Genomic DNA, 104,096 nt, shown 5'->3' with positions numbered 1-104,096 from the left:
TTAGGGTTTCGGCAATCAGAAACGCCAATTCCAGCGACTGATCGGCATTCATCCGAGGATCGCAGTGGGTGTGATACCGATCCGACAAGCCATCTTCGGTGATCGGTCGCGCGCCGCCGATGCATTCGGTGACGTTCTGCCCGGTCATCTCGATATGGATCCCGCCGGCATATGTGCCCTCGGCCTGATGCACCTGGAAGAAATCCTTCACTTCACCCAGGATCTGCGCAAAGTCGCGAGTCTTGTAGCCGCTGCTGGCCTTGATGGTGTTGCCGTGCATTGGGTCGGAACTCCACAGCACCTGCTTGCCTTCGCGCTGCACGGCACGGATCAAGCCTGGCAAATGATCACCAACCTTGCCCGCACCCATGCGCGCAATGAGGTTGAGACGGCCAGGGTCGTTGTCCGGGTTGAGGATGTCGATCAGGCGGATCAGGTCATCCGGGTTCATGCTCGGGCCGACCTTGACCCCGATCGGGTTGTTCACCCCGCGCAGGAACTCGACGTGGGCACCGTCCAGTTGGCGGGTGCGGTCGCCGATCCAGAGCATGTGCGCCGAGCAATCGTAGTAATCGTTGGTCAGGCTGTCGCGGCGCACAAAGGCTTGCTCGTAGTTGAGCAGCAGCGCTTCGTGGGCGGTGAAGAAGCTGGTTTCGCGCAGTTGCGGCGAGCTGTCCATGCCGCAGGCGCGCATGAAGGCCAGGGTTTCGTCGATACGGTCGGCCAGTTGGCTGTACTTCTCGGCCAGCGCGGAGTTGGCGATGAAATCCAGGTTCCATTTGTGCACCTGGTGCAGGTCGGCAAAACCGCCTTGGGCAAAGGCGCGCAGCAGGTTGAGGGTGGCGGTGGACTGGTGGTAGGACTGCAACAGGCGGTCCGGGTCCGGCACGCGGCTTTTTTCGTCGAAACCAATGCCGTTGACGATGTCGCCACGGTAGGCGGGCAGGGTGATGCCGTCGATGGTTTCATCGTTGGCCGAGCGCGGCTTGGCGAACTGGCCCGCCATGCGCCCGACTTTCACCACCGGGCAGCCGGCGGCAAAGGTCATCACGATCGCCATCTGCAGGAGCACCTTGAAGGTGTCGCGGATCTTCGCTGCAGAGAACTCGGCAAAGCTCTCGGCGCAATCGCCGCCTTGCAGCAGGAACGCACGGCCCTGGGTCACTTCGGCAAACTGACGACGCAACTCGCGGGCTTCCCCGGCAAACACCAGTGGCGGGTAGCTGGCCAGGTTCTGCTCCACTTGCAACAAGTGCGCAGCGTCCGGGTACTGGGGTTGTTGCTGGATCGGCAGGGCGCGCCAGCTGTCGGGGCTCCAGGGTTGGCTCATCATGAACTCGATTGGCTGATTGACGGTGGGGCGCCAATGTTATCAGCAATTAGTGCGTGACCTGTTGCCGCCGGTTGGCCGACAATCGCGCTTTTGCCGTGCGGTAAACCCTTTAGGAGTAGTGATGACCGAGGAGCGTGTCGAGCGCCTGTTGGCTGAAGTCCATGATGACTTCGGCATGATCCGTGTGCTCGAAGTGGCCGATTACCGTTTTCTCGAGTTCGGCGATGCCATCGAGCAAAGCTGTGTGTTCACCGCTGATCCGAGCTGGCTGGAGTACGACTACACCCGTGCCATGCTGATCGGCGCGTTGTGCCATGAACAGCCGGAAAGCGCGCTGTTCCTCGGCTTGGGGGCGGGCACGTTGACCCAGGCGTGCCTGAAGTTCCTGCCGTTGGAAGACGTGGAAGCCATCGAGTTGCGCCCCGACGTACCGCGCCTGGCCATCGAGTACCTGGGGCTGGACGACGACCCGCGTTTGTACATCCGCATTGGCGATGCCCTGCAATTGCTCGACAGTGCCGAATCGGCCGACCTGATCTTCGTTGACCTCTACACCGACGTCGGTCCCGGCGTCGGGCACCTGGCCTGGACCTTCCTGGAAAGCTGCCAGAAAAAACTCAACCCCGGTGGCTGGCTGGTGATCAACCAGTGGGCCACCGATGATGGCAAACCTCTGGGCGCCGCGTTGTTACGTGGCTTGTATCACCGGCATTACTGGGAACTGCCGGTGAAGGAGGGCAATGTGATTTTGCTGGTGCCGTCGGAGCTGGATCAGGCGCTGGACCTGGAGTCGCTCTCCGCTCGCGCTGAAGCCTTGGCACCGCGCCTTGGGTATTCGTTGCAACCACTGATCAAGGCGATTCGGCCGGCGACTTAGTCGCCTGTCACGACTTGCCCCCGATAGCGTTGGTACTGCCAACTCAAATACCTTTGAATACGCCGGGCCGCTTCTCGATCATCGCCCGCACGCCTTCCTTGGCATCTTCGCTGTTGAGCAGTTTATCCACCATCGGCGGCAACGCCGCTGCCGCCACGGTTTCGCCTTCCATCCGTGCCAACCGCGCCGACATCAACGTGGCTTGAACGCCCAGCGGCGCCTGGCGGGCGATGCGGTTGGCCAGTTCGACGGCACGGGGCAGCAGGTCTTCGCTGGCCATTACTTCCTGCACCAGGCCCAGGCGCAGTGCGTCATGGGCGTCGAATTCATCGCCGGTCAGCAGCCAGCGCATCGCGTTGCCCCAGCCGGCAATCTGATGAAAGCGCAGCGTCGCGCCGCCAAATGGAAAGATCCCACGCTGTACTTCCATCTGCGCAAAACGCGTGTTGCTGGCGCAGAGGTTGATGTCCGCGGCCAGCATCAGCTCTATCCCGATGGTCAGGCAGTAACCCTGGGCCGCGACGATCACCGGTTTGCTCACGCGTGGGCCGGCAAATACGCCCCAGGGATCGCAACCTCCCAACGGCGGCTGCCAGCCACCGGCCATCACACCGCTGACATTGGCCAGGTCGAGCCCGGCGGTGAAGTGATCGCCATGGGCAAACACCACCGCGACCCGCGCGTCGGTATTTCGATCAAATTCGCCATACGCCAGGCTCAGCTCATTGAGCAGGTCCAGGTCGAACGCGTTGCGTTTGGCGACCCGGTCCAGACCCAAAAGCAAGACATGACCCTGGAGTTCACGGCTGACGCGGCTGCTACTGGCTTGATTCATCGGGTGTGCCCTCGGGCGCGGGAAAAGGTTTCGGACCAAAGGTCTGAGAGGTCAGGTGAACCGTTTAAGCGTTAAGACCAGCAGGGCCGGGCCTTTAAAAAATAGACCTTGCCGGTGTTATCTGCAAAGACTGTGACACAGCGCGGTTTATCGGTACTTTCCGATAAAAAAAGCTCCCTTTTTCAGCTATTTCCGGTATAGTGCGCGCCGGCCTTTAACCGGGCCGCGTTTAGGTAGCGCAATTCCCCGAAGTCAGCTTCGGCTGCACGTCCGCACAGCGGACTCTCCCTTGACGAATCTTTTTCATTCATTCGTTTTCGCAAATCCCCGCCGACAAAGCAGCCAGGGCGACTCTTGAGTCTCAACACGGCATGCGCAGCTTTGGAGCATGGGTCTTTGCGGATGCACTTAGAGGCAGACCCATGACCCAGGAAACCGGCGGCTTCGCCGCTTTTAATCTGAACCCGAATATTCTTGCAGCCGTCGCAGCGACTGGCTACGAAGAGCCTTCGGCGATTCAGCAGCAATCGATCCCGATCATCATGGCCGGTAAGGACATGATTGGCCAGGCGCAAACCGGTACCGGCAAAACTGCCGCGTTCGCTTTGCCAATCCTGCACTGCATCGATCCTGCCAAGCGCGAACCGCAAGCCCTGATCCTGGCGCCAACCCGTGAGTTGGCGCTGCAAGTAGCAACCGCTTTTGAAACCTACGCCAAGCAAATGCCAGGCGTAACCGTTGTGGCCGTTTACGGCGGCGCGCCTATGGGCCCACAACTCAAAGCAATCCGTAATGGTGCACAGATCGTTGTTGCCACCCCGGGCCGTCTGTGCGACCACCTGCGTCGTGACGAGAAAGTCCTGTCGACCGTGAACCACCTGGTTCTGGACGAAGCTGACGAAATGCTGAAGCTGGGCTTCATGGATGACCTGGAGGTCATCTTCAAGGCACTGCCACCAACCCGTCAAACCGTACTGTTCTCGGCCACCCTGCCACAGTCGATCCGTGCCATCGCCGAGCGTCACCTGCGCGATCCTGAGCACGTGAAGATCCAGACCAAGACTCAGACCGTTACCGCGATCGAACAGGCTCACCTGTTGGTTCACGCTGACCAGAAGACCTCGGCTGTATTGAGCCTGCTGGAAGTCGAAGACTTCGACGCCCTGATCATGTTCGTGCGCACCAAGCAAGCGACCCTGGACCTGGCCAGCGCCCTGGAAGCCAAAGGCTACAAAGCCGCTGCGCTGAACGGTGACATTGCCCAGAACCAACGTGAGCGCGTGATCGACTCCCTCAAGGATGGCCGTCTGGACATCGTTGTGGCGACCGACGTTGCTGCCCGTGGCCTTGACGTTCCACGTATCACCCACGTGTTCAACGTTGACATGCCTTACGATCCAGAGTCCTACGTTCACCGTATCGGCCGTACCGGCCGTGCGGGTCGCGAAGGTCGTGCACTGCTGCTGGTGACTCCACGTGAGCGCCGCATGCTGCAAGTGATCGAGCGTGTGACCGGTCAGAAAGTTGCCGAAGTCCGCCTGCCGGATGCCCAGGCCGTTCTCGATGCGCGCATCAAGAAACTGACCAACAGCCTGTCGCCGCTGGTGGCTGACGCTGAATCGACCCACGGCGACCTGTTGGACCGCCTGACCGCCGATATCGGTTGCACCCCGCGTGCCCTGGCTGCAGCCCTGCTGCGTAAAGCCACCAACGGTCAAGCATTGACGCTGGCAGCCATCGAGAAAGAACGTCCACTGGTTCCGAACAGCGCGCCACGCGGTGATCGTCCAGAGCGTACTGGCGACCGTCCAGACCGTGGTGATCGTGAGCGTCGCGCTCCGGTGCCATTGGCTGAAGGCCGTGCTCGTTGCCGCACCGCGCTGGGCGCGCGTGATGGTATCGCTGCCAAGAACCTGCTGGGCGCTATCCTCAATGAGGGTGGCCTGGCACGTGAGGCCATTGGTCGTATCCAGGTTCGTGACAGCTTCTCCCTGGTGGAGCTGCCGGAAGACGGTCTGGAAAAACTGCTGGCCAAGCTGAAAGACACTCGCGTTGCCGGTAAGCAGTTGAAGCTGCGTCGCTACCGCGAAGATTGATCTGCCCTTGGGCTGATTGATCGCAAGTAAAAAATCCCCGGCTGGTTCGGGGATTTTTTTTGGCTGGCGTTCGGTAGGCGCGCAAGGGCTGCTCACGTGGTGGGGTAGCGCTTCATATGAGGCGTACCCTGGTGACGCGGTTCAGAAAGGTCGGTTTTCGTTGTCAGGCAATGATCAAATCAGGTTTAAGTAAATTCCGAGCGCATGAGTGACCTGTCTGACAGTCTGCTTGTAAGTGAGTCACTACTGTTGAGTGATGATTGAACTCACTGGAAAGAGGCTGCAGCTGTTATGCGCATTGATAATACACTCCGTCCCCCATCAAGAATGCCTGAGCCTGATATTCATCCTCCCGTGCAACCGTCCGTTAATAGGAAGGACGAGCCGCGTGTTGATCACTTCCAAGAAGATGAAAATAGTCTTCCGTCGTCAGGGAGGTCTAGCCTATTGAGTGATGCACTAGTGCGCCTGAAAAAAGAAACCACCCCAGGCGCTGTACCATCAACGATCACAAGCCATAACTCAGCGCTTGATAAGGTGAGCGATCCAAAACTCGAAATCAAGAAAGAAGCCACAGCACCGAATGGGCTGTATGGTGTGAGTTACTCACTTCCCGCACCATCCCCTGGGTTAAACAACATTACGTTTCCAATGAGTATTGATGAAGGCCTTCAAAGAAAAACAGGCAAGGATGCGGGTATTTATTACGCGATGATGTTTGGACTCAATGACGACAGTAGTAAGCCTCTAGGCCGTGGCTATATAGGGCTGCAGCCACGTGGGGATGGCAAAGCGCTGGTTGTGTTTTCTGGACACGGTCCGCATTTCAAAGCGCCACAGGGTCGCGCTGAGTTTGATGGGGAAAAGGGTGCCAGCAATAGCACATTGGTCGATTTCAAGTTTGGGCATAAGTATAATCTGACGATAGTGCGAGACCCTGAAGATCCCCAGAAGTTGAGCGCTTATATTCAGGATGTCACGGATCCGAATAATTCGGGTCCCAAACAGCACGTCAAAGACCTTTATGTCGACAGAAAGGTTGCGCTGGCCGGTAGAGACACTGGGTTTGTCGAACACTATGGCGCAAAGATAAACAAAAGTTCACAGATTGCTGCAACGACCGGCAGTTTTTCAGCGCCCTTTACTACAGACGATAAGGGCGTTGTTAAAGTGGGCGAAATCAAAAGTACCGGTTTATACGGTAGGTATAAAAACTCGATGGTAGGTACCCAGCAGATTACCAAAGACTCGGGTGTAGGAAAGGAAATCCACTTCTCCTTTAAAGGAGTGGGTTATGAGAAGAAGGCCTAGGCCGCGGACTGGGTAGTTGCCGGGCTAGCGCATTAGTGCCTATCACCTGCGGACTGTCCCATTCCTGCGATGGGCGCTGTTAGCCGAAGCGGTAGATATCCATGCCTAGCGCGCCTAGGGTGAAACCTTGGTGCGCGATGCTGAAATCACCACCGGCGCCACGTGCAAAGTACAACGGCAACAGGTGCTCATCACTGGGATGGTTGCGCACGGCATTCGGCGCCTGGCGGCGGTAGTCGTGCAGCGCCTTTTCATCGTCGGCGGCTAGCTTATCGACCACCCAGTCCCGAAAGTCTCGCGCCCAAGGCTCGATGCTCTCAGGCCCCGCACGCCAGTCCAGCTCGCCCAGGTTGTGGGTGATGCTGCCTGAGCCGATCAGAAGCACGTCATGCTCGCGCAGGCTGGCAAGGGCATGCCCGACGCGGGTCTGCAGGGCAGGGCCCATGCTACTGGGCAACGACACCTGCACCACCGGGATATCCGCCGCCGGGTACATCAGCGACAGCGGCACCCAGGTGCCATGGTCGAAGGGGCGACGGTCATCGGTGCGTGCATTCAAGCCGTCGGCCTTCAACAACTCGACAATCTCAGCTGCCAGTTGCGGGTCACCCGGTGCCGGGTACTGCACGGCAAACAACTCGCGGGGGAAGCCGCCGAAGTCGTGCCAGGTTTCAGGCGCGGCGCTGCCGCTGACCAGGAGTTCGTGACTTTCCCAGTGTGCCGACACCACCACGATTGCCTTCGGGCGTGGCATCTCGGCAGCGAGTCGCTGGAGGGCCGGGCCGCTGGCGCCGGGTTGCAGGGCAAGCATGGGCGAGCCGTGGGAGATAAACAGGCTGGGGAGCATAAGGGGGGTCCTGAGCGTTAACATGGGCCCATCTTCAGTCAGATCATTGATCTAAATCTAATATAAGTTTTAGTACCATTTGATCGAATTTTATGGAGGATCTATGGAGCCTAAGTTTTGGCAGGAACGCTGGGCACGCAATCAGATCGGCTTTCATTTGTCCGAGGTCAACCCTTACCTGCAACGACATTGGCCGCAACTGGCGGTTGCTGAGGGCTCCAAGGTGCTGGTGCCCTTGTGTGGCAAGAGCCTGGACCTGGTGTGGCTGGCCAGTCATGGGCTGCGGGTTATGGGCGTGGAGCTGTCAGAGCAGGCCGTCGAGGCGTTTTTCAGCGAGCAGAACCTTGTGCCACGTATCACTCGGCGAAGTGCCTTTACGGTGTACCAGGCTGATTTGATCGAAGTGTGGTGCGGCGACTTCTTCGCCCTGGATGCCGAAGCTTTGGTGGGTTGCGCCGCGTTGTATGACCGCGCCGCCCTGATCGCCTTGCCACCGCTGATGCGGGCGCAGTACGCCGAGCATTTGAGCCGCCTGCTGGCGTCGGGTTGCCAGGGGCTGCTGATCACCCTTGATTACGACCAGACGCAAAAGGCCGGGCCACCGTTTGCAGTGACGGATGATGAGGTGAAGGTGTTGTTCGGTTCGGACTGGACCTTGCGGGCGCTGCAAGAGCAAGACGTCTTGGAGGAGAGCTGGAAGTTTGTGCAGGAGGGTGTCACGCGGCTTGATGAGCGGGTTTATCGGCTGACCAAGGCCTAAATTTTGTCCACAAAAAAGGGGCGATCCAATCGCCCCTTTTTTTGCCTTGCGGGTTATCAGCCCATGCGACGCAGTGCGTCGATACGCTCTTCCAGCGGCGGGTGGCTCATGAACAGGCGAGCCATGCCCTGCTTGATGCCGCCGTTGATGCCGAAGGCGGTCAGGCTGTCCGGCATGTGCACCGGCAGGCCTTGCTCGGAGCGCAGGTGTTGCAGCGCCGCGATCATCGCCCCGGTACCGGCCAGGCGGGCACCGGCTTCATCTGCACGGAACTCTCTCTTGCGAGAGAACCACATAGTGATTGCACTGGCCAGGAAGCCCAGCACCAACTCGGCGAAGATGGTCGCCACGAAGTAGGCGATACCGCGTCCACCTTCGTTCTTGAAGATCACTTTATCGACAAAGTTGCCGATGATCCGCGCAAAGAACATCACGAAGGTGTTCACCACGCCTTGTACCAAGGCCAGGGTGACCATGTCACCGTTGGCCACGTGGCCGATCTCGTGGGCCAGCACGGCCTTCACTTCATCGTACGAGAAGCGTTCCAGCATGCCCTGGCTCACCGCAACGAGCGCGTCGTTCTTGTTCCAGCCGGTGGCAAAGGCGTTGGCTTCATAAGCCGGGAAGATCCCGACTTCAGGCATTTTAATGCCGGCTTGGCGGGATAGCTCCTCGACGGTCTGCAGCAACCATTGTTCATGCCGGGTACGGGGTTGGGTGATCACCTGGGTGCTGGTGCTCATCTTCGCCATCCACTTGGAGATGAACAGCGAGAACAGCGAGCCGGCAAAACCAAAGACCGCACAGAAAACCAGCAGCTGATTGAGGTTCAGGTCAACCCCGTTGGCCGCCATGAACCCATTGAAGCCGAAAAGGCTCAAGGTGATGCTGGCAATCAGCACGACCGCAAGGTTAGTGGCCAAGAACAGCAGGATGCGCATCATGGTTGTAGAATTCTCCTCATGCTTAATATGTCGCGTACTGCGGGGTATATAAGGTGCGGCATGGGGTGATTCAACCGAGCGACTATTTCAAACTGTGTCCTACAGCCTGAATGTAGAGTCTTGAAGGGCATTTCCGATAGGGAAAACAGGGCTGAATCGGTTCGCCGGTGCCTCGCTGTCCCGTGAATACAGGGGGTCGCTGGCTTTTTCAGTGACGGCGAAGTGCTTGTACGGGGGAAAGCCATAGAAGTGTTGCTAGATACTCGCTGTACGACCGATTGTCGGCCGTACAGCGTCGTTCGCATTACTGGCGATAGGACTTGAGGAAGTTGCCGATGCGACCAATGGCCATGTCCAAGTCATCCACGCGTGGCAATGTCACTACACGGAAGTGATCTGGCCACGGCCAGTTGAACGCCGTGCCTTGCACCACCAGCAGCTTTTCCGACAGCAGCAGGTCGAGCACGAATTTCTCATCGTTGAGGATCGGACACACTTTTGGGTCGATCCGCGGAAAGGCGTACAACGCACCCATGGGTTTCACGCAGCTCACACCGGGAATGGCGTTGAGCAGTTCCCAGGTGCGATTGCGCTGTTCCAGCAAGCGGCCTTGAGGCAGGACCAGGTCATTGATGCTCTGGTAGCCGCCCAGGGCGGTCTGGATCGCGTGCTGGCTAGGAACGTTGGCACACAGGCGCATGTTGGCCAGCATGTCGATGCCTTCGATGTAGCTCTGGGCGTTGTGTTTGGGACCAGAGATGGCGATCCAGCCCGAACGGAAACCCGCCACGCGGTAGGACTTGGACAGGCCGTTGAAGGTCAGGCACAGCAGGTCCGGCGCCAGGGAGGCGGTGCACACGTGCACGGCGTCGTCGTAGAGGATCTTGTCGTAGATCTCGTCGGAGAACACCACCAGGTTGTGCTGGCGCGCCAGTTCCAGCATGCCCAGCAGGACTTCCTTGGAATACACCGCGCCGGTCGGGTTGTTCGGGTTGATGATCACCAGGGCCTTGGTGTTCGGTGTGATCTTGGCCTTGATGTCGGCCAGGTCCGGGAACCAGTCCGCGCCTTCGTCACACAGGTAGTGCACCGGGTGGCCGCCGGCAAGGGTCACGGCGGCGGTCCACAACGGGTAATCCGGCGCCGGCACCAGCACTTCGTCGCCGTTGTTGAGCAGGGCCTGCATGGACATCACGATCAGCTCGGACACGCCATTGCCCAGGTAGATGTCTTCGATGCCGACACCTTCGACCTGCTTTTGCTGGTAGTACTGCATCACCGCCTTGCGCGCGCTGAACAGGCCTTTGGAGTCGCTGTAGCCCTGGGCGGTGGGCAGGTTGCGGATCACGTCCTGGAGGATTTCGTCCGGCGCTTCGAAACCAAAGGGCGCCGGGTTGCCGATGTTCAGCTTGAGGATGCGATGGCCTTCCTCTTCCAGGCGTTTGGCGTGCTTGAGCACTGGGCCGCGAATGTCGTAGCAGACGTTGGCGAGCTTGTTCGATTTGCTGACCTGCATGGCGATGTGATCCTGAAAATGAACGATCCAGACGGTGGGGACACTACCGTACTGCGAATCCTGCGGGGCCCGCACCCATAAATACGTTTGAATGCCGGTAGCGCGGGTGCCAGACTGGCGTTTTGAAGAGGCGCAATCATACGTGCCGCCTGATCCATGGAAAAGACACAGATCAGGCTTTTTCAGTTGCCGAGGTGTACCGATGGAAAAGTTGCAGAAAACCGTTGAAGAATGGAAGGCGATGCTCGATCCGGAGCAATACAACGTGTGCCGCCTCAAGGGCACCGAGCGACCTTTCAGCGGCAAGTACAACGGCACCAAGACGGACGGCGTGTACCGCTGCATTTGCTGCAACGAGCCGCTGTTCGACTCCACGACCAAGTTCGACTCCGGCTGCGGTTGGCCGAGCTTCTACGCGCCGATCGCCGACAGCGCGATGATCGAGATCCGTGACGTCAGCCACGGCATGATCCGCACCGAAGTGACCTGCGCCAAATGCGATGCTCACCTGGGGCACGTGTTCCCGGATGGTCCGCCGCCGACCGGCCTGCGTTACTGCATCAACTCGGTGTGCCTGGACCTCGTTCCGCGATAAACATTTTTTCTTTGGCGAGGGAGCAAGTTCCCTCGCCACAGAAGCGGTTATCGTTTGATATCGGCCTATCATTCTGGTCAATTAAATTGCACGCAATTGAATTGATCACTATGTTTATCCTTTCTTTCCGTTATCGAGACACTGCCATGAGCAACAACCTGCTGAGCATCCCTTGCACCACCATCAAAGGTGAGCAAAAGACCTTGGCCGATTTCGCCGGCAAGGCCATTCTGGTAGTCAACACCGCCAGCAAGTGCGGCTTCACCCCACAGTACAAGGGCCTGGAACAGCTCTGGCAGCAGTACAAGGACCAGGGATTGGTGGTGTTAGGCTTCCCCTGCAACCAGTTCGGCAAGCAGGAACCCGGTAACGAAGGCGCGATTTCCGAGTTTTGCGAGCTGAACTTCGGTGTCAGCTTCCCGCTGTTCAAGAAGATAGACGTGAATGGCAGCGACGCCCACCCGTTGTTCGTGCAACTGAAACAACAGGCGCCGGGTTTGCTCGGTTCCAAGGGCATCAAGTGGAACTTCACCAAGTTCCTCATCGGCCGCGACGGCCAGGTAGTCAAGCGCTTTGCGCCGACCACCAAGCCGCAGGACCTGACCCAAGAGATCGAAGCCCTGCTCAAATGACCGTCTCCCTGGCGCTCGATAATCAACTGTGTTTCAAGCTTTACGCCGCCTCCAGGGCGGTGACCCGCGCGTACAAGCCGATGCTCGATCAGTTGGGCCTGACCTACCCGCAATACTTGGTGATGCTGGTGTTGTGGGAGTGGCACGCCACAGCGCCGGCGCAGCCCACGGTCAAGGCGTTGGGGGAGCGCTTGATGCTGGATTCGGGCACGTTGACGCCGCTGCTCAAGCGCCTTGAGCAACTCAGTCTGGTCAAGCGCCAGCGCAGCGCCAAGGATGAGCGGGAGGTGCACCTGAGCCTGAGCGAAACCGGTGTGCGGCTGCGTGACCAGACCCATGGCCTCAAGACCCGGCTGCTGTGCGACAGCGGCATCGACCTGAACCAGGCTGACGCCTTGCGCGAGGGCTTGGACCAGTTGCTTCGACAGATCAGAGAGTTGTCGTCTTCGGCACCCACAGCTCAAGCAAACCACTGAGTTCCTCACGACGGAACGGCTTGGCCAGGTAGTCATTCATGCCCGCGGCCCGGCAACGCTCGCGCTCTTCGGAGAGCGCGTTGGCGGTCAAGGCAACGATCGGCAGGTCCGGCCAGCGCCCGCTGCGACGGATCTGCCGACTGGCCTCGTAGCCGTCCATCACCGGCATATTGCAGTCCATCAACACCAGGTCGAAGCGTTGTTCCTCAAGGAGTTTGAGCGCCTCGCCACCATGGGCTGCGACGATCACCTCACATCCCAGTTTGCTGAGCATGCCCTTGGCCACCAGTTGGTTGACCGGATTGTCCTCCACCAGCAGGATGCGCGCCCTGTGTGCCAGGGGTGCGGCTTCCATCTGGATCGGGTCGAGGATCAGTTGCGTGTCGCTGCGCAGGTTACGTTGCAGGATCTGATACAGCGCATTGCGGCTCAGCGGTCGCGCCTGTTGTTGCAGCGGCGCGAGTGCGGTGACTTCCTCGCTGGGCATGAAGTTGCCATAGGCGGTCACCAGCAGGATTGGCGCGCTGAGGGTGGGACGCAGGCGAAACAGGCATTCCGGGCAGTCGGTGATCAGCAGGTCCGGGGTTTGCCCGCTCACGTCATCGTCTTGCGAGTAGCAGCGGGGTGTCAGCCCCCAGTGAGGCAGCAGGGTGGTAAGCAGTTCGGTGAGGCCGCTGCCGGCATGGGTAATGGCGATGACCTCACCCTTGAGCGGCAGTGGCTGGACGGCGGGCAAATGGGTTGGCAGCGGCAGGTCGGCGCAGAACTGGCTACCGAAGCCCACTTCCGAGCTGATGCTCAGTCGGCCTTTCATGGCCTCACACAGGTTGTGCGTCAGCGCCAGGCCCAGGCCCGTGCCGCCGAACTGGCGAGTGATGCCGGCACCGGCCTGGGTGAAGGGCTGGAAGATCTTTACCTGGGCTTCCTGCGCAATGCCGATGCCGGTATCGCAGACCTCGATGCGTACCTGGCCCTCCCGCGCGCTGAGGCGAACATCTACCCGTCCGAAGCGCGTGAATTTCAGGGCGTTGGACAGCAGGTTGCTGACGATCTGTCGTACACGGGTCGGGTCGCCCAGGACCTGGGCGGGAAACTGCGGGTCGATCAGGCATGTCAGTTCGACACTCGGCGCGGCGTTCTGCGACAACAGGTTCGCGGTGTCTTCCACCAGAGAACCCAGGTCGAACGGGATGCGCTCCAACTCTAACTGGCCAGCGTCGAACTTGGACAGGTCGAGGATATCGTTGAGCAACTCCACCAGCACTTTGCCCGAGTCATGGGCAATGGACAGTTGCTGACGCTGCTCGGCGTTGAGTGGGCTGTCGAGTGACAGCGCGATCATCCCCAGCAGGCCGTTGAGCGGTGTGCGGATTTCGTGGCTCATGTTGGCCAGGAAGGCCGCCCGTGCTTGGGCCATGCCAAGCGCGTGGATCTTCGCCGCCTCCAATTCATCGTTGGACTGGCTCAGCCGCTGGTTGCTGGCCTTGAGCTCCAGGGTGCGTGCGGACACGATGTCTTCCAGTTGCCCCAGGTATTCGGTCAGCCGATCTTCGGCGTGGCGGCGTTGCTGGATCTCCGTTTCCATGTTTTCGAACTGCTGGTTGGCAACGTTCACCAACACGCCGATTTCATCGTGCTCGTGGCCGGGCGGGCAGTCCAGGCGTGCCTGTCGGCGGTTGCTCAGCTCGCGGATGATGCGCACCAACGGCTGGGTCAGCATCACGTAGAACAAGCCCAACAGAATGCCGGTCAGCAACAGACTGCGGACGAAGCCGTTGAGCAGGGTGATCTCAGCACGGCGCAGGAAGCGACTGCCAAAAGCATAGGTGTCCACGTCCAGGCGCAGCACACCGAGGGACTCGTTGGGCATGTGGCTGAGGAACAACCGGTCTTCAAACTGACGGTTGGCGCCGAACAGGAAATCGCTGACGGGGCGGTAAGTGCTTTCTTTACGCGGGCGGTCGACATCGGCCAGCACCACGCCGTTGTTGTCGATCAACTGGGCATGAATGATGGCGGGGGAGTGCAGCAGGCCCAAGGTCAGTTCCTGGGCCAGTTCGGCGTCGATGTTATAGGCGATGCGTGAGGCGGGGTTGTGGCTGATTTCGATCAGCGAGCGAATTTCACGGTTGATGGATGCGTCTTCGCTGGCATAATCAATGCCGATTTGGATCAGGCTGAGCAAGGTTCCCAAGACGAAACCGACCAGCACAGTCAATCTGGCTTGTTTATAAGACAAGCGGTGGGCGAACTTGATATCCATTGAGTGTTGAACCACTTCACGTTTCCCTTCGCCCGGCAAGCATAGCTGAACATCCACAGGCTCTGGCTTACCCGGCATGAATCGTTTTTTTACGCAGCCTCGTGCGGTCTGCCGCAGGGTTGCCAATACGCCATCTTTTGCAAGAACTTGCCAGAGGAATAATTGTGGATTCTCGATTGAGTGCTTTTCTTGAGCGAGCCGATGCAGTGCTCGCCCGCCTGGAACCCCTGTTGCCCGCGCCCCGCCAAACCATCGATTGGCGCCAATGCCTGGCTGCCCGCTGGCAGCGTGAAGGACGCAGTGGTTTCCTGCTGCCGCTGGACGTGAGCCTGGAGATGCGCCTGTCCGACCTGATCGGCGTGGACAAACAACGTGAAACACTGGCGCGCAACACCCAGCAATTCATCGACGGTCTGCCCGCCAACCATGCACTGCTGTGGGGGTCGCGGGGCACCGGTAAATCGTCCATGGTGCGCGCCTTGCTGGCCCAGCACGCCAAGGCCGGTTTGCGCCTGATCGAAATCGAGCGCGACCATTTGGCCGACCTGCCGCGTGTGGTCGAGCAACTGGTCAAGCTGCCGCAGCGGTTTATCCTGTTCTGCGACGACCTGTCGTTCGAGGCCGGCGAAGGTGATTACCGCGTGCTTAAAAGCGTACTCGACGGCTCCCTGGAGCAAGCCCCGGAAAACGTGCTGTTGTATGCCACCTCCAACCGCCGCCACCTTGTGCCGGAAAACCAGAGTGACAACGATAACTGGAAGCGCGTGGATGGCGAGTTGCACCCAAGCGAAGCGGTGGAGGACAAGATTGCCCTATCCGACCGTTTTGGCTTGTGGCTGTCGTTCTACCCCTTCACACAAGAGCATTTCCTGGATGTGGTGGAGCACTGGATCGGCGAGCTGGCGAACAAGGCCGGTTTGCAGTGGCAGCGCGATGAAGCCCTCGACATCCTGGCCGTACGCTGGGCCACCGGTCGCGGCAACCGCAACGGCCGTTGTGCTTATCAGTTCGCCCGTTACTGGGTGGGCCTCAAATTGCTGGAGCGTCAATCATGATCGACCTACAAAGCGCCGGCACGGGCCTGGATGGCTATGCCATGCTCTGCGCGCAGTTGGAGTCGCTGCTGGCCGATGAGCGGGACTTCATCGCCAATAGCGCGCAGTTCTCAGCGTTCCTGTTCAACCAGTTGGATGACTTGAATTGGGCCGGCTTCTATCTCAATCGCAATGAAGAACTGGTGCTCGGCCCGTTCCAGGGCCAGATCGCCTGTGTGCGCATTCCGTTTGGCCGTGGAGTGTGCGGTGCCGCAGCCGCCTCGCGGCAGACCCAGCGCGTGGAGGATGTGCATGAGTTCCCAGGGCATATCGCCTGTGACAGCGCGTCCAACAGCGAGCTGGTGGTGCCCCTGGTCAAGGACGGCAAACTGATTGGCGTCCTTGACCTCGACAGCCCGTCGCTGGCGCGTTTTACCCTCGAGGATCAGACCGGTATTGAACAACTGGCGGCGATTTTCCTTCGCTCGACCGACTGCTGATCATGGGAGGGGCGGTTCCCGCCCCTCTACTGACCCTTCAGACCGTGAAGTTGCATTTTCAGCAACCTCTCCAATTCCAGCATGAGCTTTTCCAGGGATTTCGCCCCGGCTTCGATCAACGCCCAGTCATCGCCGCGGGTACACGCCTGTTCAAGGGTTTCGCACTGCCTGGCAAGGGGACCTGCCTGGACAATGCGTGCAGCACCCTTGATTTTGTGAGCCTGTTCGGTGATCTCCTGAAGCGGGGCGTGAGCGCTGATCAGCGCCGTCATTTCTTGGCGATCGTGCTGACTGCTGCTCAACAGTTCTTGCAGTAAACGCCAGCTCAACTGCGGGTCGCCGCCGGTCAGGGCCTCAAAGTTGCCAAGGTCCAGGTGCAGGTCAGTGGCTTGCGGGGCGATCTTTGCCAGTTGCCGTTCCAGTGCCGTGAGGCTGATCGGTTTGAACAGGCAGTCGTTCATGCCTGCTTCGGCGCAGCGTTGCTTCTCTTCAGGTTGGGCATTGGCGGTAAAGCCCAGTACCACGCAGGACGCCAGTTGCTCGCGTTGTTCGTACTCGCGGATCGTGCGACTCAGCTCGTAGCCATTCATGATGGGCATGTTGCAGTCGGCGATCACCAAATCGAAGTGTTCCTGGCGCCAGGCCTGGAACCCGGCGGCACCATTCTGGGCGGCGGTGAACTGATGTCCCAGGTAGCCTAGTTGCTGACACATCAGCAGTCGGTTTGCGGGGTGGTCGTCCACCACCAGCACGTTGAGTACGGGCGCGACTACGGGCGCCTCGGGTTTCTGCTCAGCCGCTGGCTGTTCCGGCTGCAGGCGGGTCATTTTCAGGCTGACATGCGCCTGTGTGCCCACCATGGGCACGCTGCTCAGGCTTAACTGTCCACCCATCATTGCGCAAAGACTGCGGCAGATCACTAGCCCCAGGCCTGCGCCACTCCTGGCCAGTTGTCCGGAGTTGTCGGCTTGGGCAAAGGGTTCGAACAGGCGCAACTGATCATCCCGGCTGATGCCTATCCCGGTATCCTCGACCACCAGTTTCATCTCGACCTGTTGCGCCAAATCGGTGGGCAATACCTGCACCTTGATTTTCACCTGGCCGCACTCGGTGAACTTGATCGCGTTGCTGACCAGGTTCGACAGTACCTGCTTGAAGCGCAGCGGGTCGATCAGGACCTCGGTGTTATCCAGGTCAGGTAGGAACTCAAGGGACAGGCTGAGGGTTTTCTGACGTGCCAGGCCATCGAAAACACGCACCACCGATTCGATCACTTCTCGCAGATTGACACGCTCCGGCGCAAGGCTCAGGCGGCCTGACTCGATGCGTGCGATGTCGAGGATATCGCCGATCAGCTCTAGCAGGTCCTTGGCCGAGTTGTATGCCACCTCGATAGCGGGGCGATCAAGATGGCCCTGATCGGCTCGCTTGAGCGTCAGTTCGAGCATGCCGATCACTGCGTTCATCGGCGTGCGAATTTCATGACTCATGGTGGCGAGGAACGTGCTTTTGGCTCGATTGGCTTCATCGGCGCGTTCTTTGGCGGCGCGGATTTCATCGAACAACTGGCGTCGTTCGCTGATGTCGATCCAGCCGCCAATGATGCCTTGCACTTCCCCGGTAGAGTCACGGTAGGGCAGGATCCAGTGGTAGATCGTCAGTTTCTTCCCCTGGATATGTAGGGTGCGGTCCAGGATCAGCGGGTTGCCCTCAGCCATCACCCGCTGGTAATCGGCATGGTACTGCGTCGCGTCGGTTTCAAGGGCCGTGCTCATCTGGAGGGCGTTTTTGCCGATCACGTCTTCGCGCTTGACGTTGAACACCTGCAAGTAGCTGTCGTTGCAGGTCTGCAACAGGCCTTTGCGGTCCCGTACATAGATCGGGTGTGGGGTTTCATTGACCAGCGCACGCATGAACTCGAATTGGTCACTGAGGGCGCGCTCGGCCATCTTGCGGTGCTTGATCTGGCGGCGCATGTAGGCGTTCCAGCTCAGGGATATCAACAGTAAAAGCCCGGTGCCGATGATGATACGGGCGATCAATTGGTGATAGTTGCGCCAGTAGCTATCGGAGGCTGCGGTATAACCTCGCCAGCGACTGTTGATGATGCCCAATTCATCCGGAGCGATACTCAGCATGGCCTTGTCGAGAATTGAGCTGAGTTCGGTGGCGTTGCGCGAGGTAGCCAGTGAATAGGTAGCGGGCATCGTGCCGATACTGAAGCTGATCTGGACCTTATCCTGAAAAATGGAGGAAGAGAGGTAATAGTTGGCGATCACCAAGCTGTTGACCGCGCCGTCGACCTGCCCTTGCACCAACAACTCGGCGGCCTTGAAATTGTCGCCTGTTTCCACCAATTGAATCGTGGGTAAGTTCTCGCGCAGGAACCTTGCCATTGGGCTGCCTTGGGTGACGGCCACACGTCTGCCTTCCATTCCCTCCAGACTGGTTGGGGCCTGGTTTTCCTTGCGTGTCAACATCACGTAGGAGTTTTCCAGATAGGGGCGACTGAAGTTTAACTGGGCCTCCCGTTCGGTGGTGGGAATGATAGCGCCGATGATGTCGGCCTTGCCGGCGTCGACCTGTTCGATCATTGACTGAACGACGCGCTCACGCTGGATCTCGAAACGTAACCCTGTACGCAGGCGAACCAGTTCCAGCAAGTCAGCGGTGATGCCGCGAAAGTTGCCGTCCGCATCGAAGAACGTCAGTGGCGCGAAGGTTTCGTTCACGGTCACCTTGACCACCGGGTGGTCCTTCAGCCAGCGCTCCTCACGCGCGGTCAATTGCAACTTCTGGTCAGTCAGCAGGATATCGCTGCCGGCGCTCCAACGTTTGGCGATCGCTTCCCGTTCGCTGGTGGGCACGGCCGTCAGCACGGCGTCGACAATACTCAACAGCGTCTGCTGGTGCTGGGGCATGGCAAAGCTGAATCCGTAGGCCTCATGCTTGCCGAAATTGGCCATGCGGATGTTCTTCAGGTAGCCCTTGTTGATCATGTAATGGGTGGAAATGGTATCGCCCAGGAACACATCCGCCTGGTCGAATGCCACCGCATTCAAGGCATTTTGATAAGAAGGGTAGATGCGGACGATCGCCTCGGGGTACAGCTTTTCCACCTCGCTCAGCGGCAGGTAGTGGTAGACCAGCGCCAGGCGCATCCCGGCCAACCCATTGTTCAGGCTGCGGGTCTCACCTTCGCGGGTGACCAGGACCGGCTGGTCCACTGCGTAGGGCTCGGACAACGTGAGGTTCGGGTTTTCCGCCTCAAAACCGTTGGAAGATCCCAGCAAATCGATATCTCCCGCTTCAAGCGCGCGGATCGCGGCCTCTCGGGAGGGGTAGCGCAAGACTTTCACCGGCAAGGCCAGCGCCTTGGCCAGCAGGCCGGCGTAATCGGCGGTGAGCCCCTCATAGTCGCGACCGCTGGAGGTGAGGTCGAAAGGGGGATAATCAGGCGCCGCAGTGCCCAGCACCAACGCTCGCTTGTTTTGCAGCCATTGGCGTTGAGCCTTGTTCAGGTGGGTTTCCAGTTGAACCGAGCCTGCACGGCTCAACAAGGAGAAATGTTCCGAGCCCGTCGGCTGGTTCGCAAGTACGACGGCACTGAAGCACAAGCCGGCACTTAATGTAATCAGATAGTCCTTTATACGCCTGGGCATCCGCTTTCTCACACTAGCGCGTTTCGTTTTGCCATCTCGATAAGTTCTACCAAGGATTTGGCTTGAAGTTTCTGCATCAGCCTCTTTTTATAAGTGCTTACTGTTTTGTTACTTAAAAACATGCCTTTGGCAATTTCCTTGTTGGTTCGCCCTTGTGCAAAAAGCTGCAAGACCATGAGTTCCCGGTCATTGACGGTTTTGAACAATTCAAGTTCTTGGGATTCCACGCCGTCTGCACCATTGGTATTCAGTGCCTGGCTGGGAAAATAGTTGTAGCCGGATAATACCGCGCGAATGGCGCTCAGCAATTCACTCAGGTCGCCTTCCTTGCACACGTACCCGTCCGCGCCGGAGCGCATGCAGCGTGTAGCGAACAGGGTAGGTGACTGGGCTGTCAGGATCAGGGTTTTCATCGGCGTGTTCATGGCATTGAAGCGGCAGAGCACCTCGAGCCCATCCAGCTTGGGAATGCTGATATCCAGAATAATCAGGTCAGGCAGGCATTCGCGGACCATTTGTATGGCGTCGCAACCGTTATCTGTTTCGCCCACTACTTTGTAGCCTTCGTGCTCCAATAACATTCGAATGGCGAGCCGTATAACCGGGTGGTCATCGATAATAAAAACTGAGTTCATGATCACATTCCGTACAAGTGCAAATAAAGCGGGCACATTAGCTCAGAAGAGGAGGGAGGAGCATGAGTCAAGGGCTGAGTAGATATAAAACAGGAAAAGTCCTACATCAAAAAAGGTAGCGGCCTACCAGTTTGCGAGGCTTAGTGAAGCGCTACCTCACGGCTTTGGACGTGAACAAGCTAGAGGCTGCCGTTGTGGATTTAACTGGCTCTTTGCAGTCATATTTCGTCTGCACATGATGTTTAATTCCTACATTTTTAATTTGAAGAGTGGACGGAGCAAGTGCGCAAACTCTTCCTTGTTCAGCGGCTTTGATAAATAACCGAGTAGAGGCAGGCCACGTTCCATGGCTTGGGTTATCAGGCTGGCAAGTTCTATCACCGGTAAACCACTCAACAGGATGGCGGTCGTGATAAGGCGTCGGCGACTGGCGATTTCAATCAGTTCGAGCCCCGGTAAGTCGGGTAGGCATTGGTCACACAAGATAATGTCGAAAGGCACTTCGGCCTGCGACATCAAGCAGATTGCCTGCTCGGCGCTTTCGGCCGGAGTCAGTAGTGCGAACCCGAAGCTTCTGAGCAGGCATTGGGTGGCGAGGAGTTGAAACGGATGATCTTCCACCAGCAGGATACGGAGCGGGTAACTGGGCATTGGGGCCACGCGGTGAGTCAAGCATCGAGGGAGGGCGTGTAGGAACAGTTGGCCCGGATCGCCCAGAGCGTGCGTGATTATTCATCGGGTGGTTGTGCGAATTCGATCAGGCTGCTCTGTTACCGTCGTAGGTCGATTCTCCATTAAGGGGCAGGCAGCTTGATCGTGTTCGTTATTGAGGACTGGAACGCCCGGTCATTTCCCGCGCCATTTCAGTTGCATAGCTGTCGGTCATGCCAGCGATGAAGTCGATCATGCGCAGGAACGAAGTGTGCAACGGCCATTCGGGGTTCGGCGCGTTGTTGCCCAGCAGATCGAGAATACGTCGGTTCTTGAACGACGGCGTGCGTCCGCCATGCTGCTCCAGTGCCGCACCGCAGAACGCATTCAAGAGAATTTCCAGGGTGGTGTAGGCGCCAATCTCATGCAAGGTCTTGCGCTTGTCCTGGAAGATCTTCTTGCGCGCCATGTCTTTGGCATCCAGCACACAGCGCTTGGCTGGGCCATGCATGTGTTCAACCAGGTCGCCGGGCAGTGTTCCGGCGAGCAAGGCGTCCTGTTGCTCGACGAAGGCGCTCGCTGCGGCATTGGTCAAATGTTCGATGGCCTTGCCACGCAGGATCGCCAGCTTGCGTCGGCGGGAGTCCTGGGCGCCGAGTTGACGATAGGTCTGGGGTAGGTCATCGCCCACCAGGTTGAGCAGCAGCGACTCGACTTCGGCGTACTCCAGCAACTCCATTTCCAGGCCGTCTTCCAGGTCGATCAGGGCGTAGCAGATGTCATCTGCCGCCTCCATCAGATACACCAGCGGGTGCCGGGCCCAGCGTTGCTCTTCGAGTTGCGGCAGGCCGAGCTTGTGGGCGATCTGCTCGAGGATTGGCAGTTCGCTCTGGTAGCAGCCGAACTTGTGCTTCTTGTAACCCAGGGAGTCGGCGTGCCGGGCAGTCCAGGGATATTTCAGGTAGGTGCCCAGGGTGGCGTAGGTCAGCCGGGTGCCGCCGTCGAACTGGTGGTACTCAAGCTGGGTCAGCACCCGAAAGCCCTGGGCGTTGCCTTCGAAGTTCAGGAAGTCATTGCGCTCGGCGCTGCTCATGTCATCCAGCCAGCCACGTCCTGCTGCTTGTTGGAACCAGTGGCGGATGGCGTCTTCGCCGGAGTGCCCGAATGGTGGGTTGCCGATGTCATGGGCCAGGCAGGCCGACTGCACCACCATGCCCAGGTCGCTCGGGTCGCACCAGTCGGGCAGGGCGCTGCGCAGGGTTTCGCCGACGCGCATACCGAGGGAGCGACCCACGCAGCTCACTTCCAGGGAATGGGTCAGACGCGTGTGAATATGGTCGTTGCTGGAGACCGGGTGCACTTGGGTCTTGCGGCCCAGGCGACGAAACGCGCCGGAGAAGATAATACGGTCATGGTCTTTGTGAAACGGGCTACGCCCCAGTTCTTCCGGGCTGTGCAGCGGTTTGCCAAGACGTTCGCGAGTCAACAGGGTGGGCCAATCCAAGGCGGGTACTCTCCGTGCGGTGAATGACCCTCCCAGCTTCCCGGTTCAGCGCAGCCTGGGCAAGCGAAAATCTACAGCCCGGCCGCATCGATATCGATTAACAGTAAGCGCTGACCGTTATCGAAGAATTGTCCGGCGGTGAGGCAATACTGGTTGGTGGTGGCGTCGCGGTAGGTCGAGGACAGGGTCAGGCGCCGCTCTTCCCAGCCCTCGGCCAGCAGATGATAGAAGTACGGGCGCCACGACCAGTTGTGACCCAGGTAGCGGCTGTCGGATTGCCATGCGTCCTGGCGCCACTCGAAGTTCGGTGTGAGTTGGGTGCCATGCCGGTCGCACTGATAGAAGCGCAGCAGCCAGGGAAACGCCGGCAGTTGCGGCAGTTGGTTCAGCGGCGATTGCCCCTGGGCCCAGGTTTGCAGGATCTTCATCAGTTCGGCCAATTGTTGGCGCAGTTGCATGACGCGCCCGCGTTCCGCCAGCTTCTGCTGGACGTAGGTTGTGCGCAACTGGGCGAAACGCGGCACGAAGGCCTCGGCGGCGAACCAGTCCAACTGCGCCTGGGCAAACAGATAGCCCTGCACATAGCGCGAGCCGCACTCCAGGGCGAAGCTCAACTGCGCCTCGGTTTCCACGCCTTCGGCAATGATCCAGCAGCCGGTCTTCTCGGCCATCTGCGCCAAGGCTCGCACCACTTCACTGCTCGGCCCACCACGGGCGGCGTCCTGGAACAGGCGCATGTCCAGCTTGAGGATATCCGGCTGCAACGCCAGTACCCGGTCGAGCTGGGAATAGCCGGCGCCAAAGTCGTCGATGGCGATGCGCGCACCGGCTTCGCGGTAGCGCGCCACCACGTCTGCCAGGCGTCGGATGTCGCCACCCAGTTCGGTGATCTCGAACACGATGCGCTGCGGGTCGACGCCATGGTGGTGGATCTGTTTCAGGCTTGGCAGGGCTTGACCTGGACGCAGCCGATTGATCCAACGCGGCGAGATGTTCAGGCTCAGGAACCAGTCTTCGGGCACTTCGTGCAAGCGGCTCAACGCATTGTCGCGAATCTGCCGGTCGAGCCGGCGCAAGGTTACGCCCGGCGTGCGCGGGTCAGCGAACAGCGGGCCCACGGATTGCAGGCGGCCGTCAGCCTGGCGCAGACGGCCCAGGGCCTCGACGCCGGCAATGCGGCCGGTGGCGGTGTCGATAAACGGCTGGAAGCAGGCGAGCGGTTGCCCGTCGATCACGGGGCCTCCTTAAGAACGGTGGCGAAAAAAGGCCCGGCCCGCGAAAACGAGGGCCGGGCCGATTCTGTTAGCAAGAATGCAGCCAGCCAGGCTCAACTTTTACGCGAAGAGCCCTGCATGGCCAGTTTGATCAGTGGGATCAAGCCGGCGCCGAGGCGCACCAGGCGCGTCAGGCTGCTGATGCCGCCGCCCTTGGCGCCTTTGCCGGTAAAGAAACCCATCAGCGTCACCGCGGCCACGCCCCACAGCGGCGCGTGCTTGATGCCCAGGCTGTCCTGCCAGTTGCTCCCCAGGTTGCGCACCTTGTTCAGGGGCAGCATCAGTTGCTGGGACTCGTGGCGGATCTCCTGACGGTGCATTTCCATGCGCAGGCGGATCAACGCCTTGCGCATTTCCCGGCGGGAAGTGGTTTTCGGGATTTCAGTGATGCTCATGGCAGCAGGCGCTCCCGGTCATTGGCCAGCTCTTCGAGGGTGGCGTGGAACGGCGTGGATTCATCGAACACCGCCGCCTTCAAGCGCACCCCGCAGAACGCGGCGGCCAAGCTGTAGAACACGCAGAGGCAGATGATCCCGGTCAGTCGGTAGCCGGTGTCCCACACCAGGATCATCACCAGGGTCGACAGCCCCACCAGCAACAACAGCGCAAACACTAGCGCCAGGCCGGCAAACAGCAACAGGCTGACGGTGCGGGCTTTCTGTTCCTGCAATTCAATGCCAAACAATTCGACGTGGCTATGCAGCAAGCCCAGCACGGCCGCGCCCAGACGTCTTGATGTGGTGCCCGTGGACGAGCCCGTTTCGCCGATAGACATGATTAGCGCCTTGTGGCCAGCAGGCCGATCAGAAAGCCCACGCCGGCAGCAATGCCCACCGACTGCCAAGGGTTGGCCTGCACATAATCTTCGGTCGCAGTGACCGCCGCCTGACCGCGTTCGCGCAGGGAATCTTCGGTCAGTTGCAGGGTTTCGCGAGCCTTGAGCAGGCTTTCGTGGATCTTGCTGCGCAGCTCGTCAGCCTGGTCACCCGCCAGCACCTTGGTGTCATCCAGCAACCTTTCGGTGTCGCTGACCAGGGTTTGAAAATCCGCCATCAGTATTTCTTGAGCAGTCTTTGCAGTTCTTCTGGCCATGGTTATCTCCGTGATTGGCTGATCTGTAGGTTTCGAGTCACCGGCTTCGGTGAAGGTTCAGTGCAATTGTGTGGTACAGCTTTTGCTTTGCCTTGGTGCGCAGGCCCGAAGGCTCGCGCTGAATCTGGGCGGTCAGGCAGGAAGCCTTGAAAAACCTTACCCTAAATAACTGAAATTCGCGGAAAAACCCTGTCGGCAACGGCCTGTTGTGTTGATCGCTGCGCTAAAGCGGTTCACGCCCTCTAAAGAGGGGTGGGACCGACGGTGCCAATTTAGTGCGCGCAATTGAGGCTTGAACCGCTTTGGTGCTTTTTGCCTTTATCGCAGGCCTGCCAATCTCCATGGAAAATGTGCAAAGTGCAGTGGACACCCTCGTCCATAGTTCCAATACCCTGTTTATCCTGATCGGCGCGGTCATGGTCCTGGCCATGCACGCCGGCTTCGCGTTCCTCGAAGTCGGTACGGTGCGCCAGAAGAACCAGGTCAACGCCTTGTCGAAGATCCTCAGCGACTTCGCCATCTCCACCCTGGCCTATTTCTTTATAGGCTATTGGATCTCTTATGGCGTGAGCTTCATGCAACCGGCGGCGGAGATCAGCGCTGATCACGGCTATGGCCTGGTGAAGTTTTTCTTCCTGCTGACCTTTGCGGCGGCGATCCCGGCGATCATTTCCGGGGGCATTGCCGAGCGTGCAAGGTTTGCTCCACAGCTCTGCGCGACCGCGTTGATCGTGGCGTTTATCTATCCGTTTTTCGAAGGCATGGTGTGGAACGGCAATTTCGGTCTGCAGGCCTGGTTGCTCGCGACCTTTGGCGCCAGCTTCCATGATTTCGCGGGTTCCGTGGTGGTGCACGCCATGGGGGGGTGGCTGGCGTTGGCGGCGGTGTTGCTGCTGGGGCCGCGCAACGGGCGTTATCGAGAAGGGCGCCTGGTGGCGTTTGCACCTTCGAGCATTCCATTCCTGGCGTTGGGGTCGTGGATCCTGATCGTCGGCTGGTTCGGCTTCAACGTGATGAGCGCGCAGACGTTGAACGGCGTCAGCGGCCTGGTCGCCGTCAACTCGCTGATGGCCATGGTCGGAGGTACGGTTGCGGCCCTGATCATCGGCCGCAACGACCCAGGCTTCCTGCACAACGGCCCGTTGGCCGGGTTGGTGGCGATTTGCGCCGGCTCCGACCTGATGCACCCGGTAGGCGCGCTGGTCACCGGGGCCGTCGCGGGTGGCCTGTTTGTGTGGTTCTTCATCGCCGCCCAGGATCGCTGGAAGATCGACGATGTACTCGGTGTGTGGCCGTTGCACGGCTTGTGTGGCGTGTGGGGCGGCATTGCCTGCGGTATTTTCGGCCAGACCGCCCTGGGTGGCCTGGGCGGCGTGAGCCTGATCAGCCAGTTGATCGGCACGGCCCTTGGCGTGCTGGTGGCGCTGGTCGGCGGCCTGGTGGTGTATGGCGTGATCAAGCGTGTATACGGGCTGCGCTTGAGCCAGGAAGAGGAGTATTACGGCGCGGACCTGTCGATCCACAAGATCGGCGCGGTCAGTCAGGATTGATCGGCTCGTCTGCCTGCCGATAAAAACCGTGCAGCAGGCGATAGCGGTTCTGCCGCACTTCATCCACCCGCGCCTGGACCTGTTGGTCCGGCAGGCCCAGCAGGATCAGGGCGTGAGAGGCGAGCATCAGGCTCGACTCCAGCAACTCGGGCACTACTTCACTGGCGCCCGCGGCTTTCAGTTCAGCTAACTGGCTGTCATCGCGGGTGCGCACCAGGATCGGCACGTCGGCGTTGATCCGACGCGCTTCCTTCAACACCACCAGCGCAACATCGGTGTTGTCCACCGCAATTACCACCAATCGCGCACGTTCCAGGCCTACTGCGCTGAGCAATGCGCCACGCCGACAATCGCCGTAATGCACGCTGCTGTCTTCGGTGGCGGCTTCCTGCACGCGTTCCGGGTCGTCGTCCAACGCGATGAACGCCTGTTGCTCTTTGCGCAGAAAACGTCCGATGGATTGGCCGACGCGTCCATAGCCACAAATCACCGCGTGCCCGCGCAACTCTGCGTTGAGCGCGGTGATTTCTTCCAACTGCACCTGCTGGTTGGGCTTGCGATGCAGGCGCAGGGCGATGCCGGGTGCGGCGCGCAACAGCAGCGGTGTGAGCAACATCGAGCAAAAGGTGGCCGCGAGCAGCAAGCCGTTGAATTCGTCAGGTATCAACCGGCTCTGCTGCATCTGTGCCATCAACGCAAAGCAGAACTCACCGCCCTGGGCCAGGGCCAGGCCGCTGCGCCAGGCGGTTTCACTGTCGCTGCCGCGCAACTTGACCAGCACGGCGACCACACAACCTTTGACCAGCATCAGCGTAAGCGTCAGCCCGAGGATCAGCAGGCTATGGCTGACAAACAATTGCAGGTCGATCAGCATGCCGATGCTGACAAAAAACAACCCCAGCAGGATGTCGCGAAACGGCCGGATATCCGCCTCGATCTGGTGGCGGTAGTGGCTTTCGCCCAGCAGCATGCCGGCCAGGAAAGCCCCCAGAGCCGGGGAGAGCCCTAGCAGGTGAGTGAGCCAGGCGGTCAACAACACAATCACCAGTGCCAGCAGCACGAACAGCTCCGCTGAATGGGAGGCGGCCACTTCATGAAACAGGCGCGGCAACAACCAGCGACTGGCCAATAGCAGGCCGACAAACAGCACCACGGTCTTGCCCAGTGTCAGGGGCAGCGCCCAATACCAGGCTTGCTCGCCAGTGCCAGCGAACACCGGCACCAGGGTCAGCAGCAATACGGCCACCACATCCTGGAACAGCAACACGCCAATCGCGTTCTGGCCATGGCTACTGAAGATTTCCCCGAGGCTGGTCAGCTCCTTGCTGACGATGGCTGTGGACGACAGTGCCAGTCCTGCACCCAGCAATAAGGCGATCCCCGGCGCCACCCCCAGGACCATCAACAAAAGTCCCAACAGCACGCCACAGCCCAGCACCTGCAAGCTGCCCAGGCCGAACACCACACGGCGCAAGGCAAGCATCTTGGTCAGGGAAAACTCCAGGCCCAGGGAAAACAGCAGGAACACCACGCCCAGTTCGGCCAGGTCGGGCAGTTCTTCGCTGTCATTCACCCAATCCAATGCAGTGGGCCCCACGGCCAGGCCGACGCACAGGTAGCCCAGCACGGGTGGCAATTGCAGGCGACGAAACAGCGCAATCACCACCAGGGATGAGGCCAGGATAATCAGCAGGTTGGCAAACACACGCATCTCCGTTGCAGGGGGGCAGGCAAAAAGCCGCGAGAATCGCTGAAACAGTTATAGGCCATGGTGACCTGGGTCAGGGTTTATAGAGTGGGCTTCGGCGGTCACCGGGCTTAGAATGTGTGCCTGTTTTCTGATCAGGTCCATTCGTCATGCTTCCTGAATGCCAGTTGTTCGGCACCCTGGGTTGCCACCTGTGTGAGTTTGCCGAAGCCGAAATCATGCCACTCGTCGAACACGGGTTGCTGGTGGAATTGGTGGACATCACCGATCCCGAGGACCTGACCGAAGCCTACGGCCTGCGGATTCCGGTACTTCGCCGAATAGACACCGGGGCGGAACTGGATTGGCCATTCGACACACAACAGGTTGTTGCCTTCCTTCGTTAGGTTTATGCGATGGCAGGTTTCCAAATATTAAGTTACTGTATGTTTGTACAGCGATTGAATTGAGGGAACGCCCGTGGTGAATGTCGAACAACTGAAAAGCAGCGTCAATCGCATGTCCGCCAACGTCGTGCGCGACGCGGTGAACGAGCTGCGCCTCGATGGCTTGGTCACGGAAGGCAAGACGCCGTTTAACAAAGTGCATTTCAATACCTGCTTTGCCGAGATCGAGGCGCTGTTCCAGCGCGCCGGTTACCACAAGCAGTTGGATGTGGTGGGTTACCAGGGCTTGTTGTACGCGTTGTACGATCCGGGCCGCTGGGAAGCGGTTGACGTGTTGCGTTGGCTCAAGGAATTCACCGAGGCCGCCAGTGCCTCGAAGATTCTGCGGGCAGAGTTGGCCAAGGCCTGAGATCCGCCCTAGGCTCAATCCCGCGCAATGCGGGATAATGCCCGCCTGTTAGGTCAAAGGCTTTGAGCATTTCATGTCCACCTCCGGTTTTTCCGCGTCCCAGCACCAAGCCAGCACCCTGTATCTGCCGCCCGGCCCTTGGGCGACAGTGCTGGATTGTCTGTGCGAGCACTTCCCGGCGATCAGCCGCGAACACTGGCTGGACCGCATCGCCCGGGGGCGGGTGCTGGATATCAACGGCAACCCGATCAGGTTGGACCTGGGCTACAAGGAAGGCCTGTGCATTTATTACTTCCGCGAAGTGCCGAATGAGACAGTCATCCCGGTGCAGGAAACCATTCTGTATGCCGACGAGCATCTGGTGGTCGCTGATAAACCACACTTCCTGCCGGTGACTCCGGCAGGTGAGTACGTCGAGCAAACCCTGCTGCGCCGCCTGATTCGTCGGCTGGATAATCCCTCACTGGTGCCCTTGCACCGCATCGACCGGCACACGGCGGGGCTGGTACTGTTTTCTGTCAATCCGGCCAGTCGTTCCGCGTATCAGCAACTGTTTCCCACGCGCCAGATCGATAAATTCTACGAAGCCATCGCCCCAGCGTTGCCTGACCTGACCTTTCCCAGGGTGCATAAAAGCCGACTGGTCGATGGCGAGCCGTTCTTTCGCATGCAGGAAGGGCCTGGCACCGCCAACACCGAAACGGCGGTAGAGGTGCGCGAGAAAAACGGCGATCTGTGGCGCTACGGCCTGTTCCCGGTAACCGGCAAGAAGCACCAGTTGCGTGTGCACATGAGTGCCCTCGGCGCGAGTATTTGCAACGACCCGTTCTACCCCGACGTGATCAAGGACGCGGTAGACGACTACGCCAACCCCCTCAAACTGCTCGCCCAGGGGGTGCGGTTCATCGACCCGGTCACGGGCGAAGAACGCAGTTTCCGCAGCCAGATCACCCTCGACTGGTAACCGCCAGAAACGACAAGGCCCGCGCGAGGCGGGCCTTGTTGGCAAACGCTAAGATTTACAGGTCTTTAACGGTGCGAACCTGATCTTTGTTGATGCGGGTGCGCTTGCCGTCAAGTTGTTCGAATTCGTAGAAACCCGAATCTTCGTTGTATTTCGGGGTGTCGACGGCCTGGATTTCGCGACCGTCATTCAGGGTGATCACTGTTGGCGAAGCGCAACCGGCGAGGGTGGCGAGGCCCAGTGCAAGCATGAGAGCGGCGATGGTCCGTTGAGTCATGAGTTTGTCTCCGAGAGAATACTTTTTAATTGCTGACCTTGTGACGCGCGGGGCGTCGACAAAGTTCCTTGTGCGAGGTTCATTCTGACACGCCCGACGGCGTCTGTAACAGCGCCGGCGTATTAAGGTTGGCCAGGCGCGGGTCATCTGCCGGGCACTCCAGGCCTACGCCGCCGAGTTGCAGCAAGAGCTTGCGCGGGCTGCGCTCGCCGGCGTGCCAGGCCCTGTCCACCGCATCGCGCAGGCCGGTGGGGACGATGCAGATCAACGGTTCCCAGAACGCCCCATGGCGCACCATCACCGGCAGCAGCGGGTTGCGTTGCGCGGTCTCACGCAGCGCCTGGATCAGCCCAGCGTCGATATGCGGCACATCGCACGGCAAAATCAGCAGGTGCGCATGACGTGCGGCGGCGAGTCCCGCACGGATGCCGGCGAGCGGGCCGGGAAAGTCCGGGCTGTCGTCATTCACCAACTGGTCGGCATAGACGGCATAGTGCTGCGGGTTGCGGTTGCACGAGATGATCAGGTCATCCGTGAGCGGCCGCACCAGGCCCTGTAAATGTGCAATCAACGGCTGGCCGCGCCATTCCAGCAGGCCTTTGTCCTGGCCGCCCATACGCTGGCCGCGCCCACCGGACAGCAGCAAAACCGAACAGGGCAGTGGGGACGAATCGATAGGCATGGCAGTTCCGCAGCGGCAGCAAAAGGGGGGGGCTGTGATATAACATCGGGCTGTTCCTTCGACAACCGGACCGTGCCATGAAAGCCAAGGCAGATGCGCCCTTCGTACCCCTGAATATCGCGGTATTGACCGTCAGCGACACCCGCAACCTCGAAACCGATACCTCCGGCCAGGTCTTCGTTGACCGACTGACAGCCGCCGGCCATAACCTGGCCGAGCGCGTGCTGCTCAAGGATGACCTCTACAAAATTCGCGCCCAGGTCGCCCACTGGATCGCCGAAGATGTGGTGCAAGTCGTGCTGATCACCGGCGGCACCGGCTTCACCGGCCGTGACAGCACCCCCGAGGCGGTGAGCTGCCTGCTGGATAAGCAGGTCGACGGCTTTGGCGAACTGTTCCGCCAGATTTCCGTGGCCGACATCGGCACGTCCACTGTGCAGTCCCGCGCCCTGGCCGGTCTGGCCAATGGCACCCTGGTGTGCTGCCTGCCGGGCTCTACCAATGCGGTGCGTACCGGCTGGGACGGCATCCTCGCCGAGCAACTGGACAACCGTCACCGCCCATGCAACTTCGTCCCGCACCTGAAACAGGCCGAACCCTGTGAATCCCGTGGGTAAGCCCGGCAAGACTGGCGCGCTGCTGCCGGTAGAGGACGCTTTGGCCCAACTGCTGGCCATGGCCGAAGCCGCGCCGATCCGTGAGCAGGACGCCCTGCTGCTGGCGGAGTGCGACGGCCGTGTACTGGCGCAAGACTTGATCTCAACCCTCGACCTGCCGCCGTGGCCAAACAGCGCCATGGACGGTTATGCCGTGCGCCTGGCGGATTGGACCGGCGAACCGCTGGTGGTCAGCCAACGCATTTTCGCAGGCCAGGCGCCACAACCCCTGGCCGCCGGCACCTGCGCCCGCATCTTCACCGGCGCCCCGGTACCGGAAGGGGCAGACTGCGTGGAAATGCAGGAGAACGCCGTGGTCCACGCCGATGAGCGCGTGAGCTTCACCGAGCCCCTGCACCTCGACCAGAACATCCGTCCCCAGGGCCAGGAAACTACCGTAGGCGAGTTGGTATTGTCGGCCGGCACGCGTCTGGGCCCGATTGAACTGGGACTGGCGGCGTCCCTCGGCCATGATCGCCTGGCGGTGATACGCCGCCCGCGCGTGGCGGTGTTGTCGACCGGCGATGAATTGATCGAACCCGGCTTACCGCTTGGGCCGGGGCAGATCTACAACAGTAACCGACGCGTGCTGTGCTCATGGCTTACGCGCATGGGGTGCGAAGTGATTGACGCTGGCATCCTGCCTGACGACCTGGAGCAAACCCGCGCGCGCCTGGGCGGTTTGGGCCGTGTCGACTTGATCCTGTCCACGGGCGGTGTGTCGGTGGGCGAGGCGGATTTCCTTGGGATCGCCCTGCGTGAAGAGGGTGAGCTGGCGTTGTGGAAACTCGCGATCAAACCCGGCAAGCCGCTGACCTTTGGCCACTTCCGTGGCGTGCCGGTGATCGGCCTGCCCGGCAACCCAGCCTCGACGCTGGTCACGTTCGCGCTGCTGGCACGCCCTTATCTGCTGCGCCGTCAAGGTGTGCAAGACGTCGAGCCGCTGCGCTTTGACGTGCCGGTAGGGTTCGAGTGGCCCAAGCCCGGCAACCGCCGCGAATACCTGCGTGGGCGTATCGAACAGGGCAAGGCGATCATCTACCGCAACCAGAGCTCCGGTGTGCTGCGCAGTGCGGCGTGGGCGGAAGGGTTTGTGGAGGTGTTGGAAGGCACGACGCTGGCTATCGGCGATCGGGTCAACTTCATTCCGTTGAGTGAGGTATTTGGCTGACACACAATTCACCGGTGGCGGGGGCACAGTCAAGATAAGTCCTATGAGCCATCCAGAACGGGCAGGTTAATTTTCTGAGTTTTGGTCACTGGAGGCCTGACGATGACTATCCAACCTGCTACTTCCGTTCCTGGCGTGGCGGCACCCGCTCACGCCGAACCCGGCTTGCCCACTGCAGCGTCGATCAATTCAAGCACTGCACGTGGGGTTTTGAATCAACTGATCGGCACGCCGCTTTCCGAGAATACTTATCGGGAGCGGCTTGCCTGCATGATCGCCGATCCGAGCATTACCTCCTGGCAGGCGCTGACGCGTGATCCTAGGCAGTTGCAACGATTGCAGGACAATGAACGGCTGCGGTGGGCCGACCCGGCTGCGGCTGACAAAACCTTGCCGACACTGGCGCAGGCCCTGGGCAAGAAGAATGTCTGGCTGCCCGAGGTGGACAGCCTCAATGCCAACATCCTGAAGAACCTGACCGCACAGGTGGCAGAAAAATACCTGACGCAATTCCAGTCCATTCTTCAAGATCCGGCACCTGCCTTGTCGCAGGATGTCTCGATAGTTCGGGGTGCGCCATCAGCGGGTAAAACCACCTTTCTCACCGGCCAGTTCGCGCTCAACACCGATATTGTCAAGAACATGATCCAAAACCGTATGCCCGGCACGAGCATGTTGCAGGTGCATGACCAGGGCGCGGCGTTGGTTCAGCAGTTCATGAGTCCCATGGAAAAGCGCCTGGGGCAGCCACTGACGCGGGATGCGTTGTACCTGTGGCCAAACGATTTCGACCAGAAAATCGCCGATATCGCACGCTTGAGCCAGGAACCCAAGTTGCATTTCCACGATATCCAGGTGGACCTCGCGACCTTGTGCTGTCGGATTCTCAAGCGCGGCACCGATGAGGCGGTGATGGACTTCAATGTCCTGAGCCAGTTTTTCAGTGCGGGTCTGGAGCATCGTGGCCCGAGTATCGAGTCGGTCAAGAACAGTCAGGACAGGCTTAAGGAGTATTCACTGTCGGCCTGGAACGGTCAGCGGAATGTGCTTGTTGCTCAACGCGCACCCGGTGCCAAGGATTTTGTGATCAAGGATCAAGCCCTATTCGATAAGGTCACTGCCCGCGATAGCCGTTCCATACAGGCAGAGGTAGAGAGTGTTCGCAATACCGTGGTTGACGCGCCGTTCATCGAGGCCTTCACCGCGCCACTTCCGCCTGCGCAGGCGAGTGCGTTTGGTGCGGCATTGCGGCGGTATGAGGGGCAGACGTTCGAGCAGGCGTTGAAACAGCACGCTCAGCGCAAGCCGGTTGCCACCTCGGTAGCGGCCCGCGTGTTGGCCGGTGTGGTGCCGGGCTGATTCAGTAGTCATCCCCGCGTTCGGTCACGTCGCGCTCTACCGGCGCGGCATCCGGGTCATACCCCACCGGAAACTTGCCCTTCAGCGTCCAGGCAAACGCAATGATCTCGGCAATCGTGCGGTACAGCTCTTCCGGGATACTGTCGCCCAGCTCCATCCGCGCCAGCAGCTTCACCAGCTCGGCGTTTTCATAGATCGGGACTTCATTTTCCCGCGCCAGCTTCAGGATGGCTTCGGCCAGGGCATCGTCGCCCTTGGCGGTCAGGGTCGGTGCCTGCTGGCCGTCGTACTTGAGGGCAATCGCCTGGCGCGGTGGGTTGGCGTTTTTCATGCGGTTTCATCCACCCAGCGTTGCTCCAGTCCGGTCTTCGGCCCGCGCGGCGGGGTGCCGAGGTGGCAATCGAGGTCGCCGACATTGATGCCCGATGTCACCAGGCGCTCGCGCAAGCTGCCCAAGTGACTCTCGATCAAACTGGCGGTGAACGGCCGCGAGGCCCATAGCTGGCTGGACAGTTTGCCCTGGCTTAATTGCGCCTGCACCTGCAGCGGCCCCAGCGGCTCCATGTCGAAAGCCAGTTCGACGCGCCAGAGCATCTGCTTGGCGTCCTTTTTCTCTTTGCGCTCAGGCTGATCCTTGTCCGGCGCCGGCTCTTCGCGCTGGAACTTGACCTGCAACGGCACGATGTCTTGCAACGTGCGCATGGGGATCTCCAACTGCCAGGTGGTTTGCAGGCGGCCATCGGCGGTGGTGCCGGTCTGTTCCAGGCTCGACAGCTGATGGCTCTGCAACCGCGAGATGGCACCAGCGGCCAGGCGCAGCAGGTTTTCCAGGTCGCCTTCGCCTTCCAGTTTCGCCATCAGCCGCTCGGGCAGCGGGAAGCCTGCGGGTATCTGTCGGGCGCTGACCTGGCCGAGGGTGTTCAAAGGGCTGCGCACGAAGTTGGGCAGCACTTGGGCCAGGGTGTTGGCGGCGAGGATGGCATTGATGTTGGTGCTGGCGGGCAGGGCCGGCAGCAAGTCGGCGACCAGGCGTAGCAAGGCGCCTTTCATGTCCAGCGGTGGGATTTGCGGGTTTTGCCCGGCGAGCAGCTTGGCTTCCAGAAACGCACCACTGTTCTGGATGACTTGCGCCAGTACCTTGGGATTGCTGACCTGCGCCAGGTCGGGCAGGGCAGCGAGTAAACGCTCGGCGGCGCCGCGCAGCTCGGCGGAAGTGCTGTCGCCGCGTGGCAGGTTCTGCAGCGCAGTGAAGACGGCATCCAGCGAGCCCTGGCGACTTTGCTGGGTCGACAGTTGTTGGGTGACTGCCAGTTGATCCTTGAGTCCGCTCAACGGCACAAAGCTTAAAGTCTGCGCGTTCTGTACCACGGCACTGAGCAGACTGCCGACGCGCAACGGCTGCGGGCTTTCCACGGTCAGGGTCGCGCCGGTCAGTGCGCTGTTGAGCACGGTCACCAGCGAGCGATAGATCGCCGGTTGCGCCGTGCCCTGGGGCAACATCTGGGTGGTCAGCACCTTAGCCTGAAGCAGCGAGCCCACCGGCATCTGGTTCGTGTCGATGCGGGTGAGGGCGGCGACATTGGCGCTCAAGGCCTGTTGCAGGCTGAGGGTCAGGTTGCCGGTGGGCGTCTGGCTCACCGCCACATTGCTGCCCAACGGCAGCGGCTGTGGGCTGCTGGCCTGCACCAGCGTCTGACGGCCGCCTTCAAGGGTCAACTTGAGCAGCAACTGAAAGGCTTCACCGCCTTGTTTCAGGGCGATGACTTCGGCGTTCGCGGTTTTCCCAGGGTCGATCAGGCCGATCTGCGGCTCCAGCAGTTTCAGCAACTCGCCGGCCGCAGGCGCAAGGCCGGGCCCGGCTGCCGGGGCGGGTGGAAGCGTAGGAAGGTTGATCTCACCGGTCATCGCGCGCATGGTCTCTGGGGAAATTGCCCTCTTTAGAGTAGGGCATCACATGTATAATGCCGCCCGTCTGCAAAGAGAGCGGTAAAAACCTCACAACTATTTGATCCAGCTCTCTAAAATCGGTCGCCAAAGCCGTTATTGTGCATTTCTCTTTAACGGCCGCTGCACCGCCGACTTGAACCGTAAAGGCCCGCGATCTTTTGACCAGCCCTCTTCTAGAAGCCGTAGCGCTCTCCTGTGAACGCGACCTGCGCCTGCTGTTCGAGCACCTCGAACTGCGGCTGGCGGGCGGCGACATGGTGCAGGTCAGCGGCCCCAACGGCAGCGGCAAGACCAGTTTGCTGCGCCTGTTGGCCGGGCTGATGCAGCCGACGGCAGGCGAAGTTCGGCTCAATGGCAAGCCCCTCCACGAACAACGTACCGAACTTGCGCGCAACTTGATCTGGATCGGCCACGCCGCCGGCATCAAGGACGTGCTCACCGCCGAAGAAAACCTCAGTTGGCTCAGCGCCCTGCATCATCGCGCGTCGCGCGACGCCATTTGGCAGGCTCTGGCCGCTGTCGGCCTCAAGGGTTTTGAAGACGTTCCCTGCCACACCTTGTCCGCCGGCCAGCAGCGCCGCGTGGCCCTGGCGCGTCTGTATCTGCCGGGCCCGCCGCTGTGGATTCTCGACGAACCGTTCACTGCCCTCGACAAACAAGGCGTGGCTCAGTTGGAAGAACACCTGGCCCAACATTGCGAGCGGGGCGGTCTGGTCGTTCTCACGACCCACCACACGTTGACGCGTATGCCCGCCGGCTACCGTGATCTTGACCTGGGGCGGTGGTCGGCATGAGTGTATTCGCCCTGTTAGTCGCTCGTGAAGCACGCTTGCTCTGCCGTCGCCCGGCTGAACTGGCCAACCCGCTGGTGTTCTTCGCGATTGTCATCGCGCTGTTCCCGTTGGCGGTCGGCCCCGAGACTAAACTGTTGCAAACCTTGTCCCCAGGACTGGTGTGGGTGGCTGCACTTTTATCGGTCCTGCTCTCGCTGGACGGGCTGTTTCGCAGTGATTTCGAAGACGGTTCCCTGGAACAGTGGGTCCTTTCGTCGCACCCTCTGCCACTTCTGGTACTGGCCAAGGTACTGGCACACTGGGCTTTTTCCGGCTTGGCGCTAGTCTTGCTCTCGCCGCTGCTGGCGATGATGCTGGGCTTGCCCGTCGAATGCCTGCCGGTGTTGCTCCTGTCCTTGTTGCTCGGTACGCCGGTGCTCAGCCTGTTGGGGGCGGTGGGCGCAGCGTTGACCGTGGGCTTGAAGCGGGGTGGCCTTTTACTTGCCCTGTTGATTCTGCCTTTGTATATCCCGGTGTTGATCCTGGGCAGCGGTGCTTTGCAGGCCGCGCTCATGGGCATGCCGGCGACCGGTTACCTCTTGTGGCTTGGTAGCCTGACCGCCCTGGCGGTAACCCTGACACCCTTTGCTATAGCGGCCGGCCTGAAGATCAGCGTCGGCGAATAATGAGGTCTGGTTAAGCGTTGTCTTAACCAGTAAAGACCCTAAGCTTTTCGCAACGACGAAAAGCTACCGTGATGGAAACAGCAATGAACTGGACCTGGTTTCACAAGCTCGGCTCGCCCAAATGGTTCTATGGCATCAGCGGCAAGCTGCTGCCGTGGTTGAGCGTCGCCGCCGTGTTGCTGATCGGCATCGGCCTGGTCTGGGGCCTGGCCTTCGCGCCGCCGGACTACCAGCAAGGCAACAGCTTTCGCATCATCTATATCCACGTTCCCGCCGCGATGCTGGCCCAGTCCTGCTACGTGATGCTGGCGGTGTGCGGCATCGTCGGCCTGGTGTGGAAGATGAAGCTCGCGGACGTGGCCCTGCAATGCGCCGCGCCCATCGGCGCCTGGATGACCGCAGTCGCGCTGGTCACCGGTGCGATCTGGGGCAAGCCCACCTGGGGCTCGTGGTGGGTGTGGGATGCGCGACTAACGTCCATGTTGATCCTGCTGTTCCTGTACTTCGGTCTGATTGCCCTGGGCAACGCGATCAGCAATCGTGACAGCGCCGCCAAGGCTTGTGCGGTGCTGGCGATTGTTGGGGTGATCAACATCCCGATCATCAAATACTCGGTGGAGTGGTGGAATACCCTGCACCAGGGCGCCACCTTCACCCTCACCGAAAAACCGGCGATGCCGGTAGAGATGTGGGCGCCGCTGCTATTGATGGTGCTGGGGTTCTACTGCTTCTTCGGCGCCGTGCTGCTGATGCGCATGCGCCTCGAAGTGCTCAAGCGTGAAGCCCGCGCCAGCTGGGTCAAGGCCGAAGTGCAAAACAGCCTGGGAGCGCGCGCATGAGTTTTGCTTCTTTCAGCGAGTTTCTCGCCATGGGCCATCACGGCCTGTATGTCTGGACGGCCTATGGCATCTGCCTGGCGGTGCTGGCCCTCAACGTCGCCGCGCCGATCCTGGCCCGCAAGCGTTACCTGCAACAAGAGGCGCGTCGTCTGCGCCGGGAGACCGATAAGTGAATCCGCTGCGTAGAAAGCGTCTGTTGATCATCCTTGCCATCCTGGCCGGCGTCGGCATTGCCGTGGCCCTGGCCTTGAGTGCCCTGCAGCAGAACATCAACCTGTTCTACACCCCGACCCAGATCGCCAATGGCGAAGCCCCTGTCGATACGCGGATCCGCGCCGGCGGCATGGTGGAGCAGGGCTCGCTGAAGCGTTCCGGTGATTCCCTCGACGTGACCTTCGTCGTCACCGACTTCAACAAAGCCGTGACCATCACCTATCGCGGCATCCTCCCGGACTTGTTCCGCGAAGGCCAAGGTATCGTCGCCCTGGGTAAGCTCAACGCCGACGGCGTGGTGGTGGCCGATGAAGTGCTGGCCAAGCACGATGAGAAATACATGCCGCCGGAAGTCACCAAGGCCCTGAAAGACAGCGGCCAATCCGCGCCAACGCCTGCCAAGGAGGGCTAAGCCATGACGTCCGCACTGTTTATTCCGGAGCTGGGCCAGTTGGCGATGATCCTCGCCCTGTGCTTTGCCGTCGTGCAGGCCGTGGTGCCGTTGCTCGGCGCCTGGCGCGGCGACCGCCTGTGGATGAGCCTGGCGCAACCGGCGGCCTGGGGCCAATTTGCGTTCCTGCTGTTCGCCTTTGGCTGCCTGACCTACGCCTTCATGACCGACGACTTTTCCGTCGCCTACGTCGCCAATAACTCCAATACCGCTTTGCCCTGGTACTACAAGTTCAGCGCCGTGTGGGGCGCCCACGAAGGTTCGCTGCTGCTGTGGGCGCTGATTCTCGGCGGCTGGACCTTTGCCGTGTCGGTGTTCTCGCGCCAACTGCCGCAAGTCATGCTGGCGCGGGTGCTGGCGGTGATGGGCATGATCAGCATCGGCTTCCTGCTGTTCCTGATCATGACGTCCAACCCGTTCAGCCGCATCCTGCCGCAGATTCCTACGGACGGGCATGACCTCAACCCGCTGCTGCAAGACATCGGCCTGATCGTGCACCCGCCGATGCTCTACATGGGTTACGTCGGCTTCTCGGTGGCCTTCGCCTTCGCCATCGCCGCCCTGCTCGGCGGGCGTCTCGATGCGGCCTGGGCGCGCTGGTCGCGGCCGTGGACCATCGTCGCCTGGGCGTTCCTCGGGATTGGTATCACGCTTGGCTCCTGGTGGGCTTATTACGAACTCGGCTGGGGCGGCTGGTGGTTCTGGGACCCGGTGGAAAACGCCTCCTTTATGCCATGGCTGGTGGGCACGGCGCTGATTCACTCGCTGGCCGTCACCGAAAAACGCGGCGTGTTCAAAAGCTGGACCGTGTTGCTGGCCATCGCGGCATTTTCCCTCAGTCTGCTTGGCACTTTCCTGGTGCGTTCGGGCGTGCTGACCTCCGTGCATGCGTTCGCCTCCGACCCTGAGCGCGGCGTGTTCATCCTGATCTTCCTGCTGTTCGTGGTCGGTGGCTCTCTGACGTTGTTTGCGTTGCGCGCGCCAGTGGTCAAGAGCCAGGTCGGTTTCAACCTGTGGTCGCGGGAAACCCTGTTGTTGGGCAATAACCTGGTGCTGGTAGTGGCTGCGTCGATGATCCTGCTCGGTACGCTGTACCCGTTGGTACTGGATGCCCTGAGCGGCGCCAAGCTGTCCGTGGGCCCGCCGTATTTCAACGCGTTGTTCATTCCATTGATGGGCTTGTTGATGGTGGTGATGGCCGTCGGCGTGCTGGTGCGCTGGAAAGACACCCCGGTGAAATGGCTGGCGGGCATGCTGATGCCGGTACTGCTCGGCAGCGTGGCCTTGGCGGTGATCGCCGGGATTGCCTACGGCGACTTCAACTGGGCCGTACTCGCGACCTTCCTGCTCGCCGCCTGGGTATTGCTGGCTGGCGTGCGCGACCTCTTCGACAAGACCCGCCACAAAGGCCTGATCAAAGGCCTGCCCAGCCTGACCCGCAGCTATTGGGGCATGCAGATCGCCCATATCGGCATCGCCGTGTGCGCCCTGGGCGTGGTGCTCTCCAGCCAGAACAGCGCCGAGCGCGACCTGCGCCTGGCACCCGGTGAGTCCATGGACCTGGCCGGTTACCACTTCATCTTCGAGGGTGCCAAGCACTTCGAAGGGCCGAATTTCACGTCGGACAAAGGCACCGTTCGTGTAGTGCGTAACGGCAAGGAAATCGCTGTGCTGCACCCGGAAAAACGCCTGTACACCGTGCAGAGTTCGATGATGACCGAAGCCGGCATCGACGCCGGTTTCACCCGCGACCTGTATGTGGCGTTGGGCGAACCCTTGGGCGACGGCGCCTGGGCCGTGCGCGTGCACGTCAAACCATTCGTGCGTTGGATCTGGTTCGGCGGCCTGCTCACCGGTTTCGGTGGTTTGCTGGCCGCGCTGGACCGGCGTTATCGGGTCAAGGTCAAGAGCCGGGTGCGTGAAGCGCTGGGCCTGCAAGGAGCGGCGGTATGAAACGTTGGTTAATGGTAGTGCCGCTGGCGATGTTTCTGCTGGTGGCCGTGTTCCTTTACCGCGGTCTGTACCTGGACCCGGCCGAGCTGCCTTCGGCGATGATCGGCAAACCGTTCCCAGCGTTTTCGCTGCCGACCGTGCAGGGCGACAAAACCCTGACCCAGGCCGACCTGCTGGGCAAACCGGCACTGGTCAACGTGTGGGGCACTTGGTGCATCTCCTGCCGCGTCGAACACCCGGTGCTGAATAAGCTCGCTGAGAAGGGCGTAGTGATCTACGGCATCAACTACAAGGACGACAATGCGGCGGCCTTGAAGTGGCTGGCCGAGTTCCACAACCCGTACCAGCTGGATATCCGCGATGAAGACGGCAACCTCGGCCTGAACCTCGGCGTCTATGGCGCCCCGGAAACCTTCTTCATCGATGCCAAAGGCGTGATCCGCGACAAGTACGTCGGCGTGATCGACGAGGTGGTGTGGCGCGAGCAACTGGCTGCCAAGTACCAGGCGCTGGTCGATGAGGCCAAGCCATGAAGCGTCTGTTAGCCGCTGCGGTGCTGGTGCTGGGGTTGGCCGGCGTCGCCCACGCCGCCATCGACACCTACGAATTCGCCAAGGACGGTGACCGCGAGCGCTTTCGCGAATTGACCAAGGAACTGCGCTGCCCCAAGTGCCAGAACCAAGACATCGCCGACTCCAACGCGCCCATCGCCGCCGACCTGCGCAAAGAGATTTTCCGCATGCTGGGGGAGGGCAAGAACAACCAGCAGATCATCGACTTCATGGTCGACCGCTACGGTGATTTCGTGCGCTACAAGCCGGCGCTCACCGGCAAGACCGCGCTGCTTTGGTTCGGCCCTGCCGGGCTGTTGTTGGCGGGCGTGGTGGTGATGGCGGTGATCGTGCGCCGCCGTCGCGCCGCGCCGACTGACGGTTCCGACGCGCTGTCCTTAGATGAGCGTAAACGCCTCGACCAATTGCTGGACACCAAGACTGATGATTGATTTCTGGCTCGCAGCCGGCTTGCTGCTTCTAATTGCCCTGAGTTTCCTGCTGATCCCTGTACTGCGCGGCCGTCGTGCCCAGCGTGAAGAGGATCGCACCGCGCTGAACGTTGCGCTCTACCAAGAACGTGTGGCCGAGTTGCAAGTGCAGCAGGACGAAGGCGTGCTCAACGCCGCTCAACTCGACACGGGCCGCGCCGAAGCCGCCCGCGAATTGCTGGCCGACACCGAAGGCGTGGAAAAACCGCGCGAATCGCGCCTGGGCAAGCCATTGCCATTTTTGGCGGCGTTTTTGGTGCCTGTCCTGGGCGTTGCGCTGTACCTGCATTACGGCGCCAGCGACAAGGTTGAACTGACCCGTGAATTCTCCCAACCGCCGGTGTCCATGGAAGACATGACCCAGCGCCTGGAACGCGCCGCCGCCGCCCAGCCGGACTCGGCGGAAGGCCTGTACTTCCTCGGTCGCGCCTACATGGCCCAGGACCGTTCCGCCGATGCGGCCAAGGTCTTCGAACGCACCGTGGCCCTTGCCGGGCGCCAGCCGGAGTTGCTCGGCCAATGGGCCCAGGCGCAATACTTTGCCGACAATAAACAGTGGTCGCCCAAGGTTCAGGCGCTGACCGATGAAGCGTTGAAGCTGGATCCGAAGGAAGTCACCAGCCTTGGTCTGCTCGGTATCGCGGCGTTTGAAGGCCAGCGTTATCAGGAAGCGATCGACTATTGGAACCGGCTGTTGGCGCAACTGCCACCGGAAGACAATTCCCGTGCAGCCCTGCAAGGTGGCATTGATCGCGCAGCTGAGAAGCTGAAAGAAAACGGCGGCACCGTCGCCCCTCAAAAAGCCGCGATGAAAGTTCGGGTGGATCTGAGCGCCGACGTGAAGGCCAAAGCCCTGCCCACTGACAGCGTATTCATCTTCGCCCGCGCGGTCTCCGGCCCACCGGCGCCATTGGCGGCAAAGCGCGTCACGGTTGGCGAACTGCCGATCACCGTCGAACTGGGTGATGCCGACGCGATGATGCCGCAGTTGAAACTGTCGAACTTCCCCGAAGTCCAACTGGTTGCGCGCATATCCCGGGCCGGTGTTCCGACCGCTGGCGAATGGATCGGCCGCAGCCAACCCTTGGCCAGCAGTACCACTGCCGTGCAGCAGTTGACCATCGACAGTCCGGACAAGTAATCGAGGAAACGCCTATGACCGCATTTGCACGCATCACCTTGCTCAGCCTGGTACTCGGCCTGAGCGCTTGTGCGGTCCACCGCCCACCTCCCGCGCCCACCGGCCCGACCATCCCACCGTCAGGCCCGTCGACCCAGCCGAGCACCAAGCCCTCGGGCCCGGTGACTCCAGCACCGAAACCCGTGCCGACCAAATCGCCGACCTTCGCCCCACCACCGGGCGCCGTGAGCCACTGGGACGGCAAGATGCAGGTGTATGTGCTGGACGAACAGCCCGACACCTTCTACCGCCAGCGCACGTATTACCGCTGGAGCAACGGTTGGAGCCGCTCGATCAGCCCGAACGGGCCGTGGGAAGAGACCGACGTGCAAGGCGTGCCGCCGGGACTGAGCAAGCAATACGCACAATGACAAAAGGCGACCTTCGGGTCGCCTTTTTCATGCCTATGTTGTGGTGAGCAGGGCTGTTGTGGTGAGCGGGCTTGCCCCGCGCTGGGCTGCGCAGCAGCCCCAAAACCTGGCGACGCGTTCTGCCTGAATGAACACGGTGGCCTTACTGGGGCTGCTGCGCAGCCCAGCGCCCCCCACGCCCGTTGCCGCAGAGGAATACGCCCATGCCCGCTGAACAGATCCTCAGTAATGCCCAGATTGTCACGGCTGATCGCATGTTCCTCGGTTCGATGGTGCTGCGCGACGGCAAGATCGTCGACCTTGCCGAAGGCCGCAGCCATTTCCGCGCCCCGGCGTGGACTGGCCGTCGACCTCGGCCGTGCTCAGCCACGATGCGCAGATCATCGCAGCGGGCATCACCACGGTGTTTGACGCGGTATCCATCGGCGACGTGAACCCCAAGGGCAACCGCATGAAGAAACTGCCGGCGATGCTCGATGCCATCGCCCAGGCGGAAGGCGCCGGCCTGACCCGTGCCGAGCACCGCCTGCACCTGCGTTGCGAGCTGTGCCACCCGGACACCCTCAGCGTGTTCCGCGACCTGGTGGAAAACCCGCTGGTGCAACTGGTCTCGGTGATGGACCATTCGCCGGGCCAGCGCCAGTTCGTGCTCGAATCCAAGTACCGTGAGTACTACATGGGCAAGTACCACCTGAACGACGAAACCATGGACGCGTTCATCGTGCTGCAAAAGGCCAACTCCCTGGCGTACAGCGACCGTTATCGCGCCGCCATCGTCGAGCATCGCCGAATTCCCCACCACCCTGGAAGCGGCGAAGGGCTGCCAGGCGCTGGACATGAAAGTGTTGATGGGCGCGCCGAACGTGGTGCGCGGCGGGTCGCACTCGGGTAATGTGGCCGCCGCCGGCCTGGCGGCCGAGGGATTGCTGGATATACTTTCCAGCGACTATTACCCGGCCAGCCTGTTGCAGGCGGCCTTCGTGCTGGCGGACCAGCAGGACGGCGGCGACCTGTCGCGAGCGGTCAAGATGATCAGCCTGGCGCCGGCAAAAGCTGCCGGCCTGAGCGATCGCGGCGAAATCGCCATCGGCCTGCGTGCCGACCTGGTCCAGGCCCGCAGCCGCGAAGGGCTGCCTGTGGTGCAACAAGTATGGCGACAAGCGAAGAGGGTGTTTTGATGGCAGGCAGGTTGATCTATCTCATCGGGCCCTCCGGCTCGGGCAAGGACAGCCTGCTGGATGCTGCACGCCCACGCCTGGCCGAGCGCGGTTGCCGCGTCGTGCGCCGCGTTATCACCCGCTCGGCGGAAGCGGTGGGCGAGGCGGCGCAAGGGGTCAGCCGGGAGCAGTTCGCCGCGCTGCAGGCCGAGGGTGCATTTGCCCTCAGCTGGCAGGCGAATGGCTTGTCCTATGGCATTCCCAAGGAGATCGACGAGTGGCTGGCGGCGGGGGACGACGTGCTGGTCAACGGTTCGCGCGCGCACTTGGCACAGACGCGCGCGCGTTATCCGACGTCGCTGGCGTTGCTGTTGACGGTAGATCAGGCGGTGTTGCGCCAGCGTTTGATCGCACGCGGGCGTGAGGCCCTGGCGGATATCGAGGAGCGTCTGGCACGCAATACGCGGTTCACCGCTGAGTTGATCGCGGGGCATGGGGCGGGGTTGTTCATGCTGGACAACTCCGGGCCGCTGGAACATACAGTCGAACGCCTGCTGTGCTGCCTCGACCACGGGCACTCGGCATGCGCCTGACGCTGCTCGGCACCGGTGACGCGCGGCAAGTCCCGGTGTACGGCTGCGAATGCCCCGCGTGCGGTCTGGCGCGCAGCGACGAAAGACTGCGCCGCCGCCCGTGCAGTGCGCTGATCGAATGCGGCGACCAGCGCTGGCTGATCGACAGCGGTTTGCCCGACCTCACCGAACGCTTCCCGTCGCGCAGCTTCAACGGGATTTTCCAGACCCACTACCACGCCGATCATGCCCAGGGTTTGCTGCACCTGCGCTGGGGGCACGGGTGGGTGATTCCGGTGCACGGCCCAGCGGATCCGGAGGGGTTGTCGGACTTGTACAAGCATCCGGGCATCCTGGATTTCAGCCAGCCCTTTGCCGCATTTGAAACACGCCAGTTTGGCGAGTTGAGCGTCACAGCGTTGCCGTTGCAGCATTCCAGACTGACGTTGGGTTACTTGCTGGAAGGCGAAGGGCGGCGCATCGCTTACCTCACTGACACGGTCGGCCTGCCACCGGAGACCTTGGCCTGGTTGCAACGCGAACCGCTGGACGTGCTGGTGCTGGATTGCTCCATGCCGCCGCAGCCGCAAGCGCCGCGAAATCACAATGACCTGACGCTGGCGTTACAGAGCATTGAGGAAACCGGTGCGCAATTGGGGGTGCTGACCCATGTGGGGCATACGTTGGATGCGTGGTTGCTGGAGCATCGCTGTGAATTGCCACTGCATGTCACGGTCGGCTGGGATGGCCGGATCATCTGAACACCCTCCAACCCCGCAGGAGCCGGCTTGCCGGCGCTACGCCATTAGCCCTTCAACGTATTCGATAAACGCCTTGGCCTTGGCACTTGGCATTCGACCTGTCGGCAACACTGCCCAGAGATCCTTCGGCGGGAGTTCCCAGTCGGTCAACACGGCTTTCACCTCACCCCTGGTCAATTCCGGGCCGAACATCCATTCGGACGTCATCGCTAGGCCGTGGTGAGCGAGCACGCCAGCGCGCAAGCCTTCGGAAGACGTGACGCGCAAGCGCCCGCGAGCAGCTATGGCCTGCTCGTGAGGGCCTTGTTTGAAGGGCCAGAGCGGGCTCTCCCCGAGGCTGTAGATCACGGCCTGGTGGTTGAGGATATCCGCTGGGCTTTGTGGCTCGCCGAAACGTTCGAAGTAGGCCGGTGTGCCGAACACCCGGCTTGGGCTTTGGCCAAGCCGGCGAGCAGTGAGACCGGAATCACTCAAGTTGCCGATACGCAGGGCGACGTCGATGCCGTCTTCAACCAGGTTGAGGATGCGGTCGTCGAGCAACACGTCGATGTTCAGGCCAGGGTGCTGGTCAAGGAAGGGTCCCAGGTTGGGAATGATCCGCATACGGGAGAATGTCACGCCGGCGCTGACCCGCAGGTTGCCCGTTAATCCTGCGCCCGCGCCCCGGGCGGCCTCGTCAGCTTCGTCGGCTTCGAATATCGCGCTCTTGGCTTTTTCGAAAAACGCCAGGCCTGCCTCGGTGGGCGTCAGGCCCCTGGTCGAGCGCAACACCAACCGCACGGCCAGGCGTGCTTCCAATTGCGCGATGCTTTTGGACACGGCGGGTTGGCCGATGCCCAGGCGCTTGGCAGCGGCCGAGAAGGAGCCGGTCTCCACGACGTGAACGAAGGTTTCCATGGCAGTGAGACGGTCCATCGGGTGTTCCTGTTGGCTGGGCGGCGCTCAAGCCTAAGGCGATGGGCTGCCGGTGTCATGCGTTTCCCGTGTTGTACTTTCAATATTCAGTAAAACAGCCGTCAGTCAGGGGTGTGAATTTTGTGCTTGAGTAAAGATAACTCTAGGGTTACGTTTATTCAGGCCAAGCCAAGGAGGCTCGGGTGCAAAGCAGGTTATTGATCAAGGAACTGCAAGAGGCAGGTTGGATGCTGGATCGGGTCACGGAAAGTCATCATATTTTTACTCATCGCTATAGCCCTTACACCATTCCAGTGCCCCATCCAAAGAAGGACTTGCCGCTGGGCACCGTCAGAAGCATCAGGAAGCGCGCCGGCTTGTTTCAGTTTTAAGGAGAACATTCATGCAATACCCAATCTGTATCGAATGGGGCGATGACTTCACCGCCACCGGTATCCAGATCCCCGATATCCCAGGCGCAGTCACCGCCGGGGACAGTTTTGAAGAGGCCTACAACGCCGCAGTGGAAGTCGCGCACATCATGCTTCAAGAGATTGCCGCAGAAGGCGGGCCGATTCCGATGCCGACGTCGGTGGCCAACCATCACACGCACGAGGACTACGCCGGCATGGGCTGGGGGATGTTGGAGTTGGACATCTCGCCCTACCTGGGCAAGACCGAGAAGGTCAATGTGACCTTGCCCGGTTACGTCATCCAGCGTATCGACCGGTATGTGCGTGAGCACAAGGTCAAGAGCCGCTCCTCCTTCCTGGCGGATGCCGCGCTGGAGAAGCTGGTGCGGTCCTGAGGAAGGTTTAAGGATATGTCCTGACCGTTGGGAAAACCGCGTAGTTGAGCGAGAGGTGCTGTTTTAGATTTTGTTTTTCTCTCGTCAAAACAACGCGATGCCGCCCGGGCCTTTGTGTTGTCGAGTGTTTCAATTACAAAGGAATTCCGGTCCCTCAAGCAGTGGCAACCGTGGCCTGACGTGAAGCACTCACGAACCGCAGCAGCGCGATCAAGGGGAACGCGCTGCCCACCAGCATCACGCCCAGCCAGCCGCCGTGTTCATACACGCTGCTGGCAATCGCGGAGCCGAAGGCGCCGCCGATGAAGATGCTGGTCATGTACAGCGCGTTCAGGCGGCTGCGGCTGTTGGCGTCGAGCGCGTAGATGGCGCGTTGGCCCAGCACCATATTCATCTGCACGCAGAAGTCCAGGACCACTCCGGTCACGGCCAGGCCAATCACGCTGTACAACGGGTGCACGAAGGCCGGCAGAAAACTCAGTGCCGCAAACAGCATGGCCAGCAACGACGCGCGGTGGGTATGGCCGGCATCGGCCAGGCGGCCGGCGATGGGCGCGGCTATGGCGCCCAGCGCGCCGACCAGGGCAAACAGCGCGATCTCGCTTTGGCTCAATCCGTGGTTGCGCGCCAGCTCCAGTGGGGCAGCGGTCCAGAACAGGCTGAAGGTGGCGAACATGCAACCCTGATAAAACGCCCGTTGGCGCAATACCGGCTGCTCACGCAACAAGGTGCCGAGGGAGCGCAGCAACTGGCCATAGGTGGCACTGTGGTCGGGCTGGCGCTTGGGGATGGTGATCAGCAACACCACACTGATAAACGCCATCAACGCCGCCGCCGCCATGAACATCGCGCGCCAGCCGAAGTGGTCCGCCACCACGCTGGACACCGGCCGAGCCAACAGGATGCCGAGCAACAGGCCACCCATAATGCTGCCGACCACGCGGCCACGGGATTCGGCGGGTGCCAGGTGCGCAGCCAGCGGGATCAGGATCTGCACCGACACCGAACTGAAACCGATCAGCAGCGATACCAACAGGAACAGATTCGGCTGCTCGGTAAATGCCGCACCCAACAGACTGGCGATGGCCAGTACGGTGGTGGCGATCATCAGCTTGCGGTTTTCCAACAGGTCACCCAGTGGCACCAGGAAAAACAGGCCCAGGGCGTAACCGATCTGCGTCAAGGAGACGATCAGGCTGGCCATCGCAGGCGTAAGGCCGATGTCCGGCGCGATCAGCTCGATGATCGGTTGTGCATAGTAGATATTGGCAACAATGGCGCCGCAGCAAAACGCAAACAGCATCACCATGCTCCGGGTCATGGTGGTTGTAGCGTGGGAGGTAGCGTTCATGGTGTTCTCATAAATGCGAAGGAAAGTGGGGCGAGCCTAAAGACAACACCGTAGCCCGGGTAGGCCGCTGGCAGTGATAACACTCATGCCCGGTAATGATGAGTGAATCGTTAACTTTCTGCGCGAAGGGTGATGATACATTCAGGCATAACTGCCGAAACAGGAAATTGATGGTCATGAAAATCACGTTGAACAAAATGCTCCTGGCTTCCACGCTCGCCGCCGCCATGGCCGTGGGCCTGGCCCAGGCTGCCGAAGCCCCGCGCGTAGGTGTACGCGGCGCCATTACGGCGATGGAGGGCGATGCGATGCACGTCAAGGTCAATAGCGGTGAGGAGGTCATCGTGCACCTCACCCCGGCCACCCAGGTGCGCGCAGTCACCCTGGCCAAGATCGATGAGATCAAGCCGGGCAGCTACATCGGCTCCGCCGCCATGCCCAACGCCGATGGCAGCCTGACGGCGCTGGAAGTGCACGTGTTTCCACCGGCCATGGCCGGCACGGGCGACGGGCATCGCGCATTCGACCTCAAAGAAGGCAGCAGCATGACCAACGGCACCGTCGGCGACCTAGTCGTGAGCAACGGGCGCACCTTGACCGTGAAGTACAAAGGCGGCGAACAGAAGATCGTGGTGCCGGAGGATGTGCCGATCGTCAACCTGGAGCCGGGGGATCGCAGTTTGCTCAAGGCGGGGGTAAAGGTGGTGTTGTTTGCGGCGCAGGGGGCGGATGGGACCATTACCGCGCAGGCCATCTCAGCCGGTAAAGATGGTGTGACACCGCCAATGTAAAGTCTGGCGCAGAACCAAATGTGGGAGCGGGCTTGCTCGCGAATGCGGTGGATCAGCCAATGAATCTGTTGACTGACACACCGCATTCGCGAGCAAGCCCGCTCCCACTGTTTTACCGCGTTTATTCAGTTATTGACCGGAGTAGATCTGGTCAAACACCCCACCATCATTGAAGTGGGTCTTCTGCACCGTGCGCCAGTCACCAAAGGTCTTCTCAACCGACAGGAAGTCGACTTTCGGGAAGCGGTCGGTGTGCTTGGCCAGCACCTTGGGGTCACGTGGACGCAGGTAGTTGTTGGCCGCAATTTCCTGGCCTTCCGCCGACCACAGGTACTTCAGGTAGTCTTCAGCCGCCACGCGGGTGCCTTTCTTCTCGACCACTTTGTCGACCACCGACACCGGCGGCTCAGCTTCGGCGGAGACGCTTGGGTAGATCACTTCGAACTGATCGCGGCCGAATTCACGGGCGATCATTTCCGCTTCGTTTTCAAAGGTCACCAGCACGTCGCCGATCTGGTTGGTCATGAAAGTCGTGGTGGCGGCACGGCCGCCGGTGTCCAGTACCGGGGCCTGTTTGAACAGCTTGCCGACAAAGGCCTTGGCTTTGTTTTCGTCGCCGCCGTTCTTCAGCACATAGCCCCAGGCCGACAGGTAGGTGTAGCGGCCATTACCCGAGGTTTTCGGGTTGGGCACGATCACCTGCACGCCGTCTTTCAACAGATCCGGCCAGTCTTTCAGTGCTTTCGGGTTGCCTTTGCGCACGATGAATACGGTGGCGGAGGTGAACGGTGCGCTGTTGTTCGGCAGGCGGGTGACCCAGTTGTCCGGCACCAGTTTGCCGTTGTCGACCAACGCGTTGATGTCGGTGGCCATGTTCATGGTGATCACGTCAGCCGGCAGACCGTCGATCACCGAGCGCGCTTGTTTGCTGGAGCCGCCGAAGGACATCTGCAGGGTCAGTTTGTCGTTCGGGTGCTCGGCTTCCCAGTGCTTCTGGAACGCAGCGTTGTAGTCCTTGTAGAAATCGCGCATCACGTCGTAGGAGACGTTGAGCAGTGTGACGGGGGCGGCCTGGACGGCGCCCGCCAGGGCAAGGCCGGCGGCCAGGAGGGAGGCGCTAACGAGTTTTTTCACTGCTCATTCCTTGTTGTTCGAGAAGGTGGTCGATTGAGTAGGGGCAATTTGCCAGCGACTATAGCGGGCGCCGCATAGACGTTTAAAGATTAAAACGTACTTTGCTTATTCCACTTTACGGAAAAGGTTACTCCCGCAACGCGAGCAGAAGGCGGCATTCGGCTCATGGCTGTTCTTCTTGCACACTGGGCAGTCGGTTTGCAGCTGTTCGCCGCGCATGGCACTCGCCAGTTCAGCGGTGAAAATCCCGGTGGGCACGGCAATGATCGAATAACCGGTGATCATCACCAGCGACGAGATCACCTGGCCCAGCGGCGTCTTTGGCACGATGTCGCCAAAGCCAACGGTGGTCAGGGTCACGATGGCCCAGTAGATGCCCTTGGGAATGCTGGTAAAGCCATGCTCCGGGCCTTCGATCACGTACATCAAGGTGCCGAACACGGTCACCAGGGTGCACACGCTGACCAGGAACACCACGATCTTCTGCTTGCTGCCGCGCAGCGCCGCCATCAGGTAGTTGGCCTGCTTGAGGTACGGGCTGAGCTTGAGCACGCGGAAGATCCGCAACATCCGAATGATGCGGATGATCAGCAGGTACTGCGCGTCGCTGTAATACAGCGCGAGGATGCCGGGGACGATGGCAAGCAAATCCACCAGCCCATAAAAGCTGAAGGCATAGCGTAACGGCTTCGGCGAGCAATACAGGCGCAACCCGTATTCGATCAGGAAGATCAGCGTGAAGCCCCATTCGATATAGGCCAGCACATCGGCGTAGTTCTGGTGTATCTGGTCGATGCTGTCGAGCATCACGATCACCAGGCTGGCGAGGATGATCAGCAGCAAGATGCCGTCAAAGCGCCGCCCGGCCGTGGTGTCACTCTGGAAAATCATGACGTAGAGCCGTTGGCGCCAGTCGTTGTTGCTGTCCATAATTCCCGCCTGAAACTGATATCAAGCAAGCCTAGGGGGATTCGAAGGGGCTGTCCATGCAGGGTTTGCGCAACACCCGAGCGCCTGCACGCACCAGCCAGCAGGCGAGGATGAACGGCGCGGTCAACGCAGGCAGGTGCAGGGCGGCGAAGCCGGGTGTGAGCGTGATCGCCAGCAGGATGCCCAGCAGCGGCAGCCAGGGCTGGCGACGTACTTGGCTCAACGCCAGGGCTGCCAGCGCCGGGTTGTAGCTGTGCAGGCCGAGGAGGGCGCTGGCGGGTTCGTCCAGCCACAGCGCAATCAACACGCCGACACTGGCGCCGATCAAGGCCCAGGTGGCGGCGCGGCGGTTGGCTAGCCACAGGCCGAGCGCAATCAGCGCGCCCGACACCGGCTGATCCAACAACATGATTTGCGCGAGCCCGGTAAAAGGCGCGTTGAGGATAGCCAAGGAGTCGGGTTCGCTCAGGACAAATGTGCTCTCCGGCACCGTGCCCAGCAGCAACCAGCCCAGGCCGACAAAAGGCGCGGTATAGGCCGGCAGGTCATTGGGCTGGCTGGCGCGTTTCAACCATTGCCGCGTCAGGATCGCGCTCAAACCTGCGCACGCCAGGATCAGCGGCGGCAGCAAGGCCGACCAGGCGAAGTGCTGGCTGATCAACAAGCCCAGCAGCACGCCGTTGTAGCTATACAGCCCGGCCTGGCGCTCGGCCTTGGGATAGCCCCGGCGCTGGGCCGTGAGCAAGCCCGCGACGCCACCCAACAAGGCGCCGCCGAGCAAGGTCGGCGCGCCGATCAGGATCGCCAGCAGGCACAGCAGGCCGCACAGCGGCTGGCGTTGCAGGAAGATCTGACTGAAGCCGTTGAGCAGCGCTTCGGCCCAGTCGGGGCAGGTGGGATTGTGCATGGTGGTTAGTCAGTGAGACTGAGTTGTCCCCATCGCAGGCAAGCCAGCTCCCACATTTGACTGTGTTCGCAGATCAAAATGTGGGAGCCGGGCTTGCCCGCGATGGGGCCCGAACAGGCGCTAGATCAACGTCTCTATACGCAAAGAGTTGGTCGACCCAGGCTGCCCGAATGGCACCCCCGCCGTAATCACCAACGTATCCCCACGCTCCGCCATCCCCTGCGCCTGGGCGATCTCCAGCGCGGTGGAACACACCTCATCCACCTGGCGCAGCCGATCGTTGACCACCGAATGCACGCCCCACGCCACGCTCAACCGCCGCGCCGTGGACAGGTTGGGCGTGAGGTTGAGGATCGGCGCTACCGGCCGTTCCCGCGCCGCGCGCAGGCTGGAGCTGCCCGACTCGCTGTAGTTCACCAGCACCGCCACCGGCAGGATGCTGCTGATACGGCGGATCGCGCAGCTGATGGCGTCCGATACCGTGGCATCCGCCTTCGGCCGGCTGACATCCAGTTGCGCCTGGTAATCCGGACCGTTTTCCACCTGGCGGATGATCTTGCTCATCATCTGCACGGCTTCCAGCGGGTATTCGCCGGACGCGGTTTCCGCCGACAGCATCACCGCGTCCGCGCCTTCGGCCACGGCATTGGCGACATCGGTGACTTCGGCACGGGTTGGCGCCGGCGAGAAGCGCATCGACTCCAGCATCTGCGTCGCCACCACCACCGGTTTACCCAGTTGGCGGCAGGTGCTGATGATGTCCTTCTGGATCTGCGGCACGCTCTCGGCGGGAACTTCCACGCCCAGGTCGCCTCTGGCCACCATGATCGCGTCGCTCAGTTCGGCGATTTCCTGCAGGCGCTGCACGGCCGAGGGTTTCTCGATCTTGGCCATGAGGAACGCCTTGTCGCCGATCAGCTCGCGGGCTTCGCGAATGTCTTCCGGGCGCTGCACGAACGACAGCGCCACCCAGTCCACACCCAGTTCCAGGCCGAAGCTCAGGTCGCGCCGATCCTTGGCGGTCAGTGGGCTCAGTTCCAGCAGTGCTTGTGGGACGTTCACGCCTTTGCGGTCCGACAATTCGCCGCCATTCAGCACGGTGGTGTCGATGGCGTCGGCATGTTTGGTGATCACCCGCAGGCGCAATTTGCCGTCGTCCAGCAGCAGGTCCATGCCGGGCTCCAGCGCCGCGATGATTTCCGGGTGAGGCAGGTTGACCCGCCGCTGGTCGCCCGGTGTTTCGTCCAGGTCCAGGCGCAACGCCTGGCCGCGCACCAGTTGCACCTTGCCCTCGACAAAGCGTCCGACGCGCAGTTTCGGCCCTTGCAGGTCCATGAGGATGCCCAGCGGATAATTCAGCTGGCGCTCGACCTGGCGAATCCATTGGTAGCGTTGGGCATGGTCGGCGTGGTCGCCGTGGCTGAAATTGAGCCGGAAGATATTCACCCCGGCTTCCACCAGCTCGCGGATGTCGTCGATACCGTCGGTGGCGGGGCCCAGGGTGGCGAGGATTTTGACCTTCTTGTCAGGCGTCATGTTTGGCAGTCTCAAGGATCAGGATGGCGCGGAAGTCGTTGACGTTGGTGCGCGTGGGCTCGGTGATGATTAAACCGTCGAGGGCGGCGAAATAGCCGTAGCCGTTGTTGTTATCCAACTCATCGCTGGCCGACAGTCCGAGGGCTTCGGCGCGCGAATAGCTGCATGGCGTCATGATCGCGCCGGCGTTGTCTTCCGAGCCGTCGATACCGTCGGTGTCACCGGCCAGGGCGTACACGCCGGGCAGGCCCTTGAGGCTGTCGGTGAGGCTCAACAGGAATTCCGCATTGCGCCCGCCACGGCCATTGCCGCGCACGGTCACGGTGGTTTCGCCGCCGGAGAGGATCACGCACGGCGCCGCCAGCGGCTGGCCGTGCTGCACGATCTGTCGGGCGATACCGGCGTGCACCTTGGCCACGTCCCGTGCTTCGCCTTCCAGGTCGCCGAGGATCAACGGGCTGAAACCGGCCTGACGGACTTTTACCGCCACAGCTTCAAGGGATTGCTGGGGGCGGGCGATCAATTGGAAGTGGCTGCGGGCGAGCACCGGGTCGCCGGGCTTGACGGTTTCCGAGGCCGGGTTTTGCAACCAACTGCGAACCGCGGCGGGGACTTCGATGCCATACCGCTTGAGAATCGCCAGGGCTTGTTGCGAGGTGCTCGGGTCGCCGACCGTGGGGCCGGACGCGATCACCGTGGCCTGGTCGCCGGGCACATCGGAAATCGCGTAGGTATAGACCGTCGCGGGCCATGCCGCTTTCGCCAGTCGACCTCCCTTGATGGCCGAAAGGTGCTTGCGCACGCAATTCATCTCGCCGATGGTCGCGCCGGATTTGAGCAGGGCTTTGTTGATGGCCTGTTTGTCGGCCAGGGTGATGCCTTCGGCGGGCAGCGCCAGCAGCGCAGAGCCACCACCGGACAACAGGAAGATTACGCGGTCGTCTTCCGTCAGGTTGCTGATCAGCGCGAGTACGCGCTGGGCCACGGCCAGGCCGGCAGCATCGGGCACTGGGTGAGCGGCTTCGACCACTTCGATTGTCTTGCACGGCGCGCCGTGGCCGTAGCGGGTGACGACCAGGCCGGCAACTTCGCCCTGCCAGCAGTTCTCCACGACCAGCGCCATGGCGGCGGCGGCTTTGCCGGCACCGATCACGATCACACGGCCGCTGCGGTCGGCGGGCAGGTAGGGTTCAAGGACTTGCCGGGGGTGGGCGGCGTCGATGGCTGTGGCAAACAGCTCGCGAAGCAGATGTTGCGGATCGACCGACATAAGCGGGCTCCCGGGGGATTCTTGTTATTAGGTATGAGGCTTGGAATAGGGACCAAAATGTGGGAGCTGGCTTGCCTGCGATAGCGGTGTATCAGGCAATGAATGTCTAGTTGCAAGATTGCTATCGCAGGCAAGCCAGCTCCCACACTGGATTGCATTTCAAGTAAGCACTTACTTCTCGCGAATCGAGAAATTCGCCATATGTTCCAGGCCCTTGATCAGCGCCGAGTGGTCCCAATTGCCGCCGCCAATCGCCGTGCATGTGCTGAACACCTGCTGCGTACCAGCGGTATTCGGTAGGTTGATCCCCAGCTCCTTGGCACCGGCCAACGCCAGGTTGAGGTCCTTCTGGTGCAGGTTGATGCGGAAGCCCGGGTCAAAAGTGCCCTTGATCATGCGCTCGCCATGCACTTCGAGGATTTTCGACGAAGCAAATCCGCCCATCAGCGCTTCACGCACCTTGGCCGGGTCGGCGCCGTTCTTGGAGGCGAACAGCAGTGCTTCCGCCACCGCCTGGATGTTCAGCGCCACGATGATCTGGTTGGCGACCTTGGCGGTCTGGCCATCGCCATTGCCGCCCACCAGCGTGATGTTCTTGCCCATGGCCTGGAACAGCGGCAGCGCGCGTTCGAAGGTCTGCGGCTCGCCACCGATCATGATGCTCAGGGTGCCGGCCTTGGCGCCGACTTCACCACCGGACACAGGTGCATCCAGGTACTGCGCGCCGGTCTCGTTGATCTTGGCGGCGAACGCCTTGGTGGCGGTGGGAGAGATCGAACTCATGTCGATCACCACCTTGTTCGGCGACAGGCCGGCGGCGACGCCGTCTTTGCGGAACAGTACGTCGTCGACCTGCGGGGTGTCCGGGACCATCACAATGATGAACTCGGCTTCCTGCGCAACTTGCTGCGGGTTGGCCAGGGCCACGGCGCCTGCGTCGATCAGCGCTTGCGGCGCCTTGCCATGGTGCTCGGAGAGGAACAGTTGGTGACCTGCTTTCTGCAGGTTCGCGGCCATGGGTTGGCCCATGATGCCGGTGCCGATGAATCCGATTTTAGCCATGAAAGAATCCTCTTTTATTAGATGGCGTTGTGGGTCTTCAACCAACCCAAACCCGCTTCGGTGGTGGTCAACGGCTTGTATTCACAGCCGACCCAACCCGTGTAGCCGATGCGGTCCAAATGTTCGAACAGGAAGCGGTAGTTGATCTCACCGGTACCCGGCTCGTTGCGCCCTGGGTTGTCCGCCAGCTGGATGTGGTTGATCTCACCCAGGTGCGCGGCCATGGTGCGGGCCAGGTCGCCTTCCATGATTTGCATGTGATAGATGTCGTACTGCAGGAACAGGTTGGCGCTGCCCACCTGTTCGCGAATCGACAGGGCTTGCGCCGTGTTGTTCAGGTAGAAGCCTGGGATGTCGCGGGTATTGATCGCTTCCATCACCAGCTTGATGCCCACCGCTTGCAGTTTTTCAGCGGCGTACTTGAGGTTGGCGACGAAGGTTTTTTCCAGGGTTTCGTCGTCAACGCCTTGTGGCCGGATGCCCGCCAGGCAGTTGATCTGGGTATTGCCCAGCACCTGGGCGTAGGCGATCGCCAGCTTGACCCCGGCACGGAATTCTTCGACCCGGTCCGGGTGGCAGGCCAGGCCGCGTTCGCCCTTGGCCCAGTCACCGGCCGGCAGGTTGAACAGCACCTGGGTCAGGCCGTGGGCGTCGAGTTGCGCCTTGATTTCGGCAGAGCTGAATTCATAGGGGAACAGGTACTCGACACCTTCGAAGCCCGCATCGGCGGCCGCTTTGAAACGGGCAAGAAAGTCCTGTTCGGTAAACAGCATGGACAGGTTGGCGGCGAAACGCGGCATAAGGTTCTCCTTAATCGAGCAGGGAAATGGCAGTCGGCGCATCGTTGCCGACCAAGGCCAGATCTTCGAATTCGTTGACGGCGTTGATCTCGGTGCCCATGGAAATATTGGTCACGCGCTCCAGAATAATCTCAACGATCACCGGAACCTTGAATTCTTCGATCATTTCCTCGGCGCGGCGCAGGGCCGGCGCGATCTGGCTCGGTTCGAACACACGCAAGGCCTTGCAACCCAGGCCTTCGGCGACGGCCACGTGGTCCACGCCATAGCCGTTGAGTTCCGGGGCGTTGAGGTTGTCGAAGGACAGCTGCACGCAGTAGTCCATTTCAAACCCGCGCTGAGCCTGGCGGATCAGGCCGAGGTAGGAGTTGTTCACCACCACGTGGATGTACGGCAGCTTGAACTGTGCGCCCACGGCCAGTTCTTCGATCATGAACTGGAAGTCGTAGTCGCCGGACAGCGCCACCACTTTGCGGCTCGGGTCAGCCTTGACCACGCCGAGGGCGGCGGGGATGGTCCAACCCAACGGGCCGGCCTGCCCGCAGTTGATCCAGTGGCGTGGCTTATACACGTGCAGGAACTGCGCGCCTGCAATCTGCGACAGGCCGATGGTGCTGACGTAGCAGGTGTCTTTGCCGAACACCTGGTTCATTTCTTCATACACGCGCTGTGGCTTGACCGGCACGTTGTCGAAATGGGTCTTGCGGTGCAGGGTGGCTTTGCGTTGCTGGCAGTCATTGAGCCAGGCGCTGCGGTCCTTGAGCTTGCCGGCGGCTTTCCACTCGCGGGCCACTTCAATGAGCATCGTCAGCGCAGAACCGGCGTCGGACACGATACCCAGGTCCGGGGTGAAGACGCGGCCAATCTGGGTCGGCTCGATGTCGACGTGAATGAACTTGCGGCCCTCGGTGTACACCTCGACCGAACCGGTGTGGCGGTTGGCCCAACGGTTACCGATGCCCAGCACCACGTCCGACTTGAGCATCGTCGCGTTGCCATAACGGTGGGACGTCTGCAGGCCGACCATGCCGACCATCTGTGGGTGATCGTCCGGAATGGTGCCCCAACCCATCAGGGTCGGGATCACCGGGATGCCGGTCAGTTCAGCGAATTCAACCAGCAATTCGCTGGCGTCGGCATTGATCACGCCGCCACCGCTGACCAGCAGTGGGCGCTCGGCCTGGTCCAGCAGCGCCAGGGCTTTTTCCACCTGCACGCGGGTGGCCAGTGGTTTGGCCAGGGGCAGGGGTTGGTAGGCGTCGATGTCGAATTCGATCTCGGCCATCTGCACGTCGAACGGCAGGTCGATCAACACCGGGCCTGGGCGGCCGGAGCGCATTTCATAGAAGGCTTTCTGGAAGGCGTACGGCACTTGGCCAGGTTCCAGGACGGTGGTTGCCCACTTGGTCACCGGCTTGACGATGCTGGTGATGTCCACGGCCTGGAAGTCTTCCTTGTGCATCCGGGCGCGGGGCGCTTGACCGGTGATGCACAGGATCGGGATCGAGTCGGCCGAGGCGCTGTACAGGCCGGTGACCATGTCAGTGCCTGCCGGGCCCGAGGTGCCGATGCACACGCCGATATTGCCGGCCTTGGTGCGGGTGTAACCCTCGGCCATGTGGGAGGCGCCTTCAACGTGGCGAGCAAGGACGTGATCGATGCCACCCACTTTCTGCAAGGCCGAATACAGCGGGTTGATCGCGGCGCCTGGGATACCGAAGGCGGTGTCCACACCTTCGCGACGCATCACCAGGACGGCGGCTTCGATTGCTCTCATTTTGCTCATGATATTGGTGCCTCTTGCGTTTTGTAATTGTATACAAGTGGTGTCTGGACAAAGTGTATTCACGGCGAGCGGCGTAGGTCAATGCATTTTATAAACTGGCCTATGCGTTCGTCGGAACGGCTTTTTTCGACGTATGGAGCCTTTGTGCGAAAATATTGTATACAAAATCAAAAGTCATTGTGTTCTATTTGTTTGATCGAGCATCTGATCATTCAGACCTCCACCGCTTTCCCAATAACAAAAGAAGGACGGCACCATGAGCGCTTTAACCTTGAAACTCGCCACTCAACTGGCCAGCCAGGCCCTCAGTGCAGGGCGCACCATCTCCGCTGCACCGCTGACCATCGCCGTGCTCGACAGCGGCGGCCACTTGATCACCCTGCAACGCGAAGACGGTGCCAGCCTGCTGCGCCCACAAATCGCCATCGGTAAGGCCTGGGGCGCGATAGCCCTGGGCAAGGGTTCACGCCTGCTGGCGCTGGACGCGCAGCAGCGACCGGCGTTTATCGCGGCGTTGAACAGTTTGGGGCAGGGCAGCGTGGTGCCTGCGCCGGGTGGGGTATTGATTCGAAATCAGGAAGGCGCGGTGCTGGGGGCGATCGGGATCAGCGGGGATACGTCGGACATTGATGAGCAGTGCGCGATCACGGCGATCGAGGAGATCGGGCTGTTGGCAGACGCCGGCGTATCAGCCTGACACTACCCTTTGTAGGAGCCGGCTTGCCGGCGATGGCGCTCGAAAGAGCGCCGCAGAATATGAAAGTCTCATCGCCGGCAAGCCGGCTCCTACAAAGGTCAGTCCGGCTCGCAGCCTTTGAGCACCAGCCGGATAATCGTCTGCGCCGCCGCCTCATAATCCGCCTCATCCAGCTTGGCCTTCCCGGTCACTGCCGAGATCTGCCAGTCAAAATCCGCATAGGTCTGCGTCGCCGCCCAGATGCTGAACATCAAGTGATTGGGGTCAATCGGCGCAATCAGGCCGCGATCCACCCAGTCCTGGATGCAGGCGATGTTGTGCTTGGCCTGGGCGTTGAGCTGTTCGACCTGGTCGGCGCTGAGGTGCGGGGCGCCGTGCATGATTTCGCTGGCAAAGACCTTGGAGGCAAATGGCAGGTCGCGGGAGATACGGATTTTCGAGCGGATGTAGTTGCTCAGTACTTCCTTGGGCGCGCCGTCCGGGTTGAACGGTGTGGAGGCGGCCAGGATCGGCTCGATGATGCTTTCGAGCACCTCGCGGTAGAGGTTGTCCTTGGACTTGAAGTAGTAGTAGACGTTGGGCTTGGGCAGCCCGGCCTTGGCGGCGATGTCGCTGGTTTTGGTCGCGGCGAAGCCCTTGTCGGCAAACTCCTCGCTGGCCGCCCGCAGGATCTTTTCTTTGTTGCGCTCGCGAATGGTGCTCATAAACCTGGAGTTTCCTTGCCAAGACTGGCGGTTGCGCATGGTAGCACCGGCCATCTGCGAGCCTCAACAATCTGCCCGCCGGGCCTTGCGCCGCGCTATGCTCGCGTCATCCCACTCTTACGGAAGCCCGATTCATGGCAGGAAGCAGCTTGTTGGTGTTGATCGACGATATCGCCGCAGTACTCGATGACGTTGCCCTGATGACAAAAATGGCGGCAAAGAAGACCGCTGGCGTCCTGGGTGATGACCTCGCCCTCAATGCCCAACAGGTTTCCGGCGTGCGTGCCGAGCGGGAAATTCCCGTGGTGTGGGCGGTGGCCAAGGGCTCCTTCGTCAACAAGTTGATCCTGGTGCCAGCGGCTTTATTGATCAGCGCGTTTGCACCGTGGGCGGTGACGCCGTTGTTGATGCTCGGCGGTGCCTACCTGTGTTTCGAAGGGTTCGAAAAGCTGGCGCATAAATTCCTCCACAGCAAGGCCGACGATCACGCTGAACATGCGCAGTTGGTCGAGGCCGTGGCCGATCCTGCCACCGACCTGGTGGCCTTCGAAAAGGACAAGATCAAAGGCGCCATCCGTACCGACTTCATCCTCTCCGCCGAAATCATCGCCATCACCCTCGGCACCGTGGCCGATGCGCCCTTGATGCAGCAGGTGATCGTGCTGTCCGGCATTGCCATCGTCATGACCGTGGGCGTGTATGGCTTGGTGGCCGGTATCGTCAAGCTGGATGACCTGGGTCTGTGGCTCGCCCAGAAACCTGGCCAGGCGGCGCGCAGCATCGGTGGTGCCATCCTGCGTGCGGCGCCGTACATGATGAAGAGCCTGTCGGTGATCGGTACGGCGGCGATGTTCCTGGTGGGCGGCGGGATTCTCACCCACGGCGTGCCGGTGGTGCATCACTGGATCGAGACGGTCAGCCAGGGCGCAGGCGGGGTGGCGTGGTTGGTGCCGACGCTGCTGAATGGCGTGGCGGGTATCATTGCCGGGGCGGTGGTGTTGGTCGTCGTGCAAGTAGTTGGCAGGGTATGGCGAGCCGTTAAGCGCTGATTAGTTCGCAGCGAATACAGACTGAAAAGTTGTTTAAGCTTAATCCTACAGTTCGGTTTTCAAGGCATTTATAGGATGCGTCGCGTGCCTTCCCGTGAAGTCACGCACTAAGAAAACGGATCGAGTAGGGAGTTAAGGATGAACTGGTGTTTTCAGGCGATAAAAAACTATGCCAACTTCAGCGGGCGCGCTTGTAGAAGGGAGTATTGGGCGTTTGCAGTTTTAGACTACCTGCTGATGTACGGCTCAATTGTAGTAGCAGGCTGGGCCGGGGTTGCCTACAGCAAGTGGTTTTATATCCCGCTAGGCGTTTACGTTGTACTTACGATCATCCCCCGGCTATCTGTAACATTTAGGCGGCTTCACGATGTGAACACGACTGGCGCTTATATCCTGTGGTATGCGCTACCGTTCGTGGGTTTATTAGTTGTGACCATCCGACTGCTTAGAAAAGGCGACAAGGGGGAGAATAACTACGGATTGCCTTGCCGTGATGTCGAACATGCTTAACAGACCGGGCTTACCGTAACCGCAATAAAAAAGGCCATTCAATCGAATGGCCTTTTTTGTGGGCGTTTACTCGGCAATCTGCAGCTTTCGCGATTCCGTATAGATGTAGCGCACCTTCTCATACTCGAACGGCGAGTTCATCTGGCCATACCGGAAGCTGGTCTGATAACGCTTGTCCACCGCGCGCAATGCCCAGATTTCCGGGTGGTTGGAGCTGACTTCGGACACGTTGAGGAAGTTGATCTGGGTTTCGGCACCGTAGTCGACGATCAGGCCGGTGGTGTCGCGCAGGTTCGATGGGCCGAAGATCGGCAGCACCAGGTACGCGCCGCCGGGTACACCGTAGAAGCCCAAGGTCTGGCCAAAGTCTTCGCTCTGGCGCGGCAGGCCCATGGCAGTCGCCGGGTCCCAAAGGCCGGCGATGCCGATAGTGGTGTTGACCAACAGGCGGCCGGTGGTTTCCAGGGAGCGATGGCCCTTGAGTTGCAACAGGCTGTTCAGCAGGTTGGGCACATCGCCCAGGTTGTTGAAGAAGTTGCTCACGCCGGTGCGCAGGAAACTCGGGGTGACGTAGCGGTAGCCATCGACCACCGGCAGGAACACCCATTGGTCGAAGCGATAGTTGAAGTGGTACACGCGACGGTTCCACGACTCCAACGGGTCATACACGTTGAGCGCGGTGAGCGATGAACGTTCGAACTCGCGCTGGTCCAGGCCGGGGTTGAACTTGAGTTTGGTCAGCGGTTCCTTGAAACCATCGGAATCGACTTTGACTGGCTCGTGGGCCTTGCTGTTGTCGGCATTGGCCACGCCTGCGCACATCAGGGCGGCAAGCAGCAGAAGATATTTAGCCACGGAAGAACTCCAGCATGGCGTCGGCGTTGACGCGGTAATTGAGGTTGCCGCAATGGCCGCCCAGCGGGTAGACGGTCAAGCGATCGCCGAAGGTTTTACGCAGGAAACCGAGGTCGCCCGGGCCGAGGATCACGTCGTCGGCGTTATGCATCACGGCGATTTTCGGGCTGGTGTGCAGGTAGTCCTTGAGGGCGTACAGGCTGACCTGGTCGATCAGTTGCAGCAGGCTGCCGCCGTCGGAGCGGGCGCGCCACATTGGGATCACTTGTTCGGTGAGGTAGCAGTCGAAGTCGCACTGCAGTGCACGCTTGAGGAACGGCGTGAGGCTGGTGCCTTCGGTGATCGGGTATTTCGGAGGGATGATCAGGCCACGGCGGTTGATCAAGTCCGAGGTAAAGGCGATGTCGGCCGCCGAGAAGCGGAACGAGGTGCCGATCAGCATGGCCATCTGTTCGTTGGTCAGGTGCTGCTTGGATTGCTGGAAGTCGTAGAGCAGGGCGTCGTTCAGGTCGATATAGCCCTTTTGCTGGAAGTAGCGGGTCAGCTTGTTCAGCACCAGCTCATAGAAGGTGGTGGTGTTGTTGATGCCTTTCACCTCGGTCTGCACCAGCTTGTCGAGGTTGGTGATCGAGGTGTAGAGGTTGACCGGCGGGTTAAGCAACAAGACTTTCTTGAAGTTGAAGCTGCGGCGCGTCTCGTCGAGCTTGCTGACGAACGCTGCATCCAGGGCACCGAGGCTGTAGCCGGTGAGGTAGAAGTCAGTCACTGGCAACGAAGCGTTTTGCGCGCGCACGGCTTGCATCACGCGGTACATGTCTTCGGCGTCTTCCTGGGTGATGCCCGGCGTGGCGAAGCGCGAGGCGGCACTGATGAAGTCGAAGCTGGTCGGCGACGACAGTTGCACCACGTGGTAGCCGGCCTGGTAATACAGCTTTTTCAGGTATTCGTTGATGCTGCTGTCGAAGCGCGCACCGGTGCCCGCGATCAGAAAGATCAGCGGCGCGGCGCGGTCCTGCTTGGCGATGCGGTAGGTGAGTTTCTTCACCGCCCAGAAGTTGTCCGGCAGGCTGAATTCGCGCTCGGGGCGCATGTTCAGGGTGTAATCGGACTGATTGATCTCGTCGTCGCTCGGCAATTTCGGCCGAAGGTCAGGCGGCGTGGTGGCGATGGTGGCTTCAAACGGGTTGGTCAAAGGGTAGCCATAGCTGGCTTGGTCAATGTCGACGGCCAGTGCTGACGCACTCAGAAAAAGGCTGCCCAGCAAGGCAGCACAGCGCAAGGAACGGAGCATGACTTAATCCCTAGGAGGAAACGTACTTAATGAAGTTCGCAGGCTATGACCGCCGTCCAGTCGCCGAAGTGCCATCACGCGGCACGAAATGTCGGAAAAAAAACGTTGGAATCGGGGTAATAGTAGCCAGACGATACACTTTGCCACGCTTTGGTGAACACTAATTGTGTGTATGCGCCTTGCTAACGGCTGCCGGGGCATTAAGCTGAGCGCCGTTTTTGCCTATCGGAGTACCCCATGTCCCGTCGTTTGCCGCTGATTTTGCTGCTTATTGCACTGCCGCTGTGGCTGGCCGCCAGTTACGGTGCGCGCTATGGCTTTATGGAAGATGGCCAGTGGGTGGGCCTCTGCGCGGACGAGGCGAGCCGCTGGGAATGCCAGCTGCGTTCGAACCTAGGGTTGATGATCCACTTCAAGGTGTTGGGCTGGACGGCGTTGATCACGTCGGTGCTGGCGTTTTTCGTGCCGGGTCGTGCGGGGTGGGGGTTGGCGGTGCTGGGGATGGTGTTCGGGTTGCCGGCACTGGCGTTGTACAACACCACGTTTGCGGTGTTTGCCGTGGTGATTGCGGGGTTGCGGTTGGTCAGGAAGCCCCGCGTTGCTTGATGGGGCCTCATCGGGGGCAAGTCGAACCGTCGCACCCACAGGGGAATGCATTCCAAATGTGGGAGGGGCGGTGCGACGGTTCGACTTGCCCCCGATAGCGATGTTAAATCTTGCGTACCCGCAAGCAGCGCCACAAGGCTGCCGTCATGAGCAGGCTCACTACCGCCCAGCCCCAAGCCTGCTGGTTCAATAACCCCTCACGGTACAACTGCGGCGCAATGCCCGCACCGATGATAAAGGCCAGCAGCGCGATCTCCCGACGCGGTCCCGTCACCGGACGTATCACGTACACCAGGGCCGGCAACACCAGCGCCGCGCTCGGGAAGCTGCGGTAGCGCGGGTCGAACACCAATGCCAGCATCATTACCGCTCCGGCAAACCCGGCAATCGCCACCAGCCAGCCTGCGCGTTGCTCCAGCCAGTTGAACGCCCGGTCACGCCAACCTTCCTGTGCACTCAAGGCCAAGGCCGCATGGGCCAGCACCAGCAGGTTCAACACCAGCAGCAACCCAGCCCACACCCATTCATCATTAAAGCGCGCAGTCACGCGGGTCAGCTCGGCCCAGGTGCCAATGGAACAGGCCGCCACCGCACCCAGCAGTGGCAGGGCAATCGCCGCGCGGGTAGTGCGTACACGTCCGCCCAACACCAAGGTGCCCAATAGGATGATGCCTCCTACGCCCAGCCATAGCGGCCAGTACGGCACGTTGGTTACCGGCCCGGCGAGGATGCCCTTGTCCTGGCGATCAGCATCGAACAGGCCCCAGTAACCACCTACGGCGCCTTCACTGGCCCGCTTCCACGGCTGGTCAAAGGCTTCGATCAGGTTGTAACGCCAGCCATTGGCCTCGGCCATGGCCACGAATCCGCGCATGAACTTGGCCTCGTTGACCCGGTTCGGCACGGCGGTTTCGCGCTGGCGGCCTTCGCTTGGCCAGCCGGTTTCACCGATCAGGATGTCCTTGGGGGCGAACTTGTCGCCGAAGGTCTGGCGCACATCGCCCACGTGTTTGAGAGCCTGGTCGATGCCCGACGGATCATCTTCCCAGTACGGCAACAAGTGGATGGTAAGGAAATCCACCGCCGGGGCGATTTCGGGGTGTTGCAGCCAAAACTCCCACACGTCCGCGTAGGTTACTGGCTGTTTGATCTGGCTTTTGACCGTCTGGATGAGCTTCACCAACTGCGTGGCGGTGACTTCCTTGCGCAGCAGCGCTTCGTTGCCGACGATCACCGAGGTCACCACCTCCGGATGAGCATTCGCCGACGCGATCAGTTCGTTGATTTCCTTTTCGGTCGCGACCGGATCACTGCTCACCCAGGCCCCGGCCATCACCTTCAGCCCGTGCTTGCGCGCCATGTCCGGCAAGGCTTCCAGGCCGGTCATAGAGTAAGTGCGAATGCACTCGAAGCGCGTGGCCAGCAGGGCGAGATCAGCGTCCATGCGCTCCGGACGCAGCGTGAATGGCTGGTCGAACGGCGATTGGTCTTTATCGAATGGGGTGTAGGACGCGCACTGCATCTTGTGCGTGGCGCTGGCGACGTCGGGCAGCACCACGGGCCGGCCGAGGCCATACCAGTAAGCGAACAGGGCCAGCAGGCCGAGGATCAAGGCGAAGCAATAGGGCAGGGCAGGGAAGCGGGCAGTCGCGGGCATGGTCGGCTTATCTGGAAGAGCAAAGGCGCGCATCTTACCCGGATTTGGCCCGACCCAGTGGGGCTGCATAATTTTGACATGCAAAGTTCGGGCGGGATTTTGGCGTCAAGTCCTACAAAGCATCCTACTGGCGATGTGATGTCGTTCCTTGCTTGTAGGATGTCGCTGACAGAGCAGGTCCAACACCCGAGCAGGTTGATGATCGAAGTGTCAGTACTCCGCTGACGGCGCACTACCGTGATCGATGCGCGTGAAGGGGGCGCGGTGCACCACATAACAACAGGTTGACGTCGCTCGGCATCCGCCGGGCGCAGCACTTTCGGGGAAGTACTATGAAGATGCGACGACTCTTGGGCGCAGCTGCCACTCTGGTAGTTGCGATGAGCTCCACACTGGCCAGCGCCGACAGCAAGACCCTGAGCATCGGCTATGTGGACGGCTGGTCCGACAGCGTGGCTACCACCCACGTGGCGGCAGAAGTGATCAAGGCCAAGCTCGGTTATGACGTGAAACTGCAAGCCGTCGCCACCGGGATCATGTGGCAGGGCGTTGCCACCGGCAAGCTCGACGCCATGCTCTCCGCCTGGCTGCCGGTCACCCACGGTGAGTACTGGGCCAAGAACAAGGACAAGGTGGTCGACTACGGCCCCAACTTCAAGGACGCGAAGATCGGTCTGATCGTACCGGAGTACGTCAAGGCCAAGTCCATCGAAGATCTCAAGACCGACACCACCTTCAAGAACAAGATCGTCGGCATCGACGCAGGTTCTGGCGTGATGCTCAAGACCGACGAAGCTATCAAGCAGTACGGCCTCGATTACAAGCTGCAAGCCAGCTCGGGCGCGGCGATGATCGCCGAGCTGACCCGTGCCGAAGACAAACAGGAATCCATTGCGGTCACCGGTTGGGTGCCACACTGGATGTTCGCCAAGTGGAAACTGCGTTTCCTGGACGATCCAAAAGGGATTTATGGTGCTGCTGAAACCGTCAACAGCATCGGCAGCAAGGGCCTGGAGAAGAAAGCGCCGGAAGTCGCGGCCTTCCTGAAGAAATTCCAATGGGCCTCCAAGGATGAAATCGGCGAAGTCATGCTGGCGATTCAAGAAGGCGCCAAGCCTGATGCCGCCGCCAAGGATTGGGTCGCCAAGCACCCTGAGCGTGTCGCCGAGTGGACCGGTAAATAACACTACAGCTACATCCCTTGTGGGAGGGGGCTCGCCCCCGATGGCGGTCTGTCAGCTATAGATGTGCTGGCTGACACACTGCTATCGGGGGCAAGCCCCCTCCCACAATTGTTTTGCATCCCGCAAATCCTCCAGCGGCTTCAGAATCCCTCGCTACACTCGATCTAATACTAAGGTCGTCTGGAACCTCTACGGCAGCCGCATACAGTGGATACGTTCCAATAATAAAAAAGCTGTGCTGCGAGGATAAAAACAATGAACGACAGCATTTACCTCTCGATTCAAAACAGCCCGCGTTTCAAGGAGCTGGTGAGAAAAAGGGAAAGGTTCGCCTGGATTCTCTCGGCGATCATGCTAGGGCTTTACTCCGCTTTCATCCTGTTGATCGCCTACGGGCCACAAGTACTGGGGGCCAAGATCAGCCCCGGCTCGTCGATTACCTGGGGCATTCCCCTGGGCGTCGGGCTGATTGTGTCCGCCTTCATCCTGACCGGCATCTACGTGCGCCGGGCCAATGGCGAGTTTGACGACCTGAACAATGCGATTCTCAAGGAGGCTGCGCAATGATCCGGCGTCTACTGGCAATATTCGGCGCTTCGCTCTTTGCCCCGGCCGTTTGGGCGGCGGATGCATTGACTGGTGAAGTGCACAAGCAACCCCTGAACGTTTCGGCCATCGTGATGTTCGTCGCGTTTGTCGGCGCGACCCTGTGCATCACCTACTGGGCCTCCAAGCGCAACAAATCGGCGGCCGACTACTATGCAGCCGGCGGCAAGATCACCGGTTTCCAGAACGGCCTGGCGATTGCCGGTGACTACATGTCGGCGGCGTCCTTCCTGGGGATTTCCGCGCTGGTCTACACCTCTGGTTATGACGGCCTGATCTACTCGATCGGCTTCCTGGTGGGCTGGCCGATCATTCTGTTCCTGATCGCCGAGCGCCTGCGTAACCTGGGCAAGTACACCTTTGCCGACGTGGCGTCCTATCGCCTGGGCCAGACTCAGATTCGCAGCCTGTCGGCCTGCGGCTCGCTGGTGGTGGTGGCGTTCTACCTGATCGCGCAGATGGTCGGTGCGGGCAAGCTGATTCAGCTGCTGTTCGGCCTGGACTACCACGTTGCGGTGATCCTGGTCGGTATCTTGATGGTGATGTATGTACTGTTCGGCGGCATGCTGGCGACCACCTGGGTACAGATCATCAAGGCTGTGTTGCTGCTGTCCGGTGCCTCGTTCATGGCACTGATGGTGATGAAGCACGTCAACTTCGACTTCAATGCCCTGTTCTCCGAGGCGATCAAGGTTCACCCTAAAGGTGAGGCGATCATGAGCCCCGGCGGCTTGGTGAAAGACCCGATTTCCGCGTTCTCCCTCGGGCTTGCGCTGATGTTCGGTACGGCTGGCCTGCCACATATCCTGATGCGCTTCTTTACCGTCAGCGACGCTAAAGAAGCGCGTAAGAGCGTGTTCTATGCCACCGGTTTCATCGGTTACTTCTACATCCTGACCTTCATCATCGGCTTTGGCGCGATCCTGCTGGTCAGCACCAACCCGGCGTTCAAGGATGCGGCAGGCGCCTTGCTGGGCGGCAACAACATGGCGGCGGTGCACCTGGCCAACGCGGTGGGTGGCAGTATCTTCCTGGGCTTCATCTCGGCCGTGGCCTTCGCCACCATCCTCGCGGTGGTTGCCGGCTTGACCCTGGCCGGTGCGTCGGCGGTGTCCCATGACCTGTACGCCAGCGTGATCAAGAAAGGCAAGGCCAACGACAAGGATGAGATTCGCGTTTCGAAAATCACCACCGTTGCCTTGGGCGTCCTTGCGATTGGCCTGGGTATCCTGTTCGAAAGCCAGAACATCGCGTTCATGGTTGGCCTGGCGTTCTCCATTGCCGCCAGCTGTAACTTCCCGGTGCTGCTGCTTTCCATGTACTGGAAAAACCTCACCACCCGTGGCGCGATGATTGGCGGCTGGCTGGGCTTGATCAGTGCCGTTGGCCTGATGGTGCTGGGCCCGACCATCTGGGTCTCGATCCTGCACCATGAAAAAGCCATCTTCCCTTATGAGTACCCGGCGCTGTTCTCGATGATCATCGCGTTCGTCGGCATCTGGTTCTTCTCCATCACCGACAAGTCGGCGGCGGCAGAGAAAGAGCGTGCGCTGTACTTCCCGCAGTTTGTGCGTTCGCAAACTGGCCTGGGGTCGAGTGGGGCGGTTTCTCACTAAGGTTGTAGCTGGACAGGAAAATACCCCGGTCGAAAGGCCGGGGTATTTTTTTGTCTATAAATTAGGGATTGATCTGACAAAACTGTTTCTCAAATCCTGCACAAATAAAAACGGCCTCCACTAAGGGAGGCCGTTTTCAGTGCAACTAAGCGATGCTTACTTGCGATCTTCCAGCTGGGTGATGTCGCGCGACTCGTAGCCGGTGTACAACTGGCGCGGGCGGCCAATCTTGTACGGGCTGGAGAGCATTTCTTTCCAGTGGGAGATCCAGCCCACGGTCCGCGCCAGGGCGAAGATCACGGTGAACATGCTGGTTGGAATGCCGATCGCCTTGAGGATGATCCCCGAGTAGAAGTCGACGTTCGGGTACAGCGAGCGTTCGATGAAGTACGGGTCGGTCAAAGCGATCTCTTCCAGGCGCATGGCCAGTTCGAGTTGCGGATCGTTCTTGATGCCCAGTTCCTTCAACACTTCGTCGCAGGTCTGCTTCATGACGGTAGCGCGTGGGTCGCGGTTCTTGTAGACCCGGTGACCGAAGCCCATCAACTTGAACGGATCGTTCTTGTCCTTGGCCTTGGCGATGAACTTGTCGATGTTCGAGACATCGCCGATTTCATCGAGCATGGTCAGTACGGCTTCGTTCGCGCCGCCGTGGGCAGGGCCCCAGAGTGCGGCGATACCGGCGGCGATACAGGCGAACGGGTTGGCACCCGAAGAACCTGCCAGGCGCACGGTAGAGGTGGAGGCGTTCTGCTCGTGGTCGGCGTGGAGGATGAAGATCCGGTCCATGGCCTTGGCAAGCGTCGGGCTGATCGGTTTGATCTCGCACGGCGTGTTGAACATCATGTGCAGGAAGTTTTCCGCGTACGTCAGGTCGTTGCGCGGGTACATCATGGGTTGGCCCATGGAGTACTTGTAAACCATTGCGGCCAGGGTCGGCATCTTGGCAACCAAGCGGATCGCGGAGATTTCGCGATGCTGCGGGTTATTGATGTCGAGGGAGTCGTGATAGAAGGCCGACAGGGCGCCGACCACGCCGCACATGACGGCCATCGGGTGGGCGTCGCGACGGAAGCCGTTGAAGAAGGTCTTCAACTGCTCGTGAACCATGGTGTGGTTCTTCACGGTGCTGACGAACTGGGCTTTCTGCTCGGCTGTTGGCAGCTCGCCATTTAGCAGCAGGTAGCAGGTTTCGAGGTAGTCCGATTTCTCAGCCAGTTGCTCGATCGGGTAGCCGCGATGCAGCAAAATGCCATTATCACCGTCGATGTAGGTGATCTTCGACTCGCAAGAGGCGGTCGACATGAAGCCTGGGTCGAATGTGAAACGGCCCGTGGCCGTCAGGCCCCGTACGTCGATAACATCGGGACCAACGGTGCCGGTTAAAATGGGCAGCTCGACGGGGGCTGCGCCCTCGATGATCAACTGCGCTTTTTTGTCAGCCATGTGGCCTCCTATTTATGCTTCAAATCATCAGACAGACCCCCCACGCAGGGCCCGCACCACTATATTGATATAAATCCAGATGTCAATTTGCCTAAAGTCTTGCAGCAGAAGGCTTTAACCGTACTTTTTCCTCGAAATTGCCTGCCATTTACGCCTTTTATTCCCCCAGCGCAATCCGCTATTAGGGTGAGGAGTGCGCGTTGTCATTAGTAACCTAACTGTCTATACTCGGCCACCGACCGCCAAGGGCTTTTGGGCTTGCTTTCATTGGGGGTCGCACTCCCTGGGTGGTGCTTACCTGACCAGTGCACTCCCCAACAACTTTGCCCTGATTGTTAGGGGCTCTTCAGTGTGAAAAAAAGCCGTGAATAGCCAACGACCTGTAAACCTAGACCTAAGGACCATCAAACTCCCCATCACCGGCGTTACGTCGTTCCTGCACCGTGTTTCCGGCATCATCCTGTTCCTGGGCTTGGGCATCATGCTTTATGCATTGAGCAAATCCCTGGGTTCCGAGGAAGGATACGCCGAGGTGAAGGCATGCTTGACCAGCCCGCTGGCCAAGTTCGTAGCATGGGGCCTCCTGTCTTCTCTTCTGTATCACCTGGTAGCCGGTGTGCGCCACTTGATCATGGACATGGGCATCGGTGAGACGCTGGAAGGCGGCCGCCTGGGCTCGAAAATCATCATCGCCATTTCCGTGGTGCTGATCGTTCTGGCAGGAGTTTGGATATGGTAACCAGCGTTACGAACCTTTCGCGTTCGGGCCTCTATGACTGGATGGCACAGCGTGTGTCTGCGGTCGTTCTCGCGGCTTATTTCATTTTCCTGATCGGATACCTCGTCGCAAACCCGGGCATCGGCTATGAGCAATGGCACGGCCTGTTTTCCCATAATGCGATGCGAATCTTCAGTCTGCTGGCCCTTGTTGCCCTGGGCGCACACGCCTGGGTAGGCATGTGGACCATCGCGACCGACTACCTGACGCCGATGGCGCTGGGCAAGTCCGCGACTGCAGTACGTTTCCTCTTCCAGGCAGTATGCGGCGTCGCGATGTTCGCTTACTTCGTCTGGGGTGTGCAGATTCTTTGGGGTATCTGATTCATGGCTAACATTCCAACTATTTCATTCGACGCCATCATTATTGGTGGCGGCGGTGCTGGCATGCGCGCTGCGCTGCAGCTGGCCCAGGGCGGTCACAAGACTGCCGTGATCACCAAGGTGTTCCCGACCCGTTCCCACACCGTATCGGCCCAGGGTGGCATCACCTGCGCCATCGCCTCCGCCGACCCGAACGATGACTGGCGCTGGCACATGTACGATACCGTCAAGGGTTCCGACTACATCGGTGACCAGGACGCGATCGAATACATGTGTCAGGAAGGCCCTGCTGCGGTGTTCGAGCTGGACCACATGGGTCTGCCGTTCTCCCGTACCGAGCAAGGCCGTATCTACCAGCGTCCATTCGGCGGCCAGTCGAAGGATTACGGTAAAGGCGGGCAGGCTGCCCGTACCTGCGCCGCTTCCGACCGTACCGGTCACGCGCTGTTGCACACCCTTTATCAGGGCAACCTGAAAGCCGGTACCACGTTCCTGAACGAGTACTACGCTGTCGACCTGGTGAAGAACGCACAAGGCGAGTTCGTCGGTGTAATCGCCATCTGCATCGAAACCGGTGAAACCACCTACATCCGCGCCAAGGCTACCGTGCTGGCGACCGGCGGTGCAGGCCGTATCTATGCGTCGACCACCAATGCCCTGATCAACACCGGTGACGGCGTCGGCATGGCACTGCGTGCTGGCGTACCGGTGCAAGACATCGAAATGTGGCAGTTCCACCCGACCGGTATCGCCGGCGCTGGTGTACTGGTTACAGAAGGTTGCCGTGGTGAAGGTGGTTACCTGATCAACAAGCACGGCGAGCGTTTCATGGAGCGTTATGCTCCGAACGCGAAAGACCTGGCGGGTCGTGACGTTGTGGCTCGTTCGATGGTTAAAGAGATCATCGCCGGTAACGGCTGTGGCCCGAATGGCGACCACGTACTGCTGAAGCTCGATCACTTGGGCGAAGAAGTACTGCACAGCCGTCTGCCAGGTATCTGTGAGCTGTCCAAGACCTTTGCTCACGTTGACCCGGTGGTTGCTCCGGTGCCGGTTGTTCCGACTTGCCACTACATGATGGGCGGCGTGCCGACCAACATTCATGGCCAGGCGATCACCCAGAACGCCGCAGGCGAGGACGAGATCATCCACGGTCTGTTCGCTGTAGGCGAAGTGGCGTGCGTATCGGTTCACGGCGCCAACCGCCTGGGCGGCAACTCGCTGCTCGACCTGGTGGTCTTCGGCCGTGCTGCTGGCCTGCACCTGGAAAAGGCGCTGACCGACGGTATCGAATACGACGACGCTACCGACGCCAACATCGAGGCCGCCCTGGCGCGCCTGAACGCTCTGAACGAGCGCACTGATGGCGAAGACGTGGCAACTCTGCGTCGCGAGCTGCAAAGCTGCATGCAGAACTACTTCGGTGTATTCCGTACCGGCGAATACATGCAGAAGGGTATCGCCCAGCTGGCTGACCTGCGCAAGCGCATCGCCAACGTCAAGATCAACGATAAGAGCCAGGCGTTCAACACCGCTCGTATCGAAGCCCTTGAACTGCAAAACCTGCTGGAAGTGGCCGAAGCGACTGCAATCGCCGCCGAGGTTCGTAAGGAATCTCGTGGTGCCCACGCCCGTGAAGACTTTGAAGATCGCGACGACGAAAACTGGTTGTGCCACACCCTGTACTTCCCGGGTGACAAGCGCGTGACCAAGCGTGCGGTGAACTTCTCGCCGAAGACGGTTCCGACGTTTGAACCGAAGATTCGGACTTACTAAGGGTGGCTGCCATGTTGAAAGTCAGTGTTTATCGCTACAACCCTGATCAGGACGCTGCGCCGTTCATGCAGGAATTCCAGGTCGATACCGGTGGTAAAGACCTGATGGTGCTGGATGTATTGGCACTGATCAAAGAGCAGGACGAAGGTTTCTCCTATCGTCGCTCTTGCCGTGAAGGTGTGTGCGGTTCCGACGGCATGAACATCAACGGCAAAAACGGCCTGGCGTGCATCACGCCGCTGTCCGCCGTGGTCAAAGGCAACAAGCTGATCGTTCGTCCACTGCCAGGTTTGCCGGTTATCCGTGACCTGGTCGTCGATATGAGCATCTTCTACAAGCAATACGAGAAAGTTAAGCCGTTCCTGCAGAACGACACGCCGGCTCCGGCCATCGAGCGTCTGCAGTCCCCGGAAGAGCGCGAGAAGCTCGACGGTCTGTACGAGTGCATCCTGTGCGCTTGCTGCTCGACTTCGTGCCCGTCCTTCTGGTGGAACCCGGACAAGTTCCTGGGCCCTGCTGCCCTGCTGCAAGCGTACCGCTTCCTGGCAGACAGCCGTGATACCAAGACGTCCGAGCGTTTGGCTTCGCTGGATGACCCGTTCAGCGTATTCCGCTGCCGCGGGATCATGAACTGCGTCAACGTATGTCCCAAAGGCCTGAACCCGACTAAGGCCATTGGTCACATCCGTAACATGCTGCTTCAGAGCGGCGTGTAACTGACGTTGTAGTAAAAGCAGGACCGTTGTGCCCGTAAATGCTACGGCGCAGGCTTCAACCGGCGCCGTAGTTTTAACTTGAGCAGCGACTTACAAAGCCGCGGCTCTTATTTTGAAGAAATGAGACAAGCAGGGGCATTCGGGTTGGTACCCGAACTATCAGCGTGATCCTAAGTGGCTTGTTTTGGTCGCTGCACTTGGCCTTTTGCAAGCAAACTCGGTGTTTTCGCCGGTGGTGTCCCCAAATCGAGGGTGACCAAGCATGCAAGAAAGCGTGATGCAGCGCATGTGGAACAGCGGCTATCTTTCAGGTGGTAACGCTGCCTATGTGGAAGAGCTTTATGAGCTCTACCTGCACGACCCTAACGCTGTGCCAGAAGAATGGCGCACCAAATTTCAGACGTTGTCTTCAGACGGCAACGCTGCCACCGATGTATCGCACGCAACGATTCGCGATCAATTTGTGCTGCTGGCAAAGAACCAGCGCCGCGCCCAACCGGTTTCCGCCGGGAGCGTGAGCAGTGAGCACGAGAAGAAGCAAGTTGAAGTATTGCGACTGATCCAGGCCTACCGGATGCGCGGCCACCAGGCGGCCCAGCTTGACCCGCTGGGGCTCTGGAAGCGTCCTGCACCTGCTGACCTGTCGATCAATCATTACGGCTTGACCAATGCCGATCTTGATACGACCTTCCGTGCCGGCGACCTGTTCATCGGCAAAGAGGAAGCGAGCCTACGCGAAATTCACGAAGCGTTGCAGCAGACATATTGCCGCACCATCGGCGCTGAGTTCACGCACATCACCGATTCCGAGCAACGCCACTGGTTCCAGCATCGCCTGGAAGGTGTGCGTGGTCGTCCGGTATTGTCCGCTGACGTACGCAGCCACCTGCTTGAGCGCGTAACCGCTGCCGAAGGCCTGGAAAAATACCTGGGTACCAAATACCCGGGCACCAAGCGTTTCGGCCTGGAAGGCGGCGAAAGCCTGATCCCGATGCTCGACGAGCTGATCCAGCGTTCCGGTTCCTACGGCACCAAGGAAATCGTGATCGGCATGGCCCACCGTGGTCGCCTGAACGTGTTGGTCAACACCTTCGGCAAGAACCCGCGTGAGCTGTTCGACGAATTCGAAGGCAAGAAGAAGGTCGAGTTGGGTTCCGGTGACGTTAAATACCACCAGGGCTTCTCGTCCAACGTGATGACCACCGGCGGTGAAGTTCACCTGGCCATGGCCTTCAACCCATCCCACCTGGAAATCGTTTCTCCGGTGGTCGAGGGTTCGGTCCGTGCTCGCCAGGATCGTCGTAACGACACCACCGGTGAAAAAGTTCTGCCAATTTCCATCCACGGTGACGCGGCATTCGCCGGTCAAGGCGTGGTCCTGGAAACGTTCCAGATGTCGCAGACACGCGGCTTCAAGACTGGCGGTACGGTTCACATCGTCATCAACAACCAGGTCGGTTTCACCATCAGCAACCCGCTGGACGCGCGCTCCACCGAGTACGCGACCGACGTTGCCAAGATGATCCAGGCGCCGATCCTCCATGTGAATGGTGATGATCCGGAAGCTGTGTTGTTCGTGACCCAGTTGGCCATTGACTACCGCATGCAGTTCAAGCGTGACGTCGTGATCGACCTGGTCTGCTACCGCCGTCGCGGTCACAACGAAGCTGACGAACCAAGCGGCACCCAGCCGTTGATGTACCAGCAAATCACCAAGCAGCGCACCACCCGTGAGCTTTACGCCGAAAGCCTGACCAAGGCCGGTGTGGTTGACGATGCGCGTGTTCAGGCCAAGGTCGATGAATACCGCAACGCGCTGGACAATGGTCTGCACGTAGTGAAAAGCCTGGTTAAAGAGCCGAACAAAGAGCTGTTCGTGGACTGGCGTCCGTACCTGGGCCACGCCTGGACTGCGCGTCACGACACCTCGTTCGATCTGAAAACCCTGCAGGAATTGTCCGCCAAGCTGTTGGAAATTCCAGAAGGCTTCGTGGTTCAGCGCCAAGTGGCGAAGATTTACGAAGACCGTCAGAAGATGCAAGCCGGCGGCCTGCCGATCAACTGGGGTTACGCCGAAACCATGGCGTACGCGACCCTGGCGTTCGAAGGTCACCCGATCCGCATGACCGGCCAGGACATCGGTCGTGGTACGTTCTCGCACCGTCACGCGGTATTGCACAACCAGAAAGACGCGGGCACCTACATCCCGTTGCAGAACCTGTACGAAGGCCAGCCACGTTTCGATCTGTACGATTCGTTCCTGTCCGAAGAAGCGGTTCTGGCGTTCGAATACGGTTACTCGACCACCACGCCAAACGCGCTGGTGATCTGGGAAGCCCAGTTCGGCGACTTCGCCAACGGCGCCCAAGTGGTAATCGACCAGTTCATCACCAGCGGCGAGCACAAGTGGGGTCGCCTGTGCGGTCTGACCATGCTGCTGCCACACGGTTATGAAGGTCAGGGTCCTGAGCACTCCTCGGCCCGTCTGGAGCGTTACCTGCAGCTGTGCGCCGAGCACAACATCCAGGTGTGCGTGCCGACTACCCCGGCCCAGATCTACCACTTGCTGCGTCGCCAGGTGATCCGCCCGCTGCGCAAGCCGCTGGTAGTGCTGACACCGAAGTCGCTGTTGCGTCATAAATTGGCCATCTCGACCCTGGAAGATCTGGCGGATGGTTCGTTCCAGACCGTTATTCCAGAAATCGACACGCTGGACGCAGCCAAGGTGACTCGCCTGGTCCTGTGCAGCGGCAAGGTCTACTACGACCTGCTGGAAAAACGTCGTGCCGAAGGCCGCGAAGACATCGCCATCGTGCGTATCGAGCAGCTTTACCCGTTCCCGGAAGACGACCTGATGGAGGCCATCGCGCCTTACACCAACCTCACCAACGTGGTGTGGTGCCAGGAAGAACCGATGAACCAGGGCGCGTGGTACAGCAGCCAGCATCACCTGCGTCGCAGCATGGGTAACCACAACAAGGCGCTGAACCTGGAGTACGCCGGTCGCGATGCTTCTGCTGCACCTGCATGTGGTTATGCGTCGATGCACGCCGAGCAGCAGGAAAAACTGCTGCAAGATGCTTTTACTGTTTAACGCCTTCGCGCTGACTGAAACCGAATTTTAAGGACACACAGATAATGGCTATCGAAATCAAAGCCCCGTCATTCCCGGAATCGGTTGCCGATGGCACCGTTGCCACTTGGCACAAGAAACCAGGCGACGCTGTAAAGCGTGACGACCTGATCGTTGACATCGAGACCGACAAAGTCGTGCTGGAAGTATTGGCCGAAGCTGACGGCGTGCTGGGCGCAATCGTTGCCGAAGAAGGCGCTACCGTTCTGTCGAACCAGGTACTGGGCTCGATCGAAGAGGGCGGCGCTGCTGCCGCTGCTCCTGCTGCTGCACCGGCAGCCGCCGCTGCTCCTGCCCCCGCTCCGGCTGCTGGCGCTGAAGACCCGATCGCTGCACCGGCTGCCCGTCAGTTGGCTGAAGAGAACGGCATCAACCTGGCGTCCGTCAAAGGCACCGGCAAAGACGGTCGCATCACCAAGGAAGACGTGGTTGCTGCTGTTGAAGCCAAGAAAAACGCTCCAGCTGCCGCACCTGCCAAGGCTGCTGCCCCGGCCGCCGCTGCTCCTGTGTTCGCCGCTGGCGACCGCACCGAGAAGCGCGTTCCGATGACTCGCGTACGTGCCACCGTAGCCAAGCGTCTGGTTGAAGCCCAGTCGAACATGGCGATGTTGACCACCTTCAACGAAGTCGACATGACCGAAGTCATGGCCCTGCGTTCGAAGTACAAGGATCTGTTCGAGAAGTCCCACAACGGCGTGCGCCTGGGCTTCATGTCCTTCTTCGTTAAAGCGGCCACCGAAGCGCTGAAACGCTTCCCGGCAGTCAACGCTTCCATCGACGGCAACGACATCGTTTACCATGGCTACGCCGACGTCGGCGTTGCCGTGTCCAGCGACCGTGGCCTGGTGGTTCCAGTACTGCGTAACGCCGAACTGATGAGCCTGGCTGAAATCGAAGGCGGCATCGCCACCTTCGGCAAGAAAGCCCGTGACGGCAAGCTGACCATCGACGAGATGACCGGCGGTACCTTCACCATCACCAACGGTGGTACCTTCGGTTCGATGATGTCGACGCCGATCGTCAACCCACCACAAGCGGCAATCCTGGGCATGCACAACATCATCCAGCGTCCGATGGCCATCAACGGCCAAGTCGTGATCCGCCCAATGATGTACCTGGCGCTGTCGTACGATCACCGCCTGATCGATGGTAAAGAAGCCGTGACTTTCCTGGTGACCATCAAGAACCTGCTGGAAGACCCGGCTCGTCTTCTTCTGGATATTTGATTGAAGCAGCTTCAAGTTGCGGGCTACAAGCTGCAAGTAAACGCAGTTTGGCTTGCAGCTTGAAGCTCCGAGCTTGAAGCTTGAAGCTAATAGAGGATCTATTTTCATGACACAGAAATTTGACGTCGTAGTGATTGGTGCAGGTCCTGGCGGCTACGTTGCTGCCATCAAGGCCGCACAACTGGGCCTCTCGACTGCTTGCATCGAAAAATACACCGACAAGGAAGGCAAACTGGCACTGGGCGGTACTTGCCTGAACGTCGGTTGCATTCCTTCCAAGGCGCTGCTGGACAGCTCCTGGAAATTCCACGAAGCCCAAGACGGCTTCGCGATCCACGGCATCAACCATGCTGGCGTGACCATGGACGTGCCAGCAATGGTCGGCCGTAAAGCCAACATCGTTAAAGGCCTGACTTCCGGCGTTGCCACCTTGTTCAAGGCCAACGGCGTGACTTCCCTGCAAGGCCACGGCAAGCTGCTGGCTGGCAAGAAAGTTGAAATCACCAAGCCAGACGGCTCGACCGAAATCATCGAAGCCGAGAACGTGATCCTGGCCCCAGGTTCGCGTCCAATCGACATCCCGCCTGCTCCAGTTGACCAGAACGTGATCGTTGATTCGACTGGCGCCCTGGAATTCCAAGCAGTACCTAAGCGCCTGGGCGTGATCGGCGCTGGCGTAATCGGCCTGGAGCTGGGTTCGGTATGGTCCCGCCTGGGTTCCGAAGTCACCGTGCTGGAAGCCCTGGACACGTTCCTGCTGGCTGCCGACACCGCTGTGTCCAAAGAAGCACTGAAAACCCTGACCAAACAAGGTCTGGACATCAAGCTGGGCGCTCGCGTGACCGGTTCGAAAGTCAACGGTGAAGAAGTTGTCGTCAACTACACCGACAAGGATGGTGAAAAAACCATCACTTTCGACAAGCTGATCGTAGCCGTGGGTCGCCGTCCAGTGACCACCGACCTGTTGGCTTCCGACAGCGGCGTGACCCTCGACGAGCGCGGTTATGTGCACGTTGACGATCACTGCGCGACCACCGTGCCTGGCGTCTACGCCATCGGCGACGTGGTGCGTGGCATGATGCTGGCGCACAAGGCTTCCGAAGAAGGCATCATGGTTGTCGAGCGCATCAAGGGCCACAAGACCCAGATGAACTACGACCTGATCCCATCGGTTATCTACACGCACCCGGAAATTGCATGGGTCGGCAAGAACGAACAGCAGTTGAAAGCTGAAGGCGTTGAAGTTAACGTCGGCACCTTCCCGTTCGCCGCTTCTGGCCGTGCCATGGCAGCCAACGACACCGGTGGTTTTGTCAAAGTCATCGCTGATGCCAAGACTGACCGCGTATTGGGCGTCCACGTGATTGGCCCAAGCGCTGCAGAACTGGTTCAGCAAGGCGCGATCGGTATGGAATTCGGCACCAGTGCCGAGGACCTGGGCATGATGGTCTTCTCCCATCCGACCCTGTCCGAAGCGCTGCATGAAGCCGCGTTGGCAGTGAATGGCGGCGCCATCCACATTGCCAACAAGAAGAAGCGCTAAGCGAGATAATAAGAAACCACGGCGGAGTTGCCCGTCGTGAGCCTTGCGCGCAAGACTCACCGCGGAATATCCGCTGGACGCAGTCTTGCGCAGCTTTACGGGCCTTGAGCCCCGCAAGTTGCGCAAGCAGCAGTCACAGGTGGCGCGGCACTCATAATGAGCGCAGCGCCGAATGCGCAGTACCTAACGAAGACGGTAAAAAGCATGAATCTTCACGAGTATCAGGGTAAGCAGCTGTTCGCTGAATACGGCCTGCCAGTTTCCAAGGGCTACGCAGTAGACACCCCGGAAGCAGCAGCAGAAGCTTGCGACAAAATCGGCGGCAGCGAGTGGGTTGTCAAAGCCCAGGTCCACGCCGGTGGTCGCGGTAAAGCGGGCGGCGTTAAGCTGGTTCGCAGCAAAGAAGACGCCAAGGCCTTCGCACAGCAGTGGCTGGGCAAGCGTCTGGTGACTTACCAGACTGATGCCAATGGCCAGCCAGTCACCAAGATCCTGGTTGAATCGTGCACTGATATCGCTAAAGAGCTGTACCTGGGCGCTGTCGTTGACCGTTCGAGCCGTCGCATCGTGTTCATGGCTTCCACCGAAGGTGGCGTGGACATTGAGAAGATCGCCGAAGAAACCCCAGAAAAAATTCTGAAAGCTACTATCGATCCACTGGTTGGCGCTCAGCCATTCCAGGGTCGCGAGCTGGCTTTCCAGCTGGGCCTGGAAGGTAAGCAAGTTGCCCAGTTCGCCAAGATCTTCGTCGGTCTGGCCAAACTGTTCCAGGATCACGATCTGGCCCTGCTGGAAGTGAACCCGCTGGTGATCAAGGCTGACGGCGATCTGCACTGCCTGGACGCCAAGATCAACATCGACGCCAACGCCATGTACCGTCAGCCTAAGCTGAAGACTTTCCACGATCCGTCGCAAGACGATCCGCGCGAAGCGCACGCTGCCAAGTTCGAACTGAACTACGTAGCCCTGGAAGGTAACATCGGCTGCATGGTCAACGGTGCTGGCCTGGCCATGGGTACCATGGACATCGTCAACCTGCATGGCGGCAAACCAGCCAACTTCCTCGATGTGGGCGGTGGTGCTACCAAAGAACGCGTAACCGAAGCCTTCAAGATCATCCTGTCCGACTCCAACGTCGCTGCAGTACTGGTCAACATCTTCGGCGGCATCGTTCGTTGCGACATGATTGCCGAAGGCATCATCGGTGCAGTGAAAGAAGTTGGCGTTAAAATCCCGGTTGTTGTTCGCCTTGAAGGTAACAACGCTGAACTGGGCGCTAAAGTACTGGCAGAAAGCGGTTTGAACATCATCGCGGCTACCAGCCTGACCGACGCTGCTCAACAAGTTGTCAAAGCTGCGGAGGGCAAATAATGAGCGTCCTGATCAATAAAGACACCAAAGTTATCTGCCAGGGTATTACCGGTTCGCAAGGTAGTTTCCACACCCAGCAAGCCATCGAATACGGCACCAAGATGGTTGGCGGCGTAACACCTGGTAAAGGCGGCACCGAGCACCTGGGCCTGCCAGTGTTCAACACCGTGAAAGATGCTGTAGCTGCCACTGGCGCCACCGCCAGCGTGATCTACGTTCCAGCTCCTTTCTGCAAGGACTCGATCCTGGAAGCAGCATTCGGCGGCATCAAGCTGATCGTTTGCATCACCGAAGGCATTCCTACCCTGGACATGCTGGACGCTAAGGTTAAGTGCGACGAGCTGGGCGTAGTCCTGATCGGCCCTAACTGCCCAGGCGTGATCACTCCAGGCGAATGCAAGATCGGCATCATGCCAGGTCACATTCACTTGCCAGGCAAAGTCGGTATCGTTTCCCGTTCCGGCACCCTGACCTACGAAGCTGTGAAGCAGACCACTGACGCCGGTTTCGGTCAGTCGACTTGCGTCGGCATCGGCGGTGACCCGATCCCAGGCTCGAACTTCATCGACATCCTGAAACTGTTCCAGGAAGACCCGAAGACCGAAGCGATCGTAATGATCGGTGAGATCGGCGGTTCGGCTGAAGAAGAAGCGGCTGCCTACATCAAGGCACACGTGACCAAGCCGGTTGTTTCCTACATCGCTGGTGTGACTGCCCCTGCTGGCAAGCGCATGGGCCATGCTGGCGCAATCATCTCTGGCGGCAAGGGCACTGCAGACGAGAAGTTTGCTGCCCTGGAAGACGCAGGCGTTAAAACCGTGCGTTCGCTGGCAGACATCGGCAAGGCTTTGTCCGAGCTGACCGGTTGGGCTGTCAAGTAAGCCTCGCGCTTAGCTGACGCTTCACCAACACAAAGGCCACCTTCGGGTGGCCTTTGTGCTTTCTGAGGTTTAATAAAGATCAAAATGTGGGAGGGGGCTTGCCCCCGATTGCAGTGGGTCAGTTAACAAATACAGTGACTGACACTTCGCCATCGGGGGCAAGCCCCCTCCCACATTTATCTGCATTGCCAGATTAAGTATGAAAACGCGACATAGAGATGTCGCTTATCGGACAGTCCGCCCCGCAACAGTGCGTTCGTCAGCCAATTTCTGTACCCTAGCCGCCTCTTTATGCGTGCGCATCCCAAAAGGAAGCCCCGCGCTAGACCGGTCGGCTCCCATAAGGGCCGGCAGTATTTCCCTCATCCATAGGGAATCCCTCTCTAAATTCCGATTCAGTAGTGTGGTATTTCCCGAAATGAAAGTGTTGAAAAGCCAGGATATCCTGGCGTTGGGCTTTATGACGTTTGCCCTGTTCGTGGGCGCCGGCAACATCATCTTCCCGCCTATCGTTGGTTTGCAGTCCGGACCTCACGTCTGGATGGCAGCGCTGGGCTTTCTGATCACGGCCGTCGGCCTGCCGGTGGTCACTGTGATCGCCCTGGCCAAGGTCGGCGGCGGTATGGACGCGTTGAGCAGCCCGATCGGCAAGATCGCCGGTGGCCTGCTGGCGGCGGCGGCGTATCTGGCGGTAGGGCCGCTGTTCGCCACCCCGCGTACCGCCACCGTGTCCTTTGAAGTGGGCCTGGCGCCGCTGACCGGCGAAAGCCCGCTGGCGTTGTTCCTCTACAGTTCGGTGTATTTCCTGGTGGTGTTCTTCGTTTCCCTGTACCCAGGTCGACTCTTGGATACCGTGGGTCGCTTCCTCGCCCCACTGAAGATCATTGCCTTGGCGATCCTCGGTATCGCTGCATTTGCCTTGCCGGCCGGTGAAGTGGGTGTCGCTACCCCGGAATATGTGGCCGCACCGTTTTCCCAAGGCTTTATCCAGGGCTACCTGACCATGGATACCCTGGGCGCCCTGGTGTTTGGTATCGTGATCGTCAATGCCATCCGCTCCCGTGGCGTCGAATCGCCGAAGCTCATCACCCGTTACGCCATCATTGCGGGCTTGATTGCCGGCGTGGGCCTGGCCCTGGTGTACTTCAGCCTGTTCCGCCTGGGCTCGGGCAGCCATGCCGTCGCCGCCGGCGCGAGCAACGGCGCAGCAGTGCTGCATGCTTACGTGCAACACACCTTCGGTTCCCTGGGCAGCGGCTTCCTGGCCGTGCTGATCTCCCTGGCATGCCTGGTCACCGCCGTAGGCCTGACCTGCGCCTGCGCCGAGTACTTCAGCCGTATCCTGCCGCTGTCCTACAAGGCCCTGGTGGTGATCCTGGCGCTGTTCTCGCTGTTCGTGTCCAACCTGGGCCTGACCAAGCTGATTGCCTTCTCGATCCCGGTACTCACTGCGATCTACCCGCCGTGCATCGTGCTGGTGGCGTTGAGCTTCTGCAAAGACTTCTGGCTGGAGCAGGGGCGCATCGTCGGTCCGGTGATGCTGGTGTCGTTTATCTTTGGTTGCATCGATGCGCTCAAGGGCGCTGGCCTCGCGGATTGGATGCCTGCGCAATTGGCCAACCTGCCGCTGAGCGAGCAGGGCCTGGCGTGGCTGGTGCCGTCGGTGATGACACTGGCTGTGGCGTTTGTGGTTGATCGTATGCTCGGCAAGCGTAGCGAAGCCATCGCTTAAACAACCGGATTTACGCTACAAGGAAATGCCTCGTATCAATCGATACGGGGCATTTTTTATGCTTATAGAACACGATCCTGTAGGAGCTGGCTTGCCAGCGATAGCGGTGTGTCAGCCAATGTATTCCGTGATTGATATGCTGCCATCGCCGGCAAGCCAGCTCCTACGATCGCTCGTGTTTGCCAAATCGCCGCTTAATAGGACCCGCATGTCGTTTATCGAAACCAATCAAATCCACCTGCTTGCCGCCCTCTGGTTCGTCCTGTGCTGGGGCGGCTACACCCGTTATGCCATCTGGAAAGCCCGCGACACGGCCTGCCTGGCCAGTGTGCTGCATCTGTATCGCGAAGACTGGATGCGCCGCATGCTGCTGCGCGACAACCGCATCGCCGACGCCAGTGTGATCGGCAACCTCGAGCGCAACGCCTCGTTCTTTGCTTCCAGTACCCTGATCATCCTCGCCGGTATTCTCACCGTGCTCGGGGCCTCGGAGCGCGCGGTGTCGTTGCTGGCGGATATCCCCATGGTGCAGCAGGCGTCCCAGGGCATGTCGGAGATCAAGTTGTTGTGCCTGGCGCTGGTGTTCGTCTACGCGTTCTTCACATTCAGCTGGTGCATGCGCCAGTACAACTTCGCGGCGGTGCTGGTGGGCTCGGCGCCGATGATCGGTGAGCGGCATGTGTCGGAACAGGAGCGCAATGCGTTTGCCCTGCGTGCGGCGCGGGTGATTTCCATGGCCGCCAACCAGTTCAACTTCGGCCTGCGCGCTTATTACTTCGGCATGACGATGCTGGCGTGGTTTATCAGCCCCTGGTTGTTCATGTTGATGAGCAGCGGGGTGGTGTTGGTGCTGTACCGTCGGGAGTTTCATTCCGACGTGCTGCAAGTGATGGTGTATACGCAAACGGACGCGCCGCCGCCGGAACCGGCTAAAGAAGTGGGCTAACTAAGGCCTCGAAATAGAAAACCCAGACAAAGTAAAGCCCGCTATCTAAGCGGGCTTTCTTTTTGCAGCCAGGCTATTTCAAGCCGCGGTCTCAAGAACCGGTGGCTGGGGTAGCAGGTGCTGCTTCTTTTGCGGCGGCTGCGTTCGATTCAGCCTGAGCTTTGGCAGCATCGGCGTTTTCTTTCGCCGCGTCGTTCACTTTATCCTGAGCCTTCGCCATATCTTTCTGAGCTTGCTCAGAGTGCGCGGCGGCGTCTTGGGCTTTGTCTTCGGATTTCTTGTCGCAGGCAGCGAGACCGAGGGCAGCGGCGAGCATCATGGAAATAGCTAAAGTCTTGCGCATGGGTGTTTCTCCTTATTGAAGATATCTACTGGCCTTTCGAGCATGGCGGTTCGGCATTAGTTCCTTTTATTCCATAGATATATAAATCGCTGACTAACCGGAACTTTTGCCCACCCACCCCTTCCGCGAATCAACACTAATAAGAGTCTGGAACGAATGACCGAAAATCCCCTGTTAGAGCGCGCGACGCGCTTTGTTTCGGCCTTGCGCCATTGTCAGGTGCTGGGCATTACCGCTCATCAGGCCAGCGAGGAGGGCATCACCTTGATCATGCCCTACGCCCCGCATTTAGTGGGTGATCCCCAGTCGGGGGTGATCCATGGCGGCGCGCTGACCTCCCTGATGGACACTGCCTGCGGCATGGCCACCCTGTGTGTGCTGCCAGAATTCGAAGTGTGCCCGACCCTCGACTTGCGCGTTGACTACATGCATCCCGCTGCGCCCCACAAACCCGTGTATGGCTTCGCCCAATGCTATCGGGTGACCACCGACGTCATCTTCACCCGCGGCTTTGCCTTCCAGGATGACCCCCAGCAACCCATCGCCCATGTGGTGGGCGCGTTCATGCGCATGGGCAAACGCCTCAGGGGCACACAAGGATTGGGCAGCGCGATAAAGGGAGAACAGGCATGACGCACCGATTCAAGACCCGCCTGGAACAGGCCCATGAGCGCGGTGATTACGAGGCGCTGCTCAACCTCATTCCTTACGCCAAGCTCATCGGCATTGAATGCACGCGGCTGGGGGATGAATTGCTGTTCCGCCTGCCGGCCAACAAGGACAATATTGGTAACCCCATATTGCCGGCGCTGCACGGCGGGGTGATTGCGGGCTTCATGGAACTGTCGGCGGCGCTGCACCTGCTGGTGTTCACGGGCGCGCCGGGCATCCCGAAAATCATCGACTTTTCCCTGGATTACCTGCGCGCCGGGCAGTTTCGCGACACCTATGCCAAATGCCAGGTGTGGCGCCAGGGTCGACGGGTGGCGAACGTGGCGATCACCGCCTGGCAGAGCACGGCCGCAGAACCTATCGCCACCGCTCGCGCGCATTTCAAGATCGAGGAGCAGAGCCGCCCTTGAAATCCTGGTCTTAGCCCCCAACTTTGATGACAACCCGCCGCCAACCCTCACGGGCGCGGCCACTGCCATCCAATTGGAGTTTGATGACCATGAGTGTGGAAACTCAAAAGGAAACCCTGGGCTTCCAGACCGAGGTGAAGCAACTGCTGCACCTCATGATCCATTCGCTGTATTCCAACAAGGAAATTTTCCTTCGCGAATTGATCTCGAACGCCTCTGACGCTGTCGACAAATTACGTTTCGAAGCCCTGTCCAAGCCTGAGTTGCTGGAAGGTGGCGCCGAACTGAAAATCCGTGTGAGCTTCGACAAGGACGCCAAGACCGTCACCCTCGAAGACAACGGCATTGGCATGAGCCGCGAAGACGCGATTACCCATTTGGGCACGATCGCCAAATCCGGTACCGCTGATTTCATGAAAAACCTGTCGGGCGACCAGAAGAAAGACTCGCACCTGATCGGCCAGTTCGGCGTGGGCTTCTACTCGGCCTTCATCGTCGCCGACCAAGTGGAAGTGTTCAGCCGCCGTGCCGGCCTCGACGCCAGCGAAGGCGTGCATTGGTCGTCCAAAGGTGAGGGCGAATTCGAAATCGCCACCATCGATAAGGCCGACCGTGGCACCCGTATCGTTCTGCACCTCAAAGACGGTGAAGACGAATTCGCCGATGGCTGGCGCCTGCGCAACATCGTCAAGAAGTACTCCGACCATATCGCCTTGCCGATCGAGCTGCCGAAAGAACAGGCGGCTGCCGAAGGCGAAGAGGCGCCTGCCCAGGAATGGGAAGTGGTCAACCGCGCCAGCGCGCTGTGGACCCGTCCGCGTACCGAGATCAAGGACGAGGAATACCAGGAGTTCTACAAGCACATCGGTCACGACTACGAAAACCCGCTGAGCTGGAGCCACAACAAGGTCGAAGGCAAGTTGGAATACAGCTCGCTGCTCTACGTACCGGCCCGTGCCCCGTTCGACCTGTACCAGCGTGAAGCGCCGAAAGGCCTGAAGTTGTACGTACAGCGCGTGTTCGTGATGGACCAGGCGGAATCCTTCCTGCCGTTGTACCTGCGCTTCATCAAAGGTGTGGTCGACTCCAACGATTTGTCTCTGAACGTGTCGCGGGAAATCCTGCAGAAAGACCCGATCATCGACTCCATGAAGTCGGCGCTGACCAAGCGTGTACTCGACATGCTGGAAAAACTGGCGAAGAACGAGCCTGAGCAATACAAAGGCTTCTGGAAAAACTTCGGCCAGGTCATGAAAGAAGGCCCGGCGGAAGATTTTGCCAACAAAGAAAAAATCGCTGGTTTGCTGCGTTTTGCTTCGACTCACGAAGAAGGCGGCGAGCAAGTGGTGTCCCTGGCCGAATACCTGGCACGCGCCAAGGAAGGTCAGGACAAGATCTACTACCTGACCGGCGAAACCTACGCTCAGGTCAAAAACAGCCCGCACCTGGAAGTCTTCCGCAAGAAAGGCATCGAAGTGCTGCTGCTGACCGACCGTATCGATGAGTGGCTGATGAGCTACCTCAACGAGTTCGACGGCAAATCCTTCGTCGACGTGGCCCGCGGTGACCTGGACCTGGGTAACCTGGACTCCGAAGAAGAGAAGAAAGAAGCCGAAGAAGTCGCCAAGGCCAAAGAGGGCCTGGTTGAGCGGATCAAGGCGTCCCTGGGCGAGGCTGTCAGCGAAGTGCGGGTTTCCCACCGTCTGACCGACTCCCCGGCGATCCTGGCCATCGGCGAAGCGGACTTGGGCATGCAAATGCGCCAGATCCTCGAAGCCAGCGGCCAGAAGGTGCCGGATTCCAAGCCGATCTTCGAATTCAACCCGGCTCACCCGCTGATCGAGAAACTCGACGGCGAGCAAAGCGAAGAGCGGTTTGGCGACCTGTCGCACATCCTCTTCGACCAAGCGGCCCTGGCCGCTGGCGACAGCTTGAAAGACCCGGCCGCCTATGTGCGCCGCCTGAACAAGCTGTTGGTTGAACTGTCGGTTTGACCCTGACGTAGAAAAACCCGCTTCGGCGGGTTTTTTCGTTCTAGTGCACCTCAACTGGAGTAAATGATGAGCCAAGTCACAGTACGTTCCGTGGTCTATCAGATTGATGGCCAGTCTTACGAAAGCCGTCTCGCGTTCGATGCCAGCCACAAGGGCCCGCTGCCGGGCCTGCTGATGGCGCCGAACTGGATGGGAGTGAGTGCGGGTGCCGAAGAAATCGCCAAGAGCGTGGCCAGCAAGGGCTATATGGTGCTGATTGCCGATTTGTACGGACAGACCGTGCGTCCGTCGAATGGCGATGAAGCCGGTGCGGCGATGATGCCATTGAAGAATGACAACCCGAAGCTGCTCAAGCTCATGCAAGCAGCGTTTGAGCAACTACAGGGCCAGGCTGAGGTGGATACCTCGAAATTGGCGACCTTCGGCTTTTGCTTCGGCGGCTTCTGCTCGCTGGAACTGGCGCGGACCGGTGCATCCTTGAAGGCGGCCGTTTCGTTCCACGGCACCATCGACACCCAGAACCCGGCCGGTGCCCAGCACATCAAGGGTTCAGTGCTGGTGCTGCATGGCGCGTCCGACCCACTGGTGCCGAAAGCGCAACTGCCTGCCTTCGAAGATGAAATGAACGCGGCCGGTGTGGATTGGCAACTGCTGAGCTACGGCGGCGCGGTGCATTCGTTCACCGACCCGCATGCGAATGTGCCGGGCAAGATGATGTATGACGCGAAGACCTCTGCGCGGGCGTTCCAGTCGATGCATAACTTGCTGGATGAAGTGTTCAAGGGCTGATGGCCTCATCACTGGCAAGCCAGCCCCTACACAATCCCTGTAGGAGCCGGCTTGCCGGCGATAGCTACCTCATCGGCAACTCAATTCTTTCAGACTCACCCGGCACCGTCGGCCAATCCCCAGCCGCCCAGCGTTGCCTGGCCTGTTCAATCGCTGCCGGATCACTCGCGACAAAATTCCAGTTGATCCGCCGCGGCCCATCCAGCAGCGCGCCGCCAAATACCACCAAGTGGCAATCGCTCTCGGCGAACAGCGTCATCTCCTGTCCGGCGGGCAAGACCACCAGGCTGTGTACCTCAAGCGCCTCACCGTCCAACTGCGCTTCACCCTCCAGCACATACACCGCACGTTCCTCATGCTCATCCGGAATCAGCAGCGTCGTGGCCGTCTGCATCTGTACCTCGGCGTACAGGGTGGGCGACAGTACCGGCACCGGCGACTTGAGGCAAAACCCATTTCCCGCGATCAAGCGGATCTGCACGCCCAGATTGTCACTCACCGGCAGGCTGGCTGCCGGGTGATGGCTGTAATGTCCCGGCCCTGTCTCGTGGTCCTTGGGTGAGGCCAGCCACACTTGCAACCCATGCAGGCTAAAACCGCTGGCCTTGAGCGGCTCAGGGGTGCGTTCGACATGGGCAATCGCGCTGCCGGCCGTCATCCAGCTCACATCACCGGCCTGCACCACCTGATCCGAACCCAGGCTGTCCTTGTGCTGCAGCGCACCTTCAAACAAATAGGTGAGGGTCGACAGCCCGATATGCGGATGCTGGCGGATATTCATGCCATCGCCCGGTGCATAACGAGTGAGCAGCATATGGTCGAAGAACACAAAAGGCCCGACGCTGCGGCATTCCCGCGACGGCAGCGGGCGCAGGATCGGTTGGCCTTCGACATCTTCGGGGCGAGGGCGGATCACGGTGAGGGTGGTCATGGTGCGTCCCAGTCTGAGCGGGTTAGATGCTGCTGAGCATAACCCGCTCGGTAGGATGTTGCCGCTATTGGCTGAAGGCGCCTTCCGATAGCTTTGTCTCGATGGTGACTTCAGCGGTGGTCATCAGCTTGTGCACCGGGCAGCGATCTGCCACACGGTGCAGTTCGTCGCGTTGCTCGTCGGTGAGCACGCCCTTGAGCGTCAGCTTGACGTTGAGCTTGTATTTGCCCTTTTGCTCTTCGGTGGCGTCGTGGGTGACTTCCACCGTCACGCCGGTCAGCGGGATGTCTTTCTTCTGCGCGTAGAGCTTGACCGTCAGCGCTTTGCACGACGCCAGCGCGGCATCGAAGTAGTCATGGGGGGAGGGCGCCGAATCGTCGCCGCCCAGGCTTTTGGGCAGGTCGGTAAACAACTCATGGTTATTGATATTGACGCTATGACGGAAGTTGTCCTGGTTCAGGGTATTCACGGTAACAGGCATGGTAAACCTCACAAGGTGGCAGGATGAAGGTCATGCAGTTATAGAGCATGCTGGCACTTCAGTGTTCCGCGTTTTTTGCCGGATGAACCCTGGCAGCGTGAGCAAGGTCTACCCGTATCAGCCCTTATCGAGGTTTTATCGTGCCCTTGACCCGCCTGACGCTTGCCCTGTTGCTCACCGCCAGCAGCCTTGCTGCGCAGGCCCGCGACTATGCCTACAGCGACGCGCACCTGCATTACGTGGATTTCTTCCAGGAAACCGCGGGCATGGACAAGCTGCTCAAGGCCATGGCCGACAGCCGCATCGAGCATGTGATGATTTCCGGTATCCCGGTCGCCAAGAAATGGCACGAAGACGAACCCAAGCGGCCGCGTTACTACGCTGGTGATGATGCCGATGCCTACTGGTACAGCGCCACCGATGTGATTGTGGCCGCAGCGGTCAATAAACTGAGCCCAGAGCAACGCCAGTATTTTCATCCGTTCCTGTCCGGCTTCAATCCCAACGACAAGAACTCCGCCGCCCATATCCAGCGCATGCTCGACCTCAATCCGGGGCTCTGGCAGGGCATCGGCGAAGTCTTCACGCGTCATGACGACCTCACGGCCATCACCGCAGGCGACACCCCGCGTGCCAATAACGAAGCCATGACCCGCATCTATCACCTGGCGGCAGAAAACGACCTGCCGGTGATGCTGCACTCCAACATCACCTCCAAGCGCGAGCGCAATCCGCTGTACCTGGCTGAAGTGGAAGAGCCGCTGCGCAATCATCCGCACACCCGCTTTATCTGGGCCCACGCCGGCACCAGCAAGGAAATCCATCGTCATCAGGTGCAGATGGACTTTTTGCTGCCGACCTTGAGCCGTCTGTTGGAGGCTTATCCCAACCTGTATGTCGACCTGTCCTGGAGCATGCTCACCCCGTATCTGCTGGATGATGCCGGTCAGCCCCGCCCCGAGTGGGTAGAGCTGGTGGAACGCTTCCCGGAACGCTTTATGTTGGGTTCGGACGTAGTAGGGCGTTTCAATAAATTGGGTAAGGAAATGCGCCGCTTCGATCCCTTTTTGGATGCCTTGCCTGAGGACGTTGCGCACAAAGTGGCGCGGGACAACTTCCTGGCGATCCTGCCTAAAGCTACCCGCGATGGTATGGCGCGTTGATATCGCGTTTTCGTCTTACGCAAAGAAGGTAATAGGCCGATACCTTTCAAGAGCCAGCTGCAAATGGATGCAGCGCATTTGGAAGGAGCCAAGGCATGAGTATCAGAAGTTTGAATATCGCCCCGCGCGCAGGCCTGGGGTTTGGCCTGTTGGCGTTGATGGTGTTTGCCCTGGGCGGCTTTGCCCTGTTGCAGATGGCCAATATGCGCCAGCAATCGGACCAGGTGGAGAATAACTGGCTGCCCAGCGTGATGGCGGTGGGGCAGATGAGTCAGGACTTGCTGCGTGTTCGGGCGCTGACCTTGCGCCTGCTGGTCAACCGCGATTCCCAGGCGCTGGCGCAGAACGAACAGAAACTGGGCGAGCTGAAAAGCGGCCTGCATCATGCGCAGACCCTCTACGAGGCGCTGATTGTGCTGCCCGAGGAACGCACGCTGTTTGATCGCTTCAAAGCCCAGGAGCAGCAATACCTGCAACGCCAGGAGCAGGTCATGGGGTTTTCGAAGGCCAACCAGCTGGAAGACGCGATCAGGGTGGTCAATGGCGAGATGAACCAGATCGCCGATGAAATGGCCACGACCCTGCACGAACTGGTCAACCTCAACAAAGCCAATGCCAATCAAGCTGCAAGCTTGGCGCAAAGCGTGTTCAGCCAGTCGCGCAGCTGGGTGGTCGGCATGATCGTGCTTACGGCGCTGATTACCATCGGCCTGGCGGTGTGGCTGACACGCAGCATCGTGTTGCCCCTGGCCCAGTCACTGAAAGTCGCCCAGGGCGTGGCCAGTGGCGATCTGACCGGCGAGATCCATGTGAGTGGCAATGATGAGCCGGCGCGCCTGCAGCAGGCGCTCAAGGGGATGCAGGAGAACCTGCGCGATACCATCCGGCGTATCTCCGAGTCGTCGAACCAGTTGGCGTCCGCCTCGGAGGAACTTAGCTGCGTGACTGAAGACGCCACCCGTGGTTTGCACCAGCAGAATCAGGAAATCGAGCAGGCCGCCACGGCGGTGAACCAGATGACGGCAGCCGTGGAGGAGGTGGCAAGCAACGCAGTGGCCACGTCCCAGGCGTCCCGGGAATCCGACCGCATTGCCCAGCATGGGCGCGAGCAAGTGCATCAGACTGTGGTGTCGATCGAGGCGCTGGCCACTGACGTGACCGACAACGTGACGCAGGTCGAGGACCTGGCGCAGAAGGTTTATGGCATCAGCAAGGTGCTGGACGTAATCCGCTCGATTGCCGAGCAGACCAACTTGCTGGCGTTGAACGCGGCGATTGAAGCGGCGCGCGCCGGGGATGCTGGGCGTGGGTTTGCGGTAGTAGCCGACGAAGTGCGGGCTTTGGCTCATCGCACCCAGCAGTCGACCCAGGAAATCGAGCAGATGATCAGCGGGATCCAGCAAGGCACCGATCAGGCGGTCAGCTCGATGCAGCAGAGCAATACGCGAGCACGCTCGACCTTGGATATCGCCAAGTCGGCGGGCACGGCATTGGAGGAAATCGCCTCGGCGTTCACCTTGATCAACGAACGCAACCTGGTGATCGCCAGCGCGTCCGAGCAACAGGCGGCGGTGGCGCGGGAGGTGGATCGCAACTTGATGAACATCCGCGACCTGGCGCATCAGACATCGACCGGGGCGAATCAGACCAGTGCCGCGAGCCAGGAGTTGTCGCGCTTGGCGGTGGATTTGAATTCGATGGTGGCGCGGTTTTCGGTGTAGGGCCGGGTACCGAGTTGGCGCTATCGCAGGCAAGCCAGCTCCCACAGGGGAATGCATTTCAAATGTGGGAGCTGGCTTGCCTGCGATGAAGGCGACTCGGTCTCAAATCCATTACCCACAAAAAAGCCCCGAACCAGTCGGGGCTTTTTCATGTGATCAACCTGCGGGGTTTATTTACCCTGCCAGCGTTTCAGCACCAGGGTGGCGTTAGTGCCACCAAAGCCGAAGCTGTTGCTCATCACGGTGTCGATTTTTGCATTCTCAACGGTCTTGGTCAGGATCGGCATGTCAGCCACCACCGGATCAATCTCGTCGATGTTCGCCGAACCGGCCATGAAGTTGCCTTCCATCATCAGCAGGCAGTAGATCGCTTCGTGAACGCCAGCGGCGCCCAGGGAGTGACCGGACAGGCTCTTGGTAGAGCTGATGGCTGGAGCCTTGTCGCCGAAGACCGCACGCACGCCTTCCATTTCCTTGGCGTCGCCGACCGGAGTCGAGGTGCCGTGGGTGTTCAGGTAGTCGATTGGGGTATCTACAGTGGACATGGCCATCTGCATGCAACGGATGGCGCCTTCACCGCTTGGGGCAACCATGTCGTAGCCGTCGGAAGTGGCGCCGTAGCCGACGATTTCCGCGTAGATCTTGGCACCACGGGCCAGAGCGTGTTCCAGCTCCTCGACCACCACCATGCCGCCACCGCCGGCGATGACGAAACCGTCACGCTTGGCGTCGTAGGCGCGGGAGGCCTTTTCCGGGGTTTCGTTGTACTGGGTGGACAGTGCGCCCATGGCGTCGAACAGGAACGATTGGCTCCAATGTTCTTCTTCACCGCCGCCGGCGAACACGATGTCCTGCTTGCCCAGCTGGATCTGCTCGACGGCAGTACCGATGCAGTGTGCACTGGTGGCGCAGGCGGAGGAGATCGAGTAGTTCACGCCCTTGATCTGGAACGGCGTGGCCAGGCAGGCCGAAACGGTGCTGCCCATGGTCCGTGTAACACGGTACGGGCCAACGCGCTTCACGCCTTTTTCGCGCAGGATGTCCAGCGCTTCCATCTGGTTCAGGGTCGATGCGCCGCCGGAGCCGGCGATCAGGCCGGTGCGTACGTTCGAGACCTGGTCTTCGCTCAGGCCGGAGTCGGCGATTGCGTCTTTCATCGCCAGGTAGGCGTAGGCGGCAGCGTGGCCGACGAAGCGATAGATCTTGCGATCGATCAGCTCTTCGAGGGGCAGGTCGATGGAGCCGGAAACCTGGCTACGCAGACCCATTTCGGCATATTCCGGGTTGAAGCGGATGCCAGGGCGACTTGCACGCAGGTTAGCGGTGACGGTCTCTTTGTCATTGCCCAGGCAAGAAACAATGCCCAGACCAGTGATAACGACGCGGCGCATGCGGATAACCCTTAAAAGTTGTCAGTGGATGTGAATACGCCGACCCGAAGGCCTTCGGCAGTATAGATCTCGCGACCGTCGACGCTCACCGAACCATCGGCGATGGCCAGGTTCAGCTTGCCCTTGAGGACGCGCTTGATTTGAATGTTGTAGGTGACTTTCTTGGCGGTCGGCAGGACCTGGCCAAAGAACTTCACTTCGCCCGAACCCAGGGCACGACCGCGGCCCGGCAGGCCTTGCCAGCCGAGGAAGAAACCGACCAGCTGCCACATGGCGTCAAGGCCCAGGCAGCCTGGCATCACAGGGTCGCCTTCGAAATGGCAGGCAAAGAACCACAGGTCCGGGGTGATATCCAGCTCGGCGACCAATTCACCTTTGCCGTACTTGCCACCCTCTTCGCTGATATGGGTGATGCGATCCACCATCAGCATGTTCGGGGCGGGCAGTTGCGCGTTACCTGGGCCGAACAGCTCACCGCGACTGCAGCGCAGCAGGTCTTCCCGAGTAAAGGCGTTTTGTTTGGTCATGCGAGCTCCTCAATAATCCCATGCGGCAGGGTAGGGTAAATCTTCCCGAACCGAATGAAGCGTTCATGCCTCATGTCGGCAGCCTACACATAGACTATTGCGTTGTAGTGAAAGTCACAGCGGCAAGGCACTGAATGTACACTTGTTCACTGAAATTTTAAACCGGGCCTGTTTATGGGCCCGTTCGGGTGCCTAAGACTGCCGCACTTTCGCCTTTCACGCCAGTCGGAGTTGGCTGATGGCGCGGCGCTATTGCACCCAACGCTGCAGGATTTGCTGCAAATCCGTGCGTTTGAACGGCTTGGCCAGGTAATCGTTCATTCCCGCTGCCAGGCAGGCTTCACGGTCGCCCTGTAAAGCGTTGGCGGTCAGGGCGATGATCGGCAGATCGGCACAGCCCGGTAACTGACGGATTTGCCGGGTGGCTTCATAGCCGTCGATGACCGGCAGCCGACAATCCATCAGGATTGCGGTGAAAATCAGGCTCTCGGCGCTGCGGATCGCTTCGGCGCCGTCGGTGGCCAGGCTCACTTCGAAGCCCAGGCTGCGCAGCATGGCCTCAACCACCGTGCGGTTGACCGGGTTGTCTTCCACCAGCAGCACATGACGACCATCACCCGCGCCGGCTTTGCCGTCGGCGTCGCTGGCAATCGCCGGCACGCTGTGCTGGTCGATGGCCAGGGGAATTTCCAGGGTAAACACCGAGCCGCGGCCTTCTTCGCTCTGGGCACGCAGGGTGCCGCCCATGCGTTCGGCCAGGGTGCGGGCGATGGGCAGGCCCAGGCCGGTGCCGCCGTAACGTCTTGAAATGGAACTGTCAGCCTGCTGGAACGCGTCGAACATCGCCTCCAAGCGTTCGGCGGAAATGCCTATGCCGCTGTCACGCACGGTGCACGTGAACCACACCAGTTCATGGTCGAGGGTCTGCCAGTGGGGCTCGACACTGACGCTGCCGTGCTCGGTGAACTTCAAGGCGTTGCCGATCAGGTTCACCAGGATCTGGCGGATCCGCGTCGGGTCACCCTGCACCTGCAACGCGTCCATCCCCAGCGGGATCGCCAGTTTCAGCGCCAGCCCACGTTGCTGGGCGCTGTGCTGGAAGGCCTGCGCGCAACTGTTGATCAGGTCCGCCAGGTTGAACGGAATATGCTCCAGTTCCAGGGCGGCGCGTTCGATCCGCGAGAAGTCGAGGATATCGTTGATCACCTTGAGCAAATGCTCGGTGGACTCCGAAGCCAGTGCCGCGTATTCGGTCTGCTCCTCGGTCATCTCAGTGGTTTCCAGCAACTGCAACATGCCCAGCACGCCATTCATGGGCGTGCGCAGTTCATGGCTCATCATCGCCAGGAAATCCGACTTGGCGTTGTTGGCGCGCTCAGCTTCTTCGCGGGTCTGGATCAACTGGGCCATGGCCTGCTGTTGTTCCCGACTGGCCTGGTTGAGGCCTTCGGCAAGGTTGTTGATATGCCGCGACAGGTCGCCCAGCTCCGAGTCATCCACAATCGGCAGCGGCGTCTGGTAGTCACCTTGCTGGATCGCCTTCACCGCGTGGCCCATGGCGCTGATCGGCTGGGACAGGCTGGCGGCCAGGCGCCGCGCGAGCAGGAAGGTAAACAGCAGGGCAAACAGCGCGAGGATGCCGGCCTTGAACAGGATCTCCTGCTGGCGCTGGCTGAACGCGTCGTTGGACATGCCGACGATCACCCGGCCCAGGTAATCGGCGCGCGGTGCCTTGGATTCGTTGAGGTTGTCCTGGAAGAAATCGTTACCCAGTTGAATGTGTTGCAGACGAATCGGTGCCTGGAACACTTTCACCGACAGTGAGCGGTCGTGCTTCTCCGACGGTTGCTCGACATACACCAGGATATTCTCGCTGCTGTCCTGGATCTCCAGGAAGCGCACGTGCGGCGTGGCCAGCGTCGCACGCAACAGGCTGTCGAGCACGTCATTGTTGCCGGAAATCACCCCGTATTCGGTGGCCGGCGCCAGTTGGTTGGCGATCAGTTGGCCGGTGTGGTCCAGTTCCTGGCGCAAATCCTGGATACGCACAAAGGTGAAGAAGCTGATCAACAGCAACGTCAGCAACAGCGCCGGGCCCAGGGTGATGAGCTGGGTACGGGTGTTGATGTCCCAACGACGACGCAAGGTCATGGGCGTTTTTCTCCTTCGGCCAATCGGGTGGCGACGCTGGCTTCGTCCACCTGTTCGATCCCCAGTGAGCGCGCGACTTGCGGGTTGCCCACGACTTTGAAGCGATCCGGGTACAGGGAGCGCGGCCAGTTGGCCGGCGAATGGTCGAGCAGACGGTCAAGCACGGCCAGCCAGTCAGCCTGGTCGCTGTAGGTGCTGGCCAGGCTGCCGGCCCGTACGAAGCCCGCGTTCGGGCCTATCAGCGGCAATTGCTGGGCGTAACTGCTCAGCAACAGGTTCTTCGCGGTTTTCGGGTTGTACAACTGCGGGTCGTCGAGGCCGAGCAGCACGTCACTGTTGCGGAACAGGTTTTGTAGCGGTCGACTGTCATTAATGTTGTCCCAGAGCTGGGGCACGATCTCCAGGCCTAGCGAGGTGGAGTGCTGTTTCAGCTCGGGCAGCAGGAATTCGCTGTCGGCGCCATAAAGCACGCCGATACGCCGCGCCTGCGGCAGGATGCCCGCGATCAGGCGCAATTGGCGATCCAGCGGCGGGTCGCTCCACAGCAGGCTGATGCGTGGGTGCGGCATGCTGCCCAGGCGCTGATGGGCTTGCAGGCGGCTGATGCGCAGCACCAGGGTCGGTGGGCCCTGAGGCTCTTGCAGGCGCCAGTCGAGGCCGGGCAGGTCAAGCAGGATCAAGCGCGTGGTTGCCGGCAGGCGGCCGGGTGCCGGCAAGTCTTTGAGGGCCGTAAAGGTGACACGGTCTTCGGGGCGTTGCTGTGCCAGGGCCTGGGCAAAGGCTTGCACACCGGCACCGTCTTCAGCGGCGGTCAGCAGGATATCGGCGCTCCATGCCGGCGCGGCCAACAGCAGGCAGGCGAGCAGCACGGCACGCCGCCAGAGCCGAGTGATCAACACGCCAGTCATCCGTGACGAGTCGCCCATGTCAGAACTCTAGCTCTGCACTGAAGTAGAGCACGTGGCGATGGTCATAATTGTTGTCGGCCCAGGTGGTGGGCTGGTTGTCGAGGCGTTCTTGCAACATGCCGGCCAGCTCCACGTTGGCTTTGCCCAGGGCAATGCGCTTGGCGACCCGCAGGTCGACCCGTTCGAAGCGATATTGGTTGAGTGCGTCATCGCCATAGTAGAACAGCGCGCTGGACCAACCCTGGCCCCACTCACGCAACCAGCCGGCGGAGCCACTGTTGCGCGCGGTCTGGGCTTTGTCCAGCGGGTTGCTGGTGCTGGCGTCGACGTAAGCATAGGTGAGCCGCAGGCGGTCGGCGTTGCTCACACGCCAGTCGAATTGGGACTCGGCGCCGGTAAACCGGGCGCTGTTGGCGTTGCTGGCAATGTACTGGTTATTGCGCAGCGGCGAGCTGATCATGTCGGTGATCTCGTCGTAGAACAGTTTCACGTCCATGTTCAGCCCGATGTCGGCAAAGAAGCCGTTGTACCCCAGTTCCCGTGACTTCATCATCTCTTTATCGAGGTTACCCGGGCCCCGGGTCTTTACGAAGTATTGCCCAGTGGTCTGCCCGTAGGCCGGGGAGCTGAGGTTGGTGACGCGGTAGCTCCAGTTGACGTTGTTCTCGAACATGTCCGGCGAGCGGATCGCCTCGGAGTACACCGCACGCAGGCCGTGGCGCGGGTTGATCAGGTAGTTGACCGCCACCCGTGGCGTCAGCGAGTTGCCGCTCAGGTGAGTGTCTTCATACATGGCGCCGCCCTGCAGCAACCAATGCTCGCTGGCGCGCCACTCCAACTGGCCGAACAGGCGCCAGGTGGTGTCGTCCAGGGTGCCGTTGAAGTAAGTGTCGGAGTCGGCGCGGTCATAGCGGTAGTTCATGCCGCTGACCAGGCGCAGGCTGTCGGACAGGCTGAGGGTGTCTTGAATCTCCAGGTCGTAGCGGCTTTCGCGGGTGCTCTGGTCGATGTCGCCGCACACGCTTTGACTGGCACCGTCGCGCCACTGTTGCAGCACCTGGTTGGCCAACGCCTGCTCGGCTGCGCTGCCCGGTGGTGCGCTGCCCTGGCTGTAGGTGTCCATGTGCCGGGCCAGCAGTTCGGCGTAGTTGGGATTCATCTGCCACAACTGGGTCAGCTCGGGGCTGAACGAGACCTTGGCGTCACACGCCTTCCAGATTTGCTGGCGGTCCCACTGCTGGGCGGAGCCCTGGATATACAGACTGTGATCCGGGTTGAAGTCGAAGTTCCAGCGCAGGGAGCCGGCATAATCCTTGGCGGTGACGTCGGAATTGTTACCGCCCTCGGTGATCCCGGCAAAGACCGGGCTGTAGGTATACGGTCGCTGGTTGGTGCCTTCCTTCGCATCCAGTTGCAAGTCGATGCTTTGCTGCGTGTTCAGCGTCTGGCTGATCGCCAGGCTGAAGCGGCTGAGGCGGCGGCTGTCACGACGGTCGGCCCCGGATGCATCGCTGTCGAAGCCGTCGTCCTGTTGCCCGGACAGGGACAGGCGCAAGTCGCCGGTTTCCCAGCCTGCGCCCTGGCTGGCATAGAAATCATTGATGCCGCGTTCGCCGCGTACCACTTTTACCCGCGTGCCGTGGCTGTTGGCCGGCGAGCGCGTAAGAATGTTCACCACCGCCATCAAGGCATTGGCGCCGTAGCTGACGGTATTGGGGCCACGGAACACTTCGATGCGCTCGATATCCTCCATGGCCACCGGAATGTCGCTCCAGTCCACGGTGGCCAGGCCCGCGCGGTACACCGAGCGGCCGTCGATCAACACCTGCATGCGCCGCGCATCGCTGGCACTGGTGCCGTGGTAGTTCACCGCTGCCTGATTGCCGCTGGTGTAGCCGACCATCATCCCCGGCACAAGGCGCAGCAACTCACTGATATCCCGCGCGCCACTGGCTTTGATCAGCTCGCTGTCGATCACGGTCATGCTGCCAGGCACTGCGGCGGCCGATTGCTTGAGGCGCGTGGCCGTCAATACCTGGGGCAGCGGCTGGCTGTCGAGGAACAGGTCGTCGGCCATGGCAGGCGCGCAGCACAACAGCATCAGCCACAGAGATGAACGGGGAGGAGGGCCCAAATACACGGCACGGCCTTGATAATTGCGGATAGCCGCCCATGTTAACTGAGGTGGGGCCTTTTGCCAGTCGCCGGACTTGCAATTACTCCATGTAAATGTGGCATTTTCCGACAAACGCACGAATTGATACGGGGGCTGGCCGCCAGCGGGTCGGCCCGTATAATGCCGCCATCGCCACTGGTATGGATTAACGGATTGCATATGACTGAACAGCGCCCTATTGCGGTCCTGGGAGGCGGAAGTTTTGGTACCGCCGTGGCAAACCTGCTGGCCGAGAACGGCCACGCTGTGCGCCAGTGGATGCGCGACCCCGAACAGGCCGAGGCCATTCGGGTGCACCGGGAAAATCCGCGTTACCTCAAAGGCATCAAGATTCATCCGGCGGTCGAGCCGGTCACCGACCTGCTCGAAACCCTCACGGCGTGCGACCTGTGCTTCGTCGCGCTGCCCTCCAGCGCCTTGCGCTCGGTGCTGGCGCCCCACGCCGAGCGTCTGGCCGGCAAGTTGCTGGTCAGCCTGACCAAGGGCATCGAGGCGCAGACCTTCAAGTTGATGAGCGAAATCCTCGAGGAAATCGCTCCCCAAGCGCGCATTGGCGTGCTGTCCGGGCCGAACCTGGCACGGGAAGTGGCCGAACACGCGTTGACCGCCACCGTAGTCGCCAGTGAAGACGAAGAACTCTGCGAACGTGTCCAGGCCGTGTTGCATGGGCGCACTTTCCGCGTCTATGCCAGCAGCGACCGTTTTGGCGTCGAGCTCGGCGGTGCACTGAAAAACGTCTACGCGATCATCGCCGGCATGGCCGTCGCGCTGGGCATGGGCGAAAACACCAAGAGCATGTTGATCACCCGCGCCCTGGCCGAGATGACCCGCTTTGCGGTGAACCAGGGCGCCAACCCAATGACCTTCCTGGGTCTGGCAGGCGTGGGCGACTTGATCGTCACCTGCTCCTCACCGAAAAGCCGCAACTACCAGGTGGGTTTCGCCCTTGGCCAGGGCCTGAGCCTGGAAGACGCGGTCACGCGCCTGGGCGAAGTCGCCGAAGGGGTCAACACGCTCAAGGTGCTCAAGGCCAAGGCCCAGGAAGTCGGTGTGTATATGCCGCTGGTCGCCGGGTTGCACGCGATCCTGTTTGAAGGGCGCACCTTGGACCAGGTCATCGAGTTGCTGATGCGTGCCGAGCCGAAAACCGATGTCGACTTTATTTCCACCAGTGGTTTCAACTGAGGAACGCGTCATGAACGATCCGAAAGCAGCTCCCAAGTACGAATCCATTGGCCTGCGCATCCTGTGGATGCTGGTGTTTGCCCTAGTGTGGCAAGTGGCGCAGTTCCTGCTCGGCGCGCTGGTGGTGGTGCAGTTGATCTACCGCCTGGTCTACGGCGCCCCGAACCTGGGCCTGATGAATTTTGGCGACAGCCTCAGCCAGTTCCTGGCGCAGATCGGCCGCTTCGGCAGCTTCCACACCGACCAGAAGCCTTGGCCGTTCGCCGACTGGCCGACCCCGCGCGCGCCCGAGGGCGAAACCGCCCACAGCGTGCCGCCCGCGCCGCACCCGGTGCGTGACGAGGAGCCGAAGCTGTGAAGCTGTGGATACTGCGCCACGGTGAGGCCGAAGGGCATGCGCGCACCGATGCCGAGCGCAACCTCACCGAGCATGGCCGCGCCGAAGTGTTGCGCAGTGCTGCGCAACTGATCGGCCAGCCCCTCAGCGCGATCATCGCCAGCCCCTATGTGCGGGCGCAGCAGACCGCGCAGCTGGTGCGTGAGGTGTTGGGTTTTGAGCCGCAGATTCGCACGGTGCCGTGGCTGACGCCGGAGGGTAATCCGTTGCAGGTGCTGGAAAACCTCGACACCGATGACAACGTGCTGCTGGTCAGCCATCAACCGTTGGTGGGCAGCCTGATCAGCTTCCTGCAGCATGGTCATCAGCGTCAGCCGCAGCCGATGCACACCGCCAGCCTGGCGGAACTGGAAGGGGGTTTCCCGCTGGCGGGGCTGATGAGCCTGGTCAGTGTGAAGAACCCGTAGGCTTTATCGCGGCTTTGTGTGTGCTATATAGTCAACCAAGCAAGTGCTTGGTTGGCTATCGTCGGACCACAAAGGAGCGCGTCCCATGCCCGTCGCTTTTCGTTTGCCGTTGCAGGTCTTCTTCGAACGTGAAGCGCGACATCCGCGCCAAACCTTTCTGGTGCAGCCGGTCGGTGGTGGCGACGTGCAAAGCCTCACCTGGGGCGACGTCGGCCACCAGGCCCGCTGCGCCGCGCACTGGCTGCGCGCCCGGGAGTTGCCTCCCCGCTCGCACATTGCGCTGATTTCGAAAAACTGCGCCCACTGGATCATTGCTGACCTGGCGATCTGGATGGCCGGGCATGTCTCGGTGCCGCTGTATCCCAATCTCACCGCTGATTCCGTCGCCCATGTGCTGACCCATTCCGAGGCGGCGCTGGTGATTATCGGCAAGCTTGATGATTGGCCAGCCATGGCGCCCGGCGTGCCTGCGGATTTGCCGACCATCAGCCTGCCGTTGTGCCCAGCGGGCGAATTCGATTTCAGTTGGGCCGATCTGCAAGCCTGCTCGCCGATCCAGGATGAGCCGGCACCTGCGGCCTCGGACCTGGC

The 104,096-nt window shown here is 60.3% G+C and carries 101 protein-coding genes and 2 pseudogenes (1 of these 103 only partly in view); 61 read left to right on the top strand and 42 right to left on the bottom strand.

The window, feature by feature from the left end; translation table 11 throughout:
- The coding region (locus tag WH299_RS07560) for a class II 3-deoxy-7-phosphoheptulonate synthase (protein ID WP_339549957.1) at window positions 1-1,330 on the bottom strand (1,330 nt) is incomplete at its 3' end.
- 124 nt (window positions 1,331-1,454) lie between these two features.
- On the opposite strand from WH299_RS07560, the gene WH299_RS07555 reads away from it, so the two are divergent.
- Window positions 1,455-2,210, top strand: coding sequence for a spermidine synthase (locus tag WH299_RS07555; protein ID WP_068932292.1), 756 nt, complete (start codon window positions 1,455-1,457; stop codon window positions 2,208-2,210).
- 43 nt (window positions 2,211-2,253) lie between these two features.
- On the opposite strand, the gene WH299_RS07550 is transcribed toward WH299_RS07555, so the two are convergent.
- A complete protein-coding gene (locus WH299_RS07550) occupies window positions 2,254-3,045 on the bottom strand; it encodes a crotonase/enoyl-CoA hydratase family protein (protein ID WP_122686705.1) in 792 nt (263 codons plus the stop codon).
- A 422-nt stretch (window positions 3,046-3,467) separates the two neighbouring features.
- Between WH299_RS07550 and WH299_RS07545 the strand changes: the two genes are divergently transcribed.
- Window positions 3,468-5,141, top strand: a complete 1,674-nt coding sequence (locus WH299_RS07545; RefSeq protein ID WP_028615656.1) for a DEAD/DEAH box helicase — start codon at window positions 3,468-3,470, stop codon at window positions 5,139-5,141.
- A gap of 447 nt (window positions 5,142-5,588) precedes the next feature.
- Window positions 5,589-6,452: a hypothetical protein gene (locus WH299_RS07540; RefSeq protein WP_240037318.1), complete on the top strand. Its 864-nt coding sequence runs from the start codon at window positions 5,589-5,591 to the stop codon at window positions 6,450-6,452.
- Between the two features lie 79 nt (window positions 6,453-6,531).
- Here the strand turns inward: WH299_RS07540 and WH299_RS07535 are convergent, their stop codons facing one another.
- Window positions 6,532-7,299: a DODA-type extradiol aromatic ring-opening family dioxygenase gene (locus WH299_RS07535; RefSeq protein WP_339549956.1), complete on the bottom strand. Its 768-nt coding sequence runs from the start codon at window positions 7,297-7,299 to the stop codon at window positions 6,532-6,534.
- A gap of 103 nt (window positions 7,300-7,402) precedes the next feature.
- Between WH299_RS07535 and WH299_RS07530 the strand changes: the two genes are divergently transcribed.
- Complete coding sequence (locus WH299_RS07530; RefSeq protein WP_122725173.1) at window positions 7,403-8,059, top strand: thiopurine S-methyltransferase; 657 nt, start codon at window positions 7,403-7,405, stop codon at window positions 8,057-8,059.
- 56 nt (window positions 8,060-8,115) lie between these two features.
- Here WH299_RS07530 and htpX read toward each other — a convergent pair whose 3' ends face one another.
- Window positions 8,116-9,003, bottom strand: coding sequence for a protease HtpX (gene htpX / locus WH299_RS07525; RefSeq protein WP_016978461.1), 888 nt, complete (start codon window positions 9,001-9,003; stop codon window positions 8,116-8,118).
- 304 nt (window positions 9,004-9,307) lie between these two features.
- The gene (locus WH299_RS07520) at window positions 9,308-10,519 is read right to left on the bottom strand and encodes a pyridoxal phosphate-dependent aminotransferase (protein WP_016978462.1); all 1,212 of its coding nucleotides are present in this window, start codon (window positions 10,517-10,519) and stop codon (window positions 9,308-9,310) included.
- 202 nt (window positions 10,520-10,721) lie between these two features.
- Between WH299_RS07520 and msrB the strand changes: the two genes are divergently transcribed.
- From msrB to WH299_RS07505, 3 genes are all read left to right on the top strand, one after another.
- Window positions 10,722-11,114, top strand: a complete 393-nt coding sequence (msrB, locus tag WH299_RS07515) for a peptide-methionine (R)-S-oxide reductase MsrB (RefSeq protein WP_122725176.1) — start codon at window positions 10,722-10,724, stop codon at window positions 11,112-11,114.
- Window positions 11,115-11,260: 146 nt separating this feature from the next.
- Complete coding sequence (locus WH299_RS07510; RefSeq protein ID WP_033901385.1) at window positions 11,261-11,746, top strand: glutathione peroxidase; 486 nt, start codon at window positions 11,261-11,263, stop codon at window positions 11,744-11,746.
- Window positions 11,743-12,222, top strand: coding sequence for a MarR family winged helix-turn-helix transcriptional regulator (locus WH299_RS07505; RefSeq protein WP_122725178.1), 480 nt, complete (start codon window positions 11,743-11,745; stop codon window positions 12,220-12,222). Before WH299_RS07510 ends, WH299_RS07505 begins: the two co-directional genes overlap by 4 nt.
- Here WH299_RS07505 and WH299_RS07500 read toward each other — a convergent pair.
- A complete protein-coding gene (locus WH299_RS07500; RefSeq protein WP_122725180.1) occupies window positions 12,176-14,485 on the bottom strand; it encodes a response regulator in 2,310 nt (769 codons plus the stop codon). The genes WH299_RS07505 and WH299_RS07500 overlap by 47 nt on opposite strands.
- Window positions 14,486-14,649: 164 nt before the next feature.
- Between WH299_RS07500 and WH299_RS07495 the strand changes: the two genes are divergently transcribed.
- Entirely contained in the window at window positions 14,650-15,540 is an 891-nt protein-coding gene (locus tag WH299_RS07495) for an ATP-binding protein (RefSeq protein WP_122725182.1), read from the top strand.
- Window positions 15,537-16,019 (top strand): GAF domain-containing protein, encoded by a 483-nt coding sequence (locus tag WH299_RS07490; protein ID WP_122725184.1) that lies wholly within the window; start codon window positions 15,537-15,539, stop codon window positions 16,017-16,019. The genes WH299_RS07495 and WH299_RS07490 overlap by 4 nt, the downstream gene beginning before the upstream one ends.
- A 26-nt stretch (window positions 16,020-16,045) precedes the next feature.
- Here WH299_RS07490 and WH299_RS07485 read toward each other — a convergent pair whose 3' ends face one another.
- The 8 genes from WH299_RS07485 to WH299_RS07450 form a co-directional block, all read right to left on the bottom strand.
- Window positions 16,046-19,681 (bottom strand): transporter substrate-binding domain-containing protein, encoded by a 3,636-nt coding sequence (locus tag WH299_RS07485; protein ID WP_122725186.1) that lies wholly within the window; start codon window positions 19,679-19,681, stop codon window positions 16,046-16,048.
- 8 nt (window positions 19,682-19,689) lie between these two features.
- Complete coding sequence (locus tag WH299_RS07480) at window positions 19,690-20,316, bottom strand: response regulator transcription factor (RefSeq protein ID WP_028615667.1); 627 nt, start codon at window positions 20,314-20,316, stop codon at window positions 19,690-19,692.
- A gap of 249 nt (window positions 20,317-20,565) precedes the next feature.
- The gene (locus WH299_RS07475) at window positions 20,566-20,967 is read right to left on the bottom strand and encodes a response regulator (RefSeq protein ID WP_122725188.1); all 402 of its coding nucleotides are present in this window, start codon (window positions 20,965-20,967) and stop codon (window positions 20,566-20,568) included.
- A gap of 172 nt (window positions 20,968-21,139) precedes the next feature.
- The gene (locus WH299_RS07470; RefSeq protein WP_028615669.1) at window positions 21,140-22,471 is read right to left on the bottom strand and encodes a deoxyguanosinetriphosphate triphosphohydrolase; all 1,332 of its coding nucleotides are present in this window, start codon (window positions 22,469-22,471) and stop codon (window positions 21,140-21,142) included.
- Window positions 22,472-22,542: 71 nt separating this feature from the next.
- Window positions 22,543-23,706, bottom strand: a complete 1,164-nt coding sequence (locus tag WH299_RS07465; protein WP_122725190.1) for an EAL domain-containing protein — start codon at window positions 23,704-23,706, stop codon at window positions 22,543-22,545.
- A 92-nt stretch (window positions 23,707-23,798) separates the two neighbouring features.
- On the bottom strand, window positions 23,799-24,140 hold the full coding sequence (locus WH299_RS07460) for a hypothetical protein (protein WP_122725192.1): 342 nt from the start codon (window positions 24,138-24,140) through the stop codon (window positions 23,799-23,801).
- The gene (locus tag WH299_RS07455; RefSeq protein ID WP_012723020.1) at window positions 24,137-24,520 is read right to left on the bottom strand and encodes a phage holin family protein; all 384 of its coding nucleotides are present in this window, start codon (window positions 24,518-24,520) and stop codon (window positions 24,137-24,139) included. The genes WH299_RS07460 and WH299_RS07455 overlap by 4 nt, the downstream gene beginning before the upstream one ends.
- Before the next feature lie 2 nt (window positions 24,521-24,522).
- On the bottom strand, window positions 24,523-24,837 hold the full coding sequence (locus WH299_RS07450; RefSeq protein ID WP_123476953.1) for a DUF883 family protein: 315 nt from the start codon (window positions 24,835-24,837) through the stop codon (window positions 24,523-24,525).
- 341 nt (window positions 24,838-25,178) lie between these two features.
- On the opposite strand from WH299_RS07450, the gene WH299_RS07445 reads away from it, so the two are divergent.
- The gene (locus tag WH299_RS07445) at window positions 25,179-26,387 is read left to right on the top strand and encodes an ammonium transporter (protein WP_339549954.1); all 1,209 of its coding nucleotides are present in this window, start codon (window positions 25,179-25,181) and stop codon (window positions 26,385-26,387) included.
- On the opposite strand, the gene WH299_RS07440 is transcribed toward WH299_RS07445, so the two are convergent.
- The gene (locus tag WH299_RS07440; protein ID WP_339549953.1) at window positions 26,374-28,098 is read right to left on the bottom strand and encodes a cation:proton antiporter; all 1,725 of its coding nucleotides are present in this window, start codon (window positions 28,096-28,098) and stop codon (window positions 26,374-26,376) included. The genes WH299_RS07445 and WH299_RS07440 overlap by 14 nt on opposite strands.
- Window positions 28,099-28,244: 146 nt before the next feature.
- Between WH299_RS07440 and WH299_RS07435 the strand changes: the two genes are divergently transcribed.
- From WH299_RS07435 to WH299_RS07425, 3 genes are all read left to right on the top strand, one after another.
- Window positions 28,245-28,481, top strand: coding sequence for a glutaredoxin family protein (locus WH299_RS07435; protein WP_122725196.1), 237 nt, complete (start codon window positions 28,245-28,247; stop codon window positions 28,479-28,481).
- 73 nt (window positions 28,482-28,554) lie between these two features.
- Window positions 28,555-28,890 (top strand): hypothetical protein, encoded by a 336-nt coding sequence (locus WH299_RS07430; protein ID WP_028615675.1) that lies wholly within the window; start codon window positions 28,555-28,557, stop codon window positions 28,888-28,890.
- 73 nt (window positions 28,891-28,963) lie between these two features.
- Window positions 28,964-29,854: a pseudouridine synthase gene (locus tag WH299_RS07425; RefSeq protein ID WP_122725501.1), complete on the top strand. Its 891-nt coding sequence runs from the start codon at window positions 28,964-28,966 to the stop codon at window positions 29,852-29,854.
- 55 nt (window positions 29,855-29,909) lie between these two features.
- On the opposite strand, the gene WH299_RS07420 is transcribed toward WH299_RS07425, so the two are convergent.
- Together WH299_RS07420 and mobA are read right to left on the bottom strand one after the other, a co-directional pair.
- Window positions 29,910-30,131, bottom strand: coding sequence for a YgdI/YgdR family lipoprotein (locus WH299_RS07420; RefSeq protein ID WP_010211805.1), 222 nt, complete (start codon window positions 30,129-30,131; stop codon window positions 29,910-29,912).
- 79 nt (window positions 30,132-30,210) lie between these two features.
- Window positions 30,211-30,813, bottom strand: coding sequence for a molybdenum cofactor guanylyltransferase MobA (gene mobA, locus WH299_RS07415; protein ID WP_339549951.1), 603 nt, complete (start codon window positions 30,811-30,813; stop codon window positions 30,211-30,213).
- 77 nt (window positions 30,814-30,890) lie between these two features.
- Here mobA and moaB point away from each other — a divergent pair, with 77 nt between their 5' ends.
- The 3 genes from moaB (at window position 30,891) to WH299_RS07400 (ending at window position 33,999) form a co-directional block, all read left to right on the top strand.
- On the top strand, window positions 30,891-31,430 hold the full coding sequence (moaB, locus tag WH299_RS07410; protein ID WP_099586781.1) for a molybdenum cofactor biosynthesis protein B: 540 nt from the start codon (window positions 30,891-30,893) through the stop codon (window positions 31,428-31,430).
- Entirely contained in the window at window positions 31,414-32,640 is a 1,227-nt protein-coding gene (locus WH299_RS07405; RefSeq protein ID WP_126571039.1) for a molybdopterin molybdotransferase MoeA, read from the top strand. The genes moaB and WH299_RS07405 overlap by 17 nt, the downstream gene beginning before the upstream one ends.
- 102 nt (window positions 32,641-32,742) lie before the next feature.
- Window positions 32,743-33,999 (top strand): hypothetical protein, encoded by a 1,257-nt coding sequence (locus tag WH299_RS07400; RefSeq protein ID WP_339549949.1) that lies wholly within the window; start codon window positions 32,743-32,745, stop codon window positions 33,997-33,999.
- Window position 34,000: 1 nt separating this feature from the next.
- Here the strand turns inward: WH299_RS07400 and WH299_RS07395 are convergent, their stop codons facing one another.
- Window positions 34,001-34,330, bottom strand: a complete 330-nt coding sequence (locus tag WH299_RS07395) for an EscU/YscU/HrcU family type III secretion system export apparatus switch protein (protein WP_122725205.1) — start codon at window positions 34,328-34,330, stop codon at window positions 34,001-34,003.
- Entirely contained in the window at window positions 34,327-35,904 is a 1,578-nt protein-coding gene (gene fliK, locus WH299_RS07390; protein ID WP_339549959.1) for a flagellar hook-length control protein FliK, read from the bottom strand. The genes WH299_RS07395 and fliK overlap by 4 nt, the downstream gene beginning before the upstream one ends.
- A gap of 200 nt (window positions 35,905-36,104) precedes the next feature.
- Between fliK and ccmA the strand changes: the two genes are divergently transcribed.
- The 13 genes and pseudogenes from ccmA to phnP all read left to right on the top strand — a co-directional run bounded on the left by ccmA (window position 36,105) and on the right by phnP (window position 45,944).
- Window positions 36,105-36,740, top strand: coding sequence for a cytochrome c biogenesis heme-transporting ATPase CcmA (ccmA, locus tag WH299_RS07385; RefSeq protein ID WP_122686721.1), 636 nt, complete (start codon window positions 36,105-36,107; stop codon window positions 36,738-36,740).
- On the top strand, window positions 36,737-37,405 hold the full coding sequence (gene ccmB / locus WH299_RS07380; protein ID WP_003189951.1) for a heme exporter protein CcmB: 669 nt from the start codon (window positions 36,737-36,739) through the stop codon (window positions 37,403-37,405). Before ccmA ends, ccmB begins: the two co-directional genes overlap by 4 nt.
- 83 nt (window positions 37,406-37,488) lie before the next feature.
- Window positions 37,489-38,244: a heme ABC transporter permease gene (locus tag WH299_RS07375; RefSeq protein ID WP_028615683.1), complete on the top strand. Its 756-nt coding sequence runs from the start codon at window positions 37,489-37,491 to the stop codon at window positions 38,242-38,244.
- Window positions 38,241-38,417 (top strand): heme exporter protein CcmD, encoded by a 177-nt coding sequence (gene ccmD / locus WH299_RS07370; protein ID WP_010211791.1) that lies wholly within the window; start codon window positions 38,241-38,243, stop codon window positions 38,415-38,417. Before WH299_RS07375 ends, ccmD begins: the two co-directional genes overlap by 4 nt.
- Complete coding sequence (gene ccmE / locus WH299_RS07365) at window positions 38,414-38,869, top strand: cytochrome c maturation protein CcmE (protein WP_028615684.1); 456 nt, start codon at window positions 38,414-38,416, stop codon at window positions 38,867-38,869. Before ccmD ends, ccmE begins: the two co-directional genes overlap by 4 nt.
- A gap of 3 nt (window positions 38,870-38,872) precedes the next feature.
- Complete coding sequence (locus tag WH299_RS07360; protein WP_122725215.1) at window positions 38,873-40,861, top strand: heme lyase CcmF/NrfE family subunit; 1,989 nt, start codon at window positions 38,873-38,875, stop codon at window positions 40,859-40,861.
- On the top strand, window positions 40,858-41,394 hold the full coding sequence (locus WH299_RS07355; protein ID WP_028615686.1) for a DsbE family thiol:disulfide interchange protein: 537 nt from the start codon (window positions 40,858-40,860) through the stop codon (window positions 41,392-41,394). The genes WH299_RS07360 and WH299_RS07355 overlap by 4 nt, the downstream gene beginning before the upstream one ends.
- Complete coding sequence (locus WH299_RS07350) at window positions 41,391-41,864, top strand: cytochrome c-type biogenesis protein (protein ID WP_339549947.1); 474 nt, start codon at window positions 41,391-41,393, stop codon at window positions 41,862-41,864. The genes WH299_RS07355 and WH299_RS07350 overlap by 4 nt, the downstream gene beginning before the upstream one ends.
- Window positions 41,857-43,044 (top strand): c-type cytochrome biogenesis protein CcmI, encoded by a 1,188-nt coding sequence (ccmI, locus tag WH299_RS07345; RefSeq protein WP_339549946.1) that lies wholly within the window; start codon window positions 41,857-41,859, stop codon window positions 43,042-43,044. Before WH299_RS07350 ends, ccmI begins: the two co-directional genes overlap by 8 nt.
- A 14-nt stretch (window positions 43,045-43,058) precedes the next feature.
- Window positions 43,059-43,454: a hypothetical protein gene (locus WH299_RS07340; RefSeq protein WP_122725218.1), complete on the top strand. Its 396-nt coding sequence runs from the start codon at window positions 43,059-43,061 to the stop codon at window positions 43,452-43,454.
- A 203-nt stretch (window positions 43,455-43,657) separates the two neighbouring features.
- Window positions 43,658-44,632 (top strand): annotated as a pseudogene (locus WH299_RS07335) (alpha-D-ribose 1-methylphosphonate 5-triphosphate diphosphatase).
- Window positions 44,632-45,204, top strand: a complete 573-nt coding sequence (gene phnN / locus WH299_RS07330) for a phosphonate metabolism protein/1,5-bisphosphokinase (PRPP-forming) PhnN (RefSeq protein ID WP_339549944.1) — start codon at window positions 44,632-44,634, stop codon at window positions 45,202-45,204. Before WH299_RS07335 ends, phnN begins: the two are co-directional and overlap by 1 nt.
- Complete coding sequence (gene phnP / locus WH299_RS07325) at window positions 45,195-45,944, top strand: phosphonate metabolism protein PhnP (RefSeq protein ID WP_339549943.1); 750 nt, start codon at window positions 45,195-45,197, stop codon at window positions 45,942-45,944. Before phnN ends, phnP begins: the two co-directional genes overlap by 10 nt.
- A 36-nt stretch (window positions 45,945-45,980) precedes the next feature.
- On the opposite strand, the gene WH299_RS07320 is transcribed toward phnP, so the two are convergent.
- On the bottom strand, window positions 45,981-46,859 hold the full coding sequence (locus WH299_RS07320) for a LysR family transcriptional regulator (protein WP_122725226.1): 879 nt from the start codon (window positions 46,857-46,859) through the stop codon (window positions 45,981-45,983).
- 182 nt (window positions 46,860-47,041) lie between these two features.
- Here WH299_RS07320 and WH299_RS07315 point away from each other — a divergent pair, with 182 nt between their 5' ends.
- Together WH299_RS07315 and WH299_RS07310 are read left to right on the top strand one after the other, a co-directional pair.
- Window positions 47,042-47,230 (top strand): type II toxin-antitoxin system HicA family toxin, encoded by a 189-nt coding sequence (locus tag WH299_RS07315; protein ID WP_339549941.1) that lies wholly within the window; start codon window positions 47,042-47,044, stop codon window positions 47,228-47,230.
- An 11-nt stretch (window positions 47,231-47,241) separates the two neighbouring features.
- Window positions 47,242-47,646 carry a type II toxin-antitoxin system HicB family antitoxin gene (locus WH299_RS07310; RefSeq protein WP_122555040.1) on the top strand — a complete coding sequence of 135 codons (405 nt, stop codon included), beginning with the start codon at window positions 47,242-47,244 and terminating at the stop codon, window positions 47,644-47,646.
- 154 nt (window positions 47,647-47,800) lie between these two features.
- Here WH299_RS07310 and WH299_RS07305 read toward each other — a convergent pair whose 3' ends face one another.
- The gene (locus tag WH299_RS07305) at window positions 47,801-48,997 is read right to left on the bottom strand and encodes an MFS transporter (protein ID WP_073859992.1); all 1,197 of its coding nucleotides are present in this window, start codon (window positions 48,995-48,997) and stop codon (window positions 47,801-47,803) included.
- 176 nt (window positions 48,998-49,173) lie between these two features.
- Here WH299_RS07305 and WH299_RS07300 point away from each other — a divergent pair, with 176 nt between their 5' ends.
- Window positions 49,174-49,788 (top strand): DUF5666 domain-containing protein, encoded by a 615-nt coding sequence (locus WH299_RS07300; protein ID WP_323625048.1) that lies wholly within the window; start codon window positions 49,174-49,176, stop codon window positions 49,786-49,788.
- A 129-nt stretch (window positions 49,789-49,917) separates the two neighbouring features.
- Here the strand turns inward: WH299_RS07300 and WH299_RS07295 are convergent, their stop codons facing one another.
- The 8 genes from WH299_RS07295 to gcl form a co-directional block, all read right to left on the bottom strand.
- Window positions 49,918-50,922, bottom strand: a complete 1,005-nt coding sequence (locus WH299_RS07295) for a sulfate ABC transporter substrate-binding protein (RefSeq protein ID WP_323625047.1) — start codon at window positions 50,920-50,922, stop codon at window positions 49,918-49,920.
- A gap of 105 nt (window positions 50,923-51,027) precedes the next feature.
- Window positions 51,028-51,852 carry an ion transporter gene (locus WH299_RS07290; protein WP_339549939.1) on the bottom strand — a complete coding sequence of 275 codons (825 nt, stop codon included), beginning with the start codon at window positions 51,850-51,852 and terminating at the stop codon, window positions 51,028-51,030.
- A 31-nt stretch (window positions 51,853-51,883) separates the two neighbouring features.
- Window positions 51,884-52,759 carry an urea transporter gene (locus WH299_RS07285; protein WP_339549938.1) on the bottom strand — a complete coding sequence of 292 codons (876 nt, stop codon included), beginning with the start codon at window positions 52,757-52,759 and terminating at the stop codon, window positions 51,884-51,886.
- Between the two features lie 120 nt (window positions 52,760-52,879).
- On the bottom strand, window positions 52,880-54,295 hold the full coding sequence (gene pyk / locus WH299_RS07280) for a pyruvate kinase (protein ID WP_323625045.1): 1,416 nt from the start codon (window positions 54,293-54,295) through the stop codon (window positions 52,880-52,882).
- A complete protein-coding gene (locus WH299_RS07275; RefSeq protein WP_339549937.1) occupies window positions 54,285-55,565 on the bottom strand; it encodes a glycerate kinase type-2 family protein in 1,281 nt (426 codons plus the stop codon). The genes pyk and WH299_RS07275 overlap by 11 nt, the downstream gene beginning before the upstream one ends.
- A gap of 171 nt (window positions 55,566-55,736) precedes the next feature.
- The gene (locus WH299_RS07270; protein WP_323625087.1) at window positions 55,737-56,645 is read right to left on the bottom strand and encodes a 2-hydroxy-3-oxopropionate reductase; all 909 of its coding nucleotides are present in this window, start codon (window positions 56,643-56,645) and stop codon (window positions 55,737-55,739) included.
- Entirely contained in the window at window positions 56,645-57,427 is a 783-nt protein-coding gene (gene hyi, locus WH299_RS07265) for a hydroxypyruvate isomerase (RefSeq protein WP_028615701.1), read from the bottom strand. Before hyi ends, WH299_RS07270 begins: the two co-directional genes overlap by 1 nt.
- A 10-nt stretch (window positions 57,428-57,437) precedes the next feature.
- Window positions 57,438-59,213 (bottom strand): glyoxylate carboligase, encoded by a 1,776-nt coding sequence (gene gcl, locus WH299_RS07260; protein ID WP_339549936.1) that lies wholly within the window; start codon window positions 59,211-59,213, stop codon window positions 57,438-57,440.
- 256 nt (window positions 59,214-59,469) lie between these two features.
- Between gcl and WH299_RS07255 the strand changes: the two genes are divergently transcribed.
- Window positions 59,470-59,910: a heme-binding protein gene (locus tag WH299_RS07255; RefSeq protein WP_122725240.1), complete on the top strand. Its 441-nt coding sequence runs from the start codon at window positions 59,470-59,472 to the stop codon at window positions 59,908-59,910.
- A 98-nt stretch (window positions 59,911-60,008) separates the two neighbouring features.
- Here the strand turns inward: WH299_RS07255 and WH299_RS07250 are convergent, their stop codons facing one another.
- Entirely contained in the window at window positions 60,009-60,614 is a 606-nt protein-coding gene (locus WH299_RS07250) for a TetR/AcrR family transcriptional regulator (protein WP_068935710.1), read from the bottom strand.
- A gap of 134 nt (window positions 60,615-60,748) precedes the next feature.
- On the opposite strand from WH299_RS07250, the gene WH299_RS07245 reads away from it, so the two are divergent.
- Both WH299_RS07245 and WH299_RS07240 read left to right on the top strand, forming a co-directional pair.
- Window positions 60,749-61,663 carry a DUF808 domain-containing protein gene (locus WH299_RS07245; protein WP_339549934.1) on the top strand — a complete coding sequence of 305 codons (915 nt, stop codon included), beginning with the start codon at window positions 60,749-60,751 and terminating at the stop codon, window positions 61,661-61,663.
- A 138-nt stretch (window positions 61,664-61,801) separates the two neighbouring features.
- Window positions 61,802-62,173: a DUF805 domain-containing protein gene (locus WH299_RS07240; protein ID WP_122725246.1), complete on the top strand. Its 372-nt coding sequence runs from the start codon at window positions 61,802-61,804 to the stop codon at window positions 62,171-62,173.
- Window positions 62,174-62,239: 66 nt separating this feature from the next.
- On the opposite strand, the gene WH299_RS07235 is transcribed toward WH299_RS07240, so the two are convergent.
- Together WH299_RS07235 and WH299_RS07230 are read right to left on the bottom strand one after the other, a co-directional pair.
- Window positions 62,240-63,028 (bottom strand): MlaA family lipoprotein, encoded by a 789-nt coding sequence (locus WH299_RS07235; RefSeq protein WP_016979571.1) that lies wholly within the window; start codon window positions 63,026-63,028, stop codon window positions 62,240-62,242.
- Window positions 63,021-64,319 (bottom strand): serine/threonine protein kinase, encoded by a 1,299-nt coding sequence (locus tag WH299_RS07230; protein WP_122725251.1) that lies wholly within the window; start codon window positions 64,317-64,319, stop codon window positions 63,021-63,023. The genes WH299_RS07235 and WH299_RS07230 overlap by 8 nt, the downstream gene beginning before the upstream one ends.
- Window positions 64,320-64,556: 237 nt before the next feature.
- Here WH299_RS07230 and WH299_RS07225 point away from each other — a divergent pair, with 237 nt between their 5' ends.
- The gene (locus tag WH299_RS07225; protein ID WP_126571019.1) at window positions 64,557-64,925 is read left to right on the top strand and encodes a hypothetical protein; all 369 of its coding nucleotides are present in this window, start codon (window positions 64,557-64,559) and stop codon (window positions 64,923-64,925) included.
- A gap of 103 nt (window positions 64,926-65,028) precedes the next feature.
- Here WH299_RS07225 and WH299_RS07220 read toward each other — a convergent pair whose 3' ends face one another.
- Window positions 65,029-66,582, bottom strand: a complete 1,554-nt coding sequence (locus WH299_RS07220; RefSeq protein ID WP_339549933.1) for a glycoside hydrolase family 17 protein — start codon at window positions 66,580-66,582, stop codon at window positions 65,029-65,031.
- Between the two features lie 332 nt (window positions 66,583-66,914).
- Here WH299_RS07220 and WH299_RS07215 point away from each other — a divergent pair, with 332 nt between their 5' ends.
- The 3 genes from WH299_RS07215 to WH299_RS07205 all read left to right on the top strand — a co-directional run bounded on the left by WH299_RS07215 (window position 66,915) and on the right by WH299_RS07205 (window position 69,988).
- Complete coding sequence (locus WH299_RS07215) at window positions 66,915-67,766, top strand: glycine betaine ABC transporter substrate-binding protein (protein ID WP_025857941.1); 852 nt, start codon at window positions 66,915-66,917, stop codon at window positions 67,764-67,766.
- A 255-nt stretch (window positions 67,767-68,021) separates the two neighbouring features.
- A complete protein-coding gene (locus WH299_RS07210) occupies window positions 68,022-68,333 on the top strand; it encodes a DUF485 domain-containing protein (RefSeq protein WP_003190001.1) in 312 nt (103 codons plus the stop codon).
- On the top strand, window positions 68,330-69,988 hold the full coding sequence (locus tag WH299_RS07205) for a cation acetate symporter (protein WP_028615711.1): 1,659 nt from the start codon (window positions 68,330-68,332) through the stop codon (window positions 69,986-69,988). Before WH299_RS07210 ends, WH299_RS07205 begins: the two co-directional genes overlap by 4 nt.
- A 156-nt stretch (window positions 69,989-70,144) precedes the next feature.
- On the opposite strand, the gene gltA is transcribed toward WH299_RS07205, so the two are convergent.
- Window positions 70,145-71,434 carry a citrate synthase gene (gltA, locus tag WH299_RS07200; RefSeq protein WP_028615712.1) on the bottom strand — a complete coding sequence of 430 codons (1,290 nt, stop codon included), beginning with the start codon at window positions 71,432-71,434 and terminating at the stop codon, window positions 70,145-70,147.
- Window positions 71,435-71,798: 364 nt separating this feature from the next.
- Between gltA and sdhC the strand changes: the two genes are divergently transcribed.
- The 11 genes from sdhC to WH299_RS07145 all read left to right on the top strand — a co-directional run bounded on the left by sdhC (window position 71,799) and on the right by WH299_RS07145 (window position 85,859).
- A complete protein-coding gene (gene sdhC, locus WH299_RS07195; protein WP_003190005.1) occupies window positions 71,799-72,173 on the top strand; it encodes a succinate dehydrogenase, cytochrome b556 subunit in 375 nt (124 codons plus the stop codon).
- Window positions 72,167-72,535 (top strand): succinate dehydrogenase, hydrophobic membrane anchor protein, encoded by a 369-nt coding sequence (gene sdhD, locus WH299_RS07190; protein WP_003172805.1) that lies wholly within the window; start codon window positions 72,167-72,169, stop codon window positions 72,533-72,535. Before sdhC ends, sdhD begins: the two co-directional genes overlap by 7 nt.
- A 3-nt stretch (window positions 72,536-72,538) precedes the next feature.
- A complete protein-coding gene (sdhA, locus tag WH299_RS07185) occupies window positions 72,539-74,311 on the top strand; it encodes a succinate dehydrogenase flavoprotein subunit (protein WP_122725258.1) in 1,773 nt (590 codons plus the stop codon).
- A gap of 11 nt (window positions 74,312-74,322) precedes the next feature.
- Complete coding sequence (locus WH299_RS07180) at window positions 74,323-75,027, top strand: succinate dehydrogenase iron-sulfur subunit (protein ID WP_003172807.1); 705 nt, start codon at window positions 74,323-74,325, stop codon at window positions 75,025-75,027.
- A gap of 262 nt (window positions 75,028-75,289) precedes the next feature.
- The gene (locus tag WH299_RS07175) at window positions 75,290-78,121 is read left to right on the top strand and encodes a 2-oxoglutarate dehydrogenase E1 component (RefSeq protein ID WP_016979562.1); all 2,832 of its coding nucleotides are present in this window, start codon (window positions 75,290-75,292) and stop codon (window positions 78,119-78,121) included.
- 44 nt (window positions 78,122-78,165) lie between these two features.
- On the top strand, window positions 78,166-79,386 hold the full coding sequence (gene odhB / locus WH299_RS07170) for a 2-oxoglutarate dehydrogenase complex dihydrolipoyllysine-residue succinyltransferase (RefSeq protein WP_339549932.1): 1,221 nt from the start codon (window positions 78,166-78,168) through the stop codon (window positions 79,384-79,386).
- Window positions 79,387-79,492: 106 nt separating this feature from the next.
- Window positions 79,493-80,929: a dihydrolipoyl dehydrogenase gene (gene lpdA / locus WH299_RS07165; RefSeq protein ID WP_122725266.1), complete on the top strand. Its 1,437-nt coding sequence runs from the start codon at window positions 79,493-79,495 to the stop codon at window positions 80,927-80,929.
- A 204-nt stretch (window positions 80,930-81,133) separates the two neighbouring features.
- Window positions 81,134-82,300: an ADP-forming succinate--CoA ligase subunit beta gene (sucC, locus tag WH299_RS07160; protein WP_016979559.1), complete on the top strand. Its 1,167-nt coding sequence runs from the start codon at window positions 81,134-81,136 to the stop codon at window positions 82,298-82,300.
- Entirely contained in the window at window positions 82,300-83,181 is an 882-nt protein-coding gene (gene sucD / locus WH299_RS07155) for a succinate--CoA ligase subunit alpha (protein ID WP_003210566.1), read from the top strand. Before sucC ends, sucD begins: the two co-directional genes overlap by 1 nt.
- 418 nt (window positions 83,182-83,599) lie before the next feature.
- Entirely contained in the window at window positions 83,600-84,913 is a 1,314-nt protein-coding gene (gene brnQ / locus WH299_RS07150; protein WP_123477008.1) for a branched-chain amino acid transport system II carrier protein, read from the top strand.
- Between the two features lie 208 nt (window positions 84,914-85,121).
- Window positions 85,122-85,859 carry a DUF599 domain-containing protein gene (locus WH299_RS07145; protein WP_122725269.1) on the top strand — a complete coding sequence of 246 codons (738 nt, stop codon included), beginning with the start codon at window positions 85,122-85,124 and terminating at the stop codon, window positions 85,857-85,859.
- A 91-nt stretch (window positions 85,860-85,950) separates the two neighbouring features.
- On the opposite strand, the gene WH299_RS07140 is transcribed toward WH299_RS07145, so the two are convergent.
- The gene (locus WH299_RS07140; RefSeq protein ID WP_012723095.1) at window positions 85,951-86,202 is read right to left on the bottom strand and encodes a hypothetical protein; all 252 of its coding nucleotides are present in this window, start codon (window positions 86,200-86,202) and stop codon (window positions 85,951-85,953) included.
- A 156-nt stretch (window positions 86,203-86,358) separates the two neighbouring features.
- Here WH299_RS07140 and WH299_RS07135 point away from each other — a divergent pair, with 156 nt between their 5' ends.
- From WH299_RS07135 to WH299_RS07120, 4 genes are all read left to right on the top strand, one after another.
- A complete protein-coding gene (locus WH299_RS07135; RefSeq protein WP_339549931.1) occupies window positions 86,359-86,835 on the top strand; it encodes a PaaI family thioesterase in 477 nt (158 codons plus the stop codon).
- On the top strand, window positions 86,832-87,284 hold the full coding sequence (locus tag WH299_RS07130; protein WP_038850334.1) for a PaaI family thioesterase: 453 nt from the start codon (window positions 86,832-86,834) through the stop codon (window positions 87,282-87,284). The genes WH299_RS07135 and WH299_RS07130 overlap by 4 nt, the downstream gene beginning before the upstream one ends.
- 89 nt (window positions 87,285-87,373) lie before the next feature.
- The gene (gene htpG, locus WH299_RS07125) at window positions 87,374-89,278 is read left to right on the top strand and encodes a molecular chaperone HtpG (protein ID WP_122725505.1); all 1,905 of its coding nucleotides are present in this window, start codon (window positions 87,374-87,376) and stop codon (window positions 89,276-89,278) included.
- A 66-nt stretch (window positions 89,279-89,344) separates the two neighbouring features.
- A complete protein-coding gene (locus WH299_RS07120; protein ID WP_339549930.1) occupies window positions 89,345-90,067 on the top strand; it encodes a dienelactone hydrolase family protein in 723 nt (240 codons plus the stop codon).
- 64 nt (window positions 90,068-90,131) lie between these two features.
- On the opposite strand, the gene WH299_RS07115 is transcribed toward WH299_RS07120, so the two are convergent.
- Window positions 90,132-90,998, bottom strand: a complete 867-nt coding sequence (locus WH299_RS07115; protein ID WP_339549929.1) for a pirin family protein — start codon at window positions 90,996-90,998, stop codon at window positions 90,132-90,134.
- A gap of 64 nt (window positions 90,999-91,062) precedes the next feature.
- Window positions 91,063-91,479, bottom strand: a complete 417-nt coding sequence (locus WH299_RS07110) for an OsmC family protein (RefSeq protein WP_033897639.1) — start codon at window positions 91,477-91,479, stop codon at window positions 91,063-91,065.
- A 140-nt stretch (window positions 91,480-91,619) separates the two neighbouring features.
- Here WH299_RS07110 and WH299_RS07105 point away from each other — a divergent pair, with 140 nt between their 5' ends.
- From WH299_RS07105 to WH299_RS29635, 3 genes and pseudogenes are all read left to right on the top strand, one after another.
- Entirely contained in the window at window positions 91,620-92,642 is a 1,023-nt protein-coding gene (locus WH299_RS07105; RefSeq protein ID WP_339549928.1) for an amidohydrolase family protein, read from the top strand.
- A 95-nt stretch (window positions 92,643-92,737) separates the two neighbouring features.
- Window positions 92,738-93,508: pseudogene (locus WH299_RS29640) on the top strand (MCP four helix bundle domain-containing protein); the annotation flags it as partial.
- Window positions 93,500-94,363, top strand: coding sequence for a methyl-accepting chemotaxis protein (locus tag WH299_RS29635; protein WP_370468628.1), 864 nt, complete (start codon window positions 93,500-93,502; stop codon window positions 94,361-94,363). The pseudogene WH299_RS29640 and the gene WH299_RS29635, both read left to right, overlap by 9 nt.
- A 170-nt stretch (window positions 94,364-94,533) precedes the next feature.
- Here WH299_RS29635 and fabB read toward each other — a convergent pair whose 3' ends face one another.
- The 5 genes from fabB to WH299_RS07075 form a co-directional block, all read right to left on the bottom strand.
- Entirely contained in the window at window positions 94,534-95,754 is a 1,221-nt protein-coding gene (fabB, locus tag WH299_RS07095) for a beta-ketoacyl-ACP synthase I (protein WP_017134470.1), read from the bottom strand.
- A gap of 11 nt (window positions 95,755-95,765) precedes the next feature.
- On the bottom strand, window positions 95,766-96,281 hold the full coding sequence (fabA, locus tag WH299_RS07090; RefSeq protein WP_010211704.1) for a 3-hydroxyacyl-[acyl-carrier-protein] dehydratase FabA: 516 nt from the start codon (window positions 96,279-96,281) through the stop codon (window positions 95,766-95,768).
- 249 nt (window positions 96,282-96,530) lie between these two features.
- Window positions 96,531-98,432, bottom strand: coding sequence for an ATP-binding protein (locus WH299_RS07085; protein ID WP_123477016.1), 1,902 nt, complete (start codon window positions 98,430-98,432; stop codon window positions 96,531-96,533).
- Entirely contained in the window at window positions 98,429-99,358 is a 930-nt protein-coding gene (locus WH299_RS07080; RefSeq protein ID WP_122725288.1) for an ABC transporter substrate-binding protein, read from the bottom strand. The genes WH299_RS07085 and WH299_RS07080 overlap by 4 nt, the downstream gene beginning before the upstream one ends.
- A 1-nt stretch (window position 99,359) precedes the next feature.
- Entirely contained in the window at window positions 99,360-101,480 is a 2,121-nt protein-coding gene (locus WH299_RS07075) for a TonB-dependent receptor plug domain-containing protein (RefSeq protein WP_323625025.1), read from the bottom strand.
- A gap of 195 nt (window positions 101,481-101,675) precedes the next feature.
- On the opposite strand from WH299_RS07075, the gene WH299_RS07070 reads away from it, so the two are divergent.
- The 4 genes from WH299_RS07070 to WH299_RS07055 form a co-directional block, all read left to right on the top strand.
- A complete protein-coding gene (locus tag WH299_RS07070) occupies window positions 101,676-102,701 on the top strand; it encodes an NAD(P)H-dependent glycerol-3-phosphate dehydrogenase (RefSeq protein ID WP_028615728.1) in 1,026 nt (341 codons plus the stop codon).
- A gap of 10 nt (window positions 102,702-102,711) precedes the next feature.
- A complete protein-coding gene (locus WH299_RS07065) occupies window positions 102,712-103,059 on the top strand; it encodes a DUF4389 domain-containing protein (RefSeq protein WP_236320309.1) in 348 nt (115 codons plus the stop codon).
- Window positions 103,056-103,505 (top strand): phosphohistidine phosphatase SixA, encoded by a 450-nt coding sequence (gene sixA / locus WH299_RS07060; RefSeq protein ID WP_236320325.1) that lies wholly within the window; start codon window positions 103,056-103,058, stop codon window positions 103,503-103,505. The genes WH299_RS07065 and sixA overlap by 4 nt, the downstream gene beginning before the upstream one ends.
- A gap of 85 nt (window positions 103,506-103,590) precedes the next feature.
- Window positions 103,591-104,096, top strand: partial view of an AMP-binding protein gene (locus WH299_RS07055; RefSeq protein ID WP_339549927.1) — the 5' end (the start) only. It continues 1,144 nt past the right edge of the window; only the first 506 of its 1,650 coding nucleotides appear in the window; it begins with the start codon at window positions 103,591-103,593; its stop codon lies beyond the right edge, outside the window.

It is taken from the genome of Pseudomonas sp. MYb541 (genome assembly GCF_037479595.1).
Taxonomy (GTDB): domain Bacteria; phylum Pseudomonadota; class Gammaproteobacteria; order Pseudomonadales; family Pseudomonadaceae; genus Aquipseudomonas; species Aquipseudomonas canadensis.
This window is presented reverse-complemented; position numbering and strand designations above follow the sequence as displayed.

What these genes read in the sequence shown, in the direction of transcription:
- WH299_RS07555 (WP_068932292.1), top strand. Translation starts at nt 1,455, where the DNA reads ATGACCGAGGAGCGTGTCGAGCGCCTGTTGGCTGAAGTCCATGATGAC.
- WH299_RS07550 (WP_122686705.1), bottom strand. Translation starts at nt 3,045, where the DNA reads ATGAATCAAGCCAGTAGCAGCCGCGTCAGCCGTGAACTCCAGGGTCAT.
- WH299_RS07545 (WP_028615656.1), top strand. Translation starts at nt 3,468, where the DNA reads ATGACCCAGGAAACCGGCGGCTTCGCCGCTTTTAATCTGAACCCGAAT.
- WH299_RS07535 (WP_339549956.1), bottom strand. Translation starts at nt 7,299, where the DNA reads ATGCTCCCCAGCCTGTTTATCTCCCACGGCTCGCCCATGCTTGCCCTG.
- WH299_RS07530 (WP_122725173.1), top strand. Translation starts at nt 7,403, where the DNA reads ATGGAGCCTAAGTTTTGGCAGGAACGCTGGGCACGCAATCAGATCGGC.
- htpX (WP_016978461.1), bottom strand. Translation starts at nt 9,003, where the DNA reads ATGATGCGCATCCTGCTGTTCTTGGCCACTAACCTTGCGGTCGTGCTG.
- WH299_RS07520 (WP_016978462.1), bottom strand. Translation starts at nt 10,519, where the DNA reads ATGCAGGTCAGCAAATCGAACAAGCTCGCCAACGTCTGCTACGACATT.
- msrB (WP_122725176.1), top strand. Translation starts at nt 10,722, where the DNA reads ATGGAAAAGTTGCAGAAAACCGTTGAAGAATGGAAGGCGATGCTCGAT.
- WH299_RS07510 (WP_033901385.1), top strand. Translation starts at nt 11,261, where the DNA reads ATGAGCAACAACCTGCTGAGCATCCCTTGCACCACCATCAAAGGTGAG.
- WH299_RS07505 (WP_122725178.1), top strand. Translation starts at nt 11,743, where the DNA reads ATGACCGTCTCCCTGGCGCTCGATAATCAACTGTGTTTCAAGCTTTAC.
- WH299_RS07500 (WP_122725180.1), bottom strand. Translation starts at nt 14,485, where the DNA reads ATGGATATCAAGTTCGCCCACCGCTTGTCTTATAAACAAGCCAGATTG.
- WH299_RS07490 (WP_122725184.1), top strand. Translation starts at nt 15,537, where the DNA reads ATGATCGACCTACAAAGCGCCGGCACGGGCCTGGATGGCTATGCCATG.
- WH299_RS07485 (WP_122725186.1), bottom strand. Translation starts at nt 19,681, where the DNA reads ATGCCCAGGCGTATAAAGGACTATCTGATTACATTAAGTGCCGGCTTG.
- WH299_RS07480 (WP_028615667.1), bottom strand. Translation starts at nt 20,316, where the DNA reads ATGAACTCAGTTTTTATTATCGATGACCACCCGGTTATACGGCTCGCC.
- WH299_RS07475 (WP_122725188.1), bottom strand. Translation starts at nt 20,967, where the DNA reads ATGCCCAGTTACCCGCTCCGTATCCTGCTGGTGGAAGATCATCCGTTT.
- WH299_RS07460 (WP_122725192.1), bottom strand. Translation starts at nt 24,140, where the DNA reads ATGAGCATCACTGAAATCCCGAAAACCACTTCCCGCCGGGAAATGCGC.
- WH299_RS07455 (WP_012723020.1), bottom strand. Translation starts at nt 24,520, where the DNA reads ATGTCTATCGGCGAAACGGGCTCGTCCACGGGCACCACATCAAGACGT.
- WH299_RS07450 (WP_123476953.1), bottom strand. Translation starts at nt 24,837, where the DNA reads ATGGCCAGAAGAACTGCAAAGACTGCTCAAGAAATACTGATGGCGGAT.
- WH299_RS07445 (WP_339549954.1), top strand. Translation starts at nt 25,179, where the DNA reads ATGGAAAATGTGCAAAGTGCAGTGGACACCCTCGTCCATAGTTCCAAT.
- WH299_RS07440 (WP_339549953.1), bottom strand. Translation starts at nt 28,098, where the DNA reads ATGCGTGTGTTTGCCAACCTGCTGATTATCCTGGCCTCATCCCTGGTG.
- WH299_RS07435 (WP_122725196.1), top strand. Translation starts at nt 28,245, where the DNA reads ATGCTTCCTGAATGCCAGTTGTTCGGCACCCTGGGTTGCCACCTGTGT.
- WH299_RS07425 (WP_122725501.1), top strand. Translation starts at nt 28,964, where the DNA reads ATGTCCACCTCCGGTTTTTCCGCGTCCCAGCACCAAGCCAGCACCCTG.
- WH299_RS07420 (WP_010211805.1), bottom strand. Translation starts at nt 30,131, where the DNA reads ATGACTCAACGGACCATCGCCGCTCTCATGCTTGCACTGGGCCTCGCC.
- mobA (WP_339549951.1), bottom strand. Translation starts at nt 30,813, where the DNA reads ATGCCTATCGATTCGTCCCCACTGCCCTGTTCGGTTTTGCTGCTGTCC.
- moaB (WP_099586781.1), top strand. Translation starts at nt 30,891, where the DNA reads ATGAAAGCCAAGGCAGATGCGCCCTTCGTACCCCTGAATATCGCGGTA.
- WH299_RS07400 (WP_339549949.1), top strand. Translation starts at nt 32,743, where the DNA reads ATGACTATCCAACCTGCTACTTCCGTTCCTGGCGTGGCGGCACCCGCT.
- WH299_RS07395 (WP_122725205.1), bottom strand. Translation starts at nt 34,330, where the DNA reads ATGAAAAACGCCAACCCACCGCGCCAGGCGATTGCCCTCAAGTACGAC.
- fliK (WP_339549959.1), bottom strand. Translation starts at nt 35,904, where the DNA reads ATGACCGGTGAGATCAACCTTCCTACGCTTCCACCCGCCCCGGCAGCC.
- ccmB (WP_003189951.1), top strand. Translation starts at nt 36,737, where the DNA reads ATGAGTGTATTCGCCCTGTTAGTCGCTCGTGAAGCACGCTTGCTCTGC.
- WH299_RS07375 (WP_028615683.1), top strand. Translation starts at nt 37,489, where the DNA reads ATGAACTGGACCTGGTTTCACAAGCTCGGCTCGCCCAAATGGTTCTAT.
- ccmD (WP_010211791.1), top strand. Translation starts at nt 38,241, where the DNA reads ATGAGTTTTGCTTCTTTCAGCGAGTTTCTCGCCATGGGCCATCACGGC.
- WH299_RS07360 (WP_122725215.1), top strand. Translation starts at nt 38,873, where the DNA reads ATGACGTCCGCACTGTTTATTCCGGAGCTGGGCCAGTTGGCGATGATC.
- WH299_RS07355 (WP_028615686.1), top strand. Translation starts at nt 40,858, where the DNA reads ATGAAACGTTGGTTAATGGTAGTGCCGCTGGCGATGTTTCTGCTGGTG.
- WH299_RS07350 (WP_339549947.1), top strand. Translation starts at nt 41,391, where the DNA reads ATGAAGCGTCTGTTAGCCGCTGCGGTGCTGGTGCTGGGGTTGGCCGGC.
- ccmI (WP_339549946.1), top strand. Translation starts at nt 41,857, where the DNA reads ATGATTGATTTCTGGCTCGCAGCCGGCTTGCTGCTTCTAATTGCCCTG.
- WH299_RS07340 (WP_122725218.1), top strand. Translation starts at nt 43,059, where the DNA reads ATGACCGCATTTGCACGCATCACCTTGCTCAGCCTGGTACTCGGCCTG.
- phnN (WP_339549944.1), top strand. Translation starts at nt 44,632, where the DNA reads ATGGCAGGCAGGTTGATCTATCTCATCGGGCCCTCCGGCTCGGGCAAG.
- phnP (WP_339549943.1), top strand. Translation starts at nt 45,195, where the DNA reads ATGCGCCTGACGCTGCTCGGCACCGGTGACGCGCGGCAAGTCCCGGTG.
- WH299_RS07320 (WP_122725226.1), bottom strand. Translation starts at nt 46,859, where the DNA reads ATGGACCGTCTCACTGCCATGGAAACCTTCGTTCACGTCGTGGAGACC.
- WH299_RS07310 (WP_122555040.1), top strand. Translation starts at nt 47,242, where the DNA reads ATGCAATACCCAATCTGTATCGAATGGGGCGATGACTTCACCGCCACC.
- WH299_RS07305 (WP_073859992.1), bottom strand. Translation starts at nt 48,997, where the DNA reads ATGAACGCTACCTCCCACGCTACAACCACCATGACCCGGAGCATGGTG.
- WH299_RS07300 (WP_323625048.1), top strand. Translation starts at nt 49,174, where the DNA reads ATGAAAATCACGTTGAACAAAATGCTCCTGGCTTCCACGCTCGCCGCC.
- WH299_RS07290 (WP_339549939.1), bottom strand. Translation starts at nt 51,852, where the DNA reads ATGGACAGCAACAACGACTGGCGCCAACGGCTCTACGTCATGATTTTC.
- WH299_RS07285 (WP_339549938.1), bottom strand. Translation starts at nt 52,759, where the DNA reads ATGCACAATCCCACCTGCCCCGACTGGGCCGAAGCGCTGCTCAACGGC.
- pyk (WP_323625045.1), bottom strand. Translation starts at nt 54,295, where the DNA reads ATGACGCCTGACAAGAAGGTCAAAATCCTCGCCACCCTGGGCCCCGCC.
- WH299_RS07275 (WP_339549937.1), bottom strand. Translation starts at nt 55,565, where the DNA reads ATGTCGGTCGATCCGCAACATCTGCTTCGCGAGCTGTTTGCCACAGCC.
- hyi (WP_028615701.1), bottom strand. Translation starts at nt 57,427, where the DNA reads ATGCCGCGTTTCGCCGCCAACCTGTCCATGCTGTTTACCGAACAGGAC.
- gcl (WP_339549936.1), bottom strand. Translation starts at nt 59,213, where the DNA reads ATGAGCAAAATGAGAGCAATCGAAGCCGCCGTCCTGGTGATGCGTCGC.
- WH299_RS07255 (WP_122725240.1), top strand. Translation starts at nt 59,470, where the DNA reads ATGAGCGCTTTAACCTTGAAACTCGCCACTCAACTGGCCAGCCAGGCC.
- WH299_RS07250 (WP_068935710.1), bottom strand. Translation starts at nt 60,614, where the DNA reads ATGAGCACCATTCGCGAGCGCAACAAAGAAAAGATCCTGCGGGCGGCC.
- WH299_RS07245 (WP_339549934.1), top strand. Translation starts at nt 60,749, where the DNA reads ATGGCAGGAAGCAGCTTGTTGGTGTTGATCGACGATATCGCCGCAGTA.
- WH299_RS07240 (WP_122725246.1), top strand. Translation starts at nt 61,802, where the DNA reads ATGAACTGGTGTTTTCAGGCGATAAAAAACTATGCCAACTTCAGCGGG.
- WH299_RS07230 (WP_122725251.1), bottom strand. Translation starts at nt 64,319, where the DNA reads ATGCTCCGTTCCTTGCGCTGTGCTGCCTTGCTGGGCAGCCTTTTTCTG.
- WH299_RS07225 (WP_126571019.1), top strand. Translation starts at nt 64,557, where the DNA reads ATGTCCCGTCGTTTGCCGCTGATTTTGCTGCTTATTGCACTGCCGCTG.
- WH299_RS07220 (WP_339549933.1), bottom strand. Translation starts at nt 66,582, where the DNA reads ATGCCCGCGACTGCCCGCTTCCCTGCCCTGCCCTATTGCTTCGCCTTG.
- WH299_RS07215 (WP_025857941.1), top strand. Translation starts at nt 66,915, where the DNA reads ATGAAGATGCGACGACTCTTGGGCGCAGCTGCCACTCTGGTAGTTGCG.
- WH299_RS07210 (WP_003190001.1), top strand. Translation starts at nt 68,022, where the DNA reads ATGAACGACAGCATTTACCTCTCGATTCAAAACAGCCCGCGTTTCAAG.
- WH299_RS07205 (WP_028615711.1), top strand. Translation starts at nt 68,330, where the DNA reads ATGATCCGGCGTCTACTGGCAATATTCGGCGCTTCGCTCTTTGCCCCG.
- gltA (WP_028615712.1), bottom strand. Translation starts at nt 71,434, where the DNA reads ATGGCTGACAAAAAAGCGCAGTTGATCATCGAGGGCGCAGCCCCCGTC.
- sdhD (WP_003172805.1), top strand. Translation starts at nt 72,167, where the DNA reads ATGGTAACCAGCGTTACGAACCTTTCGCGTTCGGGCCTCTATGACTGG.
- sdhA (WP_122725258.1), top strand. Translation starts at nt 72,539, where the DNA reads ATGGCTAACATTCCAACTATTTCATTCGACGCCATCATTATTGGTGGC.
- WH299_RS07180 (WP_003172807.1), top strand. Translation starts at nt 74,323, where the DNA reads ATGTTGAAAGTCAGTGTTTATCGCTACAACCCTGATCAGGACGCTGCG.
- WH299_RS07175 (WP_016979562.1), top strand. Translation starts at nt 75,290, where the DNA reads ATGCAAGAAAGCGTGATGCAGCGCATGTGGAACAGCGGCTATCTTTCA.
- odhB (WP_339549932.1), top strand. Translation starts at nt 78,166, where the DNA reads ATGGCTATCGAAATCAAAGCCCCGTCATTCCCGGAATCGGTTGCCGAT.
- lpdA (WP_122725266.1), top strand. Translation starts at nt 79,493, where the DNA reads ATGACACAGAAATTTGACGTCGTAGTGATTGGTGCAGGTCCTGGCGGC.
- sucC (WP_016979559.1), top strand. Translation starts at nt 81,134, where the DNA reads ATGAATCTTCACGAGTATCAGGGTAAGCAGCTGTTCGCTGAATACGGC.
- sucD (WP_003210566.1), top strand. Translation starts at nt 82,300, where the DNA reads ATGAGCGTCCTGATCAATAAAGACACCAAAGTTATCTGCCAGGGTATT.
- brnQ (WP_123477008.1), top strand. Translation starts at nt 83,600, where the DNA reads ATGAAAGTGTTGAAAAGCCAGGATATCCTGGCGTTGGGCTTTATGACG.
- WH299_RS07145 (WP_122725269.1), top strand. Translation starts at nt 85,122, where the DNA reads ATGTCGTTTATCGAAACCAATCAAATCCACCTGCTTGCCGCCCTCTGG.
- WH299_RS07140 (WP_012723095.1), bottom strand. Translation starts at nt 86,202, where the DNA reads ATGCGCAAGACTTTAGCTATTTCCATGATGCTCGCCGCTGCCCTCGGT.
- WH299_RS07135 (WP_339549931.1), top strand. Translation starts at nt 86,359, where the DNA reads ATGACCGAAAATCCCCTGTTAGAGCGCGCGACGCGCTTTGTTTCGGCC.
- WH299_RS07130 (WP_038850334.1), top strand. Translation starts at nt 86,832, where the DNA reads ATGACGCACCGATTCAAGACCCGCCTGGAACAGGCCCATGAGCGCGGT.
- htpG (WP_122725505.1), top strand. Translation starts at nt 87,374, where the DNA reads ATGAGTGTGGAAACTCAAAAGGAAACCCTGGGCTTCCAGACCGAGGTG.
- WH299_RS07120 (WP_339549930.1), top strand. Translation starts at nt 89,345, where the DNA reads ATGAGCCAAGTCACAGTACGTTCCGTGGTCTATCAGATTGATGGCCAG.
- WH299_RS07115 (WP_339549929.1), bottom strand. Translation starts at nt 90,998, where the DNA reads ATGACCACCCTCACCGTGATCCGCCCTCGCCCCGAAGATGTCGAAGGC.
- WH299_RS07110 (WP_033897639.1), bottom strand. Translation starts at nt 91,479, where the DNA reads ATGCCTGTTACCGTGAATACCCTGAACCAGGACAACTTCCGTCATAGC.
- WH299_RS29635 (WP_370468628.1), top strand. Translation starts at nt 93,500, where the DNA reads ATGCAGGAGAACCTGCGCGATACCATCCGGCGTATCTCCGAGTCGTCG.
- fabB (WP_017134470.1), bottom strand. Translation starts at nt 95,754, where the DNA reads ATGCGCCGCGTCGTTATCACTGGTCTGGGCATTGTTTCTTGCCTGGGC.
- fabA (WP_010211704.1), bottom strand. Translation starts at nt 96,281, where the DNA reads ATGACCAAACAAAACGCCTTTACTCGGGAAGACCTGCTGCGCTGCAGT.
- WH299_RS07085 (WP_123477016.1), bottom strand. Translation starts at nt 98,432, where the DNA reads ATGACCTTGCGTCGTCGTTGGGACATCAACACCCGTACCCAGCTCATC.
- WH299_RS07080 (WP_122725288.1), bottom strand. Translation starts at nt 99,358, where the DNA reads ATGGGCGACTCGTCACGGATGACTGGCGTGTTGATCACTCGGCTCTGG.
- WH299_RS07070 (WP_028615728.1), top strand. Translation starts at nt 101,676, where the DNA reads ATGACTGAACAGCGCCCTATTGCGGTCCTGGGAGGCGGAAGTTTTGGT.
- WH299_RS07065 (WP_236320309.1), top strand. Translation starts at nt 102,712, where the DNA reads ATGAACGATCCGAAAGCAGCTCCCAAGTACGAATCCATTGGCCTGCGC.